The 115,343-nt window shown below is 50.7% G+C and carries 95 protein-coding genes, 1 tRNA gene and 1 pseudogene (1 of these 97 running past the window's edge); 48 read left to right on the top strand and 49 right to left on the bottom strand.

Translation table 11 applies throughout. The annotated features are described in order from the left end of the window. Together V2P20_RS08230 and V2P20_RS08225 are read left to right on the top strand one after the other, a co-directional pair. A protein-coding gene (locus V2P20_RS08230) for a DUF3570 domain-containing protein (RefSeq protein ID WP_331817744.1) crosses the window boundary here: on the top strand, positions 1 to 1,759 show its 3' portion. It extends 950 nt beyond the left edge of the window; the window shows 1,759 of its 2,709 coding nt (coding positions 951–2,709); its start codon lies beyond the left edge, outside the window; its stop codon occupies positions 1,757 to 1,759. Between the two features lie 27 nt (positions 1,760 to 1,786). After that, a complete protein-coding gene (locus V2P20_RS08225) occupies positions 1,787 to 2,695 on the top strand; it encodes an FAD:protein FMN transferase (RefSeq protein WP_331817743.1) in 909 nt (302 codons plus the stop codon). 59 nt (positions 2,696 to 2,754) lie between these two features. Here V2P20_RS08225 and V2P20_RS08220 read toward each other — a convergent pair whose 3' ends face one another. The 8 genes from V2P20_RS08220 to V2P20_RS08185 form a co-directional block, all read right to left on the bottom strand. Then, complete coding sequence (locus V2P20_RS08220) at positions 2,755 to 3,717, bottom strand: glycosyltransferase family 2 protein (RefSeq protein WP_331817742.1); 963 nt, start codon at positions 3,715 to 3,717, stop codon at positions 2,755 to 2,757. A 4-nt stretch (positions 3,718 to 3,721) separates the two neighbouring features. Further along, on the bottom strand, positions 3,722 to 6,646 hold the full coding sequence (locus V2P20_RS08215) for a glycosyltransferase (RefSeq protein WP_331817741.1): 2,925 nt from the start codon (positions 6,644 to 6,646) through the stop codon (positions 3,722 to 3,724). Between the two features lie 47 nt (positions 6,647 to 6,693). Beyond that, complete coding sequence (locus tag V2P20_RS08210) at positions 6,694 to 7,473, bottom strand: PIG-L family deacetylase (RefSeq protein WP_331817740.1); 780 nt, start codon at positions 7,471 to 7,473, stop codon at positions 6,694 to 6,696. Next, entirely contained in the window at positions 7,454 to 8,608 is a 1,155-nt protein-coding gene (locus V2P20_RS08205; protein WP_331817739.1) for a glycosyltransferase, read from the bottom strand. The genes V2P20_RS08210 and V2P20_RS08205 overlap by 20 nt, the downstream gene beginning before the upstream one ends. A gap of 74 nt (positions 8,609 to 8,682) precedes the next feature. Continuing rightward, positions 8,683 to 10,758: a GNAT family N-acetyltransferase gene (locus V2P20_RS08200; RefSeq protein ID WP_331817738.1), complete on the bottom strand. Its 2,076-nt coding sequence runs from the start codon at positions 10,756 to 10,758 to the stop codon at positions 8,683 to 8,685. 12 nt (positions 10,759 to 10,770) lie between these two features. Then, positions 10,771 to 11,997, bottom strand: a complete 1,227-nt coding sequence (locus V2P20_RS08195) for an ABC transporter ATP-binding protein (protein ID WP_331817737.1) — start codon at positions 11,995 to 11,997, stop codon at positions 10,771 to 10,773. A 286-nt stretch (positions 11,998 to 12,283) separates the two neighbouring features. Continuing rightward, positions 12,284 to 13,162 carry a tetratricopeptide repeat protein gene (locus V2P20_RS08190; protein ID WP_331817736.1) on the bottom strand — a complete coding sequence of 293 codons (879 nt, stop codon included), beginning with the start codon at positions 13,160 to 13,162 and terminating at the stop codon, positions 12,284 to 12,286. A 390-nt stretch (positions 13,163 to 13,552) separates the two neighbouring features. Continuing rightward, a tRNA-Leu gene (locus V2P20_RS08185) sits at positions 13,553 to 13,639 on the bottom strand. A gap of 223 nt (positions 13,640 to 13,862) precedes the next feature. On the opposite strand from V2P20_RS08185, the gene V2P20_RS08180 reads away from it, so the two are divergent. From V2P20_RS08180 to V2P20_RS08145, 8 genes are all read left to right on the top strand, one after another. Beyond that, on the top strand, positions 13,863 to 14,537 hold the full coding sequence (locus tag V2P20_RS08180) for a DUF3047 domain-containing protein (protein WP_331817735.1): 675 nt from the start codon (positions 13,863 to 13,865) through the stop codon (positions 14,535 to 14,537). Between the two features lie 5 nt (positions 14,538 to 14,542). Beyond that, positions 14,543 to 15,505 (top strand): arsenosugar biosynthesis radical SAM (seleno)protein ArsS, encoded by a 963-nt coding sequence (gene arsS / locus V2P20_RS08175; RefSeq protein ID WP_331817734.1) that lies wholly within the window; start codon positions 14,543 to 14,545, stop codon positions 15,503 to 15,505. Positions 15,506 to 15,672: 167 nt separating this feature from the next. Continuing rightward, complete coding sequence (locus V2P20_RS08170) at positions 15,673 to 16,371, top strand: hypothetical protein (protein ID WP_331817733.1); 699 nt, start codon at positions 15,673 to 15,675, stop codon at positions 16,369 to 16,371. A gap of 123 nt (positions 16,372 to 16,494) precedes the next feature. After that, a complete protein-coding gene (gene ftsH, locus V2P20_RS08165) occupies positions 16,495 to 18,390 on the top strand; it encodes an ATP-dependent zinc metalloprotease FtsH (protein ID WP_331817732.1) in 1,896 nt (631 codons plus the stop codon). A 406-nt stretch (positions 18,391 to 18,796) separates the two neighbouring features. Next, on the top strand, positions 18,797 to 22,042 hold the full coding sequence (locus V2P20_RS08160) for an SNF2-related protein (RefSeq protein WP_331817731.1): 3,246 nt from the start codon (positions 18,797 to 18,799) through the stop codon (positions 22,040 to 22,042). A gap of 276 nt (positions 22,043 to 22,318) precedes the next feature. After that, positions 22,319 to 23,008 carry a TIGR04283 family arsenosugar biosynthesis glycosyltransferase gene (locus V2P20_RS08155; protein WP_331817730.1) on the top strand — a complete coding sequence of 230 codons (690 nt, stop codon included), beginning with the start codon at positions 22,319 to 22,321 and terminating at the stop codon, positions 23,006 to 23,008. Beyond that, entirely contained in the window at positions 22,996 to 23,787 is a 792-nt protein-coding gene (locus V2P20_RS08150) for a sterol desaturase family protein (RefSeq protein ID WP_331817729.1), read from the top strand. The genes V2P20_RS08155 and V2P20_RS08150 overlap by 13 nt, the downstream gene beginning before the upstream one ends. 4 nt (positions 23,788 to 23,791) lie before the next feature. Then, the gene (locus V2P20_RS08145) at positions 23,792 to 24,421 is read left to right on the top strand and encodes a TIGR04282 family arsenosugar biosynthesis glycosyltransferase (RefSeq protein WP_331817728.1); all 630 of its coding nucleotides are present in this window, start codon (positions 23,792 to 23,794) and stop codon (positions 24,419 to 24,421) included. A gap of 129 nt (positions 24,422 to 24,550) precedes the next feature. Here the strand turns inward: V2P20_RS08145 and V2P20_RS08140 are convergent, their stop codons facing one another. Next, the gene (locus tag V2P20_RS08140) at positions 24,551 to 25,129 is read right to left on the bottom strand and encodes a hypothetical protein (RefSeq protein WP_331817727.1); all 579 of its coding nucleotides are present in this window, start codon (positions 25,127 to 25,129) and stop codon (positions 24,551 to 24,553) included. A 132-nt stretch (positions 25,130 to 25,261) separates the two neighbouring features. On the opposite strand from V2P20_RS08140, the gene V2P20_RS08135 reads away from it, so the two are divergent. Continuing rightward, on the top strand, positions 25,262 to 27,943 hold the full coding sequence (locus V2P20_RS08135; RefSeq protein WP_331817726.1) for a bifunctional acetate--CoA ligase family protein/GNAT family N-acetyltransferase: 2,682 nt from the start codon (positions 25,262 to 25,264) through the stop codon (positions 27,941 to 27,943). Positions 27,944 to 28,001: 58 nt separating this feature from the next. Here V2P20_RS08135 and V2P20_RS08130 read toward each other — a convergent pair whose 3' ends face one another. The 4 genes from V2P20_RS08130 to pap form a co-directional block, all read right to left on the bottom strand. Then, on the bottom strand, positions 28,002 to 28,700 hold the full coding sequence (locus V2P20_RS08130; protein ID WP_331817725.1) for an OmpA family protein: 699 nt from the start codon (positions 28,698 to 28,700) through the stop codon (positions 28,002 to 28,004). A gap of 145 nt (positions 28,701 to 28,845) precedes the next feature. After that, on the bottom strand, positions 28,846 to 29,232 hold the full coding sequence (locus tag V2P20_RS08125; RefSeq protein WP_331817724.1) for a DUF4398 domain-containing protein: 387 nt from the start codon (positions 29,230 to 29,232) through the stop codon (positions 28,846 to 28,848). Positions 29,233 to 29,644: 412 nt separating this feature from the next. After that, positions 29,645 to 30,196 carry a hypothetical protein gene (locus tag V2P20_RS08120; protein WP_331817723.1) on the bottom strand — a complete coding sequence of 184 codons (552 nt, stop codon included), beginning with the start codon at positions 30,194 to 30,196 and terminating at the stop codon, positions 29,645 to 29,647. Positions 30,197 to 30,407: 211 nt separating this feature from the next. Then, positions 30,408 to 31,895, bottom strand: a complete 1,488-nt coding sequence (gene pap, locus V2P20_RS08115) for a polyphosphate:AMP phosphotransferase (RefSeq protein ID WP_331817722.1) — start codon at positions 31,893 to 31,895, stop codon at positions 30,408 to 30,410. A 370-nt stretch (positions 31,896 to 32,265) separates the two neighbouring features. Here pap and V2P20_RS08110 point away from each other — a divergent pair, with 370 nt between their 5' ends. Continuing rightward, positions 32,266 to 32,460, top strand: coding sequence for a hypothetical protein (locus V2P20_RS08110; RefSeq protein WP_194970533.1), 195 nt, complete (start codon positions 32,266 to 32,268; stop codon positions 32,458 to 32,460). Positions 32,461 to 32,658: 198 nt separating this feature from the next. Here the strand turns inward: V2P20_RS08110 and lpxD are convergent, their stop codons facing one another. From lpxD to V2P20_RS08095, 3 genes are all read right to left on the bottom strand, one after another. Beyond that, positions 32,659 to 33,699 carry a UDP-3-O-(3-hydroxymyristoyl)glucosamine N-acyltransferase gene (lpxD, locus tag V2P20_RS08105; RefSeq protein ID WP_331817721.1) on the bottom strand — a complete coding sequence of 347 codons (1,041 nt, stop codon included), beginning with the start codon at positions 33,697 to 33,699 and terminating at the stop codon, positions 32,659 to 32,661. Positions 33,700 to 33,828: 129 nt separating this feature from the next. Then, on the bottom strand, positions 33,829 to 34,338 hold the full coding sequence (locus V2P20_RS08100; protein WP_331817720.1) for a DUF2380 domain-containing protein: 510 nt from the start codon (positions 34,336 to 34,338) through the stop codon (positions 33,829 to 33,831). 221 nt (positions 34,339 to 34,559) lie between these two features. Next, complete coding sequence (locus V2P20_RS08095; RefSeq protein WP_331817719.1) at positions 34,560 to 34,904, bottom strand: HPF/RaiA family ribosome-associated protein; 345 nt, start codon at positions 34,902 to 34,904, stop codon at positions 34,560 to 34,562. Positions 34,905 to 35,141: 237 nt separating this feature from the next. Here V2P20_RS08095 and nhaR point away from each other — a divergent pair, with 237 nt between their 5' ends. Next, positions 35,142 to 36,050 carry a transcriptional activator NhaR gene (nhaR, locus tag V2P20_RS08090; RefSeq protein ID WP_331817718.1) on the top strand — a complete coding sequence of 303 codons (909 nt, stop codon included), beginning with the start codon at positions 35,142 to 35,144 and terminating at the stop codon, positions 36,048 to 36,050. A gap of 70 nt (positions 36,051 to 36,120) precedes the next feature. Here nhaR and V2P20_RS08085 read toward each other — a convergent pair whose 3' ends face one another. The 4 genes from V2P20_RS08085 to V2P20_RS08070 all read right to left on the bottom strand — a co-directional run bounded on the left by V2P20_RS08085 (position 36,121) and on the right by V2P20_RS08070 (position 39,190). Then, positions 36,121 to 37,215, bottom strand: a complete 1,095-nt coding sequence (locus V2P20_RS08085; protein WP_331817717.1) for a 5-(carboxyamino)imidazole ribonucleotide synthase — start codon at positions 37,213 to 37,215, stop codon at positions 36,121 to 36,123. Further along, positions 37,212 to 37,709 carry a 5-(carboxyamino)imidazole ribonucleotide mutase gene (gene purE / locus V2P20_RS08080; protein ID WP_331817716.1) on the bottom strand — a complete coding sequence of 166 codons (498 nt, stop codon included), beginning with the start codon at positions 37,707 to 37,709 and terminating at the stop codon, positions 37,212 to 37,214. Before purE ends, V2P20_RS08085 begins: the two co-directional genes overlap by 4 nt. A 798-nt stretch (positions 37,710 to 38,507) precedes the next feature. Beyond that, entirely contained in the window at positions 38,508 to 38,873 is a 366-nt protein-coding gene (locus tag V2P20_RS08075; protein ID WP_194969753.1) for a hypothetical protein, read from the bottom strand. Positions 38,874 to 39,016: 143 nt separating this feature from the next. After that, entirely contained in the window at positions 39,017 to 39,190 is a 174-nt protein-coding gene (locus V2P20_RS08070; protein ID WP_194969754.1) for a hypothetical protein, read from the bottom strand. A 1,167-nt stretch (positions 39,191 to 40,357) separates the two neighbouring features. On the opposite strand from V2P20_RS08070, the gene gltA reads away from it, so the two are divergent. From gltA to nirJ, 12 genes are all read left to right on the top strand, one after another. Next, positions 40,358 to 41,656 carry a citrate synthase gene (gene gltA, locus V2P20_RS08065; protein WP_331817715.1) on the top strand — a complete coding sequence of 433 codons (1,299 nt, stop codon included), beginning with the start codon at positions 40,358 to 40,360 and terminating at the stop codon, positions 41,654 to 41,656. Between the two features lie 362 nt (positions 41,657 to 42,018). Further along, positions 42,019 to 42,729: an MBL fold metallo-hydrolase gene (locus V2P20_RS08060; RefSeq protein WP_331817714.1), complete on the top strand. Its 711-nt coding sequence runs from the start codon at positions 42,019 to 42,021 to the stop codon at positions 42,727 to 42,729. Positions 42,730 to 42,731: 2 nt separating this feature from the next. Further along, a complete protein-coding gene (locus tag V2P20_RS08055) occupies positions 42,732 to 43,649 on the top strand; it encodes a sulfite exporter TauE/SafE family protein (protein WP_331817713.1) in 918 nt (305 codons plus the stop codon). 55 nt (positions 43,650 to 43,704) lie between these two features. Further along, on the top strand, positions 43,705 to 45,285 hold the full coding sequence (locus tag V2P20_RS08050; protein WP_331817712.1) for a cytochrome D1 domain-containing protein: 1,581 nt from the start codon (positions 43,705 to 43,707) through the stop codon (positions 45,283 to 45,285). Beyond that, complete coding sequence (locus V2P20_RS08045) at positions 45,285 to 45,596, top strand: cytochrome c (RefSeq protein WP_331817711.1); 312 nt, start codon at positions 45,285 to 45,287, stop codon at positions 45,594 to 45,596. The genes V2P20_RS08050 and V2P20_RS08045 overlap by 1 nt, the downstream gene beginning before the upstream one ends. Positions 45,597 to 45,602: 6 nt before the next feature. Then, positions 45,603 to 45,908, top strand: coding sequence for a cytochrome c (locus V2P20_RS08040; protein WP_331817710.1), 306 nt, complete (start codon positions 45,603 to 45,605; stop codon positions 45,906 to 45,908). An 82-nt stretch (positions 45,909 to 45,990) separates the two neighbouring features. Beyond that, positions 45,991 to 47,154, top strand: a complete 1,164-nt coding sequence (locus V2P20_RS08035; RefSeq protein ID WP_331817709.1) for a cytochrome D1 domain-containing protein — start codon at positions 45,991 to 45,993, stop codon at positions 47,152 to 47,154. A 4-nt stretch (positions 47,155 to 47,158) separates the two neighbouring features. Next, complete coding sequence (locus V2P20_RS08030; protein ID WP_331817708.1) at positions 47,159 to 47,617, top strand: Lrp/AsnC family transcriptional regulator; 459 nt, start codon at positions 47,159 to 47,161, stop codon at positions 47,615 to 47,617. After that, positions 47,610 to 48,119 (top strand): AsnC family protein, encoded by a 510-nt coding sequence (locus V2P20_RS08025; RefSeq protein WP_331817707.1) that lies wholly within the window; start codon positions 47,610 to 47,612, stop codon positions 48,117 to 48,119. Before V2P20_RS08030 ends, V2P20_RS08025 begins: the two co-directional genes overlap by 8 nt. Then, entirely contained in the window at positions 48,112 to 48,555 is a 444-nt protein-coding gene (locus V2P20_RS08020; RefSeq protein ID WP_331817706.1) for an AsnC family transcriptional regulator, read from the top strand. The genes V2P20_RS08025 and V2P20_RS08020 overlap by 8 nt, the downstream gene beginning before the upstream one ends. Positions 48,556 to 48,557: 2 nt before the next feature. After that, the gene (locus tag V2P20_RS08015; RefSeq protein WP_331817705.1) at positions 48,558 to 49,052 is read left to right on the top strand and encodes an AsnC family transcriptional regulator; all 495 of its coding nucleotides are present in this window, start codon (positions 48,558 to 48,560) and stop codon (positions 49,050 to 49,052) included. 1 nt (position 49,053) lies between these two features. Continuing rightward, positions 49,054 to 50,205: a heme d1 biosynthesis radical SAM protein NirJ gene (nirJ, locus tag V2P20_RS08010; protein ID WP_331817704.1), complete on the top strand. Its 1,152-nt coding sequence runs from the start codon at positions 49,054 to 49,056 to the stop codon at positions 50,203 to 50,205. A gap of 189 nt (positions 50,206 to 50,394) precedes the next feature. Here nirJ and V2P20_RS08005 read toward each other — a convergent pair whose 3' ends face one another. The 6 genes from V2P20_RS08005 to V2P20_RS07980 form a co-directional block, all read right to left on the bottom strand. After that, positions 50,395 to 53,610 (bottom strand): DUF748 domain-containing protein, encoded by a 3,216-nt coding sequence (locus V2P20_RS08005; protein WP_331817703.1) that lies wholly within the window; start codon positions 53,608 to 53,610, stop codon positions 50,395 to 50,397. Positions 53,611 to 53,708: 98 nt separating this feature from the next. Further along, positions 53,709 to 54,998 carry an ammonium transporter gene (locus tag V2P20_RS08000; protein ID WP_331817702.1) on the bottom strand — a complete coding sequence of 430 codons (1,290 nt, stop codon included), beginning with the start codon at positions 54,996 to 54,998 and terminating at the stop codon, positions 53,709 to 53,711. A gap of 16 nt (positions 54,999 to 55,014) precedes the next feature. Then, complete coding sequence (locus tag V2P20_RS07995) at positions 55,015 to 55,353, bottom strand: P-II family nitrogen regulator (RefSeq protein WP_194969769.1); 339 nt, start codon at positions 55,351 to 55,353, stop codon at positions 55,015 to 55,017. A gap of 230 nt (positions 55,354 to 55,583) precedes the next feature. Then, a complete protein-coding gene (amt, locus tag V2P20_RS07990) occupies positions 55,584 to 56,999 on the bottom strand; it encodes an ammonium transporter (RefSeq protein WP_331817701.1) in 1,416 nt (471 codons plus the stop codon). Between the two features lie 13 nt (positions 57,000 to 57,012). Then, positions 57,013 to 57,351, bottom strand: coding sequence for a P-II family nitrogen regulator (glnK, locus tag V2P20_RS07985; protein WP_331817700.1), 339 nt, complete (start codon positions 57,349 to 57,351; stop codon positions 57,013 to 57,015). 358 nt (positions 57,352 to 57,709) lie between these two features. Further along, complete coding sequence (locus V2P20_RS07980) at positions 57,710 to 57,835, bottom strand: hypothetical protein (RefSeq protein WP_331817699.1); 126 nt, start codon at positions 57,833 to 57,835, stop codon at positions 57,710 to 57,712. Between the two features lie 179 nt (positions 57,836 to 58,014). Between V2P20_RS07980 and V2P20_RS07975 the strand changes: the two genes are divergently transcribed. The 5 genes from V2P20_RS07975 (at position 58,015) to V2P20_RS07955 (ending at position 65,602) form a co-directional block, all read left to right on the top strand. Beyond that, complete coding sequence (locus tag V2P20_RS07975) at positions 58,015 to 59,187, top strand: porin (RefSeq protein WP_331817698.1); 1,173 nt, start codon at positions 58,015 to 58,017, stop codon at positions 59,185 to 59,187. 172 nt (positions 59,188 to 59,359) lie between these two features. Then, positions 59,360 to 60,769 carry a glutamate--ammonia ligase gene (gene glnA / locus V2P20_RS07970; protein ID WP_331817697.1) on the top strand — a complete coding sequence of 470 codons (1,410 nt, stop codon included), beginning with the start codon at positions 59,360 to 59,362 and terminating at the stop codon, positions 60,767 to 60,769. Between the two features lie 228 nt (positions 60,770 to 60,997). Beyond that, complete coding sequence (gene glnL / locus V2P20_RS07965; protein ID WP_331817696.1) at positions 60,998 to 62,044, top strand: nitrogen regulation protein NR(II); 1,047 nt, start codon at positions 60,998 to 61,000, stop codon at positions 62,042 to 62,044. Next, complete coding sequence (gene ntrC / locus V2P20_RS07960; RefSeq protein WP_331817695.1) at positions 62,037 to 63,458, top strand: nitrogen regulation protein NR(I); 1,422 nt, start codon at positions 62,037 to 62,039, stop codon at positions 63,456 to 63,458. The genes glnL and ntrC overlap by 8 nt, the downstream gene beginning before the upstream one ends. 602 nt (positions 63,459 to 64,060) lie before the next feature. Then, on the top strand, positions 64,061 to 65,602 hold the full coding sequence (locus V2P20_RS07955) for a cytochrome c peroxidase (protein ID WP_331817694.1): 1,542 nt from the start codon (positions 64,061 to 64,063) through the stop codon (positions 65,600 to 65,602). A 178-nt stretch (positions 65,603 to 65,780) separates the two neighbouring features. Here V2P20_RS07955 and V2P20_RS07950 read toward each other — a convergent pair whose 3' ends face one another. Together V2P20_RS07950 and V2P20_RS07945 are read right to left on the bottom strand one after the other, a co-directional pair. Then, complete coding sequence (locus V2P20_RS07950) at positions 65,781 to 67,067, bottom strand: TolC family protein (RefSeq protein WP_331817693.1); 1,287 nt, start codon at positions 67,065 to 67,067, stop codon at positions 65,781 to 65,783. Continuing rightward, on the bottom strand, positions 67,054 to 67,668 hold the full coding sequence (locus V2P20_RS07945) for a TetR/AcrR family transcriptional regulator (protein WP_331817692.1): 615 nt from the start codon (positions 67,666 to 67,668) through the stop codon (positions 67,054 to 67,056). The genes V2P20_RS07950 and V2P20_RS07945 overlap by 14 nt, the downstream gene beginning before the upstream one ends. A 75-nt stretch (positions 67,669 to 67,743) precedes the next feature. On the opposite strand from V2P20_RS07945, the gene V2P20_RS07940 reads away from it, so the two are divergent. The 6 genes from V2P20_RS07940 (at position 67,744) to V2P20_RS07915 (ending at position 78,275) form a co-directional block, all read left to right on the top strand. Beyond that, positions 67,744 to 68,760 carry an HlyD family secretion protein gene (locus tag V2P20_RS07940; RefSeq protein WP_331817691.1) on the top strand — a complete coding sequence of 339 codons (1,017 nt, stop codon included), beginning with the start codon at positions 67,744 to 67,746 and terminating at the stop codon, positions 68,758 to 68,760. Positions 68,761 to 68,874: 114 nt separating this feature from the next. Beyond that, complete coding sequence (locus V2P20_RS07935; RefSeq protein WP_331817761.1) at positions 68,875 to 70,377, top strand: DHA2 family efflux MFS transporter permease subunit; 1,503 nt, start codon at positions 68,875 to 68,877, stop codon at positions 70,375 to 70,377. 51 nt (positions 70,378 to 70,428) lie between these two features. Further along, positions 70,429 to 71,427, top strand: coding sequence for a 4-hydroxythreonine-4-phosphate dehydrogenase PdxA (gene pdxA / locus V2P20_RS07930; protein WP_331817690.1), 999 nt, complete (start codon positions 70,429 to 70,431; stop codon positions 71,425 to 71,427). Position 71,428: 1 nt separating this feature from the next. After that, complete coding sequence (rsmA, locus tag V2P20_RS07925) at positions 71,429 to 72,217, top strand: 16S rRNA (adenine(1518)-N(6)/adenine(1519)-N(6))-dimethyltransferase RsmA (protein ID WP_331817689.1); 789 nt, start codon at positions 71,429 to 71,431, stop codon at positions 72,215 to 72,217. 981 nt (positions 72,218 to 73,198) lie between these two features. Beyond that, entirely contained in the window at positions 73,199 to 76,192 is a 2,994-nt protein-coding gene (locus V2P20_RS07920; protein ID WP_331817688.1) for a chemotaxis protein CheB, read from the top strand. Between the two features lie 31 nt (positions 76,193 to 76,223). Then, complete coding sequence (locus V2P20_RS07915) at positions 76,224 to 78,275, top strand: PAS domain S-box protein (protein ID WP_331817687.1); 2,052 nt, start codon at positions 76,224 to 76,226, stop codon at positions 78,273 to 78,275. 42 nt (positions 78,276 to 78,317) lie between these two features. On the opposite strand, the gene V2P20_RS07910 is transcribed toward V2P20_RS07915, so the two are convergent. Together V2P20_RS07910 and V2P20_RS07905 are read right to left on the bottom strand one after the other, a co-directional pair. Then, positions 78,318 to 78,737, bottom strand: coding sequence for a GNAT family acetyltransferase (locus V2P20_RS07910; RefSeq protein ID WP_331817686.1), 420 nt, complete (start codon positions 78,735 to 78,737; stop codon positions 78,318 to 78,320). A 136-nt stretch (positions 78,738 to 78,873) separates the two neighbouring features. Then, positions 78,874 to 79,344 carry a hypothetical protein gene (locus V2P20_RS07905; protein WP_331817685.1) on the bottom strand — a complete coding sequence of 157 codons (471 nt, stop codon included), beginning with the start codon at positions 79,342 to 79,344 and terminating at the stop codon, positions 78,874 to 78,876. Here V2P20_RS07905 and V2P20_RS07900 point away from each other — a divergent pair. From V2P20_RS07900 to V2P20_RS07885, 4 genes are read left to right on the top strand one after another with little or no spacing between them, the layout of a single operon-like run. Continuing rightward, complete coding sequence (locus V2P20_RS07900; protein ID WP_194969786.1) at positions 79,343 to 79,642, top strand: DUF6763 family protein; 300 nt, start codon at positions 79,343 to 79,345, stop codon at positions 79,640 to 79,642. The genes V2P20_RS07905 and V2P20_RS07900 overlap by 2 nt on opposite strands. A 15-nt stretch (positions 79,643 to 79,657) precedes the next feature. Then, on the top strand, positions 79,658 to 80,509 hold the full coding sequence (locus V2P20_RS07895) for an ATPase (protein WP_194969787.1): 852 nt from the start codon (positions 79,658 to 79,660) through the stop codon (positions 80,507 to 80,509). Between the two features lie 12 nt (positions 80,510 to 80,521). Further along, positions 80,522 to 81,586: a homoserine O-succinyltransferase gene (locus tag V2P20_RS07890; RefSeq protein ID WP_331817684.1), complete on the top strand. Its 1,065-nt coding sequence runs from the start codon at positions 80,522 to 80,524 to the stop codon at positions 81,584 to 81,586. Further along, the gene (locus V2P20_RS07885) at positions 81,587 to 82,054 is read left to right on the top strand and encodes a nucleoside deaminase (RefSeq protein WP_331817683.1); all 468 of its coding nucleotides are present in this window, start codon (positions 81,587 to 81,589) and stop codon (positions 82,052 to 82,054) included. Positions 82,055 to 82,116: 62 nt separating this feature from the next. Here the strand turns inward: V2P20_RS07885 and V2P20_RS07880 are convergent, their stop codons facing one another. After that, on the bottom strand, positions 82,117 to 82,524 hold the full coding sequence (locus V2P20_RS07880; RefSeq protein ID WP_331817682.1) for a hypothetical protein: 408 nt from the start codon (positions 82,522 to 82,524) through the stop codon (positions 82,117 to 82,119). Between the two features lie 283 nt (positions 82,525 to 82,807). Between V2P20_RS07880 and purM the strand changes: the two genes are divergently transcribed. After that, positions 82,808 to 83,851: a phosphoribosylformylglycinamidine cyclo-ligase gene (gene purM, locus V2P20_RS07875; protein WP_331817681.1), complete on the top strand. Its 1,044-nt coding sequence runs from the start codon at positions 82,808 to 82,810 to the stop codon at positions 83,849 to 83,851. Positions 83,852 to 84,002: 151 nt separating this feature from the next. Here purM and V2P20_RS07870 read toward each other — a convergent pair whose 3' ends face one another. After that, positions 84,003 to 85,058 carry an AI-2E family transporter gene (locus V2P20_RS07870; protein WP_331817680.1) on the bottom strand — a complete coding sequence of 352 codons (1,056 nt, stop codon included), beginning with the start codon at positions 85,056 to 85,058 and terminating at the stop codon, positions 84,003 to 84,005. 415 nt (positions 85,059 to 85,473) lie between these two features. On the opposite strand from V2P20_RS07870, the gene V2P20_RS07865 reads away from it, so the two are divergent. After that, positions 85,474 to 86,688 carry a beta-galactosidase gene (locus tag V2P20_RS07865; RefSeq protein ID WP_331817679.1) on the top strand — a complete coding sequence of 405 codons (1,215 nt, stop codon included), beginning with the start codon at positions 85,474 to 85,476 and terminating at the stop codon, positions 86,686 to 86,688. 8 nt (positions 86,689 to 86,696) lie between these two features. Further along, a complete protein-coding gene (locus tag V2P20_RS07860; protein WP_331817678.1) occupies positions 86,697 to 89,357 on the top strand; it encodes an FAD-dependent oxidoreductase in 2,661 nt (886 codons plus the stop codon). Between the two features lie 168 nt (positions 89,358 to 89,525). Here V2P20_RS07860 and V2P20_RS07855 read toward each other — a convergent pair whose 3' ends face one another. Next, positions 89,526 to 89,888 carry a hypothetical protein gene (locus tag V2P20_RS07855; protein ID WP_331817677.1) on the bottom strand — a complete coding sequence of 121 codons (363 nt, stop codon included), beginning with the start codon at positions 89,886 to 89,888 and terminating at the stop codon, positions 89,526 to 89,528. Positions 89,889 to 90,018: 130 nt separating this feature from the next. Then, a complete protein-coding gene (gene cobO, locus V2P20_RS07850; RefSeq protein WP_331817676.1) occupies positions 90,019 to 90,555 on the bottom strand; it encodes a cob(I)yrinic acid a,c-diamide adenosyltransferase in 537 nt (178 codons plus the stop codon). A gap of 513 nt (positions 90,556 to 91,068) precedes the next feature. On the opposite strand from cobO, the gene V2P20_RS07845 reads away from it, so the two are divergent. The 4 genes from V2P20_RS07845 to V2P20_RS07830 are packed head-to-tail and all read left to right on the top strand — an operon-like array spanning position 91,069 to position 96,047. After that, positions 91,069 to 92,805: a glycoside hydrolase family 2 TIM barrel-domain containing protein gene (locus tag V2P20_RS07845; protein ID WP_331817675.1), complete on the top strand. Its 1,737-nt coding sequence runs from the start codon at positions 91,069 to 91,071 to the stop codon at positions 92,803 to 92,805. Positions 92,806 to 92,813: 8 nt separating this feature from the next. Continuing rightward, the gene (gene galT / locus V2P20_RS07840; RefSeq protein WP_331817674.1) at positions 92,814 to 93,908 is read left to right on the top strand and encodes a galactose-1-phosphate uridylyltransferase; all 1,095 of its coding nucleotides are present in this window, start codon (positions 92,814 to 92,816) and stop codon (positions 93,906 to 93,908) included. Further along, a complete protein-coding gene (gene galK, locus V2P20_RS07835) occupies positions 93,905 to 94,978 on the top strand; it encodes a galactokinase (protein ID WP_194969797.1) in 1,074 nt (357 codons plus the stop codon). Before galT ends, galK begins: the two co-directional genes overlap by 4 nt. 4 nt (positions 94,979 to 94,982) lie before the next feature. Beyond that, positions 94,983 to 96,047 carry an aldose epimerase family protein gene (locus tag V2P20_RS07830; RefSeq protein ID WP_331817673.1) on the top strand — a complete coding sequence of 355 codons (1,065 nt, stop codon included), beginning with the start codon at positions 94,983 to 94,985 and terminating at the stop codon, positions 96,045 to 96,047. A gap of 51 nt (positions 96,048 to 96,098) precedes the next feature. Here the strand turns inward: V2P20_RS07830 and V2P20_RS07825 are convergent, their stop codons facing one another. Continuing rightward, positions 96,099 to 96,284: a hypothetical protein gene (locus V2P20_RS07825; RefSeq protein ID WP_331817672.1), complete on the bottom strand. Its 186-nt coding sequence runs from the start codon at positions 96,282 to 96,284 to the stop codon at positions 96,099 to 96,101. A 147-nt stretch (positions 96,285 to 96,431) separates the two neighbouring features. Between V2P20_RS07825 and V2P20_RS07820 the strand changes: the two genes are divergently transcribed. Further along, positions 96,432 to 97,451 (top strand): sterol desaturase family protein, encoded by a 1,020-nt coding sequence (locus V2P20_RS07820; RefSeq protein ID WP_331817671.1) that lies wholly within the window; start codon positions 96,432 to 96,434, stop codon positions 97,449 to 97,451. A 58-nt stretch (positions 97,452 to 97,509) separates the two neighbouring features. On the opposite strand, the gene V2P20_RS07815 is transcribed toward V2P20_RS07820, so the two are convergent. The 14 genes and pseudogenes from V2P20_RS07815 to V2P20_RS07750 all read right to left on the bottom strand — a co-directional run. Beyond that, positions 97,510 to 98,886, bottom strand: a complete 1,377-nt coding sequence (locus V2P20_RS07815) for an O-antigen ligase family protein (RefSeq protein ID WP_331817670.1) — start codon at positions 98,884 to 98,886, stop codon at positions 97,510 to 97,512. 10 nt (positions 98,887 to 98,896) lie between these two features. After that, positions 98,897 to 100,645 carry a hypothetical protein gene (locus V2P20_RS07810; RefSeq protein ID WP_331817669.1) on the bottom strand — a complete coding sequence of 583 codons (1,749 nt, stop codon included), beginning with the start codon at positions 100,643 to 100,645 and terminating at the stop codon, positions 98,897 to 98,899. Positions 100,646 to 100,993: 348 nt separating this feature from the next. Next, positions 100,994 to 102,259, bottom strand: a complete 1,266-nt coding sequence (locus V2P20_RS07805; RefSeq protein WP_331817668.1) for a glycosyltransferase family 4 protein — start codon at positions 102,257 to 102,259, stop codon at positions 100,994 to 100,996. Continuing rightward, positions 102,260 to 103,117, bottom strand: a complete 858-nt coding sequence (locus V2P20_RS07800; RefSeq protein ID WP_331817667.1) for an SDR family oxidoreductase — start codon at positions 103,115 to 103,117, stop codon at positions 102,260 to 102,262. A 1-nt stretch (position 103,118) separates the two neighbouring features. Further along, positions 103,119 to 104,246 (bottom strand): UDP-N-acetylglucosamine 2-epimerase (non-hydrolyzing), encoded by a 1,128-nt coding sequence (gene wecB, locus V2P20_RS07795; RefSeq protein ID WP_331817666.1) that lies wholly within the window; start codon positions 104,244 to 104,246, stop codon positions 103,119 to 103,121. Between the two features lie 2 nt (positions 104,247 to 104,248). Then, positions 104,249 to 105,268: a polysaccharide biosynthesis protein gene (locus V2P20_RS07790; RefSeq protein ID WP_331817665.1), complete on the bottom strand. Its 1,020-nt coding sequence runs from the start codon at positions 105,266 to 105,268 to the stop codon at positions 104,249 to 104,251. Positions 105,269 to 105,655: 387 nt separating this feature from the next. Beyond that, positions 105,656 to 106,093 carry a helix-turn-helix domain-containing protein gene (locus V2P20_RS07785; protein ID WP_194969806.1) on the bottom strand — a complete coding sequence of 146 codons (438 nt, stop codon included), beginning with the start codon at positions 106,091 to 106,093 and terminating at the stop codon, positions 105,656 to 105,658. A 535-nt stretch (positions 106,094 to 106,628) separates the two neighbouring features. Continuing rightward, a complete protein-coding gene (locus V2P20_RS07780) occupies positions 106,629 to 107,762 on the bottom strand; it encodes a glycosyltransferase family 1 protein (protein WP_331817664.1) in 1,134 nt (377 codons plus the stop codon). 1 nt (position 107,763) lies between these two features. Then, entirely contained in the window at positions 107,764 to 108,846 is a 1,083-nt protein-coding gene (locus V2P20_RS07775) for a glycosyltransferase family 4 protein (RefSeq protein WP_331817663.1), read from the bottom strand. Next, complete coding sequence (gene wzy, locus V2P20_RS07770) at positions 108,821 to 110,224, bottom strand: O-antigen polysaccharide polymerase Wzy (protein WP_331817662.1); 1,404 nt, start codon at positions 110,222 to 110,224, stop codon at positions 108,821 to 108,823. Before wzy ends, V2P20_RS07775 begins: the two co-directional genes overlap by 26 nt. A gap of 248 nt (positions 110,225 to 110,472) precedes the next feature. Further along, entirely contained in the window at positions 110,473 to 112,332 is a 1,860-nt protein-coding gene (gene asnB / locus V2P20_RS07765; protein WP_331817661.1) for an asparagine synthase (glutamine-hydrolyzing), read from the bottom strand. Positions 112,333 to 112,681: 349 nt separating this feature from the next. Then, entirely contained in the window at positions 112,682 to 113,206 is a 525-nt protein-coding gene (locus V2P20_RS07760) for an acyltransferase (RefSeq protein WP_331817660.1), read from the bottom strand. Between the two features lie 49 nt (positions 113,207 to 113,255). Beyond that, the gene (locus V2P20_RS07755) at positions 113,256 to 114,524 is read right to left on the bottom strand and encodes a lipid II flippase MurJ (protein ID WP_331817659.1); all 1,269 of its coding nucleotides are present in this window, start codon (positions 114,522 to 114,524) and stop codon (positions 113,256 to 113,258) included. A gap of 474 nt (positions 114,525 to 114,998) precedes the next feature. Beyond that, a pseudogene (locus V2P20_RS07750) lies at positions 114,999 to 115,343 on the bottom strand (capsular biosynthesis protein CpsI); the annotation flags it as partial.

Below are 115,343 nucleotides of genomic sequence, written 5' to 3'. Positions count from 1 at the left end.
CGCCTTCATCAATCCCGGACAAACGGGCGACGTATTGAGCGGGCTCGCCATCGGCCTGCTGGAAAAACGGCCCGATGACCGTGATCAATTGACCGCCAATATGCGTTATGTCCAGTACATTGAAGGCCTGGATGCGGCGGTGCATCTCGATTACCGCTTTTTTCACGACGACTGGGGCATCAACGCCCACACTTTCGAAGCCGATTGGAGCCAGCCGCTGGGCAACGGCTGGACCGTTACGCCCAGGATACGCTATTACTCGCAGGACGCCGCCGACTTCTATACGCCCTACCTGGTCTCCCAGCAGGCCTACAGCCGCCCCGCCGTCGATGCGAACGGCAACAGGATTCTGCTGAATGCCAACGCGCCGAACACGGGGCTGGAATATGTTTACGACGCCGGCACCGGCAGTTACGTCGACCAGAACGGCGGGCGGGTTCCTGAATCCCAGTTTAACCCGATACCCAAGACCGCCTATTTTGATCCTAAAAAGCTGCCCGCCCATTACAGCAGCGACCAGCGCCTGTCGGGCTATGGCGCATTAAGCGGCGGCATCACCGTCAGTAAGCAATTCGCCAAAGGCATCAGCCTTGAGGCAGGCGCCGAATACTATACGCACGCCGGCTCACTGAAGCTGGGCGGCGGCGGCGAAGGCGCCTATGCGGATTTCGATTTTTACATGGTCAACGCGGCGCTGAAAGTGGATCTGTCGGCGCTTTCCCTGTCTGGCGGCGAACATGCCCACCATCATCATGGCGGCCACAATGGCGGCCACGCGCCGGCCGGCGTCATGTTCGACCACATGCTGAGCAAATCCGGCGACTTCATGGTGGGCTACCGTTACATGTACGGCACACAGGCCGGCGATATGCTGCACGGCTCAAGCGAAATCAGCGATCAGACCATCGTCAGCAACGGCTGCGAAGGCAATCCCTGTTTTCTTGCCCCCAGCGGCATGAACATGCATATGCACATGCTCGATATCATGTATGCGCCGACCGACTGGCTGAACCTGATGCTCATGCCCCAGTTCGTCGCCATGGACATGAGCATGCGCAGGCTGGACGGGGCGCCTGTACCCGCTACCGAAACTCAGCGCGAGCTCATCACGCATCACACCCTGCACAAAAGCGAGACAGGCGGCGTCGGCGATACGGGCCTGTATGCCATGTTCAAACTCTTCGACAGGCCTAATCATCACCTGCATGCGACCCTGGGTCTCAGCGCGCCGACCGGCGATGTCGGCATCAGGCTCAGGGACACTCACCGCATAGAAGCCGGCTTTATCCATTACGGCATGCAGCTGGGCAGCGGCACCTGGGATTTCAAGCCGAGCCTCACTTACACGGGCCAGATGGACAAGTGGTCCTGGGGCGCACAGCTTAGCGGCACCAAGCGCCTTGAGGACAAGAATGATTCGGGCTTCGCATTCGGCGACATCTTCCAGTCCACGGCCTGGGGCAGCTACAGCCTGCTGAACTGGCTCTCGGCATCGGTACGCGGCGTGTATACCATTCAAGGATCGATCCGGGGCGGATACAATGGCGTATTCAATCCGCTGGGACCGATGGATTACCCTTCCAGCTATGGCGGTCGGTACTGGGATGTCGGCTTCGGCCTCAACGCCGCCGTGCCCAGCGGCAGTCTTGCCGGCAACCGGCTCGGCGTCGAGTGGCTCCAGCCTGTGCATGATGACGTCAACGGCTATCAGCTGCCGCGCGACGGCGCGCTGTCCGCCACCTGGAGCTATGCATTCTAATCCGGGCTATCCAGCGCCTTGGCCAGCATGAAATTTCATCACTGCACATTCAAGGCCATGGGCACGCCATGCGACATCCAGCTCTACGCCAAAACGCAGGCGAAGGCAGAAGAGGTTGCGAATGCGGCCATCGCCGACGTCCGACGACTGGAAGCGCGTTATTCGCGCTACCGGGATGACAGTTTTCTGTCCGCGATCAACCGCGCGGCAGCCGCGGGCGGCTGCATTAAGGTCGACGAAGAGACGGCCGGACTGTTGAATTATGCGGCGACCTGCTATGGCCAGAGCGACGGCCTGTTCGACATCACCTCCGGCATTCTGCGCCGCGCCTGGCGCTTTGATCAGGACAGGCTGCCGGACCCGGCGCAGATTCAGGGACTGCTCGAAAAAGTGGGCTGGCACAAACTGCGCTGGAATCCTCCGGTGCTCGAATTCCCGATCCCGGGCATGGAAATCGATTTCGGCGGCATCGTCAAGGAATATGCGGTCGACCGTGCGGCGGCGCTATGCCAGGGCGCCGGCATCCGACATGGCGTAATCAACCTGGGCGGCGACATCAAAGTCATCGGCCCTCGCGTCGACGGCAGTCCGTGGCGCATCGGCATACGCGACCCTCGGCATAAGGAAGCCGTCATGCAGACGATTTTGCTGCGGGAAGGCGCGTTGGCCAGCAGCGGCGATTACGAGCGCTGCCTCATCGTGGATGGCGTTCGCTACGGCCATATACTCAATCCCAAGACCGGCTGGCCGGTACGCTATTTGACCGCCGTCAGCGTGGTTGCCGATTTCTGCGTCGTCGCCGGCAGCGCCTCGACTATCGCCATGCTCAAGGAAGAGGATGGGCCTGCCTGGCTGGATAACCTGGGCCTGCCGCATTTGTGGGTGGATGCGCAAGGCAAATCCGGCGGATCGATTGAGATAAGCAACGACCTCTGAACAGCTTGAACAGCAGGACTTTTATCGGCTGGATGACCATCAGGCTTTGACAGTAAAGCTCAGTATTTTTTCGCCAACCAGAGCCTTTTATCCAAACTATGCCAAATAGCCATCACCGAAGCCCTGCGGTTGGACTGAATTTCACGCCGTTTACGCCACATTTTCGGGATGCCTTTCAGCGAATCCCGCTTGGCCTTCACTATCACCTTGCCTTTCCCATGTATTGAAAAATGAATAATGCTGACAAGGTTTAAAAATACATGAACCGGCAGCAAAATCCAAAATAAGCTTCCCGGCATGTTTTTTACATAGGTCCAAACCAGATTCCGGTGTCCGTGATAGACAGAAAAATCACTATGCTGCCCGCCTGTGCTTGCAGACCCGGCATGATACACGACAGCATCAGGCACATACATCGCGCAGTATCCCGCCAGCCTTAAACGGAAACCCAGGTCGACATCTTCGACATAACAGAAAAAGTCCTCATCAAACCCGCCTGTATTCACGAGAGCCTCACGGCGATAAAGCGCTGCGCAGGCGCAAGGAGAGAAAATCATGTCCGGAACAGCATCGGCAGCGCGCTCAGTGCGCCCGTAACCGTTACGCCACACCAGGCCGGATACATGATAAACATCCCCCAGCCCATCAATTACCTTCGGAAAACGTTGATTCATTTGGCGCGAGCCAAAAGCGGCAACGCCAGGACAGGCTTGAGCGGCATTGACCAAGCTCATCAGCCAGTCCTTGTCGGGCGAAGCATCCGGGTTCAACAAAGCCACGAATTCGGTGTCGCATTCGCTCAATGCGCGATTGTTTGCCGCCGCAAAACCGAGATTATCGCCTAGAAAGCGAACCGTTATTCCAGGCATTTGCCGGGCGCGTTGAGCGGAACCATCAGTGCTGCCGTTGTCCATCAGCAAAACCTGGGCGGGCGGATAGGACTGCTGTGCCAGGGATGCCAGACACTCATCCAATAAAGTGCCGCCGTTCCAGTTGACAATGATGACGGTAACTTCGCCCATGCGGTTATGACACCTCCATTGACTGCGCCGCTGATTCCCGTCTAGGGCGAGATACCGTTAAGCCTTTCTGCGTTCTTGGCGGCCAGGCCAAGCTGAAATCCTCAAAGTCTAACGTCAAGTTGGGGCTGTAGGCAGGATCGTTTAACAGAAGATTTCCCCAGCGCTGCTTCATATACTGAATCTCTCTGGCGAAGCGCGCCCGCTTTTCAGGCGTGTCCTCGTAGCCGCGTGTTGCAGACTCATGGTGAAACAACTCCGCATGAGGAGTCCAGACATTGCGATAGCCCGCTTTTCGTACACGCAAACAGAAATCCACGTCATTGAAAGCAATCTGCAGATTCGTTTCGTTAAATCCTCCAACTTCCTCATAGATAGCCTTGCGAATCACCAGGCAGGCAGCGGTTACAGCCGAAAAAGACTGCATGAGATTTGCGCGCCCGAAATAACCATATTGGTGACGCAGCAGATGTTTGTGGGCATGGGATGCCACCCCGCCCACACCTAAAATTACGCCCCCATGCTGAAGAGTATTATCAGGATACCAGAGTTTTGCGCCTACGCTCCCCACATCAGCTTGTAACGCATAGCTGACCATTTCCGACAACCAATCCGGCGAGATGACTTCGAGATCATTATTGAGCAATCCCACAATCTCACCCTGTGCCAGTTTCACGGCGGCGTTATTAAGTGCTGAATAATTGAAAGGACGGTCATCGCGCACCACCTTTATCTTTGTCCGCGCGTCAGCTTGCAATTCATCGAAATAGCGAAGTGTTGCGGGATCATCCGAGCCGTTGTCAACGATCAGGATTTCATAATTCAAATAGGTGGTTTTTTTTCTAATACTTTCTACACATTGCCGGATCAGCTGCAGCCCATTTCTAGTGGGAATAATCAGGCTAACCATAGGCAATGAGTCTGGCAAAGCGTAGCGCACCCGGTACATCCCAAAATCCAGGGTACTAGCTGTAGCATTAATGCCTTGCCGTTGGAAATGTTCATTCAATGCCCTTTCTCCTGCAAGCAAAGCATAGGGTTTAGCATTTATGGATTGTGCCGCGCTTTCAGCATGCTTACGCCAGTGATAGAGCACTCGGGGAATATGGTGAATCTGCTTCGTTTGGATTCGCTCAATGCAGCGAAGGGCAAGATCATAGTCCTGCGAGCCTTCCATTCCTTTTCTGAATCCGCCGATTGAATTCAAAAGACCGGTCCGATAGACGCCGAGATGCGAAATCATGTTTTGCGAATAAAACAAATCTACGTTCCAGTCGCATTTAAAATAAGGATCAAATCTTTTGCCGACTTCATCTACCTTGTCCTCATCCGAATAAATCAGATGCGCATCGGGATTTTGATTGATAGCATCAACCACCCAAAACAAAGCATGTTCACTCAGGAGATCATCATGATCCAACAGAGCCGCCCATTCTCCGCTGGCCAGTTCAAGCGCACTGTTGGACGCTTCAGAAATATGGCCATTGATTTCGCGGAATGCAATCTTGATGCGAAGATCCTCACTCGCATACCGCTCCAGTATGGAACGAATCGCTTTATCGGTGGAAGCATCATCGGCGATACACAATTCCCAATGCGGATAGATTTGCTTGCGGACCGATTCTATGGCCTCAATCAGCCATTCCGGTTTAGGGTTATAAGTGGGCATCACTACGGAAATCAAAGGCTGATGAGCAAATTCGGCGATGCATGCATTCATGGTGGCGCGTGTTTCATCGGTGAGCGTATCGTAACGTCGAATCCATTCCGCATAATCGTTACGATCAAATCCATCGGAACCGCAAGCCGGAGAAATCTGCTGCGACAGAGCGACAATCCTGAACCCATGCCTGATCCCGGTCAGTCCCTCATGGCGGTATAGATGCATTGCTTTATTGAGCGTGCTTCTTATCCCCCCGCCACGCCGGATAGCCGGCCCAATCAACTCTGCGGCGCGTCGGCCTCGCTTCAGTTGGTGGGAAACGACACGCAACGGCTGTGTAATTCTCCAACTTGTCGTGTTATACAATGCAGCAATATGTGCGTCACGCCCGGCAACCGCCGCATCGCGTTCGGCAACTACCGCATCGCGTTCGGCAATTACCGCATCACGCTCGGCGATAACCGCATCGCGCTCAGCGATGGCCGCATTCAATTGTGCCTTATGCTCCCGCACATGCGCCATGATATCCAACAGATCTTCACGCTTCCATGCCTTGCGCCATTTTTCAAACAAATCCGCGCTGGCCTGTTGCGCGACCGCAGCATTCGGCCTGACGCCCTGCCCGTACGGCCCCCCAATTCGATAATAAGCGCTAAAATGCGCTACAAAAATGAAATCACCGAAAGCTGCGGCCTGCAGCCAAAAATCCCAATCCTCATACAAATCAATCGACTCATCCATCCGGCACCCGGCTTCCACAATCGACCGTGAAAACAATGCCGAATGGATTGGAAGGTAATTTCCGGCCAGTAATAGCGTTCGATCAAATGGCTGGCAAAAATGGCTGCCGCAGGGCTTCTTTTGTTCATTGACGCCCGTCACACAACTGTAAGCGACCTTTTTTTCCGGATTCCGCATCAGAGCCTCCATCAGTATGGCTATATGCTCCGGCATGAACCAGTCATCATCGTCAAGAAAGATCAAATAGTCTCCAGCGGCATTGCTCAAGCCGATATTGGCGGCAAGGCTTCTCCGCAGCATGCTTCCTGTATTCACCACGCGCAACGGAAAATGTCCGCACCATTCGCCGAGCTCAGCATGTCCTTCGCCTTTCGCATTCACCACAAGCACTTCGATATTGGGATAGGCCTGCTGGGCAACCGAATCCAGCGCTTCCGATAAAGTGGGCCTGTCCGTGCTGCGGATAATAACAGTCACCAATGGCAAATTCTCGCCCCTGTCCATGGAAAAATCGTTGTTTTTTTGCATAGTTATAGATTATTTGGAATGATTTGAACAAAACGCGGCCGCACCGATCATGGCTTCAGCAGTTTTTCAACATAAGTTCGCAAGGTAAGTAGTCTTTCCGGCATGCCGCGCCAAATGCCATCCTTTTCGGCCTCGACAAAAGCCTCCGCGAATCCGGATTGCCCGTTTCCGGCCAGATAAAGCCCCCGATAGGCGGCCAGGCCCATACTGGCGGAGAGATAATCGCAATGCGCGAGCGGCAGTTCATACCGGGAAAGCGCCGATCGCTTAAGCTCGGCCACGCTGCTGATATCGACTATCCAAGTGGCCGGAAGCGGGCTCCAGATTTCGTAGAAAAAAGCCCTGGCAGTTCCCGGCCAGCTGCGCCAGCAGGCGCATATCGCCTGGCCGGCTGCGACATGATCACGGTGATAGTCGAGCACCGAAGGCATAAACAGCCAGTCCGGCTGAAACTGATCCAGCATTGCCATGATTTTCCGCTCGAACCCGGGCGTATTGCGGAAATGACCGTCGGGTTCATCGAGAAATACAATGTCCCCGATGCCGAGCACCGCCAGAGCCGCTATCGCTTCCTTTTTGCGGACAGCTACCGTGCCTTCGGGCAAGCTCCCGGCCCCGCCGCCGTCGGTGACAAAGACCACTTTGATTTCGCAGCCCCTTTGCCGAAGCAATGCCAGAGTCCCGCCGCATCCTATGGTTTCATCGTCCTGATGCGGGGCGAAAACCAGTACCCTGCCATTTTCGGGCAACGCTAATACTTTCGGCAACGGACACGGCCTCAGCCTGGCTATCCGGGCTTGCCGCCATCTATTGATAAATTTTTTCATAATCGTTTGCGATTTCCGCAATGTCCGGCCACGCACTGGCTCTTGCCAAGCCTTTCTGCGCGATTGACTGTCTCAACTCTTCATCGTCCAGCAAGCGCTGCATAGCATCCGTCAGCGCTTCCAGCTCTGGCGGAACCAGCTGCGCACCGTCGCCGACCACTTCCGGCACGCCGCCCACCGCCGTGCATAACACCGCCAATCCGGCCGCCATGGCTTCAAACGTGGCAAGCCCGAAAGACTCGGAAGCGGAAGTACTGACATATAAATCGGCTGCACATAAATACAGGCCAACGTCATCGGTAGCGGCGAATTGAATAGCTCTCGCAAGCCCCTGCTGCCGGCCCATCGCCAGCAGGCTGCCGTACTCGCCTTCTCCCAGGATCACCAGCTGAACATCAGCCTGTTTTTCCAGCCTGGCACAAGCGTGGATCAGCATCGGAAACTGCTTGACCGGCGCAATGCGTCCCACTCCTAGCACATACAGTACATCATCCTGCCAGCCTAACTGCCGCCGCGCTTCTTCACGGCTGTAGCGGTTCAATGTTGGCCGTGCATGATAGATATGCCGCCATGTCGATGGAACAGGGGCAATATCGAGGCTGAGCATCACCTGTTCCATGGCTTTGCGCGTCGGCGATACGACCCAGGATGCGGCCCGCAATGTGCGCGCCTCCCAGCGCCGCATCCAGTGCGTCACTCGCGGCCCCATCCGGACGCCATCTGCGCAAATGGCGTCCGTATAGCAGCCAAAGCCGTGCTCGGTCACGCCCCAGCGGACATTAAGCCTTGGATAGAAATGCGAAAAGAAGCTGAATCCTGCGGCAATGATAGGATCATGGCAATGTACATGGGTATGCCCATGCTTTGCCGCTATCTTGGCGGCAATCCGCCCCATGTTCCAACGTTCCAGGATCACATGAACCAGTGTTGAAAAATCGGTATCAGCATTAAATTGTGAAAGCAGACCGGATAACAGACGATGAAGCCTTTGCTGCCATGCCGTAGCCCTTACGCCTAAATCGCTCTGGCAGGCGTAATCGACCACGATGTTTCTTCGCTGAAATTCGTCGACTAAAGGCGCAAGGCTGCGCCCGAGTCCGTAACGCCTGTCGGCTTGAGTTTCACGGGTAACCATGAGGATTTTCAAGATTCAGTCCCCAATGGCTGCCGCGACACTATGGCGGCGAGAATGAAATACTGATTTTTTCGTCATCTGAAATCCGTATCGCCGCCCATCAGCCACCAGCGATCCATCACTTTATCGGCAGAAATGCCCGGCGTCCAACGGTTATAGGGAATGACGATTCCGGTCGGAACAATCTCGCCTGTATCTCCGGCCAATGCATGAGCGTGTTGCTTTGTGATCCAGGCATAAGTCCGAAGCTTGCCGAGATTCCAGGTCAGGCGGCGCAAGCAATGTGTCAACGTGGCCATGCGCTGTGGAGGAGCAATAATATCCAGCAGTTCCACCGCATCTTCCAGGACACGGATCACGATGATACCAATAGGGGTTTGTGTGAATCGGGAGGTAATCAGATAGAGTTGATAGGAGATAGTCGGATGCTGCATATAGCGGCGTTGCACATAAGGCCAATCGCGCACCCCGACGACTTGATCCTGCAAGGCATCGGCCATCTCCAGCCACAGCCGATCAACTGCTGCGCTGTCATTGGTTGATAGCGGCCTAAGGCGCACGCGGTAGCTTGGACGAGCTTGCAAGGCTGGCCAATTGATCTGCGCAAGTTCTCCCACTTTATCGTATAGGCCTAGACGTACGCCCAAGCGGAAAGGCCTTTCCGATGGAAAGCCAAATGCGAGCGGAAAGGTTCTCCCATGGCCGACAAAGCGTTCGAGAAAGCCCTTAGCGGCCAAGAAAAAAAGACCTTGGCGCGTGAGCATTCCTCGCTCCTCTGGAAGCACCATCACATCGCCGATTTGCACCGCAGTTGCCGGTGAACCGAATAAATGAACAGGCCGAGGCATTGCTCCATAAAAAGCGATTGCACGGCCATTATGACGGACTAACGCTCCCAATGTATCAAAGGCATGATACTTCCAGCGCCAAAGTTCGGGATTCATCTGATATCCAAAAGCGGCCCGGAACAAATCTAATAGCTCAGCTTCGTTGGCTTGATGCGCCCAATCTAAATGCAAGATTCTATTTGCGCTCCTGACCTGTTTTGGGGCTAACAATTCCAAGCCCGATTTCGAAATCGATTTTGGTATTTCCCAGGTGAAGTGGCTCCACTCTCCATTGGGGTGCGATACTCTTGCCCAGTAGCGCCCAGCCCCCAGCAGGCTCCAGACTGACGATGGGATGCTATGCGAAGCAACGGTACTGCTATGATAAGCGGCAGGGATTAACAGAGGATTAGTACTGAGTTCGAGCAGCCAGCTTCCGCTTTGATGGGTTGGCAGATCAAAAATTGGCGCGGTTGTACAAATGCCAATGTCGTGAAACTTACCGGCTTTGGGCTGAAGTAATTGTTCAAAATTCTGACGCAGCCTATCCATCAGCCAAAAATTTGTAAAATGCTTGCGCATGTAGCGCAAACGCGATTCCACGGTGTATTGCGATTTTATAGGATCGTGCCTCCATTGATGCACCACCTTGGCTTCTGGATCCAGCATCAACTCAAAACCAGCCTTGGTCAAGCGGCGGCAGAGATCTGTATCTTCATAATACATAAAAAAGGCAGGGTCAAAGAGCCCGCCAATGGCATCGATAGCGGAGCGGCGCAGAAACATGTGCCCTCCTGATAACATGCGCTGGCGTACTGGTAAGGAGGCATATAAGCAGCGCAGCGCATATGTCCTAAAGCGCATTGAGAGCCAGCGTCCAAAAGCTGGAAATCGGAGTCCAAGCGCAAGCATCCATTCCCAGGCCGGAGTTTGCATTTGGCCAGGCGGCAATAAAAAAGTCCCAGCTTCATCCCATTGAGCCAGCGGCGATAAGGCACCGATTTTTGGATGACGCTGTAGAGTGCCAGCCAGTTGTTGCAGGCAATTGGGTAGAATGAAAGCGTCGGGATTAAGCAGCAATATCCACTCGCCTGCAGCCTGTTCAAACGCCAAGTTACAGGCGCGTCCAAATCCCAGGTTTATCGGGGCAACCACTAATTCGGCTCTGCTGGGCAGAATCTTGCGCAAATTCTCGGCTTCGATCTGATCATTACTGTTATCGACGACAATAACCTGAGCCGAGGGATCGTCAGCTAACACGCTATGCACTGCGTGAGCCGTCAGTGTGTGGCAAAAGTAATTAACGATTAAGACGGATATCATGGCAGTAGGAATTTAGTCGATAGCCTGCGTATGCCAGTGATGCGCTAAATTCACCAGGCCTGGCTCCGGCAAGGAATCTTCAATGTACAGAGTGGCTGCGGCTTGCGCACTGTCATAGATGTGTATGGCATCCTCGCAGCCGAGATAGACGTGCACATAATATTCTCCTTTGCGCAAAGGTAGCGAGGGGAAGCCAATAGTCGCTTCGCCTCTGCCGCGCTCGTTCCGTTCGATCAACACGTTTTCGGAGCGACTTACCACACTGGTCACGGTCACCAGTGAGCCGTAATTGAGGTACACGCCGAGAGTGGGTGGGGGCAGTTGAGGATCGGATTCAAATTGTAAGCGAATGGACAGATCGTTTTCGCCGGCACGACCTCGCAGCACCCGATCCGTCGTACCGCCCAGGCTGACTTCTACATGAGTAAAGCGAGCATAGCCTCGTGGTGCCAAGGCCAATTGTGGGCTTTCCGCCATCGGCGTAGCAAACTTGACATCCTCGCCGTCAAGTAAAAAGACACTATAACGCTGCACCACATCCTGCGGCTCACCCATCTGCATGAGCTCGCCTTGATTTAGCCACAACACTCTGTCGCAAAAAGCTTCCACCTGGTACAAGGAATGCGAACAGAATAATATAGTCTTGCCCGCTTTCTTCATAGTACGAATACGGTCGAAGGATTTGCGGGCAAAAGCGCCGTCGCCGACCGACAAGGCCTCGTCTATGACCAGAATATCGGGATCGACGCTGGTGGCGACCGCAAACGCCAGCCGCACATACATGCCGCTGGAGTAAGTCTTGACGGGCTGGTCAATAAAATCGCGGATGCCGGAAAAATCGATGATCTCCTCCAGGCGATCCTGAATCTCCTTTTGCGACAAGCCCAGGATTGTGGCGCTCATGAATATATTCTCGCGCCCGGTGAATTCCGGATTGAAGCCGGCGCCCAGCTCCAGAAGCGCCGCCACGCGCCCCCTGACTGAAACCTCGCCGGTAGTCGGCGTCAACGTGCCGCAGATCATTTGCAGCAGCGTGGACTTGCCCGAGCCATTACGGCCGATGATGCCCACCACTTCGCCTGGCATCACGTCGAAACTGATGTCCTGCAGGGCCGAGAATTCCCGGAAATACTGGCGTTTGCCGCGGAACAGCAACTGCTTCAGGCGGTCGCTCGGCCGCGCATAGAGCTGATAACGCTTGCCCAGATTTTTGACGCTAATAGCCGGATCAGAGGACATTGGCCAATCCTTTGCGTTTATGCTCAAATGCAGGCGGACTTATCCGGCCAATAACGATAAATAGGAAACGGGAGGTTGTCGGTCGTACTGCCATCATTCGGATATCATGCCGTTATCGATTTCTTCATCAATTAGCCATGATAATTGAAGACTCATAGGTAGCTCAACAGCCACGAAATCAGCTGGATTTATATAACGCGGGGAACTCATCAGCCTGCCTTGCCTAAAATATTGATCCCGAATTATATCAAAAAAGAATCAAAAAGCTGGGCAATAGCCCAAACTCTTAATGCTCTCTCATCCATTCCGACGCCAGTCTCTGGGCTTCACTTATTTGTGCGGGCGTCATTTTCTCAGCCACGATATCCCGGTTTCTTTGCGCCGGCTCATCACCGTTGGCGCCGGCGATATTAAAAAACATATGGGCTTTAACATAATCCTGCGGAACGCCTTCGCCGTTGAAATACATATTGCCCAGATTAAACAGCGCATCAACGTTCCCTTGTTCCGCCGCTTTCGTATACCACATGATGGCCTGCGCGTAGTCCTGCTGCCTGCCTTGTCCGTTGGCATACATGGTGCCTAAATTGAATTGCGCGCCGCTGTTCCCTTGTTCCGCCGCTTTCAGATACCATTCGATGGCCTGAGAGTAATTCTGGGGAGTGCCCTGCCCGTTGGCATACATGTTGCCCAAATTGAACTGTGCGCCGGCATTGCCCTGCTCGGCCGATTTGACATACCAGTTGTAAGCCTGCGCATAATCCTGCGGCGTGCCTTGTCCATTGGCATACAGGGTGCCCAAATTCAACTGCGCCTCGGCGAGATTTTGTTCCGCCGCTTTGGTGTACCACTTCAGTGCTTGAACGTAATCCTGATCCGCACCGTGACCTTCGGCGTACAGCAAGCCTAAATTGAACTGCGCGCTGGCGTTATTTTGCTGCGCGGCTTTGGTGTACCATTTGAACGCTTGAACGAAATCCTGATCGGTGCCCTGCCCATTGTCATACATAATGCCGACATTAAACTGCGCGTCGCTGTTCCCCTGCTCTGCCTCTTTCTTGCAGGCGATAAAATTGGTGCGATCATCCTTGTTTTCGTCATAACATTCCCCCCAGACATTGATGGAGAATAATGCCAAAAGCAATGCTAGCAATGTTTTCTTCATCGTTTAAAACATCATAGTGAGTCTAAGCATCAGTGGATTTCTACCTAAATTGGATTGGCAAAAGCTGTTAATCGTATTTATCAAAATGACGGGCAGATATCCGATTAAAGCACCTGCGCCAAATCTCATCATGCTTTATGTCCCACTATTCGTCATCAGTTCTAGGTAAAGAATAAGGTTAGGCAAATATTGTCTAACAAGCTCCCTGAGCGCATTTTTCAGGGCATGTCTGGAATTTGTGGAGAAATATTTAACCTGAAGCCAAACAAAATCTGATTACCAAGCTTGAATTAGACGAAAAACCACATTCATTCATTCAAAACTAATCGCATTAATTGTCGGACATAAAAAAAGAGCTGTACAGTACACTGCAAGCCCTTTATCTGATTATGGTGCCTCGGGCCGGAGTCGAACCGGCACGGTGTTACCACCGAGGGATTTTAAGTCCCTTGCGTCTACCAATTTCGCCACCGAGGCATCGATAACGATTGTGAAGCGCGTATTATATAGAAACAAAAAAAATAAACTAGCTCTGTATTGAATTTTTTTTACAGAAAGTTCAATTTTTTTAAAATCATGTTATTGGGGGCGCTGCCGCATGACATTTTATAGGAATAGCTACAGCAGAGAACGCATATTGCCCATGCAGACGCATGCTTTTTTCTTACGCCAATCGTTAATGCGCGGTATCGGATTACTTATGAAACTGCTACAAAGCATGTGCGGTGCCGGTAAACTTTCAGCCTGCCTGGCCTTGCTGTTCTCATCCCCTGCGGCGGCGCAAGATTATGAAAAGCTCATGGTCGGCCATTTTTCCGCCGGCTCGCTGGCGCAATGGCAAAGCAAGGCATTCAAAGGCCAAACCGAGTACCGGCTGACTGAAATTGATGGAACGGAAGCCTTGAAAGCGGTCAGTCAAGACAGCGCCTCGGGGCTGTTCAAAGAGCAGCGCATCGATCTCCGGAAAACGCCATTCATGAACTGGCGCTGGCGCATCGAGAACCGGCTCGGCAACATCAATGAACAGGAAAAATCCGGCGACGATTATGCCGCGCGTGTTTATGTCGTCATCAGCGGCGGTTTGGCGTTCTGGCGAACCAGGGCCATTAATTATGTCTGGGCAAGTACGTCACCTAAGGGTAGAATCTGGCCCAATGCGTTTGCCGGCGACCATGCCGTCATGATCGCGCTCAGATCGGCCGATGATCGAACAGGCGTCTGGCATACCGAAAAACGCAATATCCTTGCCGACCTGAAACAACAGTTCGGCGAAGACATCCAATATATTGATGCCGTTGCCATCATGACCGATACCGACAATGCTCAGGGCAAAGCAACGGCCTATTACGGCGACATTTATTTCAGCAAAGAATGAACACCATGCACAAATCCTTACCGCACATGGAACAGACTGACTTTCCTGCCATTACCAGAAACACGCTGGAAATACTGCAGGTTAATCTGGGCTATCGATGCAACCTGAGTTGCACGCATTGCCATGTCAACGCCGGGCCCAAGCGCACCGAGTTGATGGATAAGGCCACTATAGACCAGGTTCTGAACTTTATTGAAAAAGAAAACATCCGCACGCTCGACTTGACCGGCGGCGCGCCGGAGATGAATCCGCACTTCAGATATCTAATCAAGCAGGCGAGAGCCATGAACGTTACCGTGATCGACCGCTGCAATCTGGCCATCCTGCAGGAATACGGTTTCGAAGACCTGGCCTTGTTTCTTGCCGACAACCAGGTTGTCATTACGGCTTCGCTGCCTTGCTACCTGCAGGACAATGTCGACAAACAACGCGGCAAAGGCACATTCATGTCCAGCCTGGCGGCACTGAAAAAACTGAACCGTTTCGGCTACGGCCAACCGGACAGCGGCCTTCAGCTCAATCTGGTCTATAACCCGCAGGACGCGAGTTTGCCGCCTGAACAGCAGTCGCTGGAACAGGCCTATAAAAAACACCTCAGCGAAGACTACGGCATCGTCTTCAACAAACTGTTCACCCTGACCAACATGCCCATCCAGCGCTTTGGCACTGCACTCGCCAGAAAAGGCCGGCTTAACAGTTACATGCAGCTGCTCAAGGACAGCTACCGCTCAGAAAACCTGGACAGCGTCATGTGCCGCAATACCTTGAGCGTAGACTGGCAAGGCTATGTCTACGATTGCGACTTCAACCAGATGCTGCAACTGCCGTTAGGCGCAAGCTCGGACGAGAAAACCCGTCTGGGTGAGTTAAACTGCCGCTCCCTGGCCGGCTCGCCCATTACCGTAGGCCAGCATTGCTACGGCTGCACAGCCGGTCAAGGCAGCAGCTGCGCCGGCGCGTTGAGCTGAGCCCTTTAGTCTAGGATACGCATTGCGTGCCCTAGACTAACGATAAACACACTATAACTGCGCAACATCAGCTTCTTATTGGTTTTTATTGTCTAATGCAGTGCTGAAACAAAATAAATCGACTTTGCCGGTTGAGCAAAGGCCCCATCCCTATTTAAGGAGGCAACATGAGCGACCACGAAGAAGAATTCAAACGGATAATCAGCACGATTGTCTATGATTATAAAACCGTTGCCACCTTGCCCTGCCTTGATCAATACGTAGGCACGGCCATTTATCAAGGTCCCGGACAGGGCTTTAGCTATGAAAATCCGCAAAATGAAAACAATTTCACCCAAAGGCTCGATCTGCCCGAGCACCTGAGCCAGTCAACCGGCCCGCGGCTCATCATTGTTCTGGAAAGCCCGCACAAGGATGAGTTCAACAAGCTGACCAAAGCCCCTATCGGTCCCGCCAACGGCATTACCGGCGAAAACATCCGCGTTTTTCTGACTTACGCGACCAAGAACCTCAATGTTCAGGGCTTTTCCGCACAGCAGCCGTTCGACCTGATTCTGATGAATGCTGTCCAGCATCAGTGTTCTCTGGGCAAGCCGCCGCAAAAATACCGCACCGAAGTCTTTATGAAATGCTGGGACAATCCGGTCATCGGCAAGCGCCATTTCGTCAAACGGCTCCGCGACTGCCTGAAGGAGACCGAGGCTGTTGTGATCAACAGCTGCACCGCCTCGGTCAGAGATCCGGTCGATGAAGCCATCTCCGATGCCATAAAAGCCTCGAATTATTTCCGCCTGTGCCATCCGTCCAGCCCCTGGTGGTCGAGCGGCAAGTCCTGGCTGCCCAAAAAACGGAAGAAAGCACCATAACCCTGATTGGCAAACTGCCGGCAAAAACCGAGGCTGGAATTAAATATGCCGATACGCGTCCAAAAACGTGACATCAAGCGAAATATGCGCCATCCAACAAGCAATAATAACGGACCGGACGATATGGCAGACAAAAAGCCCGCAGACAAGATCTCGCGACCGCAAAGCCAGCCGCAACAGCCGGCCGGATGGCACTTTCTTTTGTGGCTCCTGGTAGTGCTGGTGTTTTCGTGGTATTGGGCCGGCCTCGGGCAAGTCCAACACTCATCAACACTCTCTTATACGGACTTTAAAAGCAAGGTGCGCGCCGATGAAGTCGCGCAAGTGACATTGGAGGGCGATCAGGTCTATGGCATCTTACGCCAAAGCGGCACCGAGAGCGCGCCAAACAAACAACAGGCCCCTAACCGCTTCACAACTACGCTGCCGCCGATAGACGATCCAGAACTCATCCCCTTGCTTGAAAAACACGGCGTGGAAATGATCGCCAAGTCGGAACAGGCTAATTGGTGGGGACGGGCCTTGATCAGCCTGCTTCCCTGGCTGTTGATCTTCGGCGTGTTCTGGTATTCCAGCCGCAGGATGCAGGAACGTATGGGTGCGGAAAATGGCATTTTCGGCTTCGGCAAATCCAAGGCCAAGCGCTTTCAGCAAGGGGAATCCCATGTAACGTTCGACGATGTCGCCGGCCTGGAAAACGCCAAGCGCGATTTGCAGGAAATCACCAGCTACCTGAAGAACCCGGAGCACTATCGGAAGCTGGGCGCCAATATCCCCAGAGGCATTCTGCTCATGGGGCCGCCGGGCACAGGCAAGACCCTGCTGGCCAAAGCGGTGGCCGGCGAGGCCGAGGCTTCGTTCTTCAGCATCAGCGGCTCCGAATTTATCGAAATGTTCGTCGGCGTCGGCGCCTCCCGCGTGCGTGACATGTTCGAAAGCGCCAAAAACGAAGCCCCGTCCATCATCTTTATCGATGAGATCGACTCAGTGGGCCGGGCGCGCGGCACCGGGCTTGGCGGCGGGCATGACGAACGGGAACAGACTCTGAACCAGATACTGGGCGAAATGGACGGTTTCGAGGCCCATGAAACGGTGGTCGTGCTGGCCGCCACGAACCGCCCCGATGTGCTCGACCCCGCGCTGCTTCGGCCCGGCCGCTTCGACCGCAAAATCACCCTGGATCTGCCGGACAAGAAGGCGCGCGTTCAGATCATGAAAATTCACACCAAAGCCGTGCCGCTGGCGAAAAACGTCGACCTGGACCGGCTGGCGGCGCTCACGGCGGGATTCTCCGGCGCCGATCTCGAAAACATGATCAACGAAGCCGCCTTAATGACCGGGCGCGAAGACAAGGACCAAGTCGATATGGCGACGCTGCTGAATGCGCGGGACAAGGTCGTACTCGGCGGCATACGCGAAATGGTCATCGAAGACAAAGAGAAAAAACTGATCGCCTATCACGAGGCGGGGCATGCGGTGACAGCCTGCCTGCTGCCCAACACCGACCCCCTGGACAAAGTGACCATCATCCCGCGCGGCCAAGCCCTGGGCGCGACCGAACAGATTCCCGGCGAGGAGCGGCACAATCTGTCGGAAAGTTACCTGCGCGACCGCATCGGCGTGATGCTGGGCGGCCGGATTTCCGAAAAGCTGATTTTCGGCGAATTCAGCTCCGGCGCCGAGGAAGACCTCAAGCAGGCCACCCGACTGGCCCGCCACATGGTGTCACACTGGGGCATGAGCGAGAAGATCGGCCCGGTCGTATTCCGCCGAGGCGAGGAACATATCTTTCTGGGCCGGGAAATGACCCAGCAGAAGGATTTCAGCGAACACACCGCGCAGATCATCGATGATGAGATCCATGCGCTGGTTCATGGCATCGAAGAAAAGATCACGGAACTGCTAAAGACGCATCGCCCGCAACTGGAGGCACTGGCCGGGGCTCTGCTGGAGAAAGAAACCCTGGAGGCCGCCGAGATTCAGGCCATCATTGAAGCAAAGCCCCAAGCGATTCAATAAAGACGGGCAACCGCGGCGGGAGCGATACCCACATCGCGCCTTGCCGGGCGATTTTAAATCGCGATGTAGGCATCGCTCCCACAGGACGGCAATCGGGGCCAGAAAGAGCCTTAACCTGAAGAAATATCGGAAGTTATTTTTTTAGCGAATCCTTAATTTGCAACTAAAAGCCCTGAAGTTATTGAATCCCCGTTTCTAAGCAACATCAAGCTGTTCCCCTGCTTCATGCGATACCTAGATGCCGGCAGCCATTCTTCATCCATAGAACAAGCACCCGCTCCTCGATCAATTATGCTTAAATCCGCCAGCCCAAATAAAAACAGACTTGCACAACCCCCCTCGCCTTCCCTATAGTGCACAGCTTTTCCGTATTATTCTTCCGCCCGCAGTCAATGGGCCATGATTCATGAACAACCCTAAACAACTGTCCCTTTCCGCTATACGCCACGCATGCAGCGAGAGTTCTTACGAGCGCGGCCGCAATTATTATTTGAAAGGCCAGGTGGTCAAGCTGAGTATCAGCAGCGAAGGCGCTCTTTTTGTACAGCTCAATTCGTCTGTCAAAGGCAGCGTAAAAACCCCGTATAACCAGAATATCCGCATCGTCTGGCGCCCTGACTACAGCGCCGCGACGATTGAAGGCGACTGCTCCTGTCCGGTCGGCTATAACTGCAAACATGTGGCGGCGGTCTGCCTGATGTATCAAGACTCCATTCAAACAGCCCCTCCAGCCGTGGACTCGAGCTGTCTGGACTGGCTTGCCAGCCTTGATAAACCGGAGCAAGCGCCCCAACACGATGCCCATCAGGAATTTATCGCTTATGTCCTGAAGCCCGGCAGGCAGCCCTATGAATTCATGATGGAATTTTACCTCACGAAGGAAAAAAAGACCGGGGGCTTGAGCAAAGGCAGGCAAACCACACTGAACAATCTGCGCTACAGCTATATGCATATGCCGGCCATTCAGCCGGAAGATGTTGAAATTACCACCTTGCTGTTCGCGCTGAGCAATGCCCATATCGGCGAGCCGCCGATCAGAGGCGCCGCAGGCTCGATCGCCTTGTCGAAGCTGGCGCGGACAGGGCGTCTGTACTGGCGGGATTTTGAACAGTCATCACCTCTGAAAGCGGCCGACGCGAGGGAATTACGCCTGGACTGGAAACAGCAACAGGACGGCGCCTGCCAACTGGAAGTCGCCGTCGAGCCTGAAGCCTTGTTGATACTGACCGATCCGCCTTATTATCTGGACACCGAACTGGGCACCATCGGCACCGTTGATACGCACAACCTGAGCGCCGACCAGCTCAAGAAGGTTTTATCGGCCCCGCTGGTGCCGCCCGAGCACGTCGAGATATTCAGCGAGCGGCTGATCGTTGAACACCCCAGCCTGCCCCTGCCGCCGCCGAGAAAAATCGAATTGATCGAGGTGAATGACCTTGCGCCTACGCCCCGGCTGACATTGCAGGGCCGGCCCATCGATGACCATTACGTACATTTCATGGTTCTGGAATTCGTTTACGGCCAATGGGCGCTGCCGGCATTGGCCCATGAGCCCTACAGCGTGGTCAAGACCAACCGGAAATTCCTGCGCATCCAGCGCGATACGGCCGCCGAACAGCTGGCCTTCGATCGACTGGCTGAACTGGGGTTTGGCGATGCCGGCGTCGCGCATCCGCGCGAGAGAGTGTTCTTCAGCCGCGCCAAATCCCCGCTGGACATCGCGGCCCATTGGGGCGACTTTCTGCTCAATGTATTGCCGGAACTTGAACAGGAAGGCTGGCTCATCGATACGGACGAGAGCTTTAGGCTTCATTTCCAGGACGCGGAAACCTGGGATGTCGAGATCAGCGAAAGCCCTTACGACTGGTTTGAAATGCGCTTTAACGTCGACATCGACGGCCAGTCGTTGCCTTTGCTGCCGCTGATCATGCCGGTTCTGGAATATTACGATCTGGAAGACCTGCCCGAACGGCTCAACCTGCATATCGGCGATCACCGTTACCTGACCTTGCCGTCCGAGAAAATCAAGCCGTTCCTGGCGATTCTGATCGAACTGTTCAACAGCAACAGCGCGCTGGCCAACGACGGCGCGCTCCGGCTGTCGCGCTTCAATGCCGGCAGCCTCGTCGACATGGAAATGCACAACTACGGCCTGTTCAGGCTGTCCGGCGGCGAAGCGCTGCGCGAGCTGGGCCAGAAGCTGAAGAACTTTGCCGGCATCGAGAATGTCGCCCCGCCCGCAGGGCTGAAAGCGGAGCTGCGCAATTACCAGCGGCATGGGCTTAACTGGCTGCAATTCCTGCGTGAGTACCGGTTTGGCGGCATTCTGGCCGATGACATGGGGCTCGGCAAAACCGTGCAGGCGCTCGCCCATCTGCTGCTGGAAAAACAGAGCGGCCGCATGACGGCGCCCTGCCTGATCATCGCGCCGACCAGCCTGATGGGCAACTGGCGGCGCGAAGCCGAACGCTTCGCGCCCGACCTGAAAGTGTTGATCCTGCAGGGCTCCGACCGTAAGCAATATTTCGACGAGATCGGCAATTACGACCTGATCCTGACCACGTATCCGCTGCTGCCCCGCGATGAGCAGGCGCTGCTCGAACGGGACTATTACTACCTGGTTCTGGACGAGGCCCAGGTCATCAAAAATCCTTCGGCCAAAGCCGCTCGGATAGTCCGCGAAATCAAGGCACAATACCGCCTGTGCCTGACTGGCACGCCGATGGAAAACCATCTGGGCGAACTTTGGGCGCAATTCGATTTCCTGATGCCGGGCTTTCTGGGCAGCAACGTCATCTTTAAAAAACTGTATCGCACGCCGATCGAAGTCCACGGCGACGGCCAGCAGCGCGCCCGGCTGACGCAGCGCATCGCGCCGTTCATGTTGCGCCGCACCAAGCACGATGTCGTGACCGAACTGCCGCCCAAGACCGAGATCATCCGTTCCGTGCCCTTGGGCGAAAAACAGGCGGCGCTGTACGAAAGCATCCGCCTGACCATGGAGAAGAAAGTCCGCGACGCGATCGCCCTGCGCGGTCTGTCGCGCAGCCATATCACCATTCTCGATGCCCTGCTGAAGCTGCGCCAGACCTGCTGCGACCCGCGCACGCTGCCGCTGGAAAGCGCGCAGAAAGTCAAGCAGTCGGCCAAGCTCGACCTGCTGATGGAGATTCTGCCGGAACAGCTGGAAGAAGGTCGGCGCATTCTGGTGTTCTCGCAATTCACCCGCATGATCGCTCTGATTGAAGATGAACTGAATGCGCGCGACATTGCCTACAGCAAACTGACCGGCCAGACGCGCAAGCGCGAGGAAGCCATCGAGCAGTTTAAAAGCGGCGCCGTGAACGTCTTCCTGATCAGCCTGAAAGCCGGCGGCGTCGGCCTGAACCTGACCGAAGCCGACAGCGTGATCATTTACGATCCGTGGTGGAATCCGGCCGCCGAAACCCAGGCCGCCGACCGCGCCTACCGGATCGGCCAGGATAAGCCCGTGTTCGTCTACAAACTGATCACGGAAAATACGGTCGAAGAGAAAATCCTGGTCATGCAGGAAAAAAAGCGCCGGCTGGCCGAAGGCATTTATAAAGGCGGCGGCGAAGAATCGCCGCAGCTGACTGCCGAAGATCTGACGGCTTTGTTTGAGCCGTTGTAACTGACTGTAGGGTACGCACCGCGCTTCATTCACCTGAACATTTTGAAAAGGTACGCGATGCGTAACCTACTGTTCTGGTTTGAACCTAAGCAGGCCGGGGGGTTGTACCCCCGGCCTTAACGTTTCTGCAATGCCTGAGCTGAATGGCCGTACTTGATCATCGCCAAACATTCGAACGGGACAACATGTGCCGTCCGGCTGCGCTAACATACAGCCCTGTTTTCAATCGCACGATATTGTTAACATTAACCACTGCACACTGTATTGGCGACTGCCATGAAGTTTTCGATCATCATCCCGGCGCTGAATGAAGCACAAAACATCCAAGGCTGTTTATCGGCCCTGCAGCCTTTGCGCAACGACTGCGAGCTTATTGTCGTCGACGGCGGCAGTACCGACGGCACGCCCGCTGTCGCCGAACCGCTGGCCGACCGGGTCGTAAGCTCACCCAAAGGCCGCGCCCGGCAAATGAACGCCGGCGCCGGACAGGCAACGGGCGAAGTGCTGCTGTTTCTGCATGCCGATACTTTCCTGCCCGATAATGCCATTCAACTGATTCGGGAACAGATCAACAGGCCCGCGCCCTGGGGACGCTTTGACATTCGCTTGAGCGGCGACCACTTCATGCTCAAAGTCATCGCACAAATGATGAACTGGCGCTCCTGGCTAACCGGCATCGCCACGGGCGATCAGGCCATCTTTGTCACGCATGAAGCGTTCACAGCAGTCGGCGGCTATCCCGACATCAGCCTGATGGAGGACATCGCCCTCTGCAAGGCGTTAAACAAATTCAGCCCGCCATTATGCCTGAAAGCCAAGGTAAACAGCTCGGGCCGGCGTTGGTTGCAATTCGGCCTGTACAAAACCATACTGCTCATGTGGAGCCTGCGCCTGCGTTACTTTTTCGGCGCCGACCCGCAATCACTGGCCCGGCTTTACAGCGGAGGACACTTATGGAAGCCCTGATTCGCCTGTCGGCATCGATCGGCATCTTTTTAACCATGATCGGCTGGGAGCGCATCAGTCCCCGAAGAAAGCTGAATATCAGCCTGCGGCAGCGCTGGTCCGTCAATCTGGGACTGGCCGTGTTCAACATGATGATCATGAGCCTGACGCTGGGCGGCATTGCCTATCTGAGCGCAGTCCATGCCGCCGACAGTTCCTGGGGGCTTCTGAACCAGTGGCGCGCGCCGGCCTGGCTGTCGATCATCGTCACGCTGCTGTTTCTCGATTTCGCGCTCTATTGCCAGCACATTCTTACGCATAAATGGCCGCCGCTCTGGCGCCTGCACCAGATCCATCATACCGATCTGGAATTTGACGCGACCACGGCCGTGCGCTTCCATCCGCTGGAAATCATGCTGTCGATGCTTTACAAAGTGGCCTGCATTTACCTGATCGGCGCCCATCCCATGACCGTAATCGCCTTTGAGATCATCCTGAACGGGGCGGCAACGTTCAACCACAGCAATGTCTACATTCCGCCGGCCATCGACAGGAAACTGCGCTGGCTGATCATTACGCCCGACATGCACCGCGTGCATCATTCCACCATCCCCGTTGAAACGGACAGCAATTACGGCTTTTCGATTTCATGGTGGGACAGGCTCTGCAAAACCTATACGCCCGCCCCCAGATTCGGGCAAACGACCATGCCGATTGGCCTGAACGCCTACCGCCGCCCGAAGGATTTGAGTTTCTCGCGCCTGTTGCTGCTGCCATTCAAGCCGCTGAAACGCGGTTGATCCGATGACCTGCAAATACCCGGATACCGTATTGATGATCTTCTGCAAGGCGCCGGTTCCGGGCCAAGTCAAAACCCGCCTGATGCCGGCATTGACCGCCGAACAGGCGGCCGACCTTCATGTTGAGCTCAGCCAAAGAACGCTGAAGCTGGCGGCGCAAAATCGGCTATGCCCGGTGCAGCTCTGGTGCGCGCCATCGATCGATCATGAATTCTTCATCGCCTCGGCGGCTATTTATCACCTGGAGCTAAAACAGCAACAAGGCGCCGATCTGGGCGAACGCATGCACCGGGCCTTTGAAGCGGCGCTGGCTGATTATCCGCATGCCTTGCTGATGGGCTGCGATTGTCCGTCATTGACCGAAACCGATCTGGAAGAAGCCATCACCGCATTGCGTAAGGACCATGACGTGGTTCTGGCGCCCGCCGAAGACGGCGGCTATGTCATGATAGGCCTTAACCGGCCCTGCCCGGAACTGTTCGCCGATATGGCCTGGGGCACATCGGAAGTACTGGCGCAAACCCGCGCCCGCATCAATCAACTGCAGCTACGCCATCACGAACTGAAGGAGCAATGGGACCTCGATACGGTAACAGATCTGGATCGTTATCGCGCCTTGCTATTGATTAACTGATGTTGCGCAGTTGTAGGGTCGAATTCACTTGTGCCCTTTAGGGTATTCGACTTGGGATAAAATCGAGATAGACAAGCAGTGCGAATGAATTCGCACCTACACTGCACTTACCCTATCTATGGGGGCGACTTAAGCCGCCCTTTCTCCTTTGGCCGCTATTTTCCGGCTCCAGGCAAAACCCAACCCCAGCAATAAAAAACCAGCCAGAACTGCCAGTATTTTCGTGACCGGAACACCCACTAAAAATACAAAGTACTGATGCCGAAGATGGCCCGCATCGTCCTGCATGATCACTCTCAAAGCATAAACGCCGCGTTGCCCGATGGTTTGTTGGATCGAAACAAGCCCTGCCCCGAATTGTTTGGCGGGCTGTTGCTTGATGACCGCAAAAGCCTTTTCGGCATTTGAAAGCCAGTCTGTCCATGAAGACAGCTCCAGCAATTCCAGCGCGATCTGCCTGTTTTCCAGGCCTTCTTCCAGTGGCTCGACCGCGATAATGATCTGCCCAAGCTCAGGGAAAACACGGCAAAAATGCTCGTTCTCCAGCCCCGGCTGAAACTGGTAGCCGCTCAGCCGAAGCCGGGTATCGCCTACGTCGACAAAACAGTTCTGGCTGTGATGCTCGCCGGCATGCGCAAATACGCTCCCGGACATCACAAGACCGAACAGTGCGGCCACGAATAACTTTGCTATCAAACGCGTCAACATACCCATCATTCAATCAAAAAGGCCAGTGTACCATTTTTGGCTTTCTCTAAGCCCCAGCCGGCAAAATTTGATTGGGCCGGGCGCGCAAAATGGTAACATTTCGGTTATTTTCATCTTATCGCCGGAGCAGGTATGGGACCTCACTATCTAAGCCCTTTTTTCACACCCAAGACAGCGGCTATCGTGGGCGCATCCGAACGCGAGAACAGCGTCGGCTATCGCCTGCTGCTCAATATGCAGGAGGCGGGCTTTGAAGGCGGACTGTATCCGGTCAACAACAAACGCGAAACGGTGCTAGGTTTGAAAGCCTACCCTGACTTGATCGCCGTTCCCGAAGATCTGGATCTGGTCGTGATTGCAGTACCGGCCGCCGCTGTGCCGGACATCATGCGCCAATGCGGCGAAAAAGGCGTCGCCTCGGTCATCATCATAACCGCGGGGTTCGGTGAACTGGGCGCCGAAGGCAAGCGGCTACAACAGGAAGTGCTCGATATCGCGCACCGTTACGGCATCCGCATCGTAGGACCGAACTGCCTTGGCATCGTCCGGCCCAGCGGCCATCTGAATGCGACCTTCGGCGAGGGGCCGGTCAAAGACGGCCGGCTGGCGCTGCTGTCGCAGTCGGGCGCCGTCTGCACGGCTATTCTGGACTGGGCCAAATCCCAGGCTATCGGTTTTTCCACGGTAGTTTCGATGGGGGCAGCCGCTGACGTCGACTTCGGCGAGGTGCTGGATTATCTGGCCATGGACGCCAAAACGACCGGCATTCTGATGTATGTGGAAGGCATACGCGATGCCCGCCGCTTCTTGAGCGGCCTGAAAGCCGCCGCGCGCCTGAAGCCGGTGGTCCTGATCAAGTCCGGCCGTCATGAGGCGGGCAGCAAGGCGGCCATGTCGCATACCGGCGCGCTGGTCGGCGGCGATAATGTCTTTGATGCAGCCATCGAGCGGGCAGGCGTCGTCAGAGTTTACGGCATCGCCGAACTGTTCTCGGCCGCGCGCGTGTTGGCCAATAATTACATAGTTCGCCAGGACCGGCTGGCGATCATCACCAATGCCGGCGGACCTGGCGTCATGAGCACCGACCGCGCCGAGGATGTCGGCATCAAGATGGCCGAGCTGGGTCCGGAAAGCCTGGAAGCATTGAACACGGCGCTGCCGGCGCACTGGTCGCATGCCAACCCTATCGACATTCTCGGCGATGCCACGCCCGAACGTTATAAGCAGGCGCTGGACATCTGCCTGAAAGACAAGAACATCGACGGCGTGCTGGTCATTCTGACGCCGCAGGCCATGACGAACCCGACGCAGGTCGCCCAGTATATTATCGAAGGCGCCAAGTCCAGCCAGAAGCCGGTGCTGGCTTCATGGACGGGAGGCGCGCGCGTGCAGGAAGGCCGGAACCTGTTCGGTAACAGCAAAATCGCCCATTTCAGCACACCGGAAGTTGCGGTTGATGCCTTTTCGTTTTTGGCGACCTACAGCCGCAACCAGATTCTGCTCAAGCAAATCCCTTCGCCTTCGGATGAACTGGCGCATCCCGATGTGATCGGCGCGCGGCTGATTATCGAGCGCGTTTTGTCGGAGGGCCGCCAGGTTTTGACGACGCAGGAGTCGAAAGCGATACTGGCGGCCTTCCATATTCCAGTCACGCAGACCATCAAGGTATCCAGCGCCAAAGATGCCATGATCGCTGCTGAAACGCTGCGGTTTCCGGTGGTGTTGAAAGTCAACATGGCCGAATTCAGCCACAAGTCCGATATTGGCGGCGTCAGGCTGAATATCAACAGCGCGCTGGAGGTTTCCCGCAATTTCACGGAGATGGAATCGGCCATCAAGCGCAAATATCCCGAGATTACGGAAGTCGGCATGACGGTCGAGCCCATGTTCCGCTCACCCAGCGGCCGCGAACTGATGATAGGCGTGGTCAGGGACCCGGTATTCGGCCCTGCCATCAGTTTCGGCCTGGGCGGGACCATGGTGGAGATCGTGCGGGATTCCGCTGTCGCGCTGCCGCCGCTCAACGCCTACATGGTCGAGCATTTAATCGCTAAAACCAAGGCGGCCAAATACTTGCAGGCTTTCCGCCAGTTGCCGCCGGCCCATATGAAATCCCTGATCGATGTGTTGTTGAATATATCGATCATGGTCAGCGAGCTGCCGGAAATCCTGGAGCTGGACATCAATCCGCTGATTGTCGACGAGCACGGCGTCATGGCCGTGGACGCGCGCATCAAGGCCGAAGTCTCGCATCAGCTCATGCCCTATTCGCATATGGCGATCCATCCCTATCCGCATGAATTGACGCAGCATTACCAGTTGCCCAACGGCATGAACATTACCATCCGCCCTATCCGCCCCGAGGACGCGGATATGGAAAAGGATTTCGTGCACCGCCTGTCGGAGCGCACCAAGTATTTCCGTTTCATGCAATCGTTGCAGGAATTGACGCCGGAAATGATCGTGCGTTTTACCCAGATCGATTACGACCGCGAAATGGCCTTTGTGGCCATCACCGATCATGACAATATGCCGGCCGAATTGGGCGTAGGCCGTTATATGATGAATCCCGATGGCCATTCCGTGGAATTTGCGCTGGTGGTCTCCGATGACTGCCAGGGCATGGGCATAGGGACCCGCATCATGAAAACGCTGATGCAGGCGGCAAAATACAAGGGCATGTCCTTCTTTGAAGGCGAGGTGCTGGCGATCAATAAACCCATGCTGTCGCTGATGAGAAAGCTGGGCTTCAGCATTGAAGCCATTCCCGACGATAGTGAAATCGTGCGCGTGGTTAAGGATTTAAGGCAATAAACATCTTGCACCGGCATAAATAAATGCCGGTGCAGGAACGTAAATTTCATTCAGATCATCAACGTCTCAGTCTGGGCTCTTCGCCTTCATTCATGATAACGACTTCCACCCGCCGGTTATTTGCACGTCCGGATGAGGTGCTATTAGTGTCAACAGGGTACTCTTCACCATACCCGACATCCGTTATGCGCGAACTTTCCACGCCGTTGGAAATTAAAAAGTTTGCCACGGATTGAGCGCGCATCTCTGACAAACGCTGATTTCTATAGCTTGAGCCGACACTGTCCGTATGCCCTTCAACGACGACCTTCCGATTGGGATTTTCTTTTAAAAAGGATGCCAGTCGGTAAAGATTCTGCGATGCCCCTGGCTTGAGATCGGCTTGACCTGTCTGAAAGAGCGTATCGCCCAAGGTGAGGGTTTGAGCCTTCAAGTCCGTAAGCTCTCTTGTCCTGGCATCCAACTGCATTTGCTTACTCTTACCGCTTAACTGCTCGAACTCATCATTGCTTATCTTTTCCTGGGCGTTCGCCTCGGCAATCTTTATTTGCTGGTTTGCCATATACGCCAGATGATCAATATATTCTTCATCTTCATCCTCTTCCCAGGCTTCATGGGCTCTATTAATAGTCTGCTCGGCGTCATACAAGGCAACCTGCGCATTATTGGCTATTTTCGGATCCTGCTTTGCCCGATTCAGATTCTGTGTTGCCTCCTCTAATCCTCTATGCGGCTCTGTAGCACACCCTGCCAGCATGAGTACAGCGCCTATCAGAATTCCCGCCTTACAATAAACTGCAGCTGCATTCCGCTTTCTAGTTGACATAGTGTTACTCCTTAATCAAGGTTAACTACCTAACGCTCAAGAACAGTCGTTTGAGGGTTTATCTACGTTCCGCCATTTATTGCATCTGCCTTTCAATCCTTATTTCATGGCGTAATGAACTAATGCTTTTCTTTAACTCTTCCAGCTTCGCCGTGGATCTGGCAGCATTAACTTTCGCGGAAGCCAGCTTGGCATTAATCATTGCCTCGTCAGCCAGTGCTGCCGCTTCTTCATAGTCCTCATCATGCATTTCCGCATGGGCTTTGCTCAATTTTTCCTGAGCAACCCGCATTTCTAAAGGAGCATACCTATCGCCATCATCCGCATTGGCCTGGTTAAACGACTGCTGTGCAGTTGCCATTTTATCGTTGGGAGGATTACCTGCACAGCCGCCAAGCAGGAAGGCAATGGACAGCAGTAACAGGGGTTTAAATGGGTTAAATTGTAAGGATTCATGTGTCATTGATATTCTCCTTAAATTCATGCTTAGAAAAATTTCCAGATGAAGGGAGGGAATGCTGAACATCAATCCATATGTTTCCCTCGGTTCATGACATGCATACATTCATTTATACTCAGAAAAGAGTTGGATAAAATTCGTATGAGTACTTATCGTAATGCTTTGATATTGCCGCGATTTTATTGCCGGCTGAAAACTGCTGTGACCATAGCTCATGTTTGTAATCCCGATATTGCCTTGCGCCAGGTGTAATTACTGTTATTCAGCAATGAACTATTGTCGAGTTTTGGGAACAAAAAACCGGCATAGCCAGCCGGTTATGGGATTACGGAACAGGCAATTGATCTGTTTTTCAAGAAGGCAAGGCCAAAAGCGGTAACAGAACCGGAACTCTGCCTGGATGCATCTGCTTATCTCATCGGCCTGCCGTGCCCCATTGGCTCGCCCGTTTTGCGTTCGTGCCAACTCTTACTGGGCCTGTGCCAGGCTGAGGCGGAATCGCCACCGGCCCTTGCCTAGCGCCTTGGTCCACCTGTATTACCCTCGTATCAGCGCTTGCCGGGCTGAAGTCAGACTGGACCGGAACAATCACAGGCCGCCTGCTCATCTCATCGGCCAGTCTCTGTTGTGTCCGTACCAGCTCCCGCTGGATTGCCACATTGCGTTGAGCGGCTTCAACTTCAGCGGCTTTTAAATGCGCTTCCCATCGCTCTTTCGCAATTTCCTCTTTCAACGCTTCTTCCTCCGCCTTCCTAGCCTGCCAATTGCGCAGTCTTTCGGCCGCCGCAGCTTCTTCCGCTGCGCTACGGTTTTTCATCTCAATCCGCTGCTCGACGGCAGCGCCGGCACAAGGCTTCGCCTGATACAGGGCTCCCTTGGTTTGAGGATCGGTGCATTTGAATACATCCGCTTGGGCTATTGAGGAACAGATAAATAATAATGCAATGAATCGGATATTGTGAGCCATGGCACAGTCCGTAATTGAGGGTTGATTTTTGTTGTTCTTAACTCGAAATCTAGCCCTTTAACCTGAATTTAAGATGAATATTCAGCTTCAAGCTGAGCGGTATTTTTAACATTCAGGGCTTACGCAAACCTGTTGGTGTTTTTCTATCAGATGCAGCCAGTGATTTAAACGAGCATCATAAGTGCCTTGAACTGTGTTCAAAAGGCAGCTTTCAGCCCAAAGCCGATTCCAGCCTCTCACAGTAGCTTTTCAGCACCTTGATGCGGGCGTATTTTTTATCATTGCCTTCAACCAATGTCCAGGGCGCTGTCTGGGTACTGGTCCGAACAATCATTTCATTGACGGCCAATTCGTATGCGGCCCATTTTTCGCGATTGCGGTAGTCTTCATCGGTTATTTTGTATTGTTTATAGCTGATCTGCTCGCGTGACTGGAACCGTCTCAGTTGCTCATCCTTGTCGATATGCAGCCAGAATTTCAGGATAATGATGCCGGCACGCATCAATTCTTCCTCAAAGTTGACGATTTCCGAATACCCGCGCTGCCATTCACATTCTGCCGCAAAACCTTCGACACGTTCAACCAGCACGCGCCCGTACCAACTCCTGTCATAAATCGTGATTTTGCCGGCCCTTGGGATATGGCGCCAGAATCGCCACAAATAATGCCGGGAGCGTTCTTCATCGGTGGGTGCGGAAACAGGAATCACGCGATAGTTCCTCGCATCCAGCGCATGGATCAAGCGCCTGATGGCTCCGCCTTTGCCGCCGGCATCCCAGCCTTCGAAGACTAATATGCTGGAGCGCTTTTTCTGACGCGCCAGCCTTGCTAATTTGCTCAGCTTGCCCTGGTAAAAATGCAGTTGCTCATGGTAGGTTTTCTCCTCCAGTTTAAGCGTCAGGTCGAGCGTATCAAGCAGATTATGCTGCGCAATGTTAATGACGCCGGGTGCGGCTGGCTTTTCGATGCCTCCCCTGTCTGCATCTCTCTGTTCAATATGCCTGCTGATGCTGTCCTGCACGTACCGGCCTATCGCTAAGCGGCGGTAATGCTTGTCCGTACCGTCGATGATCAGCCACGGCGATATGCCGGTGCTGGTTCCGGACAGCACTTTTTCAGCCGCACTGATAAACTCGTCATAGGTTTCCAGATGCTTTTTATCGCGGCTGGTTACCCGCCAGCTGGTTTTGGGATTTTTTTCGAGTTTTTTCAAACGTTTTTTCTGTGCCTCCCGGCCAAGATGCAGCCAGCATTTGATGATCAAAGCGCCATCATCTATCAGCAGTTGCTCCAGTTGTCTGATATGCATGAGTTCAGTCTGCAGTTGTTCATCGTTGATTTCCCGATGGATACGCCGCGATAACGGCTCGCTGTACCAGGAACCGGTATAAATGCCGATGGCGCCTTTTGCCGGCAAGGTGCGCCAGAATCGCCAGAATTCGGGGCGCTCTTTCTCTTCATCGCTGGGATCATCGAAAGCATTGGTCTGCACATAGTGCGGATCCATCCACTCGTTCAGCAAATTGATCGCCTCGCCTTTGCCGCCTCCATCTACGCCCGATATGAGGATAATGACAGGAAAGTCCATTTGCCTGAGTTTCTGCTGAACTACCAGTAATTGCCTTCTCAGCTCAGGCAGTTGCTCATCATAATCGGATTTCTTCAAGGTATGGCCTGGTTCCCCGACTTTTTCAAACATTCTGACCTTCCTTCTGCCTCGCCACTGTGATTTTTTAGCCAGCCGTACGCCATCTCATGCTAACAATACGCTACGACAGCTTTTATGCATGCCGCGAAATCAAAAAATAAAATTCTTTATTATCAATATTTTATTTATAAAATATTAAGAAATTTACGAATAAACAAGCTAATTGCGTAAGCTCAAAAAACTAGCAATCAAGATAATTTCATTTTAGTTTTGACACAACACCTTATCTCGTGATAAAAATTAACCCGTCGTTTATAAAAACTTCGACGATTGATTCGGTGATTAAAATAATTACTGAGTTACCCCTTTGAGGAGAGGGGACAAAAAATCATTACTACAATAACTATATGAGGATTTAAAAATGGCTGAAGAACAACAAAGAGATAATTTCTGGCTGTATATCGGCGGAATCATCGTTTTAACTATCGTATTAGTTGTCATGCTCAAAAGCAGAGAAACTGAGCATTTGAAAAGCGGCGCCGTAGCTGAGCTTCAAAAAGAAACTTTCCAGCAAATTGACGCAAGAAAAAAAGCAACTAGCAACAAAGCAGAATAATCTGTAAAAGATAACTGCTATACCCCCTCGCATATATTCTGCGAGGGGGTATGTTCAGGACTGTTATTAAGCTAGATAACAGTATCCTCTTCCAAATATACCTATCAGAAATATTGACATTGCTGGAGAGATATCCTCCTCAATGAGCGCCCTCAACGGCAATATTCGTTCACCTTTAAATTCCCTAAAACGTATCGGCTATTCATCCTTCTCAAGAAGGCTGAGTCTCTCTTCCAGGACTTTCACTTTCTTTAATAACTCAGGCAGTTTGCTGATGGCAATCTGTTCTTTATAGGCTTCTTTCTTATCTTTGGCAGGACTGCCGAATACCTGAGCCCCGGCTTTAACATCGCCGGCTATGCCCGAGCGCGCCAGAACCACAGCACCACGTCCGATCGTGACATGATCGGCAACGCCTGCACTGCCGGCCAGAATGGCATAATCTTCAATCGTGCAGGAACCGGATACACCAACGTGACCGCACATGATTACATGTTTGCCGACTTTGTTGTTATGTCCGATCTGCACCAGATTATCTATTTTGCTGCCCATTCCGATAATCGTGCTGCCCAATGCGCCTCTGTCGATACAGGTATTGGCGCCGATCTCGACGTTATCTTCGATAACGACATTGCCGACCTGCGGCACTTTAACATGAGCGCCGTTGCGGAATTTGTAACCGAACCCTTCAGCGCCAATAACCGCACCGGAATGTATGATGACGTTATCGCCTATTTCCACGTCGTCATAGATGATTGCATACGGATGAATGCGGCAATTCTTGCCTATTTTTGTATTTCTACCGATATACGCACCAGCCAGGATATCACTGCCATCACCGATCACCGCATTTTCCCCAATAACGGCGTATGGCCCGACATACACTTCGTTGCCTAATGCGACATTATCTTCGAGCACAGCCTGTGGCGAGATTTGCCGGCAGTAACTTTTGGCAGGGTGCAGCAATTCAACCGCTTTAATAAAGCTGATCTCCGGATCGGCGCAAACCAATAACGCCATGCTTGGCGGAACGTCTTCAACAGCGAAACCTTCAGCGATAAAACAGGCGGAAGCCGTCGAATCCTTGATATGCGCGGCATATCGGCTGTTAGTCAGCTGAGTGACCTGTCCGCTTTGTGCAGTCATAATATCCGCTGCAGAATGAATTAATGCCGATGCGTCCCCTCCTTCAATCCGGGCTCCGCAAAAATCGGCAAGTTCTTTTAATATAACCGGCATATTGTCCCTGCTATTATTTAGTTATAGCGCCAAACTATATGGCACATAGTTACTGAAAAGAATAGTTTAGCAAAAACTTATAATTCAGTATGACAAAATGCCTTTTTGATAGAAAAAATTCCTCGGTATTCAAGGCTGTTTTATTGCTTTCAGTGTTTTGTCGATTTTAACGACCAGATCCTCCACACCTTTTAAGGTCAATTTTTTATCGCTGCCTTTAATCTCTGAAACGTAGTTTCCTACTAACTGGCTGTCACGCGCGCTAACCAAATGCCCCATAAGATAGACAAACAGGAAACTGGGCTTATGCAGACGCCCGACCAATATATAGTCGGCGCCAGCCTGTATGGCCAGCTTGGCCGCCACATCATCATGATCGAAAAGATACCCGACACCGGCATTAGCGCTTTGCTGAGCCTCCAAGCTTACCGGCACGACTTCATACCCGGCTTTCACCAGCTCGTTTTCCAACATGGCCTTTATGCCGGCCGTACGTTCGACTTCAGAAGGAATGCCTGGCGCCAGGGTCAGATCCTTCAGCTCGAAATCCAAAACGGCGATACGTTGCCCGGCAAAGCCGTTCAGACTCGCCAGGCATAAAGCCGCTAAAACGATCAACTGTCGTATTCGAAAGTTCATGCGTTCTCCTCCGGATTATGAATTGGATTAAAGAGATGATCTGGATAAATACGGTAAATCAACAGTCCAGGCCTGGTTAAAACTGATTCGGCAAATTGGTTAGACTGCCCAAGCTTGATTAATGCTGCAGTGGACTGAGGTGCTGCTAATGGCTCTCTCCCGAATGGAGAGAGCGCGTTAGTGTCTTTAGTCGAATAGAATGATTATGAATTGAATAAACTCTACGCAGCAGTTGAGTCAATTGGATCTAATACGCGTTTGAATTTGCGATGTTTAGTCACATGACGCGTAACAGTGCGCCCGGCTCGATCGGTCGCATTGTCAACAGCCGCATACATGTTTTCCTCAACATCATCAATAATTACATCTGATTGATGCGGAATCACTACCTGAATATGACAGCGTTTATCAGTTCCGCCTTTGAGGCCATTATCACTGGAAAGGCGTACGATAATGCGCTGGACGGAATCATTGCTGCTGATTAAAGCGCTATTGATGCGTTTAACGACATAACGTTTCAAGGATTCGGTCAAGGAAAAGTTTCGGGCTTGAATATCAATTTGCATACTGCACTCCTACATGAGTATTACCAGATGAGCTTTTAACTTACCTCTTACTGTACCAAATAAAAAGTCGGATATTTTTTATTAATTGATCGAAATACTCGAACTTTTATGCTTTTTTAAAGAAGCAAACATCTGCCAATGCATCAAATTTGTTGAATATAAAAAAAAATCATTCGAGTATTATTTAGTGATCATGTTCTAATTGACTGGAATCAGAGCATTAACTGAGCAATATTTATGATTAATTACAAGCATCTCCATTACTTCTGGATGGTCGCCAAGGAAAAAAGCATTGCCCGAGCCAGCGAGCGTTTGAATCTGACACCGCAAACGATCAGTGGGCAACTAAGTTTACTGGAAGAAACGCTAGGTGTGGCTTTATTTGACCGTGTAGGACGCCATCTCGAGCTCACCGATACCGGGCACAGAGTTTTAACTTACGCCGATGAAATCTTTTCGCTAGGCAGCGAATTGGAGAGCATAGTTCACGATAGGCCTACCGAACCGGTATTGACATTCAATGTAGGCATTGCCGACGTCGTGCCTAAATCCATCGCCTATCGCCTGCTGGAGCCAGCCTTGCATATACCTGCCCTGGTACGCATCAATTGCCATGAAAGCGATCTTGACTCGCTGCTGGGCGATCTGGACCAGCACAAGCTGGATCTGGTCATTTCGGACAACCAAGTACCTGCAGATACTAATATCCGAGGCTTCTGCCGACCGATTGGAGAGTCGACACTGACTTTTTTTGCCGCACCGAAATTGGCAGACACGTTTGAGCAGGCATTCCCGAATTGTCTTGATAAGGCTCCGTTGTTATTGCCGGGCAACGCCAGCGGAATAAGGGCTCAGCTTCAGCAATGGTTTGACAGACGGCATATTCATCCGCGCATTGCCGGCGAGTTTGATGACAGCGCACTGATGGAGAAATTTGGCCAGGCCGGCATCGGCATTTTTGCCTTACCGACGGCCATCAAAGAAGAAATAGAAGATAAATGCGAAGTTATTCCCATTGGCGAGGCGGAAGATTTAACCGTTCGGTTCTACGCCATTTCGATGTTGAGAAAAGTATCGCATCCGGCCGTGACGGCCATTACTGCCAAAGCCCGAGGCTGGCTGGCCCGCGGCACGGCAGGTTTATAAATGGATTCGCCCTGCGTGAGGAATCTTGCCGGCTGCGGCTTTGTCGCCCAACCGGCAAGAGACCGGATAGTTACGAATCATCAACCTGATCGGCGAGCGTTGTTAATGCTCTAACCAGGTCTGACAGCCTCTCTGAATTTTCCGCGCGCGCTGTCGCGTGGGCGACTTTGCGGCCTTTCCGCGGCGCTTTGTCATAGAGATGCAGGTGCGCGTTCGGAATCTTCAAAACATCGTCGTCAGCCGGCAGGCCGCCGATGAAATTCACCATAGCTGCCTTGCCGACCGGTGCCGTAGAGCCTAATGGCTGGTCCAGAATGGCGCGCAGATGATTTTCGAACTGACTGGTTTCAGCGCCTTCAATTGTCCAATGGCCGGAGTTATGCACGCGCGGCGCGAATTCATTGGCGACCAGACTGCCGTCCACGTCGAACAGTTCCAACGCCAGCACGCCGACATAATCCAGCGCTTCCATTAACGTAGAAACATAAGATTCAGCCTGCTTTTGCAGCGCATCGCCATCGCGGCATTCCGAAACCCGCAAAATGCCGCCGCGATGCAAATTCTCGGATAACGGATAGAAAGCGATAGCGCCTGAAACGTTGCGTGCTGCAATAATGGACACTTCGCGTTTGAACGGCACAAAAGCCTCAACGATAGCCGGCACGCCTTGCAGCGATTCCCAGGCCGGCTCCAGGTCGTCAACCGACTTGAGCACGGACTGGCCTTTACCATCATAGCCCAGGGTGCGGCTTTTCAAAATGGCCGGCCAACCGATGGTCGGCATGGCCTGTTTCAGATCTTCAAGGCTGTCCACAGCCGCGAAAGCCGGAGTCGGAATGCCGATTTCGCGGAAAAAACTTTTCTCGATGAGCCGGTCCTGAGCAACCGCCAGCGCCTTCGGGGCCGGATGCACCTGGGTCCGCGCCGCCAGAAATTCGGCGACATGTGCCGGCACATTCTCAAATTCATAAGTGACGACATCGGCACGCTCCGCCAGCTGCGCGAGCAAGGCAGGATCGCTGTAATCCCCATGCAGATGCTCGCCCAGTTTGTTGGCGCAGGCATCGGCCGATGGGTCCAGAAAAATAAAATCGAGCCCTAACGGATAACCCGCCAACGCAATCATGCGCGCCAGCTGCCCGGCTCCAAGAATCCCTACTTTCATACCATATCCTCCCGAGGATCCGAATGCTCAAGCACTGTCTCAGTCTGCTCGCATCGATAGTCGTTTAATGCCGTACGATATTCGTTGTGTTTATTGCTGATAATAGCCGTCGCCAGCAAAGCCGCATTGATGGCGCCTGCTTTGCCGATAGCCAATGTACCGACCGGAATGCCGGCAGGCATCTGAACGATCGATAACAAGGAGTCCATGCCGTTCAATGCTTTAGACTGTACAGGCACACCTAAAACAGGAATGGCGGTTTTCGCCGCTGTCATGCCGGGCAGATGCGCGGCGCCGCCGGCGCCTGCGATGATCACTTCCAGGCCTTTGGCTTCTGCTGATTCAGCATATTGAAACAGTTTGTCCGGCGTCCGGTGCGCCGAAACGACTTCAGCCTCATACGGCACTTTCAGCCGATCAAGCGTTTCCGCAGCAAAGCGCATGGTTTCCCAGTCAGAGGTCGAGCCCATAATGATGCCAACCAGTGCTGTCATGTGTTACTCCTTTCAATATCAGAATAATTCGGACACAACCGGTCCTATGAATAATTAAACCTTAAATTATCGCACAAATGCCACAACGATGTTTCTTAAGTTTTTGCACAGCCTATAAACCAGCATTGATAAATAGCATTGCTCAGGAAGTTCGTTATGACTATATCAAGAAATAATACGACGAAGATTTTCTAATCATTGAATTTGGATGACAGCCCAATTGGGCCATGCCTCAACTGTATTGCATGTTGGACAGGCATAGGTTTTTGATTGCGTTATGCTAATGTTTATGGTTGCTCAGAAATATTATAAATTGCCGGATTTGATCAAACGAAACGGCATGACTGCGACGACAACAACAACTGGAGGAGTCGGTATTTTCGAAGTTTTTCTTCGTTATCTGGCTATTTCAAAATAACCCTGCAATTGTACGCAACGCTTTTTACCTGATTATCGCTTTCTGGTAATGAGCTGGAATACTGTTCCTTGATGTAATTAAGATACGAAACCTAAGCTCGCTGAACCTTATGCGCATCCGAATAAGGTTGTTACTTACTGTGCCTATATCTGGAATCAGTGGTTTTTATCGTTATCTATTTGCTGACCGGTCTGGAGAAAATTTTGGCAAGATTGGGTTCACAGAGCGCGACACCGCTTGCTTGCAAGAAAGCCATGTCCTTTTCAAGATGACAAAGCTTTCAAAAGCTATCTGAAAAACGAGTGCTGAAGCAGCGCCCGATTTATACCGCCAGAATGAGCAAGAGATCCATCCGGATCTCTTGCCATTCGTCTGTATTGTTAGCCTTTTCCGGGTAACATGCCTACTGAACCAGGCTTAATGCGTTTACAGGTAACGACCATATCTTCCAAATGACATTGAGCCAAGCCTTTGTTGGCGCCATCCGTGCATTCTTCACAGACGGGCGTGCCAAGATTTTTCACTTCCTCGACATGCCAGCCATATCCTTGTGTTTGGCAGAACTTCTTGCTGTATCTGTTTACATTATATTGCTTCGAGGCAGTTTCAATCGCCGCAGATTTTGCTTCGCACTTTGCAGAAGGCAGCGTATTGGCCATAAGATCCCTGTAAACATACTCCGTCGCCGATGCGCCGCCTGAAAAAAGCGATAATGCCGCCACTAGGCCTATCAAGTTAAGTTTCATAATTCTCTCCTCATTATTTATTATTTTAAGCGATCGTTGATACGCTATATCTTCTATATTGTGTTGCCTTCAGACCATGACATACCGCCTTACTGCAGAAAACAGCAGACGGGGATCACTAAAACATCCTGCGCACCAAGGATTTAGTTTAAAACGCGAATATTCATAAGGGCGGCTTCTTCTTGTATTTGCTCTTTGATCGGAGCAAACTTATCATCCTCGCTTTTCTTAACCAGGATCAAAACCGTCAATAAGGCAAATGTTATGCCGCCAACATACAGCCAGAATTTATCTTTTGTTTGTGATTCATCGTTCATTTTTGCACCTTTATATTTATCAGTTGTCTGTGGATGCGTCACAGTTAATGAAAAAGCTCCGAAATTTAACCTGTACCGGAACCAATATCATTCTTGAAGCATCTTTTTATTTATGTTTCAGTAATTTCCGCAAAGAGAACGTTTTCATCCTGATATTGCACGATCATTGGCATTAGTCACACTCTGCTTTGCTCTAACCAGTAAGACATGATGGAAATTACCGCCCTCATAAATACCCTCTCACTTGGTAGTGAATCGATACTATAGGAAAGCCCAAGCCTACTGTCAAATAAATATCGAATCAATACTACATGAACTCAATCTTGGTTAGACCCACCTTCAGAGCGATGATCTACTTGGGCTAAATCTTTGACTTTTGCAATTGAGGGAGACAGATAGAGTTATCTTTTCCTTACCGGGATCTCGGCTCCTCATGCTTTGTTCAATTACAGTTTGGCGTGATTTTTTAAAAAATATGTATTTGGCGCAGTTTATATCCATGAAGAGAATGAAACTAAAACGGCTGTTAATTACTCTTTAAGTTTGGAAACCGGTTTCTTTTTAAATAGCGCTGGAGCTTCAGTTTGGAGATTTACCTTAAGCATCTGATGTCACGCACGAATTGATCTCTGTGCTGTTTTGGTTTTATTGCGATGCAGCTGCGGTGTAGGTGCGAATTGATCCGCACTGTTAGACCGGCACAAATAGTAAATTTTGACTAATTTGGTGAGGCTTTCCAATGTATGACTTCTGCAAAAACGCTTTGTTTGGCTTACTGGCTGTTATCGTGTTTATCAGCTTTATTTTGAGCATGCTTATGGCTTCAATCATTTTATTTATCGGTTTTATGTTACGGTTTACTTGGAATTACGGCAATCTCGCCATACAAAGAAAACTCAATTACCTATTTGAAATTTAGCCATACTTCACAGCCTTCACTAAAACAGTTTTTATCCCTTAATTTCAGCATTGGGCAGTGAGAAGACGAGATAGTCTCCTATTATTTTTTCCTCAGTAAACGGCATTTCATCTGAGCATTATCCTTCCGCATTTCGAATTATCATTCCTTAAACAGGTCAAACAGCTGGGCATGTAATTTCTGTTTAAACATTATTGAGCTTTATGATACCGTCATGAAGTAACATTTTTATAATGGAGATCAGTACCATGACTAACCAGCGCAGAGTTACCCTAGTTAATGAGGAGACTCAGCCCATCTGTGAGCTGCCTGTTTTATCAGGCACTACGGGGCCCGATGTCATCGATGTTCAGGAGCTATATAAACACACAGGTATGTTTACCTATGATCCGGGCTACACTTCGACGGCCAGCTGTTCTTCCAAGATAACCTATATTGATGGTGAAGCCGGCATATTGTTGTATCGTGGTTATCCCATCGAACAATTGGCGGAACAATGCACTTTTCTGGAAGTTTGCTATTTGCTGTTGAACGGCGAACTGCCGAACGATGATCAATTGAAGCAGTTTGAAAATGCCATTACCAAGCATACGATGGTGCATGATCAACTGACCAATTTCTTTAAAGGCTTTCGCCGTGATGCCCACCCGATGGCCATCATCGTCGGCGTAGTCGGCGCTTTATCGGCTTTTTATCATGATGCCTTAGATATCAATAACAAGGCAGACCGCGACCTTTGCGCCATCCGCCTGATCGCGAAAATACCCACTATAGTGGCCATGAGCCATAAGTACAGCATCGGCCTGCCGTTCATGTATCCGCAAAACAAGCTGACTTATGTAGAAAACTTCATGCGCATGATGCTGGCCACGCCTTGTGAGGAATTTCACCCCAACCCGATTCTGGTGAGGGCGTTGGACAGAATCCTGATTCTGCATGCCGATCATGAGCAAAATGCCTCCACGTCGACGGTACGCCTCGCCGGTTCCAGCGGCGCCAATCCCTATGCCTGCATTACTTCGGGAATTGCCTGTCTGTGGGGCGCCGCGCATGGCGGCGCCAATGAAGCGGTGTTGAATATGCTCGAAAAAATAGGCGATGTTTCGAATATCGATTCTTATATCAAACGAGCCAAAGATAAAAACGATCCGTTCAGACTCATGGGGTTCGGTCATCGCGTTTACAAGAATTACGACCCGCGCGCCAAATTGATGCGGGCGACCTGCCATGAAGTGCTTAGCGAACTGGGACTGCATGACGATAGGTTGTTCAAGCTGGCGCTGGAACTGGAACGCATTGCGCTGGAAGACGAATACTTCATCGAGAAAAAACTGTACCCGAACGTCGATTTTTATTCAGGTATCGTGCTCCGCGCCCTGGGCATCCCCAGCAATATGTTTACGGCCCTGTTTGCCATGGGACGCAGCGTAGGCTGGATTTCGCATTGGGATGAAATGATATCGGACCCGGAACAGAAAATCGGCCGTCCCAGACAGCTTTATGTCGGACAAACGAGGCGCGATGTTCCCCCTATGGCTGCGCGTTAAACATTAAATACATGGCTTCAATGCCTGTGTAAATATATCGGCTGATAACACCTTATCAGCCGCCGTTTCATCGTTTCTGTCCATATGACTGTCAGGCGGCTATGACCGGCTCCATAGAGAAACTGAAATTCAGCTAAGCCATTGCAAAGCATCGAATTCCTATCTGCATCTGGACTATCTGGCCCCTGCCTTTCATTGACTGCAAGCCGAGGTCAATTTCCAAACCAGTCCGCATCGGATTATTCCAATGAAATAAAAGCCTACAGAATAGTCTAATTTTAAAAGTATTATCGAATGCAGGTAGGTATTGTTTTATAATATATTAGCTTTTTATTATTTACTTAAATATATAGGTTCACCTTATGATCTTCAAGCAACTTTTTGAACCAGACACTTGCACCTACAGCTATCTCATCGGCTGCGAATTCACTCAAAAAGCCGTTCTGATTGATCCTGTCGCAAGCGAAGTGGATAGTTATGCCGCGCTTTTGAATGAACTGGGATTAACGCTGATCTACACGATGGAAACACATGTCCATGCCGACCATATCACCGGCGCCGGTCAATTGAGAGACACGCTGGGCAGTAAAAGCGTCGTGCACCGCGATGCCGGCGCCATGTGCGCCGATTTGCTGGTCACCGACGGCGTGCCGCTTCAGGTCGGCGAGGTTGAAATACTTGTTCTCCATACACCGGGCCATACTGCAGGCTGCGTCAGTTACGTGATCGGAGACCGTGTTTTTACCGGTGACGCGTTATTTATCAATGGCTGCGGACGCACCGACTTCCAGCAGGGTGATGCCGGCATGCTGTATGACAGCATTACACAAAAACTCTTCACGCTGCCGCCCGACACCCTGCTTTATCCAGGCCATGATTACAACGGCAAGACCGTGTCCACGATTAAACAGGAAATAGCGACCAATGCCCGTTTGGGCGGCAAGACGCGCGATGAATTTATCAAAATCATGGCGAACCTGAATCTGGCCTACCCTAAATATATTGATGAAGCGCTGCCTGCCAATCAGGCTTGCGGACAGCTGGATAAACAAAGCCAAGTCATACAAGGCTAACGATGCTGGTGTTAATTGCGCTTGCCCTATTGATCGGTGTTCTGCTGGGCCTTTTGGGCGGCGGCGGCTCAATACTGACCGTGCCGGTTCTGGTTTATCTGGCCGGCTTATCGGCTAAAAACGCGATCATCACATCGTTAATCGTCGTCTGCCTGACCAGTTTGATAGCTGTCGTCAACCATGCCCGCCGCGGCAAGGTATGCTGGACGGCCGGGCTGGCCTTTGGCCTGACCGGCATGATCGGCGCCTTTCTCGGCGGCCGACTGGCGGCCTATGTTCCGGACTCGCTGCTATTGGTGCTGTTTGCAGTCATTATGCTGGCTGCTTCACTGTCGATGCTGCGCAGTAAAAAAACACCTAAGCCTTTACAACCCAACCGACTACCTTTACAGAAGCCCTGTCCTCAACATTTGCCGCTCATAGCGCTGATGCTTGACGGCTTTCTGGTAGGCTCAGTGACGGGCTTGATCGGAGTAGGCGGCGGTTTCCTGATGGTTCCGGCTCTCAATAATCTGGTGGGCTTACCCATACACGCCGCCATAGGCACATCGCTGTTCATTATGGTGATTCAATCCTCGGCGGCCCTGGCAGGGCACGCCAGCCACATGACCATCGACCTATTCATAACGGCACTGTTTTCAGCTTTCGCCATTATCGGCAGTTTTATCGGCAGCAGTTTGTCCGGCAAGATCCCCGGCCAGCATTTAAAACGCGGCTTTGGCATACTCGTTTTTATCCTAGGCTGTTTTCTGCTTTATCGCGAAATCAACCCGCCAATGATGGCTCAGATAAAAGCCCTCGTCATCCGTCATCAAGACTTCATTCTTGGCGCTTCGACCATTCTGGTCATTATGCTGTCTTACCGGCTATGGCTCTGGACACACACATTGCAAAAAAACAATGATCGTAATCAAACTTGAGCTTTTTATACTTATTGGATAATATTGATTCAATACTACCTGGAGTCCTTAGAGAATGAAAAACACAAAAAAGCTTCTGTCCCAATCAGTCATTGCCGGTTTAACGGCTCTCGTTTTGCCTTTAGCCGTACAGGCGAAATCCGATGACAACATGCACCAGTTGTATCAAGACAACTGCGCCAGCTGTCACGGCGCCGATCACGGCGGCTATCTGGCCCCGGCATTGAATGCCGATACCCTGAAAGGCCGCAGCCCTACCGCTTTGCGCACTGTGATCATGACCGGAAGCTTCGACACGCTGATGCCTCCGTTTTACGGCCGTTTGACGGACGACCAGATCCGAGGCCTGGTCAGCCATCTGCAAAAAACACCCAAGCTGGATAACCCGGCCTGGACAATTGACGATATAAAATCGTCATTGAAAGTCTACGTCAAAGACGAAAGCACACTGCCTGACAAGCCGACTTATGAGATCAGCAGCATGGATGATGTCATCGGCGTGGCGGCGCGCGGCAAATACGGACGCGGTGAAGGCTCCAAGGCCGTCTTCATCAACAGCACGACGCATCAACAAATCGGCGAAGTCCCAACCGTCACAGCGGCGCACATCATCGACTACAACCCTGCCAATCCACGTTGGGCTTACGTAAAAACCGACACAGCGGAAATTTACAAAATCGACCTGTATTCCATGAAGGCCGTACGTAGCGTCAAGACCGGCTTCAACGGACCGGGCATGGGCGTATCGCGCGACGGCAAATACATCATGGCCGGCTCATTCGTGCCGCACAACGCCGTCATTCTGGATGCCGACACATTGGAACCTTTGAAAACCTTTGAACTGGAAGGCGTCGATCCGGACGGCAAAATGGTGACTTCCGATTCCGGCATGGTCATCGGCACGCCTTATGACGACATTTTCGCCATTGCCTTGGAAAATGCCGGCCAGGTCTGGGTAGTGGACTTGAAAAAAGATCAGGATTTCCCTGTCACTAAGATCACCGATGTCGGCCGCCACCTGCATGACGCGTTCCTGACCCATAACGGCCGCAAACTGATGATCGCTTCCTATGACGACAGCATCGTTGCCGCGATTGACCTGAAAGACCGCAAAATCATCAAGAAACTGGAAGCGGGCTGCGTGCCGCACGTAGGCGGCGGTTCGGCTGTAAAGGTTGACGGCCGCACGCTGGGCTTCGGCACCAACTTCGGCGATTGCGACAAAACGGTCGTCAGCGTCTGGGATCTGGATACCATGGAAGTGGTCAAGCAGATTCCTGTGTCCGGCGGCACCGAATCACCGGCCGCACATGCTAACGCGCCTTACGTAGCCGTGGACATCATCAGCAAAGACAGACGCGCGCGCACTGTGCAGCTGATCGACAAGAAAACGCTGGAAGTTGCTAAAACGCTGGATGTCGGCGGTCATGCCTACTTCCCTGAATACAGCGCAGACGGCAAATTCCTGTATGTCAGCGCCGGTTACAGCGGCGATGAAGTCGTAGTTTATGATTCCAACTCGCTGAAAAAAGTCGCTTCTGTCCGGATGGAAAGCCCGGCCGGTATTTTCTCGCACGGCCGTGTTAAATACATGACTCGCGGTCTTTCTCCGGATGAAATGGAAGGGGCGAAATAATGAGAATATTTGCTCTCTCCAGCGTATTGATCGCAGGTCTGGCCGTCGCCCAAAGCGCTAGTGCGGCAAGCATCTATGCGGGCCACGCGATTGCGGCTTCCACCTGCGCACAGTGCCACGGCGTTACAACTCCGTCCTCCGGCGCGCCTTTTCCGCCGTTGGCCGGACGCGATGCCGAGTATCTGAAATCGGCACTGAAGCAATACCGCGACAAGACGCGCGTATCGGACATCATGAATAATATTGCCGGCTCATTGAGCGATAACGATATCGACAATGTAGTTGCCTATTATGCAAAGCTGAAACCGTAAGTACGCATGAGAAAACTGCTGCTGTTAATATGGGTTTCCGGTACAGCACTTGCCGGCGAACCGTCAACAGACAGGCAAAACACGCTCCGCAATATGCTCAAGCATGATTGCGGCGCGTGTCATGGTTTGACGTTAAAAGGCGGCCTGGGCCCTGCCCTGTTGCCTGAGGCATTGGCCGGGAAATCGGATGATTTTCTGGCCGATACCATTCTTAACGGCCGCCAAGGCACAGCCATGCCGCCCTGGCAACAATTTATCAACCGCGATGAAGCGCTCTGGCTGGTTAAAGTTTTACGCAATCCCGAGCATTAATCCATACGAAGCAACAGGATGCGTCCGCGCATCCTGCCTTGTCCAGAACTTTAAGGTGCGCAAGCGCACTATTATTATTCATATGAAAAAGCTAATCCCCATTCTAGGCCTCGCATTTTCCCTCAACGCCATCGCTGAACCGCGCGCTACCGGCGATTTAGGCGTCGTTATTCAACGCGAAAACGGCAAGACGCTGATCATCAACAGTACTGAGCACAAACAGCTGGCTGAAATCGAAGGACTGGGGGATTTATCGCACGCCTCGGTCGTCTTCTCGCGCGACGAGCGCTATGCCTATGTTTTCGGCCGCGATGGCGGATTGACCAAAGTCGACCTGCTCAATGATGCCATCGCCAAACGCATCGTTCAGGCCGGCAACAGCATCGGCGGCGCTATCTCTCAGGATGGCCGCTTTATCGCCGTATCCAATTACACGCCCGGCGGCGTCAAGGTTTTTTCTTCCGACACGCTGGAACTGATGGCCGATATCCCGGCCGAATATGACGACGGCAAGTTGTCCAAAGTGGTGGGCATCGTTGACGCGCCCGGACAGCGCTTCGTCTTCAGTCTGTTCGATGCCGGCGAAATCTGGGTGCTGGACCTTAAAGACCCGAAACAGCCCAACGTGCAGAAATTCAGGAATATCGGCAAGCAGCCGTATGACGCCCTGATCTCGCCGGACGGTCGTTATTACATTGCCGGCCTGTTCGGCGAGCCCGGTCTGGCCTTGCTGGACTTGTGGGACACTTCGAAAGGCGCCAAACACATACTGCCGGAATACGGTAAAACCGATGAAAAACTGCCGGTCTATAAAATGCCTCATCTTGAAGGCTGGGCCATTGCCGGCGATTATCTGCTCGTGCCCGCCATCGGCAAACACGAAGTGCTGGTGATCGACAAACGCCAATGGCAACTGGTGAAAGCCATACCGGTAGCCGGACAGCCGGTTTTCGTCAGGGCCAGGCCCGATGGCCGGCAAATCTGGGTGAATTTTGCCTTCCCTGATAACAGCCTGGTACAGGTCATTGATACCAAGGACCTGAGCATCAGTAAAACCCTGACGCCGGGCAAAGCGGTCCTGCACATGGAATTCACGCCGCGCGGCGAACAGGTCTGGGTGGCGGTTCGGGACGACAATCAGCTGGTTGTTTACGATACCGAAACACTTGCCGAAATCGCCCGCCTGCCGGCAAAAACGCCCAGCGGCATTTTCTTCAGTTCGCGAGCGCACCAGATAGGCCTGTAACGCCATGCTGACGTCTTTGCACAAGCGGTTGCTGAACGATTTCCAGCATGACTTCCCGCTCACGGAACGCCCCTATCAAGCCATTGCCGATACGCTGGGTGTTACCGAGGATGATGTGATTTCAGCTTTGAACGATCTGCATGACAGCCACTTTATCAGCCGCATAGGACCTGTCATTCCGCCCAACCACATCGGTGTCAGTACCTTGGCCGCGATGGCCGTGCCTGAAGAGCGGCTGCAGGAAGTCGCCGACAAAATCAGCGCCTATGCGGAAGTCAACCACAATTACGAGCGCGAGCACCGGTTCAACCTTTGGTTCGTCATCATCGCCTCCGATGCCGCCCACCTGCAGGACGTGATTGACGCCATCGAACAGGAAACTTCTTACAAAGTCATGCAACTGCCCTTGCTGGATGATTTTTTTATCGATTTAGGCTTTAAGCTGGACCTGAATAATGATTGACAGCCGTGATCTTGAACTGCTGGGGCGCATACAGACGGGCCTGCCCGTCTGCCCCCGGCCTTATGCCGAAATCGGGCGCTGCTGCGGCATGCCCGAATCGGAAGTGATCGAGCGCCTGGCCCGACTGAAACAGCAGGGCTTCATCAAACGCATGGGCGTTATCGTCAAACACCGGAAGCTGGGCTACCGCGCCAATGCCATGGTTGTCTGGAATATACCCGACGATCAAGTCAAGCAACTGGGCGCTCGCATGAGCCGGTTTCCGTTCGTGACGCTCTGCTATCAGCGCCCGAGACGGCCAGGCTGGCCTTATAACCTGTTTTGCATGATCCACGGTAAGGACAGAGCCACGGTGTTACAACAACTCGAACAGCTTGCCGACGTCTGCAGTCTGGCGGGTTTTGACCATGAAATTTTGTTCAGCCGCCGCTGCTTCAAGCAGCGCGGCGCTGTCTACAAAAACATCGCAACTGTAGCTGACGCGGAAGCAGCCCATGGATAATCTGGACAAAAAAATCATCAATGCGTTGCAAGGCGGTTTTCCAATTTGCGATGCGCCCTACCGGCAAGTCGCTTTGACGCTCAATATCACGGAAGCCGAACTGCTGACCCGGCTTCAAAACCTGCGCGCCAACGGTATATTAACGCGCTTCGGGCCGCTTTATAACGCCGAACAGATGGGCGGGGCGCTAACTCTGGCCGCCGTTAAAGCGCCTGAAGACCGGTTCAATGAAATCGCCGATATCATCAATGCCTTTCCTGAAGTGGCTCACAACTACGCGCGCCGCCACACTCTGAATATGTGGTTCGTGATTGCCACGGAGACGCCCGAACAGGTCCAGCAGACCATCGACGCGATAGAGCGCCAAACCGGGCTGACCGTCTACAACATGCCGAAAATAAAAGAGTATTTCGTCAACCTGAAGCTGGAGGCCTGATCATGCTCGATGCCACAGACCGCAAAATCATCGAGGCCACACAGGCCGGCCTGCCTTTGACGCCGGAGCCTTACCAGACGATTGCCGAAAAACTGAATCTGACTGCCGATGAGGTCATGGCACGCCTGTCGGCCATGCAGGACAGCGGCGTCATCCGCCGCATCGGCGCCGTGCCCAACCACTATAAGCTGGGCTACCACTACAACGGCATGACCGTCTGGGACATACCCGATGACAAAATCGACGAATTGGGCCGGCAAGTCGGGCAACTGGAGTTCGTCAGCCATTGCTACCATCGCCCGCGGCATCTGCCCGACTGGCCTTACAACCTGTTTGCGATGGTGCATGGCAAAACCCAAGCCGACGTTGACAGGCAAATCAAGCAAATTGCCGATCTGCTCGGCGACTGTAACCGCGGCTGCGATGTGCTGTACAGCACGAAAATCCTGAAAAAAACCGGTTTTCGCAGCCGCCCATCCGATTCTACAGACTCATAACATGTTCAGACTCAGCCATTACATGCGGGAACTGATTACCCCGACGCCGATAAAACCGGCCCGCAAGCCGGCCGCCCCGGTCGTCATCTGGAACCTGATCCGCCGCTGCAACCTGGCCTGCAAGCATTGCTACACGACTTCGGCCGATATTGATTTTCCCGGCGAATTGAGCACGCAGGAAATCTACACGGTCATGGACGACCTGAAGGCTTTCAGAGTGCCGGTACTGATCCTGTCGGGCGGCGAACCGTTGCTGCGCCCCGACATCTTCGATATTTCGCGCCGCGCCAAGGACATGGGTTTTTATGTCGCACTGTCGAGCAACGGCACGAAGATTACGGCCGACAATATTAATGAAATCGCCGCGATCGATTATCAATATATCGGCGTCAGCCTGGACGGCATCAAGGACACGCACGACCAATTCCGCCGCATGCCGGGCTCGTTTGACGAGGCGTTGCGCGGCGTGCAGCTGTGCCTGGAAAAAGGCATCAAGGTCGGCATCCGCTTCACGCTGACGCAGGACAATTATCAAGATTTTCCGGCCTTGCTGCATCTGATGGATGACCATGATATCGACAAGTTCTACCTGTCGCACTTGAACTACGGCGGCCGCGGCAATAGAAACCGTAAGGATGACGCGCATTTCCAGATGACCCGGACCGCCATGGACCTGCTGTTCGAGACCAGCTATGAATGGCTCAAGGCCGGCAAGGACCGCGAATTCGTCACCGGCAATAACGATGCCGATGCCGTCTACTTTCTGCATTGGGTCGCCCGGAAATTCCCCGACAAAGTCGACCATATCAAGGCCAAGCTGGAGCAATGGGGCGGCAATGCCTCCGGTGTCAATGTAGCCAACATCGACAATCTCGGCAATGTACACCCGGACACATTCTGGTGGCATTACGATCTGGGCAATGTCAGACAGCGCCCTTTTTCTGAAATCTGGATGGATGTCTCCGATCCGTTGATGGCCGGACTTAAGCATAACCCGAGACCGCTGGAAGGCCGCTGCGCAACTTGTCATTTCCAGCGCATCTGCAACGGCAACACCCGGGTCAGGGCCCAGCAGACATCGGGCAATGCCTGGGCTGAAGATCCGGGTTGCTATCTGACTGATGAAGAAATCGGGCCTTCTGCATTAGCTTAGGATAAGGCGGGAAGTAACTTTCCTGAATTTTGACAAACAACAGTGTGGGGAGCGACTTCGCCTGGAGCGCCTACTGTTGGCAGTCGCCCAGGGCGAATACCCAAAGGGCACAAGTAAATTCGCCCCTGCATAAGCGCTGGCTTCATCGACGAATCGGAAAGTTATTTTTAACCGACACTCCTTAAGGCATCACCGGGCTTTCAAGGACAACGTGCTGACGATATCACTGTTTTCCCGTTTAGGGTCGACCGCGGTATCGAGAATAAACACGCGGTCATTCTCTATGCCGCCTTGCTGAACGAGATACCGTGCAATCGCCTGAGCCCTGTCCGCGGCCAGTTCTTTAAGCCGCCGTTCTTCCGGCTGGATAGCGGCGGTCAGCTTCTGCTTGGCGACTTCATAAAAATCGCCGGCTTTCGAATCCTTTAAGCGCGGCGCGCCGAAAAACGATCTTTCCGCCAGCAACGGAAACTTCTCGATAAACATATCCGCCAGCAGGCGCTTGTATTGTTCGTCGGACAGTTCGATGTATTCTGCGCGTATCTTTCTGCTGCCCTCCTTGTCTATCTCGGCCGCCCGCCTCTGCTTAAGCTGATCCAGCAGGGCGTCATCGGTCAGGGCCGGCCAGTCCTGCTCCTGAAAAGCAGCGCCTTTCACTTCAACCTCCAGTGCCGGGCGCTCCTGGAGCGCTTTGGCGACTTTTTTCAATTTTTCCTGCTGCTGCTCATCCAGTTCAACCTTGCCGGCGGCAAAACTGATCGCGCTCAGATCCTCCTTGCCATTAGCCAAGGAAGCCAGCGCATTGAACGGCGACTTGATGATTTTGGTGATGATATTCACCAGGGCATCCTTAATGATCGCGCCGATGCTGAATTTAGGGTCTTCGAGGCTGCCGGTAATGGGCACATCGATTTTTATTTTGCCTTCGGAATCTTTCAGCAGCGCTACGGCCAATTCAAGCGGCAAGGACACGGCATCAGGATTTTCCACTTTCTCGCCCAGCACCAACTGGTCTATCAGGATGCTGTTCGAGGCGGTCAGCTTGCCGTCCTCAACGGTATATTTCAGCCCCAGCGTCATCTTGCCTTTCTCAACCTTATAACCGGCAAATTCCACCATATAAGGCGAAATCAACGGCATCGGCATGCCGCGAAAATTCATTTGCAAATCGAAATCCCCTTGATAAGGACTGACCTCCCCCTTGATATCCACCGGCGCCAAATTGTAGGCCATGCCTTTTAAAGCCACATTGACCCGTGACTTTTGTTCCGAAGAGAATCCGCCCGCGCCGCCATTGAGATCGGTAATGCGCGCCGCAAAAGGCAAAATCAGCGATAAATCGGCGAAGTCAGACGAGCCGTCCGACACCCGAATCCGGTCGATTTTAAAATACGGTTCTTTGCTGCCGGCAGAGGCCTCTGTTTTGCGCGGCGGCGATTTTTTAGCCGTCGCTACTTTTTTAGCAGCCGCCGGCGTTTTTTTAGCGGGCTTCGTCTGAGCCTTTTCTCTGGCGACAACGTCATTAAAGTTAATCGACTTGTCCTTCTCGATGATCACTCTCGCATAAGGTTTATCGAGAGCCAGGGTGGCGGCCGTATAACGCTGGGCCGAAACATCGGCCTTCACCTCTTTCAAAGCCAGGTTTTTCCATTTAATAAAGTCCTTATTCTCCAGCTGATCGCGTGTCAATAGATCGGCAATGCCGGTCTCGCCTTCAAACTTGATATCCGGCGGCTTTTGTTCCTGTAGCGCAATTGACAGCTTGCCATCCATATTGAATTTGCCGTCCATGATATCGAGCCGCGCAAACTTTTCCAGATAAGGCTGGAAACCTTCCAAACCAATATTTTTGACATCAACAGAGGTTTGGGTGGAAAAAGGCGTCATGACGACGTCGCCTTTAAGCGCTATCGATCCATTCTTATTGACGCGGGTATCGAATTGAAAAGGCATACGGGTTCCCGCTTCAGTGAGAAAATTACTCAACTTAAAATTGATGCCGGAGAGCTTTACCGCCACAGGATTTTTCAACGTCCGGTCCTCAAAGGCCAACGCGGAGTCAGCGAGGGCGATACTGTTGACCTTAAGCTTCCAAGGCGTTTCTTCAGCAGTTGCCGGTTGGGGTTTTGAATTGGGCGCTTGCGCTTCATCGCGTTTATTGGCGGCAAACAAAGCCTGATAATTAAGCATGCCCTCGGCATTCAGCCAGGCCTGAATGTCGGCGCCATCGGCTGAAACGGAATCAATTCCGATCTGTTGCCGATTTAGGTCCAAATCGATTCCGCGCACCGAAAAACTCGGCACTTTAATCAGGGCTTTGTCCTGCTTTTGTTCCAAGAACTGGAAATCCCGGATGTCAAACCGCCCTTGGCTGACCGCCAGCTTGAGTTTGTCGTTCGTATAACTGGCTTTGTAATCGACTTCAAGCAGTTCCTCGCCTTTTAAATTAAAAGGCACAGTATCCTGCGCCATCAGCTGCTGGACTCTCTCAAGCCTCACCTTTTCCAGCTTGATATGACCTTCCGAAGACAAAGGCTCGGTATTCAGTGTTCCCCGCCATTCCAGATGCTCGCCCGTATTTAACGCTAACGATAAGTCTATGCCGAGCCGCCCTTTCTCTTTTAGAGAATGGATCTTGTAAGTGACTGTCAGCAGTTCATTGCCTTTTAATTCAATCGGAGCGTTTTTCTGTCTGCTCAGTGCCAGAATTTTTTGCAATTTGATCTTGTCGAGCTTGATGCTGCCTTCCGAGACAACCGGATTGACGCCAGCCGTGCCCTGCCAGTCAAACTGACCGCCCGGCGACAGCGCGAGCGACAGACTTAAGTTGAACAGCTTATCGGCCAGTGTCGAGAAATTGTCTATCTGGAGATTGATCGGGAAAATCTGCTCTTTTATCGGTTGGCTGCCCGATGCATCTTCATAAGCCAGTTTTCCTTCCGCCACGGACAGTGTCCCGATGGTTACAGGAAATATTTCGCCTTCTTCCTGTTGGGCTTCAGCTTTTTCCTTGATTAAATCTGTAAAGTTGAAGTCTCCGCTTTTTTGCCTGGCGATATGGACAAAAGGCTTTTCCAGCCGCACGTCATCAATAACCAATGCGGATTGCTTGATGGATTCAAGCGCGTTGACATTAAAATGAAAATGATCGAAAGCGGCAAAAGGCTGGCCGTTTTTCTCCTGAACTTTGACGCCCTCCAAACTGGCAAACAGTGAAAACGGATTAAATTGAATCTTTTCGATGGATGCTTTCCTGCCGGTTTGCTGCTCAATGACGTCAGGCAGCTTCGACTTCAATACCGCCGGCACAACATAAAAACCGGCCACGGCATAGACAGCCAGCACGATAGCGATTGCCAATAAAACCTTTGCAATGATGGATACTGTTTTCCGTGTCTTTATCATAAGCCCCTGCGCTCAGATCAGCTTCATCTGCAACCATTCTAAACAAAAAAGGCGACCTCTACCGCCGCCTTTTTTGTGACAAAACACTGAGATTTAACTTATAGATCCTGATAGCCGGTCTCTTCGTGCAACACAATGTCCAGCCCCTGCACCTCCTCATCGGCAGTAACCCGCAGGCCTATCAGTTTATCCAGCACTTTCAATATCAGATAACTGAATACAATGCTCCAGGCTGCCGTTACGGCAATCGCCAAAGCCTGAACGCCAACCTGATCCATGATCGATACGCCGTCAGCCAGTCCCAGGCCGCCCAGACCGCTTGCCGCAAACACGCCGGTCAACAACGAGCCCGTAACGCCGCCCACGCCATGTACGGGAAACACGTCCAATGAATCGTCGATTTTCAGCGTGCGCTTCACATAGTGCGTTGCGTAGAAACAGACAATACCGGCGGTAATGCCGATGACCAGAGCGCCGGCGGGGCCTATGAAACCGGAAGCCGGCGTAATCGTACCCAGCCCGGCCACCATGCCGGTCACAATGCCTAAGACACTGGGTTTGCCAAAATGTTGCCATTCGATAAACATCCAGGTCAAAGAACCGGACGCCGCGCCGATGTGCGTGACCAGCATCGCCATGCCGGCATTGCCGTTGGCCGTCAAGGCGCTGCCGGCGTTGAAACCGAACCAGCCGACCCACAACATGCCGGCACCGGTCACCACCATGGTCATATTATGCGGCGGCATGGCCGTGGTTGGAAAACCGCGCCGGTTCCCCAGCACCAGCGCCGCCACCAGGGCCGCAACGCCGGCATTGACATGGATCACAATGCCGCCGGCAAAATCCATTGCGCCCAGGTCGGCCAGCCAACCGCCGCCCCAAAGCCAATGGCAAACCGGCAGATAACAGAGAATCAACCATAAACCGCTGAACCAGAGCATCGCCGAAAACTTCATGCGTTCGGCAAAACCGCCGACGATCAATGCCGGCGAAATAATCGCGAATGTCATTTGAAACATAAAATAGACTGTTTCAGGGATATCGCCCGTCAGTGACTCGGTGCCGACACCCGGTAAAAACAACTTGGATGTGCCGCCTATCAGCTTTTGCAGATCGCCGCCATCGGCAAAAATCAAGCTATAGACGCCGGCCAGCCAGAGTATGGAAACCAGGCAGGTAATTGCAAAGCACTGCATCAAAACCGACAGTACGTTCTTGCTTCTGACCAGGCCGCCATAAAACAGCGACAATCCCGGTATCGTCATAAACAATACCAGCGTCGTGGATGTTAACACCCAGGCCGTATTGGCCTGATTCAACTCGCCGGCTACAGCCAGTTCCGGCACTAATAATAAAGCTAAAAACAGTTCACCCGATTTAAATGACATTCTATTCCTGACATAATTAGATAGCGTCCTCCCCGGTTTCACCTGTTCTGATCCGAATCACCTGCTCCAGATTGGAGACAAAGATTTTCCCATCACCGATTTTGCCGGTACTGGCCGCTTTTACGATTGTTTCTACCGCTTTATCCAAAATACTGTCCGGCACCGCGATTTCCAGCTTAACTTTAGGCAGAAAATCCACCACATACTCCGCCCCCCGGTAGAGCTCGGTATGACCTTTTTGACGGCCGAAGCCTTTAACTTCGGTGGCCGTCACGCCGGAGACGCCGATTTCAGATAACGCCTCTCTTACGTCATCCATTTTGAACGGTTTAATGATTGCTGTGATTAATTTCATGATTTCTCTCGATTATTAAAAGAAAATTAGGGATAACATCAACAGCCATCATAGTGAATTATCAGTCAACATACAATTGCCCGGCCGCCAGGGCATGCCGGGAAGCCCGTATCAATCCAAACGAAAACGGGCGCATGACGCGCCCATCTTCTATCCGATGTCTATGACTTCTATTCACCGTTTCATAATGCTTCAAAGACCGCTTCAACCGATCCCGAAGCTCCCAGAAATTAAAGGTTATAGGCCGACTCACCATGCTCCGAGACATCGAGACCTGCACGCTCAACCTCTTCGCTGACTCGCAATCCGATCAGCATATCCACGATCTTATAGGCGATGAAGGACACCAAGCCGGACCAGATGATCGCCATGCCAACACCCCATGCCTGGCTTGCGAGTTGGCTGGCCATACTGTATTCGGCCACGCTGTTGGTGACATAATCCCAAACGCCGGTGCCGCCTAATGCCGGGCTGGCAACAATGCCTGTGCCCAGGGCGCCAATAATGCCGCCGATGCCATGCACGCCAAATGCATCCAGCGAGTCATCATAGTCGAGCCGGCTTTTCAGGCTGGTTACTGACCAGAAACAGATAGCGCCGGCAACCAGTCCAAGAGCAATAGCGCCCATGGGGCCGGACCAACCGCAGGCGGGCGTAATGGCGACGAGCCCTGCAATAGCGCCCGAAGCCGCGCCCAGCATGCTGGGCTTGCCCCGAGCCGCCCATTCGGCCGTCATCCATGCCAGCGCAGCCGCCGAGCTGGCCAGCAGCGTATTGACAAAAACCAGGGCGGCCAAGCCGTTGGCTTCCAGATTGGAGCCCACATTGAAGCCAAACCAGCCGACCCAAAGCAAGGCCGCGCCGACCATGGTCATCGTGACGCTATGCGGCGCCAGGGATTCTTTTTTATAGCCGATACGCTTGCCGATCATCAGGCTGCCGATCAGGCCGGCTATGCCGGCATTGATATGCACAACCGTACCGCCGGCAAAATCCAGCGCACCTTTCTGGAACAGAAACCCTGCCGTAGCACCGGCGGCTTCAGCGGCATTTGCATCGGTATAGGCATCAGCGCCCGCCCAGTACCAGACCATATGCGCCATGGGCAGGTAGGCGAAAGTGAACCAGATCAGCATAAACAGCAATACCGCCGAAAACTTGACGCGTTCGGCGAAGGCGCCAACGATCAGCGCGGGCGTGATGCCGGCAAAAGTAAGCTGGAAGGCAACATAAATATATTCAGGCACATAGACGCCCTTGCTCCATGTCCCAACTGCCGAATCCGGCGTTATGCCTTTGAGAAACATCTTGCTGAACCCGCCGAAGAAAGCGTTGCCCTCGGTGAATGCGATGCTGTAACCGTAAATCGCCCACAGCAGCGCCATCATCGAAAAAATCACGAACACCTGCATCAGCATGGACAGCATATTCTTGGCCCTCACCATGCCGCCATAAAATAACGCCAGGCCGGGCACGACCATCAGAACGACCAGCACAGTCGCCACAATCATCCAGGCGGTATCGCCCTTTTCGATCGGCGTGGCTACTGACGCGGTTTCCACTAACACCGCTTCCGTTTCCGCGACTGAAAGCCCTGCAAAACTCAGCAACATAAACAGTACAAAGGTGTGTAAGAGTCTTTTCATATTTCCCCCTAAATTACAATGCTTCATCGCCGGTTTCGCCGGTGCGGATCCGGACCACCTGCTCCAGATTGGTGACGAAAATCTTGCCGTCTCCGATTTTGCCTGTGCTAGCCGCTTTGGCGATTACCTCTACGGCCTGATCGAGCAACTGATCGCCTACCGCGACTTCCACTTTGGCTTTAGGCAGAAAATCAACCACATACTCAGCTCCGCGGTAAAGTTCGGTATGTCCTTTTTGGCGGCCAAATCCTTTGACTTCGGTTACGGTGACACCGGAAACGCCTATATCGGAAAGAGCTTCGCGGACGTCGTCCAGCTTGAAGGGTTTGATAATAGCGGTTATCAGTTTCATACAACACCTCATTGCTTACGTTAACTGTTGGAATATCCAATGCACAGACTGTGCCAAGGAAAAAATCCCGATAAATGCTGATAAAGCTGAGGTTTTTTGAAAAAAGGCCGCACAACTCCAGTGCAAACAGGGATTTATAAGCACCATTTTGAAGCTTAAATACCGTATGAAGTCATCCTAACTTTATATTCGCCCTGAACCATGTAGGCCTGAAATCATCGCAAAGCTGTTCCGAGCAATTAATTTGCTTTGAAGCATAGCTAACGCCGAGAATGATTCAACTTAATGTCTGCAGTAAAACAAAAAATTCATTGGCATAATTTATGTTCTGCACGCTCCTTATGACTGAAATACAGAGTCAGCCAGTGACACCTGATGCACCAAACTGGATCAAATAAATTTTTTTTGCACCATTTTGACTCAAACCGATAATATTAATTCGGCCTGATTCTTTATATTTATCAAGGCAATCCAGCTTAAGCATATTTGGCCCGCATCTTGCTTCTATAATCTTAAGTGTATTAATAAAACCACATTTTGCGATACAAACAACTATATTTGAAATTAGTTCTACCGATGGACTTAAAATTTAGATCAAGCTGGCATCCCAACTCCATGATTTTCCCGGGATGCTTGATAAGAACCTGACAAAAGGCAATATTTATGCTGACTCATGACAAAAAATATAACGGCTGGCCGCTTACCTTATGCAGCGCCCTGCTTTGCTCATCACTGGCACAGGCAGACGACAAAGGGGCGGTTGAAAGTCTGACCGGTTTCAACATTAATGAAGCAGCACCCATGAAAAGCCTGGGCATCAATGTCGGCGGCTGGGTCTCGGCCGGTATCGCGGGCAATCCTGATGATCCTGAAAGCAGAACAAACGGCCCTGTCACATTCAACAATCGCGCCAACGAATTCAATGCCCATCAATTGTACGGCTTTATCGAAAGAGCCGTTGACGCCGAAGGCAGCCAATGGGATGTGGGGTTTCGGGCCGATATCGCCTATGGCATAGACGCCTTCTACACCACGCAGGCCAACTTTGACGACAACCTGATCACGGACGGCTCCTCGCGCCTCTACAAACTCGCTTTCCCGCAAGTCTATGCGACGGTTTTCGCGCCTGTCGGCAACGGCATCACGACCAAGATCGGCCATTTTTACACCATTATCGGCAATGAAGTTGTCACAGCGCCTGATAACTTTTTCTTCTCTCATGCCTACACGATGCAATATGGCGAACCGTTCACGCACACCGGCATCATATCGTCCTACCCGGTCAATGATAACCTCAGCATTACCGGCGGCGTCGTATCAGGATGGGATTCATTCTTTCAGGAGCCGGCCAATTTCCTGGGCGGCGCCACTTTTACGGCCGACGACAAAAAGACGTCCTTGGCCTTTTCGGTCATCACCGGCGATGTCAACAAAAATGATGAACACAATCGCACGATGTACAGTGTTGTATTGAGCCGCGACATCACCGACAAACTGCATTACAAACTGCAACACGATATGGGTATAGAAGAAAAATCGCAAAGCGCTGACCCAGCAAAATGGTATGGCATCAACCAGTACCTGACTTATGATGTGTCCGACAAAGTTGGCGTTGGCGCACGCTTTGAATGGTTCCGCGACGAAGACGGCATCAGGGTCAACGGCAACAAAGGCCATTATCTGGCGGCCACTGTAGGCATGAATTACAAGCCCATGTCCTGGCTGATGTTGCGCCCTGAAGTCAGATACGATCATTCAAACGGAAATGCGGCATATAATGACGGCTTAAGCTATAACCAAGTCCTGATTTCAGCCGATGCAATCGTTCGCTTTTAACCCCCGACTCTTAAATTTTATGCAACACAAGGACGTGTTTCATGTTTCAGGCGACGCACTAACACCGGGCTTGTTGCGCTCTTTTCTAGTAGCTAAGTCTTCAAAAAAAAGGTATTTTATGCCGTTTGCCTTTTATAACCTCCCTTTAAAACCCCTCCAGGAGACAAAATAAATGTCCGTAGAAAAAGTACTTAAAATGATTGAAGAAAACGACGTGAAATTCGTCGATTTTCGCTTTTGCGACACGCGCGGCAAGGAACAGCACGTCACATTCCCAGCTCATACCGTCGATGAAGACACCTTTGAAGAAGGCAACATGTTCGACGGTTCATCAGTCGCCGGCTGGAAAGGAATCAATGAGTCCGACATGATCCTGATGCCTGACCCAACTACTGCGGTCATGGACCCATTCTTTGATGACAACACGTTGATCATCCGCTGCGACATCATTGAGCCAAGCACCATGCAAGGCTACGAGCGCGACCCTCGCTCTATCGCCAAGCGCGCAGAAGCTTATCTGCAATCAACCGGCATCGCTGACACTGCTTTTTTCGGCCCTGAAAACGAATTCTTCATTTTCGACGACGTTCGCTGGAATGCCGACATGAGCGGGTCTTTTTTCAAAATCGACTCACAAGAAGCTGGCTGGAACTCAGAAAAAGTTTACGAAGACGGCAACATCGGCCACCGTCCCGGCGTTAAAGGCGGTTACTTCCCTGTGCCGCCGGTTGACTCATTCCAGGACATCCGTTCTGCAATGTGCCTGACGCTGGAAGAAATGGGCATGCAGACTGAAGTTCACCACCATGAAGTGGCGACTGCCGGCCAATGCGAAATCGGCGTAAAATTCAACACGCTGGTTAAAAAAGCCGACGAAGTCCTGAATTTGAAATATGTCATCTCCAACATCGCGCATGCTTATGGCAAAACCGTCACTTTCATGCCTAAACCCCTGGTTGGCGACAACGGCAGCGGCATGCATGTACACCAGTCTTTATCTAAAGGCGGCGTGAACCTGTTCTCCGGCGACCTGTATGGCGGCCTGTCTGAAACAGCCCTGTATTACATCGGCGGCATCATTAAACATGCCAAAGCTCTGAACGCTTTCACAAACGCGTCAACCAACAGCTACAAACGTCTGGTTCCAGGCTTTGAAGCGCCTGTTATGCTGGCTTATTCTGCGCGTAACCGTTCCGCTTCCATCCGTATTCCATACGTACAAAACCCTAAAGGCCGTCGTATCGAAGTGCGCTTCCCTGACTCAACCGCGAACCCATATCTGGCATTCGCAGCCATGATGATGGCGGGCCTGGACGGCATCCAAAACAAAATTCATCCTGGCGAAGCTATGGATAAAGACTTGTACGATCTGCCGCCGGAAGAAGAGAAAGAAATTCCACAAGTCTGCCACGCTTTCGACCAGGCATTGGAAGCGCTGGATAAAGACCGTGAATTCCTGACCAGAGGCGGTGTATTCACTAACGACGTGATTGACGGCTACATTAAACTGAAAATGGAAGAAGTCACCCGTCTGCGCATGAGCACGCACCCTGTAGAATTTGATATGTACTACAGCTTATAAGCGATCAACTGATCGCCTTTTATAAGGCTACACAAAAACGCCCCATTTTGGGGCGTTTTTCGTTTCAGCGATTTGCATTGCCGCTCCGGCGTTTTATCATAGCGGCAACGCAGCCCCGCCTGTTCACTGAAACCGTTTCCCCAAAAACTGTTTAAACACAATCCATGCAACATGGTCTGATAATTGCTTGGATTAAAGCACAGCATCAATACAGCCCCTAGAGGAACCGTGTATAAACGCATACTTGAACATCTTAACGAAGCCATTTTGCTGTTTGATCATGAATTGAAGCTCACCTACATCAATACAGCAGGCGAAATATTGTTGGCCGACAGTGCGCGTCATTTGATAGGCCTTACTGCTCAGGATTTGTTCAGGTCTTCCGACCCGGCCCTGTTACTGAACCTGCAGCAATGTCTGACGATGGAGGAACCGCTGTTCGATCGTGAGCTGACCCTGGACCGCATGGCGCAGACTGTCACGATCAACTTCAGCGCCACGCCGCTCATCAAGGAGCAGCAACTGGAGGAAATCCTGGTAGAACTGCAGCAGGTCGACACCCACCTGCGCATATCGAAAGAAGAACAGCAGCTGCATCAGCAAAATACAGCCCGGCTGCTGGTCAGAGGACTGGCCCATGAAATCAAGAACCCGCTGGGCGGCCTGCGCGGCGCGGCTCAACTGCTGGACCTGGAGCTGCACGAACCGGAGCTCAAGGAGTACACGCAAATCATCATCGCCGAATCAGACCGGCTGCAGGGGCTCATGGATAAAATGCTGGGCCCCAACAAGTTGCCCGATAAAAAAGCCTTGAACATTCATGAAGTGCTGGAGCGCGTCAGGCAGCTCGTGCAAGCCGAGTCCGCCGGCCTCAAAGTCAAGCATGACTATGACCCCAGCATCCCCGAGATTCAGGCCGACAAAGACCAACTTATCCAGGCCATCCTGAATATCGCCCGGAACGCCGCACAGGCTATGGAGAGCAAAGGTGAAATCATGATCAAAACGCGCATACACCGGCAGATGACCATAGGCCGGAAACGCTATAAACTGGCCGTCAAGATCGACATTATCGACTACGGCCCCGGCATAGACGCCGACATGCTGAACCAGATCTTTTATCCGATGATTACGGGGCGCGCGGAAGGCACCGGGCTGGGTTTATCGATAGCGCAATCCCTGATTAATCAGCATAACGGCCTGATCGAATGCAGCAGCGAGCCCGGCCGTACTGTATTTTCGGTCTTTTTACCCGTGGAGCCCGGCCATGAATAGTCTTGACACCGTCTGGATCGTCGATGACGACAAATCCATACGCTGGGTTCTTGAAAAAGCGTTTGAAAAAGCCGCCATCATGACGCGCAGCTTTTCCAGCGCGCAAGAATTGCTGGAGACCTTGCAGCATGAGTCGCCTGATGCCTTGTTGACCGACGTCCGCATGCCCGGCATGGATGGCCTGAAATTGCTCGATAAAATCCAGCACAGCCATCCTGACCTGCCGGTTATCGTCATGACCGCGCACTCCGATCTTGAAAGCGCGGTCTCGGCATTCCACGGCGGCGCCTTCGAGTATCTGCCCAAACCCTTCGATATCAAGGAAGTCGTCGATCTCGCACATCGCGCCTGCGTGCATAGCCGCCAGCAGCGGGAACGGGCACGCGGCCATGAAGAAACCGCCCTGATCGAAACTCCGCCGGAAATCATCGGCGAGGCGCCGGCCATGCAGGAAGTCTTCCGCGCCATCGGCCGGCTGGCCCGCTCCCATATCACCGTGCTGATCAATGGCGAATCGGGCACCGGCAAGGAACTGGTCGCCAAAGCCCTGCACCGGCACAGCCCGAGAGCCCAGAAACCGTTTATCGCCTTGAATATGGCCGCCATCCCGAAAGACCTGATGGAATCGGAACTGTTCGGCCATGAAAAAGGCTCGTTTACCGGCGCGCAAGCCCGTCGGGCCGGACGCTTCGAACAGGCCAACGGCGGCACGCTGTTTCTGGACGAGATAGGCGACATGCCGGCCGAACTGCAAACGCGCCTGCTGCGCGTACTGGCCGACGGCGAGTTCTATCCTGTCGGCTCTCACTCATCTGTAAGAGTCGATGTACGCATCATTGCCGCCACGCACCAGAATCTGGAAGCGCTAGTCAATGAAGGCCGCTTCCGCGAAGATTTGTTCCATAGACTAAATGTCATCCGCATCCACATTCCGCCATTGCGCGACAGGAAGCAGGACATCCCATTGCTGCTGCGCCATTTTCTGAGCCAGGCCGCGCTTGAACTGAATACTGAAATCAAAACATTAAAACCTGAAGCCGAGGCTTTCCTGAGCTCGCTGGAATGGCCCGGCAACGTCCGGCAACTGGAAAACTGCTGCCGCTGGATGACGGTCATGGCATCGGGCCGCGAAATCCATATCCATGACCTGCCGCCCGAACTGCTGCATACCCAGTCGGAGAAAGACACCACAAGCAGCGATTGGCAGTCGTTGCTAAGAACCTCGATAGATCAACAGCTGCTGGCTAAAAAGCCTGAAATCGCCAAACATATCATTCCGGCCGTTGAAACGCTGCTGATTAAAGCCGCATTAGACTATACGCACGGCAAGCGCCACGAAGCGGCGATTATGCTCGGCTATGGGCGCAATACCCTGACGCGGAAAATAAAGGAACTGGGTATAGAGGATGAATAACATCCGTTGCGAAAACTATAAGCTGGATGATGACGCGCAAAGCCGTTATATCTCAGTATTTCACCGCTCTTTTGTATACCGGCCCCTTTTTTATGCGAGGATTTGAAAAATGAGGATTGTAGAGCAGATTAGATGCTCAAACACTATGCCATCGGCTTAATGAGGCGGACAATGCGCCCTAGTGAAGCTCCACTAGGGAAAATCCGCACTACCGCTTTGAAAAATCACCGGCATTTTCCCTGTAGACCCGCTGGCCCAGCCATAGCAAACCGTAAAGCGTATACCGTTCCTGGTCAATTCTCCCTTGGGTGTGCATTTCGATTCAAATGGCTGAGGCCCCGTTACCCGCTGCCCCAAGCAGAACCTAGGTATTCTCAACAGTTGTTTTTTCAATCCCTTAAGCGTAGCTTCATAACGAGGAGGTTGGGTTGCCTGAGTAGGCATTGTTCAGATGAAATGCTTAAAAATTTTAAATTCAGCCTCCTGCACGTTTAAACATACAGCTTTTCCTTTTTTGATCGCCTCATTCTTGCCTTCTACCGACAGGTAAAAGGCAAAATGTGGAAGTCCTCAAATTCAGCATTAAAATTAGAGGTAACGATATGATTATTAAGGCAAGCCAAACCTTGATCGCCACACCGGCTGCAGCCATTCCACTACTCCTCTCTTTCAGCACGACTGCAGCCGAGCTCACACCTTTAGAACAACTGGGCAAGAATGTATTTTTCGACAAGATATCCAATCCCGGCACGCTGGCCTGCGCCTCATGCCATGATCCGGCAGTAGGCTGGGTCTTGCCTGATTCCGCCATCAACAACACTATAGTGGTGGCACCAGGCGCAGCACCCCAGGCGCTAGGCGTCATCAAGCCGCCGAGCAACGCTTATGCAATATTTTCTCCGCCTTTTAGTTTCCAACGCCTTGATAATTTTGAAGCCATAACAGAACCTGCACAAGTGGAAGCGCTGATAGGCAGAAACTTCCAGGGTGGAAGTACCTGGAACGGCTTCGCCGAAGGCTTCGGAAAAACATCCCCATCGGCCAGCCCTATTGGGGACGGCGGGGCCAGCGCTACGGTTACAGTGGATGACATCCCGCCGGCAAAGCAGGCCGAGTATGCAAAATTTCTTGGCCCTTTGGCAGATCAAGCCCTGAATCCCTTTCCGAGTCCCATTGAGCATAACATCAGCAAACAGGGTGTTTGCGAGATAGTCCAATCGGCTGCATACAAAGATTTGTACAATGCCGCCTATGATGAAGCTATCGACTGTACCGGAGGGCTTGAGACTAGTTTCAAGCGAATTGCACTGGCTCTCGCAGCCTGGGAGGCTTCGGACGAAGTCAACCAGTTCAGTTCCAGGCGTGACCAGGCGCTCGCAGCCGATGCCGACAAAAAATTCCCGCTGGACGGCTTTACCGACGCAGAAAATTTGGGACACGATCTGTTTTATGGCCGCAACGATTCAGGCCAAAACCCTGAGGGTAAAAACGCCGGCTGCTCTGAATGCCACAACAGCGGCGCTGCCGATTCCGATGGTACGGAGCCGGACCAGCTTTACACCGACAACCGCTATCACCATACTGGCCTGCCTTTTAATCCGGAGATCCCCGGAGTGGGAAAAGGGGTTATAACGGGTTTGACCGCACACATAAGTACTGCCAGACCGGAACTCACCGGTCAATCAGCTTTGATTTCCATCCCGCCAGGACCTAACAGAGCCCCAACTCTGCGCAATGTAGCCGCCCCGGATGGCTTTATAAAAGCCTATGGCCACAACGGCTATTTCAAGAGCCTGGAGCAGATCGTTCACTTCTACAACACGTCCTTGGTCTTCAAAGCAGGCTGCGCCAGTATCAGCATCTTTTCCTCCTCGACGCCAGTCTGCACGGATGATCCCAACGCCACGCCCGACCCGAACAGCACAGCCGCAACATGGCCAGGAGGGCCGATCACCCGTTGCCCGGGCGACATGAGGGCCAGCGATGCGATTGCGGCTAACTGCTGGCCGGAACCCGAGTTCCCGAATGCCACGACTCAAAGTATTAGCGTGATAGGAAACCAGCATCTGACTCAAGCGGAGGAAGAAGCGGTCGTGCAGTTCTTGAAAACTTTCACAGACCAAAATCCAGTCACGAGGCCATAGACTTTCAGTCGACCAGGAACTGATAAGGCAGCCGTCGAGCGCTCACGGCACGCAATAAGGCGCCGTGAGCTGACATATTGAGTTTATTCGGGCAACATATCGACAAGAATAACGAATGCCCCGAGGGTAGTAATGGCGATGTCCACGATACTGAATCAGGCTGGCGCATTACTGCTATTTACAATACTCCCACCGCACGCCGCAGGCGCAGAACAGCCTGCGCGGCATCGTAATTGGCATTGTTGAAATTGTCATGCGAGGTGGTGCGCAGATCCTCGGCTTTCAATACATCGGTATTGGTCGACAGGCCCTGCTGATAGCTATCGGTGGTCACTCTCATGTTTTCTTCAGCCTGTTCGATAGCCTGTTGGGTCACGGCGACGCGTTTTCGGGCTTCCTGATAATCCAGCCAGGCCTGGCGCACTTGCAGGCCGATAGTGCTGGTCAAGTCGTCGCGCTGTTCCTTCAGGGAAATGGCCTGCCGGCTGATGGCATCGCTCTGGTGGCGCGTGCTGCCGTCGAACAGTTTCCATTTGACGCCGGCGTTGACCAGCCACATGCTTTCAGCGGCCTGATAGCGGTTTTCCTGGTACTGATAGCCGCCGTTGATGGCGACCTGCGGCAATACGCCGGCCTTGACGCTCTGCGCCTGTTGCTCCAGAGACTCGATTTGCCGCGTCAGCACGGCCAGTTCGGAACGCTGCTTCAAGGCATCATTATTCAGCGCTTTCAGATCTTCCTTGGGCATTTCCGGAAATTGTTTCACCAGTTTGACCTCATCTTCAAGATTGCGGTCCAGCAGACGGTTATAGCTGGCCTTGGCGATATCGAGCCGATTGCCGGCCTGCACGACCTGCTGCTCAGCATTGACCAGTTCCACGTTCGCCGCCAGCACGTCATTGCGGGCCACCATGCCCTGATCGAACAGATTATTGACATCGACAACATGCGCTTTCAGGCTGTCGACATGGCTTTTTGCGACTTGCAGCGAGCTTTCGGCGCGCAATACCGCGATATAAGCCTCAGCCACCTGCATTTTTATATCCAGCTGGGCCGTGGTTTCATTGTGCTGCGCAGCCTGAAGGGATGCCTCGGCGGCGTTGATGTCGTGACTGATGCGGCCTCCGGTATAAATGGGCAGCGTCGCGATGGCCTGTGCGTCCATATTGCCCGGCTGCTGAGTATTGAACTGGGCCGTTCTGCCGTCTATTTGCGTCACGGCACCCGGCGTTTCACTGCGCTGGGTATAACCGCTGCTGACATTAAGTTCCGGCAGCCGCTGTCCCTTGGCTGAATTCAACTGCTCTTCGGCTGCCGATGTATCGATTTTGGCAGCCTTGATCTGATGGTTATTATCAATGGCGCTGTTCCAGGCCTCTTCCAGCGTTTCGGCCGATACGGCAGGCGCAGTGGTCACCAAAACACTGATTAGGCTAGCGCACAGAGGTTTATTATTGGTCAGCATGCAAAATGCCCTGCAGATAAAAAGGAATGACTTCATTAATCACGCGGTTTTTTTCGTCACCCGAAGGCAACGGCCTGATTCCCAGCAAGCAAGGAAAATACAAGTCGCCTTTCAGCAAGTTGAAGAAGGCATTCGCCGCGAACACCGGATCGGCAATGCTAAAGCGGCCGTCGTCATTCAGCCGGCGCAGATAATTTTCCAGCCCGGTCAAGGCCGGCAATGCGCCGCTTTCATAAACCAATTGCCCCAGTTCGGGAAAATCGCGGCTTTCGGTAATGAAAAGCCGGTAACCGGCCATCCCGTCTTCCGAAAAAAACAGATCCATAAACGACGCGGCGATTTTTTTCAGGTTCTTTTCGACATCATCCGAGTCGATGACGGCTTCGCTCATGGTTTGCAGCAAAGAAGCGCATAGGTTTGAAACGACAGCGGCCAGCAGCGCATTCTTACTGTCAAAATGATTGTACAGCGTGGCTTTGGAAACAGGCGCGGCCTGTGCAATTTTATCCATGCTGACATTCCGGTAGCCGTGCGCCAGAAACATGCGTGTGGCCGCCTCGATAATGGCTTGCCGCTTGGGATCAATGGATTTTGAAATCATCGAAAGAAAACTATTTTGATAAATAAAACGGATGAGCTAGACTAAACTAAACCGTTTAGTTTATCAAGGTAGTTTATGCAACGCTCCCGATCCATTTTATTAGGCTTACTATTTATTGTTGTCATCGTCGCCGCGGTCGGCTATTGGCTGCTTGACCGCCGTCAGTATGAAGCCACCGACAATACCTACTTGAGGTCCAATATCGTGCTGATCAGTCCCAAGGTAGAGGGCTATGTGACAGAACTGGCCATCGATGACAATCAGGCCGTCAAACAGGGCGATGTGCTGGTCACGATAGACGACCGCGATTACCAGGCCAAAGTCGCTCAGGCCGAAGCGGATATTGCGGCCGAAATGGCGCACATCGATCGCCTCCAGGCCATGAAAACATCACAGCATGCGCGCATAGAGGCCGTCAGAGCCAACATAACCGCATCGCAAGCGAAACAGGAACAAACCCAGAAGGATTTATACCGTTTTACCAATCTGATCAACCGAGGCTCGGCCCCTGCCCAGTCGCTCGACAAGATCCAGTCGGAATCCAAGCAGACCGGCGCCGAACTCAAAGCCACACATTCGACGCTGACGGCGGAACGCAATCAGCTGACTACGCTCGATATTGAAATCGCCGAAACCGAGGCGCGCCTGAAAAATATCCAGGCCCGATTGACGCTGGCCCAAATAGAACTCGACCATACCAAAGTACGCGCGCCGACCGACGGCATCATCGGCAAGCGCGGTGTGCAGCGCGGGCAGCTGGTCCGTCCGGGCATTACGCTGGCCTACCTGATAGAAAACCATAAAATATGGGTCGAAGCCAATTTCAAGGAAACCCAGCTGGAACACATGCGTGTGGGACAAGCCGTATCGATCAAGGTGGACGCCTATCCCGGACTTGAGCTGCACGGCAAAGTCGACAGCTTTGCGCCGGCCAGCGGTTCCGAATTCAGCATCCTGCCGCCCGAAAACGCTACCGGCAATTTCACGAAAATCGTGCGCCGCGTACCGGTCAAGATTGTCTTCGACGCCGGCCAAGACATCAGCCTGCTGAAGCCGGGCCTGTCCGCCGAAGCCAAGGTTAAAGTCCTGTAACGTATGTCAGCGCAATTACAAGAACAGCCGGAATTACCAAGCCAGCCGGAAGAAGCACAAAGCCGGACTGAGGAAGCCGGGCTGACCACGACGCAGTGGATCGGCTTTTTCAGCATGGCGGTCGGCGTTTTCATGGCGGTTCTGGACATTCAGATCGTCGCCAGTTCGCTCAAGGAAATACAGGCCGGGCTGTCCGCCACGCAGGACGAAATTGCCTGGGTGCAGACTTCTTATCTGATCGCCGAAGTCATCATCATTCCCCTGTCCGGCTGGCTGGGACGGGTTTTTTCGACGCGCTACCTGTACGCTATCTCGGCCGGCGGGTTCACGCTGGCCAGCCTGTTCTGCGCATTCGCCTGGAACCTGCCGTCCATGGTCATCTTCCGCTTGATACAAGGCTTTCTGGGCGGCGCGATGATTCCGGTCACCTTCACGGTCATCTTCATCATGTTCCCGCCGCGCCTGCAGCCGGCCATGACCATCGTACTGGGCCTGATCGTGACGATCGCGCCGACTGCCGGCCCGATCCTGGGCGGCTACCTGACCGAAACCTACAGCTGGCAATCGCTGTTTCTGGTCAACGTGGTGCCGGGCATCGTGGTCTGCGTACTGGTCTGGCTGACCGTTGACATCGATCAGCCCGAGTGGCATCTGCTGCAGAAAATCGACTTCATCGGCATTGTTTTGATCGCGGTTTGCCTGGGCTGCATGCAGTATGTGCTGGAAGAAGGCGTGCGTTACCAGTGGTTTGAGGATCGCCTGATCATGACGCTGACCCTGGTCGCGGCGGTCAGCGGCATCGCCATGCTGATCTGGGAATTAAAAAATCCGCATCCGATCATCGATCTGCGCGCCTTCCGCAATGTCAATTTTGCCGTCGGCTGCCTGTACAGCTTCGTGCTGGGCATCGGGCTTTTTTCGATCATTTATCTGGTGCCGATTTACCTGGGCAGCGTCAAAGGCCTCAACAGCCTGCAAATCGGCTATTACCTGATGGTGGTCGGCCTGTTCCAGCTGCTGTCGGCGTTTATCGCAGGCCCGCTGGAGAAAAAAATGGATTTGCGCTGGATGCTGTGCCTGGGCTTTGGCCTGTTCGCGCTGGGCTGCTGGCTGAATGCCGGGCTGACGGCCGAATCAGGCTATTGGGAATTCTTCTGGCCGCAAGCCATTCGCGGCACCGCGCTGATGCTGTGCTTTCTGCCCATCAATACGCTGGCGTTAGGCCTGCTGCCGGTCGAAGAAGTCAAAAACGCCAGCGGCCTTTATAACCTGATGCGAAACCTGGGCGGCGCGATCGGACTGGCCGTGGCCAATACGTTGGTCAGCTATCTGACGAAAAGCCATTATGCGGACTTGCGCGAATCGATGACAGCCACCAACTATCCGGCGCAGCAACTGTGGGAAGGGCTCGCTGAATCGATGGGCCAATTTAACTTATCCGAGCCTTCCTCGGCGGCATTGAAACAGATTACCGCGCTGGCCATGCGTGAAGCGGAAGTCATGACTTTCAACAATCTGTTTCAGCTCATTGCTTTGATTTTTCTGGGCTCGCTGCTCATCGCGCCGTTCCTGAAAAAAGTGGACCAAGAAAAGGCCGGCTCGATTCAGATGGAATAATCCGCTTAATTCTTTATACTGTAAAAATCATTCATTTTTACCTGGAGCATCATGACCGCCAGCTCATCCCTACAACGTCTCGCCTTGACGCCGGGCGAACCCGCCGGCATCGGCCCCGATCTCTGCGTTCAGTTGGCCCAGCAGGATTTGCCGTGTGAAATCGTCGCCATCGCCTGCCCTGATTTATTGGAACAGCGCGCTCAACAGTTGGGTCTGAAAATCAGTATAAAAACCTTTGACAGCACACTGCCGCCAACGCCTCAGCAGGCCGGCTGCCTGACCGTGCTGCCCGTTGAACTGGCGGAACCGGCCCAGTGCGGCCGCTTAAACCCGGCCAACAGCCGCTACGTCCTGAAAACGATCACGAAAGCGACCAAAGGCTGCATGGAGGGTTTATTCGATGCGCTGGTGACTGGCCCCGTGCACAAAGGCATCATCAATGACGCCGGCTTTACCTTCAGCGGCCATACCGAATACATTGCCGACATGACCGGCGGGCATCCAGTCATGATGCTGGCCACGCCCGGCCTGCGCGTGGCGCTGGTCACGACCCACCTGCCGCTGTCGGAAGTCAGCGCGGCCATCACCCATTCGCGGCTGAGAGCCGTCCTGTGCATACTGGATCAGGACCTGCGCTCGCGCTTCAAGCTGGCCAATCCCCGCATCCTGGTCTGCGGCCTGAATCCGCATGCCGGCGAGAGCGGCCACCTCGGGCGCGAGGAGATCGAAGTCATTGAGCCGGTGCTCGACAGCCTGCGCAAACAGGGCATGAACCTGCAGGGCCCGCTGCCGGCCGACACGCTGTTCACGCCGAAATATCTGGCATCGGCCGATGCCGTACTAGCCATGTATCATGACCAGGGACTGCCCGTGCTCAAGCACATGGGCTTCGGGCAGGCCGTCAACATCACGCTGGGCCTGCCGATCATCCGCACGTCCGTGGACCACGGCACGGCCCTGGATTTGGCCGGCACCGGCAAAGCCGAAATCGGCAGCCTGCTCAGCGCCATAGAAACCGCATTACTCATGGCAACCAACACGACTCGATAACATGGCCCATATACCACGCAAACGCTTCGGTCAGAACTTTCTGCACGATTACCGGATTATTTACGACATTATTTCCAGCCTGCAGGCCCGGCCCGGCGAGCATTGGGTCGAAATCGGCCCCGGCCAGGGCGCGCTGACCGAACCGCTGCTGAAAGAAGGCGTGAGCCTTGATGTAGTCGAACTCGACAGGGATCTGGTCGCGCTGCTCAGGGAAAAATTCAAGCAGCGCGACAACCTGCGCATACACAGCGCCGACGCCCTGAAATTCGATTTCGCCTCGCTTGCCGACGACAGCCGGAAACTGCGCGTCGTCGGCAACCTGCCCTACAACATCTCCACGCCACTGATGTTCCATCTGCTGGATAATGCGTCCTGCATACAGGACATGCATTTCATGCTGCAGAAGGAAGTCGTCGACCGGATTTGCGCAGCGCCCGGCAGCAAGAAGTACGGCAGGCTCAGCGTCATGATGCAGTATCACTGCGCAACCGAACTTTTGTTTGATGTCCCGCCCGAAAGCTTCGATCCGCCGCCCCAGGTCATGTCGGCGATCGTCCGACTGATCCCGCATCAGCAGCCGCCCGTTGAAGTCCACGATATTGCCAAACTCAACAAAGTCGTCACGCAAGCTTTCTCGCAACGGCGCAAGACGCTGCGCAATTCCCTGAAAACACTCATTGCCGAGGAAGATATAGAAGCCCTGAACATCGATCCGACGCTGCGGGCCGAAATGATTTCGCTGAGCGATTTCGCCAAGCTGAGCAATCTGTTGCAAAACGATGCCGCCTGACCTGTGACAATCCGCCACGCGGCAATCTGCCACATTCTAAAGAATATTATTTATTGCTAATATAATCTCAATTCTTGAGATGCAAACTCTTTTTAGAGTCTTTAGAATTATATCCTCCTTTGTAATGCGGCCTTCGCGGCCGCATTTTTTTGCCCGCCGTTTCAGTTTTATTCATGCACGCGAGAGCCTGTATCTCGTGTATCACGCTGCTTTAGACAAGACTGCCGATCCAATCTGTGAATATTGGCCAAGCTATGGACGTGGGAGAGATCTCAGGGTGTGAGCAAACATCTTATGATCGAGAGCCGCTTCTTGAGTGTGCTTTAGATGCGATTCTGTGATCTGTACCTGTAATCACGCATTGCTGCGCTGCCGCCTTATCGTCATTTGCGCGCATCATCTTTTCCATCTCGCTCAGCGGCGGAATGCGCTCGGCAGCCCGCACCGCATTCCATGAACAGTTTGCAGCGATACCTTTGTTTGGCTTAACCCCATGTAATGCCTAAGTATTTCGAATGCCAATGCAATCTCAGTGAAATCACTTATATTCATAAGTCAGTAGGCTGTTTATACTTGTTCATCATTACTAAATCTTTATTATTCGGTAAGTAAGCGCTGGCCGAAAAGTAAGCTGAGAAAAGTTTATTCCTTGGAATAAAGGGATACATAAAATCGTCCCGGAAAACTTCTTTCATATCCTGTTCGTTTTCAGCTTTAAAGAGCCAGAGCTGATACCAAGCGGATTATATTCAGGTGATTCGAGATATTTATAGCCGCAAACGCCTTCTCCCCCGCTATCGTCTATAAGACATTCATAGACTACAAGAACGGATGGATCGGTTTGCCTTTATGCTAGGATCGGGCTGAGTTCAGTCATAATTCGCCAAAAGATCGGCAACTGCTAGATTCGGCCCGAACTTGCAGATGGAAAATATCGAGGCCGATTGTTTATTTTGATCAGTAATTGAATCGTTTATATCAGTGAAAAAAAATTCGTCATTTGATCAATCATTCCTTATTGTGGGCATCGGCGCCTCGGCAGGCGGCCTGGAAGCGCTGCAAGAGTTCTTTGAAGCCATGCCGGCCTACAAAGAATTCGCTTTTATAGTTGTTGTGCACTTAGACCCCAATCACGTCAGCCTGTTGCCCGACCTGTTGCAAAAACACACGGCAATCAAAGTTACCCAGATTACTGACGGTGCACAGGTTGAGCCGAACCATATCTACGTTATTCCGCCCAATAAAAGCTTGTCCATTTTCAACAAAAGATTGCATCTGACGAAACTGGAGTCTCCTCGTTTCAGCCACTTACCCATAGACACTTTCTTCCGTTCGCTGGCTCAGGACCAGGGCGGCAGAGCCATTGGCATCGTATTGTCGGGCACCGGCTCCGATGGCAGTCGGGGTTTGATGGAAATCAAGGCGGCAAACGGACTCGTGATCGTGCAGGATGAAGCGTCCGCCCAATATGCCGGTATGCCGAAAAGCGCCATCAATACCGGCATCACCGACTACATACTGTCGCCCGACAAAATGCCGACCCAACTCATCCAATACGCTCAATATCGGGAAGATACCAATGACCGCCACATCGTCCAATTACAGAATATCGACGTTTTTCTGCAAAAAATATTTTTTCTGATTCACAATCAGACCGGCCACGATTTCTCGATGTACAAAAGAAACACGATCTGCCGGCGCATCGAGCGGCGCATGCAATTGCGTCAGACTGCCAATATGGCGGACTATGTCGCACTTTTGCAAAAAGATGAACAGGAGATTGCCATTCTGGCCAATGAATTGTTCATTGGCGTAACAAATTTTTTTAGAGATTCTGAAGCCTATAATGTGCTCCAGCAAAAGATCCTGCCGTCATTTCTTAGTCAAAAACCCAGCAATTATACCCTGCGTGTCTGGGTTCCCGGCTGCAGCACGGGCGAAGAAGCCTATTCCATGGCGATTATTATTCAGGAATGTCTCGATAATATAAAACATCACATTAACGTGCAGATTTTCGGCACCGACATTAATGAGAATGCCATTGAAAAAGCCCGTCGCGGACTTTACCTGTCCGGCATCGAAAATGTCGATGTCAGCCCTGAGCGCATCAAACGCTTTTTTGTCAGGGAAGACAGCAACTACCGGATTAAAAAATCCATTCGGGAAATGGTGGTTTTCGCACCTCAAAATATCATCAGCGATCCGCCTTTTACCAAGCTGGATATTATCAGTTGCAGAAATCTGCTGATTTATTTCAGATCGGAATTGCAAAGAAAAATGCTGCAGACATTCCATTACAGCTTAAAAGAGGGGGGCATTATGTTTTTGGGCCCTTCGGAAACGACTGGCCAATCCAATCATTTTTTTTCCGTGTTGGATAAAAAATGGAAAATTTTCCGGCGAACCAAAGTGGCGGAAAGTATTCCTAGGGCTCTGCATCTTCTTGAGCCTGCTCATCCGATCCTCGGCGAGGATATAAAAATGCTCGACATCACTCAGAAAACAGCAGAATTAAGTGTCATGCAGTTGGTCGAAGCCATTCTCAGGCACAGTTCGGTGCCGCCGTGCGCCATTATCGACACCAAGAGCAACATCATCTATGTGCATGGCAGATTGGGTAAGTATTTAGAACCTGCGGAAGGCAAGATCAGCATCAATATCGTCGACATGGCACGTTTCGGATTAAAAACAGAATTGGCCTCCGGAATTCGTCAAGCGTCCCAGACCCGAAAGAAAGTGCAGAAAAAAGTCTATGCCATCCAGCAGGACGGCAGCCAGATCAGCGTGGTCATGACGATCAGCCCCATCATGGAGTTTTCGCCCATTCCCGGACTTGTCATGGTGGCTTTCGAAGAGGTGCCGATGGAGAGTCTGATAAAAACAGAAGCTTCCAAGGCCTTGCCGACCAAGACAGAAGAAGTCGCGAAGCTGCAGCAGCAATTGGATTTCACTAAGGAAAGCCTGCAGACCACCATCGAAGAACTGGAAACCTCGAATGAAGAGCTCAAATCCACCAACGAAGAACTCCAATCCACCAATGAGGAGTTGCAAAGCATGAATGAAGAGCTGGAAACGTCAAAAGAGGAATTGCAGTCGCTGAATGAAGAAACCGTGACCGTCAATGCAGAGCTGCAAAGCCGAATCGAAGAATTGCAGTCCGCCAATGACGATATGAAAAACCTGTTTGACAGCACTCAGATTGCCACGCTGTTTCTGGACACCAAATTCTGTATCCGCCGTTTTACGCCCAAAGTAAAAGAACTGATTAAACTGGAAGCAAACGATATCGGACGTCCGATCTCCCACTTTTCTTCATCTTTGCAAGATCCGAATTTGCCGGGTCTTGCCGGTGAAGTGCTGAGAACGCTCAATAAGCATGAATCGGAAATCTGCGATGATCAAGGCCGGTGTTTTTGTGTACGCATCCTCCCTTATCGCACCACCAACAATATTATTGATGGTGTAGTCATCACCTTTGAAGATATTAGTGTCCGGAAAGAGGTCGAGCAGGCTCTCATCAACAATGAAAAACGCTATAAACGCATGATCGATTTCTGCCCCGTTCCGATGTGGGAAAACGATTTTTCCAAGGTTGAACAGACTTTGCACGCGCTGCGTGATCAAGGTGTAGCTGACCTTGCGGAATATCTGGATAAACACCCGCAGAAGCTGAAAGACCTGCTAAAAAAAGTGCAAATTTCCCATGTCAATAATGCGGCCATGGGATTATTCAAAGCGGATGACAAAGAAAAGCTGGCAGCGAGCATCCAGGAATTGCTCACCCGGCGTTCAATCCAGCCTTTTATAACGCAACTGCTAGCCATCTGGAACCGGAAAGACAAAGTCAGCCTTGAATGTCATTGCGAAGACCTGCAGGGAAACCCATTGGCTTTGCATCTGGAGTGCGTGGTGCCCGGTGATGAGGGCCAGTTGAATTACGACAACGTGATTGTCGTACTGCCGCTATTGCGTTAACAGAACCTATCGATGTATCAGGATTGTACCTATGCTAAATAAAGTGGATAAATTCTATGAACTGAGGCAACGGGCGAAAGAGCTCTTAGCTGCGCCCGAGCCATTGTCACCCTCTCATTCCATAGAGGAACTTTATGAACTGTTGCAGGAATTGGATACGCATCGCATCGAACTGGAATTACAAAACGACGAGCTACTGAAGACCCAGCAACAACTTCAGGACACAACGCAGGAATATTTCGATTTTTACGACTTTTCCCCAGTCGGCTACCTCACGGTCAACAGTGAAGGCATCATTCTTAACGCCAACATGACGCTAGCCAACCTACTCGGCGTCGAAAAACAGGCCATTATCAATAAATCCTTTGCTGAGTTTGTGCTGGATTCCGATCAGGATATTTTATATTTCTATCGGTGGGCCCTGTTAAATCATCAGAGCGTTCAAAGCTGCGAATTACGTTTGCGCAGAAGTGACGGACAAACATTATGGGTCAAACTCGATGGCTTGCCTCAAACAGTCCAGAAAGAGAAGCTTTTCAGGCTGGCGCTCACGGACATACATCACCTGAAAGAAACGGAAGAACTGCTAAGCAAAAGCGAAGCGGATCTGCGCGCCATCTTCGATAACGTGCTCGACGTTATCATTAAAATTGACCAGCAGGGCATTATCAATTCCGTGAATGCCGCCACCGAGAGCGTTTTCGGCTTTTCTGCCGAAGAATTACCCGGCTCCCATATCAGCCGATTGATACCCCAATTCGACTGGAGCGAGTACGAAGCCCCATCCGCCCGCCGCAATGAGCGCGGCGTCCAAATTACCGGCGTCAAGCGCGAACTGGAGGGCCTCAAGAAAAACGGCGTGAAATTTCCGGCAATTCTCGGCATCAGCGCAATCACCAGTGAGCGCCAGCCTCGCTGCTTTATTATCACCATTCATGAAATCACCGAGCGCAAGCAGATGGAAATAGCCCTTCAACAGGCAGACCGCCGGAAAAACGAATTTCTGGCCATGCTGGGCCACGAACTCAGAAACCCCCTGGCACCTATCCGTAATGCCGTACAGGTGCTAAAAACCCAGCATTCCGAAAACCCTACACTGGCCTGGTGCAGCAAAATCATCGACCGCCAAGTCAGCCATATGGCGTCATTGCTCAATGACTTGCTGGATGTTGCGCGCATCATGCAGGACAAGATCACGCTGAAGATCGATCATGTCGATTTCAATGAGATTATAGACAGCGCCATAGAAACCAATGCGCCGCTGATACACGCACGCCATCAGGAGCTGGTCACTGCGCGTTCTGACACGCCCATGTGGATAGAAGGCGACCGCGTCCGCTTGACTCAGGCACTATCTAACCTGTTGAACAACGCCACCAAATACACCAACGAGGGAGGCAAGATATCTCTGATGGTAATACAGGAAAATGGCGATCTGGTCATTAAAGTGCAAGACAACGGGTCAGGCATTTCGCCGGAAATTCTGCCCTGTATTTTTGAACTTTTTACCCAGGCCGATTCGACCTTGGCCCACTCTCAGGGCGGTCTCGGACTTGGGCTGCCGCTGACGCGCAGACTTGTGGAGATGCACGGAGGCACGGTCACTGCATACAGCGCAGGCAATCAACAAGGCAGCGAATTCACTATGCGCTTGCCGCTATCCTATGCCGCAGTCATCCAATCAACGCCGCCCGAAGCCGCTCCGCCGGCAGTCAAGTTGCGTATCCTGCTGATAGACGACAATCCCGATGTGACGGAAAGCCTTGCCCTGCTGCTGCAAATAGAAGGGCACGAAGTCGATACTGCAGACCGCGGATTGAAAGGCATAGAGAAAGCGCAGACGTTCCGCCCTCAAGCTGTCCTGCTGGACATCGGGCTTCCTGATCTGAGCGGCTACGAGGTGGCAAAGCGATTGCGCGAACTGCCGGAAACGCAGCAAGCGCTCCTGGTCGCCATTAGCGGCTATGGGCAGCCTGAAGACCATGAACAATCAAAGACCGCCGGCTTCGACTATCACCTGCTCAAACCCGTAACGCCTGCCAGTTTGTTTACCTTACTGGCGACATTAACGGACAAAACCTAGTCCGTCAGTCGCGACGCTTTCAGCAGCGCCGCCGCGCTATCTCTAGTTATCGCTCTCAAGCCGCTTGCCAAGGCTGATGACATTGTCGTTTTTATACCCGATTGCCTCGTAGAACTTGATCACGTCAGTATTGGTCTGACGGACCTGAAGATTTATTTTGGGGCAGCCTTTCTGCTTGATGAGCGCCTCAACAGACGCCACGAGCTGACGGCCGTAGCCTTTTCGCTGATGCGCCGGGGCAACAGCCAGATAGTTGATCCAGCCCCGATGGCCTTCATAACCGCCCATGACCGTTGCGATAATACCGCCCGCTATCTCACCGACAATGAACAGATCCGGGTCCACTTTCAATTTTCTCTGGATGTCCTTGTAGGGATCGTTCCACGGCACAACCAGATTGCACTCCTGCCATAGCTTGACAACACCATCTTGGTCTTTCGCCTCAAACGTCCGTATTTGCATAGGCTGACTCCTGATGACGGCTGATCTGGCGCATCCGGCCCGTTGGCCCCGTTATCGCTAAAATAAAATGTTTCATTATTCACTGCCTTGATCAATAAATTGCCGCCCTGAAAAGCGCGCGCTTCGGCAAGAACGCTTACCCGCCTGTTAAATTCATGGACAAAAAACGCGCTTTAGCACTGCGGCAATCTGTCACGCGACAATCTGCCACATTCCAGCACTTATCATTTGCCGCTAATATACTCTCAATTCTTGAGATGCGATCTCTTTTAGAGACTTTAGAATTATATCCTTCTTCAAATGCGGCTTTAACAGCCGCATTTTTTTTGCCTGCCGTTTTTGCTCCGTGAGCTTGAACCGCCTGTCCGCGCCTACCGATGCGTTTATCCTGACTTAATAAGGCATAGCCCCTACTTGCGTTTTTTCTACCAATAAGTTTATCCTGATAACCGCTGATCAGGCACGATCTTCTGGACGCCATTTTTGCCATGCGGCAAGGCGCGTGCGCCCTTTTGCCAAGACAAAATATTTTGGTATTTTTTCTGTCATTGTTAATAATATCGATTATTTTCTTGTAACGTCGCAACAAGCATTGAGGTAACACCATGACAACAGTAGCAGACCCTATTATTGGAAGCTGGTATAAAGACGTAGAGAACAATCTGATGTTTAAAGTCGTTGCGATTGAAGAAAGCGACGATTCAATCGAAGTCCAATATTATAACGGCGATATCGGCGAATACGATCATGACAGCTGGTATAACTCGACCTTTGATTATATCGAGGACCCAGAGGACTGGAGCGCGCCTTTTGATGATCTCGAAAACGACGATCTGGGTTATACGGACCCTGACGACCATCGGCCTAGCCCTGACGATATGGATATCGAAGATTATCTGGATTAATTAGGAATTTATCACATGAAAATGAGTCCCCGGGAATTCCTGGACTGGCAAACGAAAAGAGTTACCCTGCTGGCAATGTCCGGTGCGGGGAAAACCACGCTGGCTAATAAGCTGCCGAAATCCAAATGGTTTCACTATTCCGGCGACTACCGGATAGGCACGAAATACCTGGAAGAGCCGATCCTGGATAATATCAAGCGCCAGGCCATGCGTGTGCCGTTCCTGCGCGAGTTGCTGCTGTCCGATTCCATTTATATCGCCAACAAGATAACCGTGGACAACCTCGCGCCTGTATCGACTTTTCTCGGCAAACTCGGCAATCCCGAACTGGGCGGTTTATCCTTACAGGAGTTCAAGCGTCGGCAAAAACTGCACCATCAGGCTGAAATCGCAGCCATGAATGATGTGCCGGAGTTTATTCACAAGGCTGAAGACATCTACGGCTACAAGCACTTCATCAATGACGCCGGCGGCAGCGTTTGCGAGCTGGACAGCCCGGAAGTGCTGGAGACCCTGGCCCAAAATACCTTGATAATCTATATCAAAATTCCGCCGGCCATGGAGCAGATCATCATCGAGCGCGCCAAAACCGATCCCAAGCCGCTCTATTACCGGGAAGCGTTTCTTGATGAAAAGCTGGCCGAATTCATGTCGCTGCATGGCTACGCTGATCCTAATGCCATACCGCCCAATGAATTTGTCACCTGGGTCTTCCCTGAATTGTTCAAATCCCGTCTGCCCCGCTATGAAGCGATCGCCGAACAGTATGGCTATACCGTCGACGCGCGCGATGTCGCCGAAGTGAAAGACGAAGACGACTTTATCAGATTGATTGCCGATGCGATTGCCAGGCAGCAATCCAATTAACGAAGAAAAACTATGCCATTAGTCGCTCACTCTGACTTACCGACTTTCCAGCGTCTTCGAGAAGAAGGCGAAGAAATCCTGGCGCCGGACCGCGCCAGTCATCAAGACATACGGGAGATGCATATAGGCCTGCTCAATATGATGCCCGACGCTGCGCTGGAAGCCACGGAAAGACAATTTTTCCGATTGGTCGGCGCTTGCAATCAAATCACGCAATTCCATGTTCATCCATTCACGATCGATGGCCTGCCCAGAGGCCCCGAGGCGCAGGCCCACATCGACAAATACTATGAATCGTTTGAAAAAATCAAACAGGACGGCCTGGACGCCTTGATCATCAGCGGCGCTAACGTAACTCATCCGAGATTGCCTGAAGAGGACTTCTGGCAGCCGCTAACGGAGGTGTTTTCCTGGGCCAAGGAAAACGTAACCTCGGTGCTTTGCTCCTGTCTCGCCACGCATGCCTTGATCCAATACTGTTATGGCATAGAGCGTACGCGCCTGCCGGCCAAGCGTTGGGGCGTCTTTGCGCATAAAGTCACCGACCGCAAGCACCCGCTAGTGGCTGAAATCAATACGCGCTTTGACGTGCCGCATTCCCGTTTCAACGAAATATTCCAGAGCGATATGGAACAGCATGGGCTCAAGGTCCTGGTTGTCAGCAAGGAAGCCGGCGCACACTTGGCCGTCAGCCCGGACGGCTTCCGCATCGTTTATTTCCAGGGCCATCCTGAATACGACGACATCAGCCTGCTGAAAGAATACAAGCGGGAAGTCATGCGTTTTTATCGGGCCGAAATCGATGAATACCCGCCTTTTCCCGAGCATTATTTCAATACTTATGTCCGGCAGGTATTTACCGACTACGAACAACATGTCCGATCGGCCAGAAAAACCGGCCGGCCGCTGGATGTCTTTCCCGAAGCGTTGGTTCTGGAACATATCGACAACACCTGGCGCGACACGGCCAAAGCCGTATTCAACAACTGGCTGGGAAAAGTCTATCAGTTGACCAACCAGGATCGGCGCCTGCCCTTTATGGACGGCATCGATCCTGAAAATCCTTTAGGGCTCTAAATGCACGAGGAATTTTTGCGGCAAGCCATTGATCTGGCCGTCAACAATGCGATTACCGGCGCAGGCGGTCCCTACGGCGCGGTCGTCGTAAAAGACGATCAGGTGATTGCGGCCAGCGCCAACGGCGTTACCCGTACAATGGATCCGACGGCGCATGCCGAGATCATGGCCATCCGCATGGCCTGCAAAAAATTGAATGACTTTCAGTTGCGCGGCTGCATTCTGTACACCAGCTGCGAGCCCTGCCCTATGTGTCTGGGCGCCATTTACTGGGCCAGGATGGAAAGAGTGTATTTCGGCTGCACGCGGCATGAAGCCGCTGCCGCCAATTTTGACGACAGCTTCATTTATGATGAGATTGCCGTGTCGCCGTCCGAGCGTAAAATCACCATGCTGCATTTAGACCTGCCCAATGCCCGGCAACCGTTTGACATCTGGATGAAAAACAACCTCAAGGTGCCTTATTAAGCACTCTTGGACAAAGGCTTGGAAAGGACGACCGGCTCGGACGCCTTTATCTTTTATTTGAGCTATTTCTGAGCAACTTTTACCAGCCAGCCCATCTGATCGTCACACCCCAGCACAGCCTTGACGCTGGCATTGATTCTGGCGAAGCTGCCATTGAATGCTGCCGGAAGTTTGGCCTTTATGCGGTAAAAACTGGAAGTGGTTTCCACGGTAAACGGCAGATTCTGATTTTTTGCGGTCAACTTGAGCGTTTTGGGATCCGACCACGCCGATATCATAAAAGTAAATTCCGATTCGGGCGCGACTTCAGCCTTTTCAGGCGCCTTGTATACCGGAAGACTAAAGTTCATGAACTTGGGTTTTTTACAGACTTCTTCGGTTTCGCCCGCGCTGCTGTAAGCGAATGCTGCACCATTAAACAGAACCGCGGCTATCAATAACGCCGCTTTTAATACTTTTATTGTTTTCATATATCTTCCTCAACACGAATTTTTATTTTTAATTATCTTATATTTACCAGAATTCACTTTAATTATTTTTTTACTGAAATTCAACCGAGCTAAATGCTTAATTATCGTTACAGTAACAATTGATTTCCAGCCCATTTGCGCCTGAACCGTCAGTATGATGCGAATTTGATCCTGGTCAGCGATTTCAAACAATCGCGCTGTGACGCCTCATATCCTTCGCACAAAACCGGCGTTGTCTAGTACAATATCGGTCATCAATCATTACTTTTAAGAGAACATCACATTGAGCGAACAAAATCAAGACAGCTTGAATTATAAAAGTGCCGGCGTTGATATCGAAGCCGGTAATGCACTCGTTGAACGCATCAAGCCTATTGCAGCCCGAACACGTACTGCAGGCGTGCTGGCGGGACTGGGCGGTTTCGGCTCAATGTTCGAACTGCCGCTGGACCGTTATAAAAACCCGATCCTGGTTTCCGGTACCGATGGCGTCGGCACCAAACTGAAACTGGCTATTGAAGCCGGCATCCATGATACGGTCGGCATCGACCTGGTCGCCATGTGCGTCAACGACATCATCGTCCAGGGCGCCGAGCCATTGTTCTTCCTCGATTATTTCGCAACCGGCAAGCTCGACGTGGACACTGCCGCCGCGGTCATCGCGGGCATCGGCAAAGGCTGCGAACTGGCCGGCGCGGCGCTGGTCGGCGGCGAGACAGCCGAAATGCCCGGCATGTATGCCGACGGTGAATATGACCTGGCCGGTTTTTGCGTCGGCATCGTCGAGAAAAGCAAAGTGCTGGACGGCAGTAAAGTTAAGGTCGGCGATAAACTGATCGGCATTGCTTCGTCCGGACCGCATTCCAACGGTTACTCACTGATCCGCAAAATCATCGACCGCAGCCAGGCTTCATTGGCCGATGATTTCCAGGGCATACCGCTGGGCACGGCCCTGCTGGAACCGACCCGTATCTATGTCAAGTCCTTGCTGTCGCTGCTGGAAAAGGTTGATATCCATGCGCTTGCGCACATTACCGGCGGCGGCCTGACCGAAAACCTGCCGCGCGTGCTGCCGGAAGGAATCGATGCGCGGATTGACCTGTCTGCCTGGCAATTCCCAACCATTTTCCAATGGCTGCAAACGCAGGGCAACGTCTCTCAAGCCGATATGCTGACAACCTTCAACTGCGGCATCGGCATGATTGTCTGCGTCGCACCGGAGGATGAAGACGCGGCGCTGGAAACGCTGACCAGCCTGGGCGAAACCGTTTTCGCCATCGGCGAATTGGTGGCATCCGAAGGCAAGCCGAAAGTCGCCTATATCTGAACCGCGGGACCATCCCGAAAAAGCCATGGTTCCTGCAGGGCCGGATTCATCCGGCCCGAAACCCCGCCCAGTCGATCATGACTTGCCTGACGATCGCTTCATCGTCTTTGCCTACAGCGCACAACGTGAGCAATGAAGTCCGTAATTCCCCTTACTGTTTGCTGTAAAAAACACTATCTCTGTAGATATCATGCGCATGCCGCAACAGCACCATGATCACTGAGGCTACGGGCAAGGCCAGCAGTATTCCCAGAAAACCAAACAGCTGCCCGCCAGCCAAGACCGCAAAAATGACAGCCACCGGATGCAGGCCGATTTTATCGCCGACCAGCAGCGGCGTCAGCACCATGCCTTCCAGAGCCTGCCCAACCATGAACACAATGGCGACCGGAATCAGATACATCGCATCCTGAAATTGCACTAAGGCAGCCAGACAGGCCATGACGATGCCGACAATAGATCCCAGATAGGGCACAAAACTGACCAGTCCCGCCACCATGCCTATCAATAAAGCCAGATCCAGCCCTGTTATCCACAGCCCGATGCTGTAGACTCCGCCCAGAGCCAGCATGACATAAAACTGGCCGCGCACAAACGCAGCCAGCACTGAATTGACTTCGGTAGCCAGCTTAACTGCCGTCGGCGCAATGCGGCGCGGCAACAAATCATAGATATTGGCGACCAGCTTGTCCCAATCGCGCAGCAGATAAAATGTCACCACCGGAATCAACAGCAAATTCATGAGCCACGCCGCGATGACGGCGCCAGAATGCGTCAGCGAATTCATGACCGTAGCGGCGATACCGCCGGCTTTCTGCCAATGGCTTTTGAATACATCGATCAGCTCGTTGATCTCGATTGGCTTGATATCCAGACCAAGCTGCTGTTGAGCCCAGGGAATAACGGTCTGATTCAGCCAGGCTGCGTAAGCCGGCAGGTTGCTGATGAAGCGCGTGACCTGATATTCCAGCTGCGGGACCAATAGCAGCAAAATCAGAACCAATATCAGTGTCATGACCGAAAACACGACAATGACCGAGTTGGTTCTCGATAAGTGGTAGGTTTCGAGCCTATCAGCCAACGGATCGCCAAGATAGGCCAGCATCGCGGCAAAGGCAAACGGCATCAATACCGGCGCCAGCAAATAAATCAGCCAGGCGCCAACCGCGATAAAAGCAAAAATCAGCCATTTTTGTGAATCAGTCATTAAGAACTCCATTTATATAATTATCAGCTTATTGCGATTACTGGCCATCCGGCTGTGCTTAGAGGAGCATAAGCAAGCACAGAATTCCAGCCGCTGCACCAGACTCATGCTCAGGCTTTCCTATGTTCGATAGGGCACAGACTTTACTAGAAATAAAACTTAACGTTTAGGCATCTCCAGTAATCATATGAGGTGGCAATAGAGATCTATAAACGCTCAAGTTTGCATCTTAAGAAGGACTCTGAATATGAATATTATTAAAGAATAGTCTGGAATGCATGACTTCTTTTCCTCGCAGAGGAATCATTATTGCGCGCTCCATATCAAGCACTTCAAAGGCCATTAGCGCGGCATCTATCCGCATCATGTCTTTCAAACCCATGCTGAAAAATAGTTTGAGTGAGGCCGTAGTACCATGAATAAAAACGAAAACCTATTCTACAGCTTTTGGCAGGGAGGCTATGAAGGCGCGGATCATATCAACAGTTGCGCGCATCCGCTCGATATGAATGCCAGCAATCAGCACAGAACGCACGTGCGCGAGGATTATATGCTGCTGCAGCCTTTCGGCCTTCGCACCATACGTGAGAGCATCGGCTGGCGCCTGGCTGAGCCGACCCCCAATCACTACGATTTCAGCTTTCTGGAGCCCGTGATCGAAGCCGCTCAGGAGTTCGATCTACAGATTTTGTGGACGCTGTGCCATTATGGCTGGCCACAGGATATCGATATTTTTTCTCCCGAATTTGTCGAACGTTATGCCCGTTACGCAGCCGCCGCCGCGGAATTTCTGGCACCGTTCAGTAAGGGTGAACCGATTTACACGCCGATCAACGAAATCTCGTTCCTAGCTTATGCCACTTGCGAAACGACGCTGATCTATCCTTACGGGACTCACTTGCGCGCGCGCAGCGTGGAATTCAAACGCCAGCTCGTACGTGCTGCGATTGCGGGCATGGAGGCCATCTGGAAAGTCGACCCGCGCGCCCGGTTTCTACATGTGGACCCGCTCATTCATGTGATTGCGCCCCGGGGCCGCCCCGACGTGGTAGAGATAGCCGAAACCGTGCGTCTTTCACAGTATCAGGCTTGGGATATGCTGTCCGGCTCGATAGAACCGGAACTGGGCGGAGCATCCAAATACCTCGACATCATCGGCGTCAATTATTACCACAGCAATCAGTGGGAGTGGGAAACGTTCAACACTCTGTTCTGGCATTTGAAAGACCCGCGCCGCCGGCGATTCAAGGATATGCTCCTGGAAATCAATGAGCGCTACGGCCGCGGCCGGCCGCTGGTCATCGCCGAAACCAGCCATGTCGGATCGGGCCGCGGCGAATGGATTACCGATATTACCGAGGAAATCATACAGGCCGCGCATGAAGGCTTAGTCCTGCAGGGCATCTGCCTCTATCCGATACTGGACAGGCACGGCTGGGAAAATCTTGATCACTGGCATCGAAGCGGTATGTGGGACGTGCATCCCGATGCCAAGGGCAACCTCGTGCGCGTCATGGACAAACCCTATGCCAAAAACCTGATCGAAGCCCAATGGAAACTCGCGAAAACGCCCTATTATCAAGCGTTTCAGCCTCATGATGATCATTACATCTTCTGTCAAAATCTCTAGGAGGTTGCATGACGACAATTATTGTTTTTTCGCATCTACGCTGGGATTTCGTATTTCAGCGCCCGCAGCAGCTCATGAGCCGGCTGGCCAAAAAATATCAGATCGTGTTTTTCGAAGAGCCTGTTTTTCATAACGGCAAGGCGCACTGTGTTCACTACGAAGCGGCTCCGAATGTGCTGGTCGTACAGCCGCATACGCCGATATCGTCGCCAGGTTTTCACGATGACCAACTCACAGCATTGACACCCTTGGTACCTGAACTGATCTCTGAATTGAAAATCGAGGATTACATTGTCTGGTTGTATACGCCTATGGCGTTACCCTTGATTAACCAGTTGCAGCCCAAAGCCATAGCCTACGATTGCATGGATGAGCTGACCGGCTTTCTGAATGCGCCGCGGCAATTGGTACAGCGTGAGCATGCCTTGCTTAAAGCGGCCAATGTTGTGTTCACAGGCGGCGTCAGCCTCTACAATGCGCGGCGCGACAAGCATCCGGCCATTCACTGTCTGCCGAGCAGCGTTGATGCAGAGCATTTTTCGCGTGCCATTGACCGCGACATTGCCCATCCGGCGCAGCAACATCTCGGCGGTCCACGCCTGGGTTTTTTTGGTGTGATCGATGAGCGCCTCGATTTGAGCCTGATTGCAGCACTTGCCGATAGTCATCCCGAATGGCAGATTGCCATGGTTGGCCCCGTGGTCAAAATCCCCGAAAGTTCGCTGCCGCAGCGGCCTAATATTCATTATTTCGGGCAACAGGCCTATGAGCAACTGCCTCATTTCCTGGCCGGCTGGGATGTCTGCCTGCTGCCTTTCGCGCTGAACGATGCAACCCGTTATATCAGCCCGACCAAAACACTGGAATACATGGCGGCTGAGCTGCCCATCGTCAGCACGCCGATCAAGGACGTCGAAGAACCTTACGGCCATCTGGTCCACATCGCTGCTGACGCTGAAGCCTTCATCGCCGCATGCGAGACAGCACTTAACGAAAGCCCTGATCGGCGGCAGGAACGACTGGTCGGCTACCGTAAAGTGCTGGGTGAGACATCTTGGGATCGCACTGCGGATACGGTCGCCCGCCATCTCGAGGCAGCCTGTCGGCAGGGCCTGAATGAAACGGCGCGCCTGATGCTAACGCCGTCGACCAGCAAGCTCCAGCCCCAACACTTCGACAATGTCATTCTCGGCGCCGGGCCGACCGGGCTCGCAGCCGCGTATTATCTGCCAGAGAATACGCTGCTGGTAGAAAAAAACGACCATGTCGGCGGCTGCTGCCGTTCCATCAATGAAGCGGGCTTCACGTTCGATCATGCCGGCCACATCATGTTCTCCAATGACAACACGGTGCTGGAACTCTATGACAAACTGCTCGGCGCTAACATGCACTGGCAGAACCGAGAAGCCTGGGTGTACAGCAAAAATGTCCATACCCGTTACCCGTTTCAGGGCGCACTTTACGGACTGCCCGTCGACGTGATCAAGGAATGCATCATCGGTGCCGTTGAAGCCGCCCGGTTCGGCAAGCTCGATACCAGCGCGGCCGATACACCTCCTAAACAAGCCGCATCGTGCAAGACGGCGCAACTGAATGACTGCTGCGCGGACGGCATCCAGGAAGCGACAGCGCCGCTGGCCTTTGTGCCTACATTGAAATCAACGCAACCTGCCGCGCAAAATTTCGAGGACTTTATCTATCAGACCTGGGGCGCCGGGATCGCCAAGCATTTTGCCATTCCCTACAATCGCAAGCTCTGGGCGGTGCCGCTCAAGGAAATGGAAACCTCGTGGCTGGGCGGACGGGTACCGCTGCCGAACCTGGAAGAGATGATCGAAGGCGCGCTGCAGCCGGTCGCCAAGCCCATGGGACCTAATGCGCGCTTCGGCTATCCGTTGCGCGGCGGCTTCCAGGCGCTCATGGAAGGTTTTCTGCCGCATCTCAAGGGAAAACTCCAGTTGAATACGCAGGTCGCTGCAGTGTCGCCTTCGCGCAAGACCGTGACCTTTAACAATGGCCGTACCGTCGGCTATGATCAGCTCATCAGCACCATGCCGCTGCCGGCGCTGGTCCGTGCCATAGGCGATGAAGCGCCCGACCCTATCAAGGCGGCCGCCAAACGGCTGCGCCATGTCTCGGTCCGTTGCGTCAACCTAGGGATAGGCCGCGAAGCACTGACTGAAAAGCACTGGATCTATTATCCCGAGGACACGGTGTTCCATCGCATTTTCGTCCAGGGCAACGCCAGCCCGCATTGCAATCCCGAAGGCGGCTTCGGGCTTACTTGCGAGATCACCTATTCGCCCAGCAAGCCGTTGCCTTGCGATGGCGATGAGCTGATCAAACGCTGCATCGAAGACTGCATTGCCGTGGATATGATCCAGCGTGATGACCCGGTGATCGTCGCCAATCAGGTGGATATTCCGTATGCCTATGTCGTCTATGACCATGCCCGGGCCGAAGCGGTGGCGACTATTCGGGAATGGCTGACGCCGTACGATATCTTGTTGGCGGGACGGTACAGTGAGTGGGAATACTACAATTCCGACCACGCCTTCCTGGCCGGCAAGCGTGCGGCAGAAGCGGTGCAGAAAAAACAGCTTGCCTCGGCAGCGTTAAAAAAGTGGGCGAAAGCCGGCGATTCAGTCATGCGTGAGCGGCACCTATGATGACTGGCACGTACGCAGTGTTACATTAAGGAAAGAGGAATTGATGAGTATTTTGTATAACCACGAAGAACACGAATTTCTTATTTTTTGTTCGTGTTCTTCGTGCCTGTCAATCTGCTTAAGCTGAGCAGAGCATCTGGCCAGCCAATCATGGCGCCTACAGGCGGCTTAGATTTTTTTCTTGATGATGACTTTATCGTCAATGATGAGTTCTGAGATGCCGCCCAGATTCAGGCTCAATGTGCAGGATGCCGTTTTAAACCCATCCTTGTTTTCGCCGACCCACTTCAGCGTAATATAGCTGTCTTTGTCGCTCTCGGTTTCGGAAGGGAAAAATACCTGTTCGCCGGTATGCTGTTTGATCGCCAGCGGGCACTTGGTATTCGCCATCGACTGCATAGCGGCATAGGTTCTGATCTGTGAAGCGGCCTCCATTTGCTCCGGAGACTGGCTTTTATTGGCGCCGACCATGATAAAGCCGATGACGAAGAAGCCCACTACGGCTGCTATTAATTTAGTTGTTTCACTCATTTGCGTTCTCTTGCTGTTTTAATAATGACGCGCCATTAATGGCGTTACTGGGTATTACCATACGGATTCTATGCGAATTGCCATTCCTCGGCAATGGAAAGAATAAACGCTGAAGGGGTCTGTTTTCGCCTTAAAATTCAATCCCCTGCTCGGCTTTAATGCCTTGTTCATAGGCGTGTTTGATCTTGATCATTTCCGTGACCGTGTCGGCACAGGCGATGACTTCAGGCGCGGCATTGCGGCCGGTCAGAATCAGATGCATCCAGGCCGGCTTGTGCTGACGGATGAAGTCGGCGATCTCCTGACCCGAAATCCAGCCGTAGCCGCAGCAGTAATTGACCTCATCGAGCAAGACCACATCGTATTCGCCGGAAGCGATTTTCTGCTTGCTGAATTCCCAGATCTCCCGACTGGTTTTGATGTCCTGCTCCGGATTTTTGGTGTCCCAGGTAAAGCCGTCTCCCAAGGCGTGCCATTCGATGTTGTCGAAGCGCTCGGCGGCCTTTTGCTCGCCCGTTTGCCATTGTCCCTTAATATACTGGATCACGCAGACTTTCATGCCCCAGCCTGCGGCGCGAAACACCATACCCAGCGCACTGGATGACTTGCCCTTGCCTTCGCCAGTATTGACCACGACCAGCCCGTGCCGCCTGTCTCTTGTTTTCATAAAAACCATTCCATAATCTAATCACTAATTTTAAAAAAACCATACACATACGAAGTCAGGAAGCTGCACATTTCTATATGGCGCGCCGCATCACCCGATGCACAATCAAAACATTTCTGAAGAGCGTTATCCTGCTCGCGTCTGGGAAAATGAAACTCATGCCGTCGAACCCTCCGGTTACAGTTTTTTCGCAGCCGGAATGCATCCCAGCCAATATGCTGCTGTTTTTATGCATTTTTCCTGGTTAATAGTTTACTCTTTACCGAGTTGTCCTTGAAATTTGCAATTCAGACCCGGTTCGTCATATTCCTTGACAACTGTAATGATTGATCTTCTGGACTCCAAGTGAACTTACTGACCATTCAGGGCATCGATAAAGAACATTTCGCCGAACTGTGTTCTATTCAGACGGTCTAGAAGGTATATGCAAAGTTGATCAACTATTCTAATTTTAATAGGGAGATCGCTGTGACTTGCCCTTACCCCCGCCCTCAATTGGTACGTAAGCATTGGATGTCACTGAATGGTCCTTGGCGATTTATATTTGATGAAGAGCGCAAATTCCGGCAACCATCAGATATCTCCGAATGGCCGCTGGAGATTCTGGTGCCGTTCCCGCCGGAATCGAAAACCAGCGGTATCGGTGATCGCGGTTTTCACCCCGCCTGTTGGTATCAACGTGATTTCCATATCAAGCCCGAAGACGGCCGCGTTCTGCTACACTTCGGCGCTGCCGACTATTTCTCCAAGGTGTGGGTCAACGGATGCCTGGTCGTCAGCCATGAAGGCGGCCATACGCCTTTTTTTGCCGACATCACGTTTGCATTAAATGAATCCGGCGACCAGACGGTGACCGTCTTTGTAGAAGATGACCCGCATGAACTGGCTAAGCCGCGCGGCAAGCAGGATTGGCAACTGGAGCCACATTCCATCTGGTATCCACGCACGACCGGCATCTGGCAGACCGTATGGCTAGAGCGCGTGGGCCGCAGTTATGTCAGCAAGATCCGCTGGACGCCTCACATGGAAGAATTCTCGATCGGCTTCGAAGCACGCGTCATAGGTGGCAATACGACAGGCTTGTCCGTAGAAGTCAAGTTACAGCATCAGGACCGCATACTGGCTTGGGATAGTTATCATGTCATAGATGGCGATGCAGATCGGCGCATTGTCCTGTCTGATCCCGGCATTGATGATTTTCGTAATGAACTGCTGTGGAGTCCGGAGCGACCGACCCTGCTCGATGCCGAAATCCGCCTGAAGCGAGGCAACGAGGTACTGGACGAATTTACCTCCTACACGGCATTGCGCTCGGTCAATATCCTGCGCGATCGTTTCATGCTGAACGGACGGCCATACTTTTTAAGGCTGGTGCTGGACCAAGGCTACTGGCCCGATACTTTGCTGACGGCACCTAATGACGATGCCTTACGGGCCGATATCGAATTGGCCAAAGCAATGGGCTTCAATGGCGTGCGCAAACACCAGAAGATCGAAGACCCGCGCTATCTGTATTGGGCCGACAGGCTGGGCCTGCTGGTCTGGGAAGAAATGCCTTCGGCTTATCAATTCACGCGCACGGCCATCAAGCGTTTGGTGCAGGAATGGACTGAGGTTATCGAACGCGACTTCAGCCACCCCTGTGTCATCGTATGGGTCCCGTTCAATGAATCCTGGGGCGTGCCGGAACTGACTACGCTACAGGAACATCGCAGTGCCGTCGTCGCGCTTTATCATCTGACCAAAACCTTGGATGTAACCCGGCCGGTTATCGGTAATGACGGTTGGGAAAGCAGCGCGACCGATATTCTCGGCATTCACGATTATGATTTCCGTCCGGATCATCTCAGAGTGCGCTATGGTGTCGAAGCAAACCCCGAAATGCTGTTCGACCGCCGGCGTCCTGGCGGACGCATTCTGACGCTGGACGGCTACCCGCATCGCGGTCAGCCGATTATGTTGACTGAATTCGGCGGTGTCGCCTATGCCAAATGTCCTCAACCCGGAGTGGAACAGACCTGGGGCTACTCGGTCGCCCATAGCGACGAGGAGTTTATTCGAATGTATAAAGGTCTCATCGAAGTCATTACCGAGACATCATTGTTCAGCGGCTTCTGCTACACGCAATTTTCCGATACCTTTCAGGAAGCGAATGGTTTGCTGTGCGCGGATCGCACGCCTAAGCTGCCGCTGGAAACTATTGCTGATATCACACGGATGTCCAGCACACATGTTCATGGAGGCGTCTGATCATGTATATGCACGAACTAACTAAGCCGGATGGCCGGCATCTCTGGCTGTACAGCCAGCATCCGATGGATGAACTGCCTCCAAGCGCTCCCAGCCCATTCCCGGAATCGCTGCAGGCTAATCCGCATCTGCGCTGGCATCCGCTGCGCGCCGAATGGGTGACCTATGCCGCCTATCGGCAAGGGCGCACGTTCTTGCCACCGCCTGAATATAACCCGCTGGCCGTCACTGTAAAGGCCGATAACCCGACTGAACTGCCGCCAGGCAAATGGCAAATCGCCGTCTTTGATAATCGCTTTCCATCCCTGAGTCTAGAAGCGCATTCAGCGCCTGACTTAGTCGTGCCGACACGCCCTGCAACCGGCAAATGTGAAGTCGTCGTGTTTACGCAAGACGCCCATTCCTCACTGGCTAAGCTGCCGCTCGCGCATATTGAGCTGTTGTTTCAGGTCTGGGCAGAGCGCACACAGCAATTGGGACAACATCCTGGTATTGCTTACGTGCTGCCGTTCGAGAACAGAGGCGCCGAAGTCGGAGTCACGCTGCATCATCCACATGGACAAATCTATGCCTATCCGATCGTACCTCCTGTACCTGCCCGCATGCTGCATGAAGAGCTCAGCCACTACCGGCGGCATGGCCGCAGCCTATTGTTCTCGTTGATCCAACAGGAACTGCATGAAGCGAGACGCATCCTGTACCAAGGCGAGCACGCGGTCGCTTTCGTACCGGTTTGCGCACGTTACCCATATGAAGTCTGGGTTGCGCCGGTCGAGCCTGTGCCCAGTTTTGCCAAGCTGAGTGATGTCCAAGGTGCTGATCTCGCGCGTGCATTGAAAACCGTACTGATGAAATATGACGCCTTATGGCATCGGCCTTTTCCTTACATGATGGCCTGGTACCAGGCTCCGACCGATGATCAAGCCCACCCTGAAGCGCATCTGCACGCCGAGTTTTATCCCCCTTATCGCACGGCGGATAGATTGAAATACTTGGCCGGTACCGAACTGGCCGCCGGTCTGTTTGCCATGGATGTCCTGCCTGAAGATAAAGCGCGCGAACTTCAGAATATCGCCGTCGATATTGAGTGCATGCAACCATGAAGACATTCGCCGCCATATTTGGCACACATCCTACGGCCAGCGCTGAAGCGCCGGGACGCGTCAATTTGCTCGGTGAACATACTGATTACAACGATGGTTATGTGCTGCCGACGGCGATCCCCCAATCCACGCACGTCCTACTGCGCCCTAACGAGGGCAATATTTTCAGGGTTTATGCGGCTAATTTGAACCAGTTTATAGAATTTAATATGGTTGCGATGCCGGAGGAGCATTTTGGCCATTATATTTACGGCTGTCTGCGCCAAATCGAAGAACTCGGGATCGATATACCGAAATTGGATATTTATATCTCATCCAATGTCCCTATCGGCCTGGGCCTGTCTTCTAGTGCGGCTCTCGAGGTGGCAATGCTGCGAGCTCTACGCGTGCTGCTTTCACTTTCACTGGACGATGTTCAGATTGCCCAACTCGCTCAACGTGCCGAAATAGACTATGCGGGCGTCAATTGCGGTCTGATGGACCAGATGGCGTCCAGTCTGGCCAGCGTGGGCTACATGCTATTCCTCGATATCCGCACATTGGAGCGCCAAAAGCTGCCGCTACCGGCTGGCGCGGAAATTCTGGTCCTCGATTCAGGCATCATACGCATGTTGGCAGGCAGCAAATACAACGAACGCCGCGCCGAATGCGAAGAGGCGGCAAGGTTATTGGGTGTACCCGCATTGCGCGACGTGCTGGACCCGAGCCTGACCGATCCCTTGCCAGAGCCGTTATGCCGACGGGCCCGCCATGTCATCAACGAGAACAACCGCGTGCTGCGTGCGCGTGAAAACATCAGTGCCGAGAAATTTGGACAACTGATGAATGATTCGCATGAAAGCTTGCGCGACGATTACGAAGTTTCGATACCCGAGCTCGACGAGCTGGTGTCGATTCTGCGGTCTCAGGATGGCGTATATGGGGCACGACTCACGGGTGCCGGCTTCGGCGGCGCCTGTGTTGCTTTATGCGAGCAAGGCGCTGCGCAGCATATTGGACTGGAAACTCTGAGGCTTTACAACCAGGCCGGCCACAGCGGGCGAATGCTGGTACCAAGGCCGCCAACATAACCATATGCCCGCTACGAAACAGCGTATCGGTTCTACGCATGACGGCCACACCGTTGATTGCTACACGTTGACCAATGAGACCGGCATGACTGCAAAGATCATGACCTATGGCGGCATTCTGTTATCGCTGCACGTACCCGACCGGCAAGGCCGCCTCGAAGATGTTGTGCTAGGCTTCGATACACTGGAACCTTATCTGGGCGAGCATCCTTATTTCGGCGCACTTATCGGCCGGTATGCCAACCGCATTGCCCGGGGGCATTTTCGCCTGAACAACGTGGACTATCAATTGGCCTGCAACAATGGCCTTAATCATCTACATGGTGGTCTGATAGGATTCGACCGGCGCATATGGCATGCGCGACTATCTGGGCCAGAGGCAGAACCGCGACTGGTATTGAGCTACCTGAGTTCGGAAGGCGAAGAAGGCTATCCCGGCAATCTGCAGGTCGAAGTGACTTATACGCTGACCGTGCGGGATGAGTTGCGGCTCGACTATCGGGCCAAAACTGATATGCCCACCCTCATCAATCTGACCAATCACACTTACTTTAATCTGGCAGGATACGGTACGGTACTGAACCATCAGCTGCGCCTGTTGGCTGATCGCTTTCTGCCGGTCGATGACACGCTGATTCCTACTGGCGAGCAGGCCTCTGTAGCCGGTACTGTAATGGATTTCCGGCAATTAACGCCCATAGGCTCGCGCCTGCAATCAGGCGATGAACAATTGCGCCGAGCAGAAGGCGGTTACGACCATAACTGGATAGTGGCGAGAGAATCTGAAGGCTGCGAACTTGCCGCTGAAGTTGTGGAACCGTTGAGTGGCCGGCACATGAGTGTCTACACCACGCAGCCCGGTATTCAGTTTTACAGTGGCAATTTTCTTGATGGCCGACTGCGAGGCAAAGGCGGCCGGTTTTATGAAAAACATGCCGGCTTCTGTCTTGAAACCCAACATTTTCCTGACTCGCCCAATCATCCTGCATTTCCCTCGACACAGTTGCAACCGGCCGATAACTACCATCACTCAACCATCTACCGGTTTGATGCCGGGCTGCGGCCATAGTGTTTTTCCGTCAACACAATGGCGCCTTATCAGCACGGGCCGGTTTCTATATTAACGGTGGATAAGCTCTAAAATAAGATCAAACCCGGCGCTGAAAGACCTTATTGGTGCAAAAACAGAGACATTGCGCCTTACTGATGCACTCAATTCGCTGTTGTCCATCCGCCCGAAAAAGGCATTCATACCTTTCTTATTGCTTGCCGGGACTTGCCTGACAAGACTTGGGACAATTTTCATGACTATGATCCAGTTTATGGCATGCCTATTGCAGAGATATCAATGTCTAGACAAAAATTCGGAACCTACCGTCATTAAAGGTTAATAAATTTTATTTAAGCTGCTGGCTGTAGATTGTTATATCCCTTAAATCACAAGGTGAAGTCGATGTCACATTTAAACGCATTTTTTGAACCCATCATAACGCGGGCTGCGCTGACATCCGGAGAACTGGCTGTAACGGCGCTGCTTGTGTTTTTCGTCGTGCTGGCAACAGTTGAAGCACGCATTCCTAAAATCCAAAACCCTGCGTCAGGTAAACGCCGGTCTATTAAGGCCAACGTCAATTTGTTCTTTTTTAACAGCATTGCGCTTTCGCTGTTGCCGGTTTCGTCCCTGTTGCTGCTGGCCGAACAATACTCAGGCAATGGGCTGCTGAGCTATATTGCCGATCCCATATGGAAAGCCATCGTGTCATTTTTAGCGTTCGACCTGATGTATTATCTCTGGCATAAAGCCAGCCACAGTTTTGATTGTCTGTGGATATTCCACAGAGTCCATCACAGCGACCCCTATTTGAATATCTCGACGGCGTTTCGCGTGCACTTTGTGGAACTATTGATCATTACGGCGCTTAAGGCGGTTTATATTGTGATGCTGGGCGCGGACAAAACCATCGTGCTGATCAATGAGACTATCGCGGCGCTATTCGTCATGTTCCATCATACGAATATTGCATTCCCGGGCGAAAAACTGCTGGGCCGAGTCATTATCGCACCCTACCTGCACCGGGTTCATCATTCAACCGAGCGCCACGAGCATGACCGCAACTACGGCTCGGTGCTGTCGGTGTGGGACCGGCTGTTCGGCACTTGTGCGGAATTGGAACCCGTTAAGGTCGGCATCAAAAACAGTGCGCCAGAAAACCTGCTGGGCCTTTTGAAACTGGGCTTTACTGATGCCTCTGTCCCGGCAGCACCTGTCCCTGAACATATCAAACCGATGATCGCCGAGGCAGCCTATTTCAAGGCCAAAAAGCGCGGCTTTTCTCCCGGTCATGAGCTTCGTGACTGGCTGGAAGCGGAAAGAGAAATCATCAGGTTCATTTGTAAGGGCCGTCTTCAGAGAAAGGCGATGCCTAAACAGAAAATGCTCAATCCCAGACTGATACTATCGCGCTATGTTTGAGCATCAGATTTGGCATAATCGTCTCCGGCCGGGCTTGCGGAAGCGTAGCGGACCCGGCCTACCTTCTGATCACGGTACGGGGCTGAGCGGAAGAACTAAAAGACTGCGCGCAAGCCACTCCCATTAATAATGCATAAACATAAGGAATGGCTGGAACTTGCATGCTGAAGTCAACCAATGAATGCACCCCAATCAAAACCGTGGCAGCAACACCGATTGCCGAATAAATCATATCTCTCTTTCTCATCAGAAAGCCTTTAAGGCAAAGCCACGTGATTTTTAAAAAACCATAAAATAACGCCAGCGCTGCCGGGAAACCGAGTTCGAAAACGGTTTCCAGATACGTATTATGGGCATAGTCATGAATCAGCGGAGCCGCCTCGATCCCGCCGATATCCATGCTCTGATACAATTGAAAAGCCTCCTCATAACTGCCCAATCCGAAACCCGCCCAGGGATTGCCGGTAATAGCGTTCCAGGTCAAACCGTAAACAGTCGTTCTGATTTTACTTTCTTCATCCAGACGCCCGAAACGATCAAGCAAGGCATCGCTGCTGATGAAAAAAGCAAGCGCTCCCAACGCGACCAGAGAACCAAAGATAATCAATGTGTTTTTATTACGGGTACGGGGATTGATATAAAACAGTATCAAAAAAACTGACAAGGCCAGACTGAAACTTAAGAAGCCGCCACGCGAATGCGACAGGATTAATGCTGAACTGATGGTGAAAAAAGCCAATAAAGGCAACCATGCCCGTGTAATCAGATCCTCAATAAAGCGCTGCCTGTCGAAATTACTGGCCAGATTATAGTCCGCCAATGTTTCCATGCGTTCACTCAGCAAGGCCAGCGAGCAAAGCAGCGTTAACCCCGCAAAGGTCGCAAAATGATTTCTATTGATAAAAGTCGAGGATACAGAATCGGCATAGGGCCTTTCGTGCCAGAGAACCATTTTGAAATCGCCCAACTGAACGATCAAGCCATATGCCGAGTAAACAAAACCGGCCGCCATCAAGCCATAAAAAGCGGATCTGGCCTTCTGTCGATCCTGGCCGTAGCATAATGCCAACCAAAACACTAACGCGTAGCTTAACAAGCGCATGACTGAAGTTATCGTATCAGCCGGATTCAAAGAAATAGCTCCGGCAGAAAAGTTCAACAGTTCATTTTGCGCCTGCCATAGCGGATGAAGCCACTCACCGGTTGTTTGTATCCAAGCCCAGCATAGTGCGGCAAAAAACAATATTGCCGCATCGCCAACCGAACCCCAATGCTGAAAAAAAGGAGTTTGCCGCTTCCTGACAAAAAACTGTACAGCCCAGGCCATGGCCAACAGCGCTATCAACAGTGAGCATAAACTCCATGACCATGGTCGGTTGGCTCCGTAAGGCAAAGGAGACAAAAATACAACAGCCAGCAAACTATAAAAGATCATTGTTGCTCACCTAGTGAACGCCGACGGTATAAGCGCGCCACTCCATCAATTTGATCTTATGCTGATCAGCAATTTGCTTTAATTTGGATAATTTATCGGTTGAGATAGGCGTCGTCAGTACGACTTCATCGATATTATGTTTTGAAACCAGCTCCCTGACATCGTTTAACTCACCCAATACGGCTTTTCCGTAAATATATTTTTCCTTTAACAGGCTGTTGTCATCGATAAAACCGATCACATTAACAGAGCCCAGCTCAACGCCATGATTTAAGTGACGCTCACGCATGTACAAACCGCCATGCGTACCGGCGCCATAAACCAGTACATTGCGTTTATCATGTTTATGGCTGGCAACACACCATTCCCTGATGACCTGATGAAGAGTCCGTATGCCGATTACGCCTAGCAAGGAAAACAAGCAAAACAACAACAGTTGATTAAATGTAGAAATGCTTGCATTGCTGGTCAGCAAACAAATCAATGACCAACTGATGCTGCAACCGACAACTATGGCCAGCATCAGGGTCAAATAATCCCTGAAAAAACTGTTCCGCCAAATCTTGATATAAGCCTTGGATATAAACAGCGATAAAAGAACGGGCAGCACCCATAAAGGCAAACGAAACACCCACTCGCTTACGCCTTGAAAAGGCTGCTGACCCGATAGCGCGATGACGCCTGCCAGCCATGAGGAAAACGATATCCACACCAAATCGAACAGCGGATAAAAAACCAGCATGAAACGCGTGAGTTGAGGTTTGTCGCTGGATCGGGCCAATAATTTGCTCGTCTCCCATAACTCGATCTGCAGCACATATTTAACGAGCAGATAAGCAGCGGAAATAAAAACAATCAAAAACAATCCGCTGGCAACCTCTTGAGCGATGACATAGAACAGTCCCAGGCCGACAATCAGCATATTTGCCGCATACAAAACCAATGCCACATGGTTTTGTTTAAGACCATAATCGAGCAGCCTGTGATGCAAATGCTCTTTATCGGGCTGCATGATCTTTACGCCAGGCTTGCCGTCTCGGTCAGCCAGTATTTTACGGATTGAACGCCGCCAGATGGCCAGCAATGTATCGGTAATGGGAATGCCGGCAATAAAAAAGGGCACGGCTAAAATGACAAAGAAAGAACCCTTGCCGCCCGCATGCAAACTGACACTGGCCAAAGCAAAGCCCAGGAACATGCTGCCGGTATCGCCCAGGAAAACCTTGGCCGGAAAAAAGTTATAACGAAGAAATCCTACGCAGCCTCCAGCCAAAGCCAGGCAAATCATTGCATCCCCTGGCACTCCCCGGAACAGAAAAACAGCCGCCAGCCCCACGCTGGAAATCATCGCCAGACCCGAGCATAAGCCGTCTAATCCATCTATTAAATTAAATGCGTTGACTATGCCCAGCGTCCAGATCAAGACAAAAATCAAACCGCCCCAAAATCCAAAATCAAAGCCCAACAAGTTAAATTGGTAGCCCGATAATAGATAAAGTGAAACAGTCGCCAGCGCCTGTCCTGCCAGCTTGCTTACAGGCGACATGCCCTGGTAGTCATCGACCAAACCGACAACCAGCAAAATAGCCGAGGAGATAAAAAAAGCGTGCCACCAATTGATGCCCAACCGGCCGGCAAAGTCCGGCCAGAGATAATGATACAGCGCGTAACAAGCGAGATTGAATCCAACAAATACTACAACCCCACCGCCTAGGGGTGTGACTTTTTTATGAATACAACGCTCATTGGGAACATCCATTAAGCCGACATGCGGAGCCAACTTTATAAATAGCGGAGTCAGCAAGATGACAACTGCGGCAGATATACCAAATACTGCCCAATATTCGAACAAATAATCAGATAGCATTTATGTGTAATCCTTTAAGTCAAAAAGTACGATGGGTATATGAACAACAATATCTACATAAAAAGTCAGCCGGATCACTGACTGAGAATGGTTTCGCTTTTATCTTTTAAGGCAAGCCCTCTTCTTTGCATTTATCGAATTCAACTTAAATTTTTGAAATTGAATGCCGTAGCGCTCTTCCCTGACTATTGCGGCTCTTTGTAATGACATGAGCTCAGGCAACTTATCCATTCTTAGCAATTAGTTAGAACGCAGCGCAATGGGCTCGAGTTTTTCTGATTCCGCTTCTCTATTGTTTATAGCGCTAACACCATGGCCGACAGCAAAAGCTATAATTTTGTCGACTGCAGATTCAACGGAAAATTGCTCACTCAGCAGCTTGTTCGCATTTTCTCCCATTTGAGTCCGCAATTTTTCATCATGCAGCAGCTTCAAGGCATTTTTTAGCAGCCCTTCGTCATCGCCATTGCTAGTAATCAGTCCGGCACCCGCATCTTCTACAACAGGCTTTAGATCATTGTCTGAATTGATGCTGCCCAGTATGGGCATACGCTGAACCATATAGCCCAATAACTTGCCGGGAAAATTATGGGTCGTATGGTCGCGGTGAAGCGTAAAAAGCCCGATATCAAACTCGGCCAGCATTTTTTTGAATTCACCTTGAGAAACAGCGGGCAAGAGAGAGATATTTTTCAATCCTTCTGTTTCAATGCTGTTGCGAACAAGCCCAACCTCATCGCCCTCACCGACCAAAACAAAATGCGCCTTATTTTCTGCCCGCATATTTTTAGCCAAACGCACAATATTCATCATGTCTTGCGCATGACCAATATTGCCGCCATAAAAATAAACAACTTTATCTTTAAGTCCCAACGTCTCTCGATAATGGCCGCCAGATAAAGGGATAGGGTCATTTGCCGCCCAGTTAAAAAGCACATCCAAAGGCTTGCCGGTTCGTGCCGTCTTAGCAAACCATTCCCTGTTTTTAGGCGATTGAATCGCTATCGTGTCTGCTGCCTGGTAACTGCGCCATTCGAAAAACCTGAAATATTTTGTGATTGGCGAGCGAGCCTTCAAAATACCGTTGTCAATGACCCACTGCGGGAAAAAATCCCGTAAAATGAGATAGCTTGGCGCTCCCCAAAGCTTTTTGAGCTTTCTGACCAATCCGCCCCAAAAAATCGACGGCGAATAATAAATAATCAGATCATGCTTGTTGTTTTTAAAATACTTTTTATGGGCCTTCCAGGCATTGTATGAAAGCAGCGTCTCATTAATGGCCCTTTTGACTTTTGAAACGTTTTTGATTTTGCCGGAACGAAAACGGCAGACTGTAACGCCATCCAAGGTCGCAATTTTGGGCCGATTGGCAGTTCTGTGATCCGGGGTGATAACAGTGACCTGATTTCCGCGCGCTACAAACTCAACGGCCAGTTCATGCATCATCTTGGCTCCGACCTTGATGCTGGCCGGCAGATAATCATCAATAATTAACAGTACTTTCATTTATTTCAGCCGATAATGAGAGTAATAGTCAGCATGCGTATCCATCCACTCGCGAGCTTCAATCAGCATGGCTTCATAGTCCGGTTTTGGATAATTAAAGTCAGCTCTCGTGCTCACTAAGCTTTTATCAACCGCATAGTTTTCATAAGGCAATATGGAAACATCCTTTTCCCATACCTTGGCGATAAGTTTTAGCAGCTCGTATTTCGATATTTTTTCGCAGGGGCATAATTGGTAAAGCCCTGTAATGCCCTGCTTGATCATTTCATGGGCGGCTTTTGCCAGTTCCAATGTGGTTACGCCTGACCAGTAGGCTTTGGAATAGCCTTTGATCTCGCCGCGCTGTTTAAAGAACCAATCCAGCAAACCTGTGCCATTAAGTTTGAGTTCAGGGCCGATGATCGAAGTGCGGATGGTCAGATCACGATCGTTAATGACCTCACCCAGTGCTTTTGTTCTGGCATAGTTATCATTGCCGTCTCTGAAGGCATCCTCACGATACTGTCCGTCCTTGCCCGAGAACACGCAATCCGTGCTGATATGAACCAACTTGAAACCAAGCTGTTTGCCCAGACGGGAAAGAAAATGCGGCAGATAACTGTTGATTTGTATAGCAGTGCACATATCGTCGGCAGACTTGCCGACCAGTACCCCAATGCAGTTGACCACCAAGTCCGGATTGATTTCGTTGAGGTAGCCTTGCAGTCCTGAAAAATCAAGCACATCCAGTTTCTTATCGACATAGCGGCCATCCTCGCGCGCTATGCCGAATATATGATAATCGCCAGTAGCATGCAGGTATTCAGCCATAATATGGCCCGCCATGCCGACACTGCCTAATACCACCACTTTTTTCATATCAATACCGCTTCCATACTGTTCTGTTAATGTAATCCATATAACTGACAATGATTCTGACGACCTTCTGGGACACATTGTCTACGTCATAATCTCTTACCAGATGAATGCCATTCGGATTTTCCCGCCACTGATCGGTGACGATATCAATCGCATTGATGATGTCTTCGGATCTAAGCCCCGACATGATCAATGTGCCTTCATCCATGCCTTCAGGCCGTTCATGGGCCTGGCGGACAGTAATGGCGGGAAATCCCAGTATGGAGGATTCCTCGGTAATAGTGCCGCTATCGGAAATAGCACAAAAAGCGTGCTTTTGCAGACAGATGTAATCGAAGAAGCCGAGCGGCTTCATAAACTCGATCAGAGCGTTGAATTGTTTGCCCCGGAAGGATTCCAGTTTTTTTCGGGTGCGGGGATGCGTTGATACAATGATTCTTTTGCCGAATTTCTCGGCCATTGCGTTTAGCGAAGCCAGAAGATCATTAAAGTTTTCTTCTGAGTCGACATTTTCTTCCCTGTGAGCACTGACAATAAAGAAATCCCGTGACGCTAATCTAAGCCGTTCCAATACGTTCGATTTATCAATATCAGCCTGATAATGATTCAGCACTTCCAGCATTGAAGAGCCGGTTTTGATAATTGTTTCCGGATTAACCCCCTCGGACACCAGATAGCGTCTGGCATGTTCGGTCAGTGTCATATTGATGTCGCTGAGATGATCGACTATTTTCCGGTTAATTTCTTCAGGCACGCGCTGGTCGAAACAGCGGTTGCCCGCTTCCATGTGAAAAACGGGTATCTTTCTGCGTTTGGCAGAAATTACGGACAGACAGCTATTAGTGTCGCCATAAACTAAAAGTGCGTCAGGACGCACTTCAGCTAAAAGCTGGTCGGACTTTATGATGACATTACCGATGGTTTCGGCGGCATTGTTACCGGCCGCGTTCAAAAAATAATCAGGCTTTCTGATTCCTAATTCATTGAAGAAGACTTCATTGAGCTCAAAATCATAATTCTGGCCGGTATGAACCAATACATGTTCCGTATATTTTTCAAGTTGGGCAATCACGCGGCTCAGCTTGATAATCTCCGGGCGCGTGCCCACGATGGTCATAATTTTTTTCATGGCTATCTATAATCTGACTTGAGTTCGTCTTTGATATAGTCAAGCTTCATTAACAACTCGATCATACCTTCTACATCCAAACGTTCTGTATTCTCAGAGGTATAATCCTGTCCTTGAGATAAGACCTGCTCGCCTTCTTCAAAATACTTGGCATAGTTCAAATCCCTGGTATCCGCAGGAATTCTGAAATACCCGCCCAAGTCTTCGGCTTTCAGATACTCTTCCCGGCACAGCAATGCCTCATGCTTTTTCTCGCCGTGCCGTGTACCCAAAATACGAATTTCATTTTTTGCATTGAATATTTTCTTTAACGCTTTGGCTAACGTCAAAACTGTTGCTGCCGGCGCCTTTTGAACAAACGTATCCCCTTGCACGCCATGCTCAAAAGCAAATAAAACCAAGTCGACTGCATCAGGTAATGACATCATAAAACGTGTCATATCAGGGTCAGTAATGGTCAAAGGCATGCCCGATTTGATCTGTTCTATAAACAAAGGGATCACGGAACCGCGTGACGCCATGACATTGCCATAACGGGTGTTGCATATGACAGGTCCGTCGTCAGGTACGCTACGGGATGTTGCAACAGACACCTTCTCCATCAGGGCTTTGCTCATCCCCATTGCGTTAATCGGATAAACGGCTTTATCGGTACTTAATACAATGGCATTTTTCACCTGATTTTTAATAGCGGCTTTCAGGGTATTTTCCGTGCCCAAGATATTGGTTTTAACAGCTTCAATGGGATAAAACTCGCAAGAAGGGACTTGTTTTAAAGCCGCCGCGCTAAAAACATAATCAACACCACGCATCGCCGCATCAATGCTATCGAATGAGCGGACATCGCCAATGTGGAACTTTATCTTGTCATTGTTATACTGAAGCCGCATGTCGTGCTGCTTTTTTTCATCACGGCTAAATATGCGAATTTCCTGAATGTCGGTATCGAGAAACCTATCCAGCACAGCGTTACCGAAAGAGCCAGTGCCACCCGTAATCAATAGCGTTTTATTAGCAAACATTATTTACCCGATATAATTATCGTTAAGAAAAAATCTAAAGTTTTTAAGTGGTAATCTAGCGCAGCCAGATTGTGAAACTCGCTTGCAAGCTATCAGCCGTATTAATCAACCAGCCAGCAAAAAGCAGCGCATACTGTGAATGCTAAATTAGCCCTAATTTCATCAATGAATTTTTCTGCTCATCCGATGGCGGTTGACCAGATATTATTCAAAACAACTTTAACGGCTAAAAGGAGTCGATTTTAGTCATTACTTCCTCCCGCTTTATCGCCCTGCGGAACGGTCCGGCAGACATGCAAAAACCGGCCTCGTGAATATAGTCCAGCTAGAATGTCCTATTCAGAGCCAGCTTGACCCAAACAGGAATCTCTATTTGGGCCAGCATCATCACGCTTTTTTTAAACTGTACCGCGTACGCCTCCAGACAAAACCCAGACGCTTCAGTTCTGTTCGCAAGGTAGTATTGCCGATCTGAACGCCGTATGTATTTTCCAATCTGCTCAATAATGCTCGAGCTGTTAACGGTTCTGCTTCAATCCAGCTTCGGAGCTGATCACGATGCTCATCCCTAAGTTTGTTTGGTGCACCGCTGCGAGGTTTATCCGGCAAACTCGCAAAGCCAGCCTTCAACCATTTCCTTCGTCGTTCGCGAATCGCTTCCCTGGTCAGCCCCTGCTTTTCGGCAGTTTCCTTGACTGTGTATCCTTCTGCCAACATCAGGATCGTCTCCGCTCGCTCTCTCTCCCGCCAATCGCTGCCTTTTTTAATAAGATGCTGAAGCAGTTCTCGATCAGTTTCGAGCAATTCTATTGGTTTAACCCCCATTTTATATTCGGTCCTTTATATCTAGAAAACGGGAACTTTAATATATATTAATTCTTTTAAAAATTAATATATATTAAAAGTTATTTTAATATATATTTACACCTATAAAAACTATAATTTATAAAGTTTGTGACAACAATCACTTTATTATCAACATTAATAAAAACAGCATCATTAATATAACGACTTTCCAAGTTCACTGACCAATCTTATATCAACAATCTCAACTATAACCATGTCTTTGTATTAATATATCTCTTACAAAAAAACACGATTAAAATACATGCAAACTTATCGTCAATACATATACGATTTAATTTGTTGATAGAGAGTTTATTATATTTTTACGTTATAAATTTGATAATTTATAAACTTTGTGATGAAAATCACCTTTATTTTATGATATGACTATACTGTTTATGAATTTTCAGTACCATCAATATATTGACATGTATTTTAAATTGAACTACTTATTTTGGTGAACTGGTTTAACTAGAATATGTGATGATTTACCATTAATACTTTCTTATTTAATTTAATTATTGCTAATAAGAAAGTCTATAGTTCTTTTAACAGTGCTGTGCCAGTCAAATTTTAGCGCCTGCTTATAGGCCTTATCCCCCATCTCATTCATCACCGAAGAATGCATTTCCATATTCATGACTTTTTCATATAGATCATCTGGCGCATAAGGATCAAAATAGACTGCCGCATCCCCACCAAACTCAGGCATTGGATCTATATTTGAACAAAGTACCGGTTTCCCTGCAGCGAGTTTTTCAAGCAGGATATTCGGACAGCATTCGCAGGATGAAGCAAACAATAAGGCTCTAGCAGACTTATAAAGACTTGGTAATTTTTCATAATCGACTTTTCCCAAATAAATCACCTTATCCTGAAGCCCCAACTGATCAATCAATGCCATGACTTCCTCACCATACTGATTGTATTTCGGCCCAACCAAGACCAGTGGATATGCAAAATTACTATCCAGCAACTTTCTCCAGGCTTTCACAATCTCTTTTTGCGCCTTATAAACATCTAGTATCGAGACATACAGATAAAACTGATTTACCTTAAGAGTGTCCGGCAGATCATAAAAATCTTCTGCATTCAAAAACCGGCTGTTAAGCCCATGAGGAATAACGGCACCTTTACTCTCTATATTCGGCATGTATTGCTTAACAACCGCCATTGAATATTCGGATATAAACACGACCTTATCTGACTTTTGATAGGACTTCAAAAACACAAATCGCAGCAGCCACAGCTTGAATCGAATAATTGAAATAAGCGGAAAACGCTTCCGCTCCCTATCATCAAACGGCAGCATGTTCCTTAAGGCAGTAGCGCTGAGGCATCCTTTTGGAGGAGTAGTAATCATGACGCCGCCTGGCGCATAATAGATTGCCGCTTGCCATTCTTTCAACTTGCGAGGCAGGGCGATCTTTTCCCACAAAGTCCGGTGCAGAATGCTTTTTGATGCCCATACCGCTTCAAAGATTTCTGCACGATCCGAGCCGTATTGTGAAAACAAGTGCTTGTTTTTACTGTTTACCAAAAGCAAAACCTTAAAATCTCCTTTTGGCAAAGAATTCAGCAAATTAATCAGATAAGTCTGACCGCCGCCCCGAAGAGCGCTTAATGCATTAATTACAATAGTTTTCATTTTATTGCCCCATGCAGAACGTCAGATAGTCATCAGATATCTTTTTTACACCAAAGTCATTAACTATCTTGGCCGCTTCTTTGGATAGCCGCATTCTGATTGCAGCGTTATTGATTAAGGTTTCTAATCGATTCGCAAGAACCTCAACATCCCGCACAGGCACCAAGTAGCCATTTTTACCATCAATGATGATATCTCTTGGCCCAGCATCACAATCAAAACTGACACAGGGAAGCCCGGCCGCCATTGCCTCTACAAGAGCATTGGGAAAACCTTCAGAAACGGATGGAAAAGCAAATACAGATGCTTTCGTTAGCCAGCGGTCTATTTCATTAACGGTACCAGGCATTATTACCCTGTCACTTAAACCTAACTTTTCTGCCTGCTCTTTTAACAGATCATATAATGGCCCATCACCTAATATAGCTATTTTCCATTCTGTATCTTCTATTTTTGTAAATGCCTCTAAAAGATATTTTTGGCCTTTTTCCTCAACTAAACGGCCTACATTCAATATAATTTTATCTTTCTCAATATTTTCGCAAACAGAAATAGCCTTTAATGGATTTGGAATAACCACTATATTTCTATTGCCTGTATTTTCCTCAAGAACTGCTTTAGCCAAGCTGGTTTGAGCAATAATTCCGTGAGCAAATCTGTATGTGATTTTTCTTAGAAATGAGATATGAAATGGTAACTGTTTTTTAGGATTGCTTCGGTCTGAGACAAATACTCTCAAATTTAGATTTGAAGCAGCGAGAATGGTCAATATATTGTACTTACTCATAAAACTAAGTACAAAATCAGGCTTTTTTTGTTTTAATATTTTTCTTAATTTAAAAAAAACTTTTAACTCATTAAAAGCCTTGTTAAAAACTCCGGAATGAGTAAATCCAAGATTATGAATAATTACATTATCATCAATATAATAAAAATGTTCAGACTTAGCTAATAACACAAGATGTATTTCATGTTTCTGATTGCTCCAAGCATTCGCCAGCTCTGACATAACACGCTCAGCTCCTCCTTGGCGCATAGTAGGAATAACTAGAACAACCCTACACACTCTTTTTTCTCCTTTCAACAAAAAAAGCTGATAATCCCAGACCCCAAACAATCATTCTAAGAGGATCAAATAAACTGCCCCGCCCCAGATAAAATGCCATACTCGCCAATAAAGCGGCTATTACCATCCAATAATAACTTTGTTGCAACTTAAGCTCATTTTCTAGCTTTTTAAAAAACACCCCTAAAAGAAACAAACAAAATAAAACGCCGATCAAACCAAAATTAAGAAATATATCCGCTACCAGAGACGTTCCTTCACCTGAAGGAGGATAAAGACCAAACTTTAGATAAGTAATGTATGCCGACGAGCCCATTTCATATGCAACATCTTCTGAAAGTTGTAAATAAATATTTTGAGCAAAAGGAACAATACTCAATACTTTATCAAGCCAAAGTTTTCCGTAAAAATAATCATGATATTGGGGTACAGCCGATAAAGCGTTATATAGTGTTCTGACACTATCTGCCAATTCCAGAGTAATATCATAACCCGATGTCATTTGGAAATTATCTAAACCTGAAGATAATATATTACCTCCATCCTTGGCACTTCTTCCTAATCCAATTATTGTTAACAATAATGATCCAATAACAGTCATTGCAATTAGTTCTATAAATTTTATAGGTCTAATTAAACAACCAAATAAAACGAGAAATGCAAAAATAACTTGTATCGATGCACCTCTATCACCAATAGAAAAAAACAATAAAATGTAGCTTATTATCAAAAATAAATATTTTTTATCTAAGCTTAATAGCCAGATTATGCTGTTAAATTTAAATTTACTTTTGTTATCTAAGATAACAATAGCAGTTATAACCAATATTGCTATTGCAAGAAGCAATTGAAAATACGCTGAAATACCCTCCCCAGCTGCTGATCCTCCTGAGCCTTTGTATACTCCGCCCGATAAATAGTCAGATCCCGCTGTAGATAGAAACAATACATTTAATACAACAGTAAGCCATAACAATTTCTTATAATCAAAAGAATACCCAATCTCTCTAGATATAGTTTTTATTGCCAAAAGAGAATGCCCTAGACACCAGGAGGTGGCGCCCACTGCTGCAAGCCAAGTCCCATAATTGACATAAAAGGAACTCATCGAGACTTTTGCAAATTTCTCCGGATAGATTCCACTGATAGAGAACATGATTGGCCATTGAAAATGAACTATGCTATAGCCTAGAAGGAACATCACATCCAAGCGGAACCAGTTTTTGTTATCTTTTTCGCTTAATAAATGAGTAAAAGTGGTAATAAAAAAGAAAAAAATATAAATAACTAAAAGTTCGGGATCAGTTACACTTTCAAACTCAGGCTTTACAAAAAAAAGCGCCAATAATAAAAGAAGAAAAGTTAACCTAATGTATATTGCATTTATTTTTATCAAGCTATAAATTCCCAACAAAGGTTCGAATTGACCCGTGCCAGCTTCAGTCCAGATAATACCAGTGTTAATTACTCAGACCCGAATACTCTGCTAACAAAGCACTTTTCCGGATTCAGCACTTAGGCTAATTTAATTAGGATTTAATAAGCCAAAGCTTGTAAATTATTTTCGTGGAAAGCGGCATATTGTAGATGCCCAACTTCACCTATTGCTTATACTTGTTGCTCGGCTAAACGGATATACGATTATTATGAAATTTGATACTCACGCCGCCACAGCTCAAACAGCACCAGACTAAATAACCGTTCACTATTGTGTTTACCGGAATCCTGCCCTTGGAGCAATTGACTTATAGTGTTTCTATTAAATAAGCATTGCTTATCCAACAAAACTTCATAAAACATATCTCGCCATGGGCCCGACCTCAGCCAGTTAGGCAATGGAATGGAAAAACCATGTTTGCGTTGCAGATCGAATTCTGGAGGCAAAATGCGCGCGGCAAGTCGTTTTAATAGAATCTTGCGCTGATCTATTGTGGTTTTAAGAGATGATGGCACTCGACCAAAGGCTAACTCAATGATGCGATAATCAAGCAAAGGCGCACGGATCTCCAGTGAAGTTAACATGCTGGCACGATCCACTTTTACCAAAATATCTTCTGCTAAATAATTATTGAAATCCATACGAGTAACGCGTTGCAACAGATCAGTTGCTTGAGGGACTCGTCCACTGCGAATTTTTTCTGCCACTGGAGACCAATAATCAATGGAACTTAACAACTGATGACGGGTTAAAGGATCAAAATAGGTAGCAACTGAAGGCAGATCCTTGGAAAGATCGCTACCGAGAGACTGTAACGTGTGTCGCCCTTTGAACCCCGTAGGCAGCATGCTGCCCCCGATTGCTAGTGGTTTGCGTAGTGTTCTGGGAATCCATCCAAATTTTTGCTGCGTCCACAGAAGCCGGTTGTAGTATGCATAGCCTCCGAATAATTCATCCCCTCCATCGCCACCTAAAGCCACAGTGCAGTGCTGTCTAACCAATTGGCTAACCAAGTAAGTCGGGATCATGGAAGAGTCAACCATTGGCTCATCATATTGGCGAGCTAAAATAGGTAACAGATCGGGACTGATATCATCCGCTTTGAGTTCTATATGTTCAGTTCCAAAACTTTTGGCTATTAGACGCGCATGTGGAGTTTCATCGTATTTATCAAAGCTGGGGAAACCTACATTAAAAGTCTTAACTCGACTGGACTCACGCACGGCCATTGCAGTTATTAAACTGGAGTCAACTCCTCCGCTCAAAAGCACGCCGACAGGCACATCCGCTACCAATTGGCGGCGCACAGCGTCCTGCAAAAGTGTTTCCAGTTCATCCAGTAGTGCATTTTCATCGATTCGGGAAGCGGGATCGACATCCGGCTCCGGCAAATGCCAATAACGCCATACTTTGATTGTACCCATTGCACAGTCAAACAGCATTGCATGCGCTGGCGGCAGTTTGTTTACACCCTGCACCATGCAGTGATCACCGGGGATATAACCCATGGATAAATAACAATCTAGAGCTTCGTAGTTAATAGAATGGCTGAACGCGGAATCAACCATCAACCCTTTTAACTCAGAAGCGAAACGTAATTCACCATTGGCCTGGGCATAAAACAGAGGCTTTTCTCCCGCCCTATCACGAGCTAGGAAAATTTTCTGTATCCTGGCATCGTATAGAGCGAAAGCAAACATGCCATTGAGCCGTGAGAGACACTCTGTGCCCCACTCAAGGTAGGCCGAGAGAATCACTTCTGTGTCGGTGTGAGAATTGAAAACGTAGCCTCTTCCCTTGAGCTCTTGCTTTAAGTCGAGATAATTGTAGATTTCACCATTAAATACGATGGTCAAATTCTCTGTCGCATCGTGCATTGGTTGATGTCCGGCAGGAGAAAGATCGACAATAGAAAGCCTCCGATGTGCCAAACCTACTCGTCTATCAGCAGACCACCATTCGCCAGCATCATCCGGTCCACGGTGAATCATGGCATCGCGTCCTTTAAGCAGCCATGCTCGCCGCTCAATCGGAAAATTAGAGACAATACCTACAATACCACACATTACATAGCTCTCCTTATTTAAAGCAATTAGATAAATTAATGAATAGGCCTCAATAATTGCTTCAATTGTTGAATTTTCGCATTAGCAGTTCATTGGGACGGCCAGAGCGCCTAAAGAGCTGAACTAATAGCACCTGAAACGCATCAGCAATATCGGATGGCACAAATAACGCGGGGGCGTTTAAAGTTTTTCTATATATAGTCAGTGACAATAAATAGACATTCCGCCGCCTGCTGCTGTATCAAGAACAACGTTTTGAACTCCCTCATAACGATTTATGCTAACTAGAGCACCGGCATTTTAGACGTATCATTTGGGAGCTTATGGGCTGAGTTTAGAAAACTCTCTCTTATAAGCTAAACATTTCTCTTATAATTTTTTCTTTTTTAACTTGCTCCGTTGAAAGCGTATTTATGAAAAGATGACTATTTTTTTCCTTAAATTCATCAATTGAGCAAATATATTTAACCGGTACTCCAGCATAAACACTATTGGATTTTAATTCGCCTCTAACAAGGCTGCCAGCACCGATAATAACGTTATCGCCTACCTTTGTTCCCGATAAGATAGTCACATTGATACCAATATAAACATTATTCCCGATAATAATCTTTCTAAACAAATCAGCCTGTTCAAATTCTTTATGCAAGTTTCTTAGAACGTGCACAGCACCATCATGATTAAGAAAGTAAACGTTTATAGAAGTTCTAATATTATCGCCGATTTCTATCAGGTAAGGTTCAGATCCAAAGTATTTTGTGTTAATAATAGGATTAGCTCCTAATTTAACCCCAATAAATCTTGCATACTTTACTGGACTAAGAAACTTGTAGGCCAAATATTTTATTATTTTATTCATTTTTGCATCTTTCATATTTTAACTTATCAATAGCAATACATAGCCTATCTAAGTAATGCTCGCTTCAGCATACGCTTAACTCTTCTTTCTTTTTTAAAAACTGCTTATTTTTTATGAAATACAAAATCAGATTGGTAAATTGTGCAAATGAGAATAGTAACAAAATATCGACATAGCTTAATGAATAGATATTAAAGGCCAGATATGCTGAACAAATCAGAGCGAAAAATATAAAATTAACAAGCAGGTTATAATTAAATAATTTAAATATGGATATAGCCCTAGAATAAGGAATGTTTATTGCCCATATAAAATAGAACACAGCCATATAACTAAAAATGCGCTGAATTTCTCCAATCTCTTCAAAAGAAAATTTACCTTTAAAAAACGCATCTAAAATATAAGGCAAAATAAAATACAATACCGTGAACCCTATCACAAGCACAAGAACTGTCTGTGCTAGAACACTCCTTCTTAGCTCCTTAATTTCATTAAATCTTTTATGTGCCACAACTTCATTTAGCTTAGCTACGTATATATTTACTATAGGGGCATTAGTTATTTGGCATAAAGCTACTGAGAATTTATTAGCGTAATTGAATAATGAATAAACACCACTTCCAAAACTCGTAAAAACAGAAACTAGAATAATGTCCTTAAATCCATATAGAAGCAAACCAATGTTCATTTTTATAGAGTTTCTATAGATATTGGGCATATCCTTTTGATAAAAAGACAGCCTATATTTGTATTTCAGTTTAAAAAAAACCAAATAAAGTTGCCATATAATGGCCAATACAGCAGCGCTAATAGTAGAATACGCAATAATTATTATATTGCCTTTTGAAAAAAACAATAAAACTATTAGATTTGTACTTGTTATAAAAATATCAACCAAGTAAAAAACAGCAAAGTGCTTCTCAAGATTCAATAAAGACTTATTAAACAAAATAACACTTTGAAGAACCAAATAGTAAATAAATATATCCAAAAACTCTTTTTTTTCTGGCGAAATTACACGAAATTTATTAGTAATCAAAAAATACAGCAGGACCTCTATAAAAGATATGATAATCACATTATTGAGCAATACCGAATATAATTTGGAAGCCAGATGTAAATTTTCTACCTTTAATTTTGAATAATAAGGGCTCATAGCCCCCCATACACATTGAGCCAAAATACCAAGATACCCCACTATTGCGATAGATACAAAGTAAACATCGGTATCAGAACCCGCGCCGAATTTGCGTCCTAAAAAAATAATAAAAACAAATGAAATAGCTATATTTATAAGTGACAATAAATTATATTGTAAACTTTTACTAAACATTACATTGCCAATTTGAAATTAAAAATTGCAGGTTTTATATATTATTTACGCGCTTTATGCATGCTTATCGGGCATAAATCAAAAATAACTATTTTCATTGATATTCCATGAGATTTGATAATCTTTCATCGTCCTTAATTGATTTTAATAATATTTGGTCGAAAAATTGTTTTTAAACTCTCGCCGCCAAACGGATGACACAACCTTTGAATTTATATTGTCATGCGCCAGTTAGTGGAAATGCAGATCTGCTATTGACTGACCTGTTGCTTTTTCAGGGGCATTTTTATACTTTCTCTTGAACAAAGATCAGAGGTAATGACACATCTCAGCAGTTCTAACGCACTGACTAAGGATATCGATTCCTCTTGATCTTTTTCGTGTTGTAATCACATTACTTGAAACAAGCATTTTTCAGTAAGCTCATTGCCAACGCCTTTGCCTCAGCTTGCAAGAACTTCCAAAAAATAATGATTAATTGGCAGTTATGTTGTTGTACATCAGGTACCAGTCCACAAATTTTCCAATACCTTTCTCGATGGGCGTATTCGGTTTATACCCCACATCTTCCACCAAGGCTTCCACATCGGCATAGGTATCCGGCACATCCCCGGGCTGCAATGGCAACAGCTGTTTTTCTGCTGTTTTGCCCAGGGCTTTTTCCAGAGTTTCTATGTAAGCCGATAACTCGACCGGGTTCTGGTTGCCGATATTGTAGACCCGCCACGGCGCTTTGCTGGTGCCCGGATCAGGCCGTTTGCCGGTCCATTCCGGGTTGGGCTGGGCGGGATGGTCCAGGGTTCTGATGATGCCCTCGAC

This window comes from Methylobacter sp. Wu1, from assembly GCF_036553575.1.
In the GTDB taxonomy this organism is placed as follows: Bacteria; Pseudomonadota; Gammaproteobacteria; order Methylococcales; family Methylomonadaceae; genus Methylobacter.
The sequence above is the reverse complement of the archived record's forward strand: the minus strand, read 5'-3'. Positions and strand labels throughout refer to the sequence as shown.

What these genes read in the sequence shown, in the direction of transcription:
- V2P20_RS07910 (WP_331817686.1), bottom strand. Translation starts at nt 78,737, where the DNA reads ATGCAAATACGGACGTTTGAGGCGAAAGACCAAGATGGTGTTGTCAAG.
- V2P20_RS08135 (WP_331817726.1), top strand. Translation starts at nt 25,262, where the DNA reads ATGGGACCTCACTATCTAAGCCCTTTTTTCACACCCAAGACAGCGGCT.
- V2P20_RS08045 (WP_331817711.1), top strand. Translation starts at nt 45,285, where the DNA reads ATGAGAATATTTGCTCTCTCCAGCGTATTGATCGCAGGTCTGGCCGTC.
- V2P20_RS07800 (WP_331817667.1), bottom strand. Translation starts at nt 103,117, where the DNA reads ATGAAAAAAGTGGTGGTATTAGGCAGTGTCGGCATGGCGGGCCATATT.
- nirJ (WP_331817704.1), top strand. Translation starts at nt 49,054, where the DNA reads ATGTTCAGACTCAGCCATTACATGCGGGAACTGATTACCCCGACGCCG.
- V2P20_RS08200 (WP_331817738.1), bottom strand. Translation starts at nt 10,758, where the DNA reads ATGATATCCGTCTTAATCGTTAATTACTTTTGCCACACACTGACGGCT.
- V2P20_RS08030 (WP_331817708.1), top strand. Translation starts at nt 47,159, where the DNA reads ATGCTGACGTCTTTGCACAAGCGGTTGCTGAACGATTTCCAGCATGAC.
- V2P20_RS07810 (WP_331817669.1), bottom strand. Translation starts at nt 100,645, where the DNA reads ATGGATGTTCCCAATGAGCGTTGTATTCATAAAAAAGTCACACCCCTA.
- V2P20_RS08125 (WP_331817724.1), bottom strand. Translation starts at nt 29,232, where the DNA reads ATGACACATGAATCCTTACAATTTAACCCATTTAAACCCCTGTTACTG.
- wecB (WP_331817666.1), bottom strand. Translation starts at nt 104,246, where the DNA reads ATGAAAAAAATTATGACCATCGTGGGCACGCGCCCGGAGATTATCAAG.
- V2P20_RS08100 (WP_331817720.1), bottom strand. Translation starts at nt 34,338, where the DNA reads ATGAACTTTCGAATACGACAGTTGATCGTTTTAGCGGCTTTATGCCTG.
- glnA (WP_331817697.1), top strand. Translation starts at nt 59,360, where the DNA reads ATGTCCGTAGAAAAAGTACTTAAAATGATTGAAGAAAACGACGTGAAA.
- V2P20_RS07780 (WP_331817664.1), bottom strand. Translation starts at nt 107,762, where the DNA reads ATGAAAACTATTGTAATTAATGCATTAAGCGCTCTTCGGGGCGGCGGT.
- V2P20_RS07870 (WP_331817680.1), bottom strand. Translation starts at nt 85,058, where the DNA reads ATGACTGATTCACAAAAATGGCTGATTTTTGCTTTTATCGCGGTTGGC.
- lpxD (WP_331817721.1), bottom strand. Translation starts at nt 33,699, where the DNA reads ATGCCGGTTATATTAAAAGAACTTGCCGATTTTTGCGGAGCCCGGATT.
- V2P20_RS08055 (WP_331817713.1), top strand. Translation starts at nt 42,732, where the DNA reads ATGCTGGTGTTAATTGCGCTTGCCCTATTGATCGGTGTTCTGCTGGGC.
- V2P20_RS08085 (WP_331817717.1), bottom strand. Translation starts at nt 37,215, where the DNA reads ATGAAAGTAGGGATTCTTGGAGCCGGGCAGCTGGCGCGCATGATTGCG.
- V2P20_RS07825 (WP_331817672.1), bottom strand. Translation starts at nt 96,284, where the DNA reads ATGAAAATTGTCCCAAGTCTTGTCAGGCAAGTCCCGGCAAGCAATAAG.
- V2P20_RS07935 (WP_331817761.1), top strand. Translation starts at nt 68,875, where the DNA reads ATGGCGGTCGGCGTTTTCATGGCGGTTCTGGACATTCAGATCGTCGCC.
- V2P20_RS08130 (WP_331817725.1), bottom strand. Translation starts at nt 28,700, where the DNA reads ATGCTGGCAGGGTGTGCTACAGAGCCGCATAGAGGATTAGAGGAGGCA.
- nhaR (WP_331817718.1), top strand. Translation starts at nt 35,142, where the DNA reads ATGATTAATTACAAGCATCTCCATTACTTCTGGATGGTCGCCAAGGAA.
- V2P20_RS08095 (WP_331817719.1), bottom strand. Translation starts at nt 34,904, where the DNA reads ATGCAAATTGATATTCAAGCCCGAAACTTTTCCTTGACCGAATCCTTG.
- arsS (WP_331817734.1), top strand. Translation starts at nt 14,543, where the DNA reads ATGCACAAATCCTTACCGCACATGGAACAGACTGACTTTCCTGCCATT.
- V2P20_RS08145 (WP_331817728.1), top strand. Translation starts at nt 23,792, where the DNA reads ATGACCTGCAAATACCCGGATACCGTATTGATGATCTTCTGCAAGGCG.
- V2P20_RS08210 (WP_331817740.1), bottom strand. Translation starts at nt 7,473, where the DNA reads ATGAAAAAATTTATCAATAGATGGCGGCAAGCCCGGATAGCCAGGCTG.
- pdxA (WP_331817690.1), top strand. Translation starts at nt 70,429, where the DNA reads ATGACCGCCAGCTCATCCCTACAACGTCTCGCCTTGACGCCGGGCGAA.
- V2P20_RS07830 (WP_331817673.1), top strand. Translation starts at nt 94,983, where the DNA reads ATGCCCGCTACGAAACAGCGTATCGGTTCTACGCATGACGGCCACACC.
- asnB (WP_331817661.1), bottom strand. Translation starts at nt 112,332, where the DNA reads ATGTGTGGTATTGTAGGTATTGTCTCTAATTTTCCGATTGAGCGGCGA.
- V2P20_RS07905 (WP_331817685.1), bottom strand. Translation starts at nt 79,344, where the DNA reads ATGGTGTTACCTCAATGCTTGTTGCGACGTTACAAGAAAATAATCGAT.
- purE (WP_331817716.1), bottom strand. Translation starts at nt 37,709, where the DNA reads ATGACAGCACTGGTTGGCATCATTATGGGCTCGACCTCTGACTGGGAA.
- V2P20_RS08050 (WP_331817712.1), top strand. Translation starts at nt 43,705, where the DNA reads ATGAAAAACACAAAAAAGCTTCTGTCCCAATCAGTCATTGCCGGTTTA.
- ntrC (WP_331817695.1), top strand. Translation starts at nt 62,037, where the DNA reads ATGAATAGTCTTGACACCGTCTGGATCGTCGATGACGACAAATCCATA.
- V2P20_RS08060 (WP_331817714.1), top strand. Translation starts at nt 42,019, where the DNA reads ATGATCTTCAAGCAACTTTTTGAACCAGACACTTGCACCTACAGCTAT.
- galT (WP_331817674.1), top strand. Translation starts at nt 92,814, where the DNA reads ATGCACGAACTAACTAAGCCGGATGGCCGGCATCTCTGGCTGTACAGC.
- V2P20_RS07815 (WP_331817670.1), bottom strand. Translation starts at nt 98,886, where the DNA reads ATGATCTTTTATAGTTTGCTGGCTGTTGTATTTTTGTCTCCTTTGCCT.
- V2P20_RS08000 (WP_331817702.1), bottom strand. Translation starts at nt 54,998, where the DNA reads ATGTCATTTAAATCGGGTGAACTGTTTTTAGCTTTATTATTAGTGCCG.
- V2P20_RS07760 (WP_331817660.1), bottom strand. Translation starts at nt 113,206, where the DNA reads ATGAAAGATGCAAAAATGAATAAAATAATAAAATATTTGGCCTACAAG.
- V2P20_RS07995 (WP_194969769.1), bottom strand. Translation starts at nt 55,353, where the DNA reads ATGAAATTAATCACAGCAATCATTAAACCGTTCAAAATGGATGACGTA.
- V2P20_RS07945 (WP_331817692.1), bottom strand. Translation starts at nt 67,668, where the DNA reads ATGATTTCAAAATCCATTGATCCCAAGCGGCAAGCCATTATCGAGGCG.
- V2P20_RS08155 (WP_331817730.1), top strand. Translation starts at nt 22,319, where the DNA reads ATGAAGTTTTCGATCATCATCCCGGCGCTGAATGAAGCACAAAACATC.
- V2P20_RS07890 (WP_331817684.1), top strand. Translation starts at nt 80,522, where the DNA reads ATGCCATTAGTCGCTCACTCTGACTTACCGACTTTCCAGCGTCTTCGA.
- V2P20_RS08040 (WP_331817710.1), top strand. Translation starts at nt 45,603, where the DNA reads ATGAGAAAACTGCTGCTGTTAATATGGGTTTCCGGTACAGCACTTGCC.
- V2P20_RS08035 (WP_331817709.1), top strand. Translation starts at nt 45,991, where the DNA reads ATGAAAAAGCTAATCCCCATTCTAGGCCTCGCATTTTCCCTCAACGCC.
- V2P20_RS07790 (WP_331817665.1), bottom strand. Translation starts at nt 105,268, where the DNA reads ATGTTTGCTAATAAAACGCTATTGATTACGGGTGGCACTGGCTCTTTC.
- V2P20_RS07880 (WP_331817682.1), bottom strand. Translation starts at nt 82,524, where the DNA reads ATGAAAACAATAAAAGTATTAAAAGCGGCGTTATTGATAGCCGCGGTT.
- V2P20_RS08225 (WP_331817743.1), top strand. Translation starts at nt 1,787, where the DNA reads ATGAAATTTCATCACTGCACATTCAAGGCCATGGGCACGCCATGCGAC.
- V2P20_RS07950 (WP_331817693.1), bottom strand. Translation starts at nt 67,067, where the DNA reads ATGCTGACCAATAATAAACCTCTGTGCGCTAGCCTAATCAGTGTTTTG.
- V2P20_RS07940 (WP_331817691.1), top strand. Translation starts at nt 67,744, where the DNA reads ATGCAACGCTCCCGATCCATTTTATTAGGCTTACTATTTATTGTTGTC.
- V2P20_RS07805 (WP_331817668.1), bottom strand. Translation starts at nt 102,259, where the DNA reads ATGAAAGTACTGTTAATTATTGATGATTATCTGCCGGCCAGCATCAAG.
- V2P20_RS08205 (WP_331817739.1), bottom strand. Translation starts at nt 8,608, where the DNA reads ATGGTTACCCGTGAAACTCAAGCCGACAGGCGTTACGGACTCGGGCGC.
- V2P20_RS08070 (WP_194969754.1), bottom strand. Translation starts at nt 39,190, where the DNA reads ATGAACGATGAATCACAAACAAAAGATAAATTCTGGCTGTATGTTGGC.
- V2P20_RS08160 (WP_331817731.1), top strand. Translation starts at nt 18,797, where the DNA reads ATGAACAACCCTAAACAACTGTCCCTTTCCGCTATACGCCACGCATGC.
- V2P20_RS08150 (WP_331817729.1), top strand. Translation starts at nt 22,996, where the DNA reads ATGGAAGCCCTGATTCGCCTGTCGGCATCGATCGGCATCTTTTTAACC.
- V2P20_RS07755 (WP_331817659.1), bottom strand. Translation starts at nt 114,524, where the DNA reads ATGTTTAGTAAAAGTTTACAATATAATTTATTGTCACTTATAAATATA.
- V2P20_RS08020 (WP_331817706.1), top strand. Translation starts at nt 48,112, where the DNA reads ATGGATAATCTGGACAAAAAAATCATCAATGCGTTGCAAGGCGGTTTT.
- V2P20_RS08025 (WP_331817707.1), top strand. Translation starts at nt 47,610, where the DNA reads ATGATTGACAGCCGTGATCTTGAACTGCTGGGGCGCATACAGACGGGC.
- V2P20_RS08015 (WP_331817705.1), top strand. Translation starts at nt 48,558, where the DNA reads ATGCTCGATGCCACAGACCGCAAAATCATCGAGGCCACACAGGCCGGC.
- gltA (WP_331817715.1), top strand. Translation starts at nt 40,358, where the DNA reads ATGACTAACCAGCGCAGAGTTACCCTAGTTAATGAGGAGACTCAGCCC.
- V2P20_RS08190 (WP_331817736.1), bottom strand. Translation starts at nt 13,162, where the DNA reads ATGAAGAAAACATTGCTAGCATTGCTTTTGGCATTATTCTCCATCAAT.
- V2P20_RS08110 (WP_194970533.1), top strand. Translation starts at nt 32,266, where the DNA reads ATGGCTGAAGAACAACAAAGAGATAATTTCTGGCTGTATATCGGCGGA.
- V2P20_RS07855 (WP_331817677.1), bottom strand. Translation starts at nt 89,888, where the DNA reads ATGAGTGAAACAACTAAATTAATAGCAGCCGTAGTGGGCTTCTTCGTC.
- V2P20_RS07915 (WP_331817687.1), top strand. Translation starts at nt 76,224, where the DNA reads ATGCTAAATAAAGTGGATAAATTCTATGAACTGAGGCAACGGGCGAAA.
- V2P20_RS08220 (WP_331817742.1), bottom strand. Translation starts at nt 3,717, where the DNA reads ATGGGCGAAGTTACCGTCATCATTGTCAACTGGAACGGCGGCACTTTA.
- cobO (WP_331817676.1), bottom strand. Translation starts at nt 90,555, where the DNA reads ATGAAAACAAGAGACAGGCGGCACGGGCTGGTCGTGGTCAATACTGGC.
- V2P20_RS07980 (WP_331817699.1), bottom strand. Translation starts at nt 57,835, where the DNA reads ATGCTTAAGCTGGATTGCCTTGATAAATATAAAGAATCAGGCCGAATT.
- pap (WP_331817722.1), bottom strand. Translation starts at nt 31,895, where the DNA reads ATGTTTGAAAAAGTCGGGGAACCAGGCCATACCTTGAAGAAATCCGAT.
- V2P20_RS07865 (WP_331817679.1), top strand. Translation starts at nt 85,474, where the DNA reads ATGAATAAAAACGAAAACCTATTCTACAGCTTTTGGCAGGGAGGCTAT.
- V2P20_RS07845 (WP_331817675.1), top strand. Translation starts at nt 91,069, where the DNA reads ATGTCACTGAATGGTCCTTGGCGATTTATATTTGATGAAGAGCGCAAA.
- V2P20_RS08180 (WP_331817735.1), top strand. Translation starts at nt 13,863, where the DNA reads ATGAAACTGCTACAAAGCATGTGCGGTGCCGGTAAACTTTCAGCCTGC.
- amt (WP_331817701.1), bottom strand. Translation starts at nt 56,999, where the DNA reads ATGAAAAGACTCTTACACACCTTTGTACTGTTTATGTTGCTGAGTTTT.
- galK (WP_194969797.1), top strand. Translation starts at nt 93,905, where the DNA reads ATGAAGACATTCGCCGCCATATTTGGCACACATCCTACGGCCAGCGCT.
- V2P20_RS08215 (WP_331817741.1), bottom strand. Translation starts at nt 6,646, where the DNA reads ATGCAAAAAAACAACGATTTTTCCATGGACAGGGGCGAGAATTTGCCA.
- rsmA (WP_331817689.1), top strand. Translation starts at nt 71,429, where the DNA reads ATGGCCCATATACCACGCAAACGCTTCGGTCAGAACTTTCTGCACGAT.
- glnK (WP_331817700.1), bottom strand. Translation starts at nt 57,351, where the DNA reads ATGAAACTGATAACCGCTATTATCAAACCCTTCAAGCTGGACGACGTC.
- V2P20_RS07955 (WP_331817694.1), top strand. Translation starts at nt 64,061, where the DNA reads ATGATTATTAAGGCAAGCCAAACCTTGATCGCCACACCGGCTGCAGCC.
- V2P20_RS08120 (WP_331817723.1), bottom strand. Translation starts at nt 30,196, where the DNA reads ATGGCTCACAATATCCGATTCATTGCATTATTATTTATCTGTTCCTCA.
- V2P20_RS07895 (WP_194969787.1), top strand. Translation starts at nt 79,658, where the DNA reads ATGAAAATGAGTCCCCGGGAATTCCTGGACTGGCAAACGAAAAGAGTT.
- V2P20_RS07975 (WP_331817698.1), top strand. Translation starts at nt 58,015, where the DNA reads ATGCTGACTCATGACAAAAAATATAACGGCTGGCCGCTTACCTTATGC.
- V2P20_RS07900 (WP_194969786.1), top strand. Translation starts at nt 79,343, where the DNA reads ATGACAACAGTAGCAGACCCTATTATTGGAAGCTGGTATAAAGACGTA.
- V2P20_RS07785 (WP_194969806.1), bottom strand. Translation starts at nt 106,093, where the DNA reads ATGGGGGTTAAACCAATAGAATTGCTCGAAACTGATCGAGAACTGCTT.
- V2P20_RS08005 (WP_331817703.1), bottom strand. Translation starts at nt 53,610, where the DNA reads ATGATAAAGACACGGAAAACAGTATCCATCATTGCAAAGGTTTTATTG.
- V2P20_RS08140 (WP_331817727.1), bottom strand. Translation starts at nt 25,129, where the DNA reads ATGTTGACGCGTTTGATAGCAAAGTTATTCGTGGCCGCACTGTTCGGT.
- V2P20_RS08170 (WP_331817733.1), top strand. Translation starts at nt 15,673, where the DNA reads ATGAGCGACCACGAAGAAGAATTCAAACGGATAATCAGCACGATTGTC.
- ftsH (WP_331817732.1), top strand. Translation starts at nt 16,495, where the DNA reads ATGGCAGACAAAAAGCCCGCAGACAAGATCTCGCGACCGCAAAGCCAG.
- V2P20_RS08195 (WP_331817737.1), bottom strand. Translation starts at nt 11,997, where the DNA reads ATGTCCTCTGATCCGGCTATTAGCGTCAAAAATCTGGGCAAGCGTTAT.
- V2P20_RS07860 (WP_331817678.1), top strand. Translation starts at nt 86,697, where the DNA reads ATGACGACAATTATTGTTTTTTCGCATCTACGCTGGGATTTCGTATTT.
- V2P20_RS07820 (WP_331817671.1), top strand. Translation starts at nt 96,432, where the DNA reads ATGTCACATTTAAACGCATTTTTTGAACCCATCATAACGCGGGCTGCG.
- V2P20_RS08075 (WP_194969753.1), bottom strand. Translation starts at nt 38,873, where the DNA reads ATGAAACTTAACTTGATAGGCCTAGTGGCGGCATTATCGCTTTTTTCA.
- V2P20_RS07885 (WP_331817683.1), top strand. Translation starts at nt 81,587, where the DNA reads ATGCACGAGGAATTTTTGCGGCAAGCCATTGATCTGGCCGTCAACAAT.